Below are 112,675 nucleotides of genomic sequence, written 5' to 3'. Positions count from 1 at the left end.
TCGAGCGTCTCTTCCTGGCTCTTCACGTCCGCCTCCTGCTCGTTGTATATGCCCAGGGCCGCTGCGTCCTCCCACGTGTCCACATCATCCGTGGACCCTTCGGGGACGCTAACGGCCAGCAGGTTCAGCCTAGCAAGCAGCCGGAACACTGGAGAGTTCGTTAACCCCGAAGCTTCCGAAGCTACGGCAATTTCCCTTTCCAAAGCCCGGGTGCTGTACACCCCCAGGAGAGGCTGTTGCCGGCCATCGGCTGAGACTGCCATGGCGCCTTCCACCTCCGGATGCTGCCGCAATGCTTCCCAGAGGGGCACGATGCCCCGGGAAGCGTGCGGCATGTCGCATGCCAGGACGAGTGTCCACGGCGCTTGCCCTCCTGCCTGGTGGATGGCCGCCAGGCCGGCAGCCATCGCGGCGGCAGGGCCTGCGAAGGCCGGTTCCTCCCGGGCGGTAAGAACTCCCTCAGGCAGGACGCCGATACCGGGAGTGTCTGGACCAACCACCACCACGGCGGAAGCACCCTGCGCCGCCTGCAGGGCATGCGAAAGGAGGCTGGCGCCGTCGAACGTTAATCCGGGCTTGGGCACGCCACCGAGGCGGGTGGCCCTGCCACCCGCCAGGATCACGGCGTTGAACTCCATCCGCCCAGAGTACCCGGACGGCGGGAGGACAACAGAAATCGATCAGGCGGCGGATTCCGGCAAGAGGAACGGGTCCCAGTCCGGCGCAGGTTTTTCGAGTTCTTTGATCTGCCACATGGTTCCTGTGGGCACACCGGGCGTGAAACGCAGTTTCCAACCCATCTCGGCGAGCGTGTGGTCACTCTTGGCGTTGTTGCATTTCAAGCACGCCGCAACCAGGTTTTCCCAGGAATCCGCGCCGCCCCTGGATTTGGGGTGGACGTGGTCTATGGTGTGCGCTGTTTTCCCGCAATAAGCGCAGCGATGGCTGTCGCGGCGAAGGACGCCGCGTCGGCTCACCGCGGTGATCCTGTTGTACCGGGGACGGATGTAGCGATTGAGAAGGATCACGGAAGGTCTTCCGAGAATCTCCTGTGGCCCGACGACAGGCTCGTCGCCTTCGGCCACTACGCTAGCTTTTCCAGTCAGCACAAGGACCAGCGCCCGGCGGAAGGTTACTACCGCCAGCGGTTCATATCCAGCATTCAGAACGAGTGTGCGCATGCACGTACCTCTTCACGGCCGCACCCGTCAGGGGCACGAGGGCCGGCTGCCCTCTGCTTGTACGGGCTGTGGATCGACAACACAAGGGTAAGCACTTATATGCCGTATCAACGAATTTTTCTGCCGTTTCGGCTGTGGTGTTGGCGAAAGTTCATGCGCGGGACACCTTTTTGAGGCTAACCGACGGTGGTTAAAGCAGAACACCCCGCTGGCCTAAGCCTTGCGGGGTGTTCCGTGGAGTGTTTGATCAGCCGTTGACGCGGATGAAAACGGGGCCGGAGCCAACGTTCACGCTAAACAGCGCCGTGGTGGATCCGTTCCATCCACCGTGGACTGCCATGCCGTTGCCGACGTAAACAGCGATATGCGCCATTCCGCCGTAGCCACCGTTGGCGTAGTAGGCGAGGTCGCCGGGCTGGGCTTCAGCTGCACTGACCGTGCGGCCGAGGGAGAGGTAGCCGGCCGGCCAGTCGTGGAAGTGAATGCCGACGGCGGCCAGCGAGTTGGTCACCAGCATGGTGCAGTCCTGCGTGACGCCAAGCTGTGCGTAGGCCGCTGCGGCAATAGCAGCACCGAGACCACTGGAGGCCGCGGGCGCCTTAGCTGCGGGGGCAGTGTTGACAGCCAAAGTGGCGTTGCCGCCAGCAGCCGGCGCAGATTCCTTGGCCGGGGCCTTCTCGACCACAGGAGCGGGTGCTTCCACCGTGGTGACCACGGGGCGCTCGTAGGAGATGGCAACGCTCGAGTCGGCAGCAATGGTGGCTTGGGCAACCGTCTGCACGTCAAGGGCGGACGCGGACGTAGATTCGCGCTGGACATTGGTGTCCGCAGCATTTGCAGCCACGCCGCTGGTCAGGACAAGGCCCGATGCAGCTGCGATCACTGCTGCCTGACGGCCAACGCCACCGGCGTTGTCGCTGACAGCCTTTGCGATGACGGCAAGTGAGCTGGTCTTGGGGGCCTCAGCTCGATGCCGTGCAACCTTGTTTGCACTGGTCATGATTACTCTCTTTTCGTATCCGCGCACGCTGGGGTCGCACGCGGGTTATGGGCGGCCAGCACATGGGGGGCATGCTGGCTTACCCCGAATGGGATTTTCCTAGCGGAGGGTGAAGAACGAGGATGTGCCGGTGGAGGCCACGGAGTGCAGCAGGGTGCCCTGGCTGGGGTTCAGCGCGCTGATCATCATGCCGTTGCCGACGTAGATGCCAACATGGGCTCCGCCGTTCTGCATGACGAGGTCGCCGGGAGCAGGCGTGCTGGTGGGCGTCATGACCGTCCAGGCATTGACGCGGGGGATGCTGATGCCGGCCTGGGCGTAAACCCACTGGGTGAATCCGGAGCAGTCCCAACCATTGGGGGAAGTGCCGCCCCAAACGTAGGGGTGGCCGATGCCGGTGTAGGCAATGGCTGCGAGTCCGGAGGCTGCCGCGCTGGAAGCGGAATCCTTGGCCGTGGAGGACAGGGCAGAGAGTGCGCCGTTCGCCTGGCTATCGCTAGTCTGCGTGCGCTGGGAGGCCCGCTGAACCTTGGGGGCTTCCTTGGTGGCCACTACCGGGCTCTCGAAGGAAACGGTTGCGGTGGGCTCGGCGGTGACAACTGCGGTGGCTACCAACTGCTGGGTGCTGGAGCTTTCCGACTTGGAAACGTCAGTATCTGCGGCCTGGGCCGGGAGTCCGACGCTGAGAACGAGTCCAGAGGCTGCGGCCAGAACGGCGGCTTGGCGGCCTACGGTGCCTGCATTGGTTGAGACAGCCTTGGAAAGGTTGTTCAACGGGTTCGTACGAACCAATTCGGCGCGATGGCGCGCAGGGGTAGTGCGTGATGACACGAAGGTAGCCTCTCCCAATGCCTGCGAGGTGAGCTGTCGGATTCGGATGGGAGTCATCCGGCCGCGCGGCTTCCGGGAAGCTTTTGCGACTTAACCCCAAGGCCTTCTGATTCGAAGACCAAAATTGGTTCCCCCGCCCCTGCCAGACGATTTTTGCGAACGGACCTTGAGTGGTGGCAGAGCTAGGCAATCCACCCAAGTGCATCGGCCCCCTAAAAAGCCGATGCGCTTTAGACGGTACAACAGATATTCGTGAATGTCACATTCAGGTCACGGGGCGTGTCATCAATGCGAGAGAGCACCATCAACTAGCTCAGAGCCAACCCATGGGATCTACGACCTCGCCGTTTACCTGGACCTCAAAATGGAGGTGGCAGCCGGTGGATGCGCCCGTGGTGCCGCTGAGCGCGACGGTATCGCCACGGTTGACGGTCTGACCCACCTTGACGTTGAAGGACGACAGGTGGTTGTACGTGGTCTCGAGGCCGTTGCCGTGATCAACCACTACGCGGTTGCCTCCGCCATACTCATGCCAGCCCGCGAACGTGACCTTGCCTGCGGCTGCGGCGTGAACAGCGGTACCGCACTGGGCCACGAAGTCCTGGCCACGGTGGAAGTCACCCGTGCCGCCGGTGAGCGGGCTGACGCGATAGCCAAAGGGCGACGCCGTGACCAACTTGTCCAGTGGACTGCCCAAGGTGCCAAGTGAGGAGGCGCGCTGGATGCTGCCCGCAGACTGCGCGCTCAGCAGCTGCTTGAGCTTGCCGTCAGGATCGGCTGCGGTGGCGACCGCTGCGCGGCTGAAATCGATTTTGGCAGACGCTGCCGCAGAAACCTCGGGCTGGCTGCCACCGGGCACGGTCAGGGCTGCCTCAGTCTGACCGGACTCGGATGTGGCCATGACGGGGCTTGTGGCCGGCAGACCTACAGTCAGGGCAAGTCCGGTGGCGGCAAGCGCAACTCCGGCTTTCTGCCCGACACCACTGGCTGCGGCGAAGTCGGCTACCTGGCGCAATGGGCTCTTGCGGCGGCGCACCTGACGCGGGGTGTCGCGTGGCCGGATCTCCATTGCGGCGCGGGCTGGCCGCAGCTCAGCAGCGGGGCCGGACGCGCGGCGGCGACCCCTGACGTTCTGCGATGTCAAACTCTGTTCCTCTCTAGAAAGCCTGCGAAGTTAGCTGTCGGATTCGGGTCAGAGAGTTCAAAGACCCGGTCCGCACGAAGCGCAAACGGCACACAGGTATCCCAAGGAGGACTTGCGTTAGTAGGCACTTCTGCTGCGGACTTCACCCCAAGGCTGCTTCTTTAGGCAGCCGCTTGTGGTTCCCCCGCCTCTGCCAGTAGTTGATGACACACCTGATCCGCTGGCAGAGCTCGGCTCCAGATCAGGTAACGCTTTGGTATCGGCGCTAGTAGATAACTATAGGCGATTAAAGTCCGCAGTAATAAATTCGTTATCTTTCGAAACACCGTGTTGTGGCGTGGCTCCATACCATCAATCGCGGAAACCCGCAGGTCACACGCGCGCCAAAGACCCCAACGTGAGATCTGACACGCCGGAAAGTCAGCTAACGGCGACGAAGACGTGCGCGGCTACCTCGGGAGGCAGCTCCAGCGCTCCTTCAATGCCGGGAACGCGAACAGAGATGTACTCCCCCACCCTCTCCAAGGAGACGGTGGCGCCGGGACGAATCCCGCCTTCATCAAGCTGGGTGAGGAGTTCCGGCTCAACCTGGATGGGCTCAGCGAGTCGGCTGACGACTACGCGTGAATCGGCGGCGTACCCGTCCATCGCGTGCAGCAGGTTGACGTCCAGGCGCGCAAGGGGCTGGCCGGCGAGGCCGCCAAGTGCCTCCAGGCCCGGAATGGGGTTGCCATACGGCGACTCGGTGGGATGTTCCAACAACTCATACAACCGCCGCTCCACACGTTCGCTCATGACGTGCTCCCAGCGACATGCCTCGTCATGGACATACGCCCAGTCGAGACCAATGACGTCCGCCAGAAGCCTCTCGGCAAGGCGGTGCTTTCGCATGACTTCAGTGGCCCGCTTGCGTCCGACCTCAGTCAACTCCAGGTGACGGTCGTTGGACACAATCACCAGGCCGTCGCGCTCCATGCGTCCGATGGTCTGGGAAACTGTGGGTCCCGAATGGCGCAAACGCTCGGCAATACGTGCGCGAAGAGCCACGATGTTCTCTTCTTCAAGCTCCAAAATGGTCCGAAGATACATCTCAGTGGTATCGATCAGATCCGTCATCCAGCTCAGCTCTCCTCGAACGCATTTGTTGCGTAATCTCCACCGTACCGCGTCCCAGCCAAGGTGGACGGTGTGCAATCGACACCTCAGGAACGCCAACCCTAGCCTAGCTTATTTGGAATTACTCTGGATAATGTTTCCGCGGGCACGAATGCCCGTAGTGGTTCAGGCATTCCACGTGGCGGACTATGACAACCGCAGATTCCTGAGCGCGGGCCCGGTCAGGCAGAATGATGGAGTCGAAGGGGCAGCCGATGCCACCTGCCACCTCCCCTCTCTAACCGATACCCATTGGAGCCACACGTGAGCGACAACAGCATCACTATTCCCGCCGACCTGCTGCCCAAGGACGGACGCTTCGGCGCAGGACCCTCCAAGGTCCGCCCGGAACAGGTCCAGGCCTTGTCCGCCGCATCGACCACCATTCTTGGCACATCCCACCGTCAGGCGCCCGTCAAGAACCTGGTGGGCTCGGTCCGCGAAGGACTCAGCCAGTTCTTCCGCGCACCTGAGGGCTACGAGGTTGTCCTCGGCGTCGGCGGCTCCACCGCTTTCTGGGACGTAGCGACTTTCGGCCTGGTTGAGAAAAAGGCCCAGCACCTTTCCTTCGGCGAGTTCGGTTCCAAGTTTGCGGCGGCCACCAACAAGGCCCCCTTCCTCGATGCATCCTCCATCATCAAGTCCGAGCCCGGCACGCGGCCGTCCCCCCAGGCCGAGGCCGGCGTTGACGTCTACGCGTGGCCCCAGAACGAGACTTCCACGGGTGTTGCCGCCCCGGTCAAGCGTGTAGAAGGCGCCGACGCCGGTTCGCTCGTCCTGGTGGACGCCACCTCAGCCGCTGGCGGGCTGGACGTGGACGTCGCCGAATCGGATGTCTACTACTTCGCCCCGCAGAAGAACTTCGCCTCTGATGGCGGCCTGTGGCTGGGCCTGTTCTCCCCCGCAGCCCTGGAGCGCGCCGCGCGCATCAAGGCAAGCGATCGCTGGATCCCGGACTTCCTGGACCTGCAGACCGCAATCGAGAACTCCAAGCTGAACCAGACGTACAACACGCCTTCGCTGTCCACGCTGGTGACGTTGGATGCGCAAGTGCAGTGGCTCAACAGCAACGGTGGAATGGACTTCGCCAGCAAGCGCACGGCGGACTCGGCCAGCCGCATCTACTCCTGGGCCGAGGCCTCCGAGTACGCCACACCGTTCGTCGCCAAGGCTGAGGAGCGCTCCAACGTCATCGCCACCATCGACTTCGATGACTCCATTGACGCAGCGGCGATTGCCAAGATCCTGCGCGCCAACGGCGTGGTGGACACTGAGCCCTACCGCAAGCTCGGACGTAACCAGCTCCGCATCGCCACCTTCGTGGCAATCGAACCTGACGACGTCTCAGCCCTGCTCGCCAGCATCGACTACGTCGTGGGCGAACTGAAGAAGTAGAACGTATGACGTAACTGCCGCGGTTTTCCGCGCAAGGGCAGGTGCCGGCGTCGTCTGGGTTATTCCCGGACGGCGCCGCTGCCGTTAATCGACTGGCCGTTACTCGCCTGGGTTAGCAGATTCGGGAGAGTCATCGGCAGCAACGTCGGCTTCAACTGCGTCATCGTCTTCATCGGATTCAGCGGCATCCGATGCTTCGGCGGCGTCGTCTTCTTCAGCCTGAACGGCTTCCTCCGACACCTCCTCTACCGTCTCCTCCACCAAGGGTGTCTCGTCCTCCGGGCGGACACGCTTTGCCCATGGCACCCATTCCGGGGCCAGGATGGAGTCCTCTGAGGGCAGGAGGCCGAGCTCGCTGACCGTTACGATCTTTGACCGGGAATTGCGGGTGATCACGGCGTACCACTGCCACCCGCCGTACCCTGCAAGCTTCGACTCGAATAGGTGCGTGACTACGCGATCGCCCTCGGACTTTGCGCCGATGTGGGCACCAACCTCGCCGGGGTTCGCGATGGTCTCCACCGCTTCCCTTGCCACGTCGACGGCGGCGGCCAGGAACGCATCCGGCTTGCCGGTGCGCCACACGGGGATGCCGGCCCGCGGCTTCGCTGGGACCGGCTTCCGCGCAGGGGTATCCCCGATGACAGGAATGTCGGCGGCAGTGACGGCCCCAGGGCTGGCCTGCGCGTCCCTTCCGGACTTTGTATCCTGTGCGGATTCCGATGTCATGGCGGTTCCTAGGCTTCCAGCTCGTCGGCAACCTTGCGCAGCGCCATGCCGATGGCCTTGGCCTTGTTGCCTTCCGGGTACTTACCGGACGACAAAGTACCGGACAAGTTATCCAGCACGGTCACGAGGTCCTGTACCAAAGGCGCCAGGTCCTTGGCGTTCATGCGCTTGGCCTTGGCGATGGAGGGCGTCTTGTCCAGGACCCGCAGGCCCAATGCCTGGGCACCGCGACGGCCATCGGCCACGCCAAACTCCACGCGGGTACCGGCTTTGAGCTCGGTTACGCCTGCGGGCAGCGACGTCTTGGGCAGGAATACTTCCTGGCCGTCTTCAGCCGCGAGGAATCCGAAGCCTTTTTCCTTGTCATACCACTTGACCTTGCCGGTGGGCACGTAATCAACCTTCTTCGTTCTTGCTTTGGAGACACGTCGCGCCGCCACCGCATCCACAGGGATCTGCGGGATCGAGGGAGACAGCACGGTCCGTGTTGGTCTGTTAGTTCAAGGTTATCCTGCCGGACCACCTATTCCCGCTTTGCGGCGCCTTTGCTGCGCCGTTGCTGCAACGTTCCTGAGACATAGGCGAGCCAATAGCCCATGGGCCTACGTCATGTTGCCCGGCTGCTAGCGTTAGGCGCATGACTTCCCCGGGTTACCGCCGCCCCCTCATGATTGTTGCCGCCGTGATCGCCGTCGTTTCCTTGGCCGCCGTCGGCGCAGTTATGGCTATCGCCTTCAATGGTGGAGTGGCACCCGTGTGGATCACATCCACGGCGCTTTATGGGCTGCCGGTTGCCTTTATGCTCGCTGTGGTCCTGGTGCTGGATGCCGTTCGTCAACGGCGCCGGCAGTAGTGAATCAAGCGCCCGTCACAAGCGAATCAACCGGGGCGGCTTTGCCCTGCCCACACATCAGCGGCCCGGTGGCGGTAACGTTGGATTGATGTCCCTTATTCGCGCGCTCAGCAAGGAACTGGAAGCGCGCAGCGACAATTCGCTGCGGGCCTTGTTTGCCGCGCGGCCTGACCTGATTTCCCCCATGGCGCCGGACTTCGCCGCACTGGCGGCCCGGGCCAGCGCACGTGTCAGCGTGCAACGGGCGTTGGAGCGCCTGACGAAACCTGAAATGCAGGTGTTGGAAACACTCCATTTGTGTACCAACGCCGATACTGGCCACAGTGTTTCCGCCGCCGGCCTCAAGAAAGTCATTGCGGGTTCCACCTTGTCAGCGCTGGAACCGATCCTCGCCAAACTTCAGGAGTTGGCCCTGGTCCACCGGGCCGATCCCCCTGCAGCGTCAAATTCACAATCCAATTCCAGGCAACGGTTCTACCTTCCAGTAGGAAGCCTGAAGGACGTGATCGGCATCTATCCGGCTGGCCTGGGCCGAAGCTACACCGAGTTGGTCAGGCTGCAGCCGGCTTTCGCCCAACGCGTGGTTCAGCTCGTAGCCGAGCTCCACCAATACGGCCTGGATATCCACCCCGCAAGCACGCCCATGGATGCTGCCTTGTCCCTGCAGCGCTGGACCTCAAGTCCAGAGAATGTACGCGCCATCCTGGCGACGGCACCCACAAGGACTGTCGGCCTGCTGGACAAGTTCGGCAGTTGGGCCATGGGCGCTGTGCCCCAAGCTCAACGGCGGGCCTCCGTGACCCACGAAAGCGCCGACGTCGGGCCTATCGACTGGCTCCTGGCGCGCGGCCTGCTGGTCCCCTTGGATGCCGGCCACGTCGAATTGCCGCACAGCGTTGGGATCGCCCTGCGCGGTGGCGCGATCGTGGACGACTTCACCCTGAGCCCTCCGGTTCCGGAACTCGGCCACACAAGTGCTGCCCTGAGGCGCAACGCGGCGATGGGCGCCATCGCCGAGACCCTGCGGCTAACCGGCGACATACTGTTTGCAGTGCGCGAGCAGCCACTGGCAACCCTTCGGAGCGGCGGCGTGGGCGTGCGTGAGCTGCGGCGCCTTGCCGAGTCCATCCGGTGCGGCGTCCACGAAACTGCCATCCTGTTGGAGTTCTGCGCGCTGGCCGGCCTGGTACGGCTGGACGTGGACAGTTCCACGTGGATCCAACCGCCCTCCCTGGAATGGCTCTCTTTGCCACGGCAGGAACAGTGGCTGTGGCTGGTGAACGCATGGTTGGCCAGCGAGCGCGCACCGTCGATGGTGGGGCAGCCGCTCCCGGGATCGACCCCCGGCTCGCCATCCCATCAGGGTTCGGCGGGCAGCACCATTAATGCATTGTCAGCGGAGGCTCAAAGGCCGGACGCTCCAGTGGTCCGCCGCAGGATCCTGGAAATCCTGAATGAATTGACGGTGGAGGCGGCCGCTCCCGATGGCAAGGCGCCCGTCCTGGACGCGCGTGCCGTGCTGCAACGTGCGGAATGGACGCAGCCGCGCATGTCCCGCCGGTTCAGTTCGCTGGTCCGGGGGATCCTCGAGGAAGCCACGCTGCTTGGCTTGATGGGGTCCGGGGCCTTCACGCAACTAGGTTCTGCTGTCGCGCTCGGCCATCCGGAGGAGGCCCTGACCCTCCTCGGTGAGCACCTGCCGGCGGCAGTCAACCACATCCTCCTTCAAGCGGACCTCACTGCCGTAGCGCCCGGTTATCTCGCTCCCGAACTCAGCGCAACGCTGCTGCTCATGGCCGACGCCGAGGGCCAAGGCCCAGCGTCGATCTACCGTTTTTCCACGGAGACCATCCGCCGGGCGCTCGACGCCGGCCAGGATGCGGAATCGCTCTTGGCCTTCCTCCGTGAGCACTCAGCCACGGATGTGCCGCAACCGCTCGCTTACCTTGTGCAGGACACGGCGTCCCGGCATGGGCGTTTGCGCATCGGTTCCAGTGCCAGCTTCATCCAGAGCGACGACGAATCCGCCATCGCTGATTTGTTGCAGGAGGCCCGGACGTCAGCACTGAGCTTGGTGCGGATCGCCCCCACAGTACTGACGTCCTCTGCCAGCCCCCGCGAGACGGCGCGTGTACTGCGCGAGCTGGGACTTTCGCCTGCCGTGCAGGACGCGGAGCCCGCCGTCGTTCGCTTCAAACGCACAACGGCAGTGCCCGGCAGCGCGCGTCCGGTCTATACGGCGCCGCGAACGGCACCACCGGACGACGACGTCGAGGCTCAACTTTCAGTCCTGCGGCAGCATCGTGGCGTCCCGGCTGATGCGGCGGGCGAAGCATCCACGCAGCTTGGCCTGGAAACGCTGCAGAAGGCCATCCGGCTCAAACAGGCGGTCACCATGAACGTGGTGGACAGCCTGGGGAATGCGAACACCGAAACCGTGGTGCCCGTCTCCGTCTCCGGTGGCCGCGTCAGGGTCTTCGACCCCGGCAAGGAAACGGAACGCGTGCTGTCCATCCATCGGATCATCGATGTGGAACCTGCCGTAGACCGGCAGACGTGAAACCGGCACACATGAGAACTGCACCAGTAGGAACGGCGCGCCTGGAAACATCGCGCTTGGAAACGACGCGTTTGGAAACTGCGCAAGTGAGGATTCAACAGTGACCGACGGTCCGCTGATCGTACAAAGCGACAAAACCATTCTCTTGGAAGTCGACCACGAGCTCGCTACAGAGGCCAGGCACGCCATTGCGGCATTTGCTGAACTGGAGCGCGCTCCCGAGCACATGCACAGCTACCGGCTGACGCCTCTTGGGCTCTGGAACGCCCGTGCCGCAGGTCTCGACGCCGAGCAGGTGTTGGATACGCTGCTGAAGTACTCCCGTTTCCCGGTGCCCCATGCTTTGTTGATCGACATCGAAGAGACCATGTCCCGCTACGGGCGGCTTCGCCTCGAAAAGGATCCCCAGCACGGCTTGGTGATGCGTACCGACGACTACCCTGTGCTCGAGGAAGTCATCCGCGCCAAGAAGATCGCGCCGCTACTTGGTCCCAGGATCGATGGTGAAACCGTGGTGGTTCATTCTTCGCAGCGCGGCCAGTTGAAACAGTTGCTCCTCAAGTTGGGGTGGCCGGCTGAGGACCTTGCCGGGTACGTCAACGGGCAGCCCCACCTGATCATGCTCGACGAAACAGGCTGGCAGCTGCGCCCCTACCAGAAGCTGGCCACGGAGAACTTCTGGGCTGGCGGCAGCGGCGTCGTCGTTCTTCCGTGTGGTGCGGGAAAGACCCTGGTGGGCGCGGCCGCCATGGCCACATCCTCCACTACAACACTGATCCTGGTGACCAACACGGTTTCGGCACGCCAGTGGAAGGACGAACTACTCAAGCGGACGTCTCTGACTGAAGATGAGATCGGCGAATATTCCGGTGCGGTCAAGGAAGTCCGGCCCGTCACCATCGCCACCTACCAGGTGCTCACCACCAAACGCGGAGGACTTTACCCGCACCTTGAACTGGTGGACGGCCATGACTGGGGCCTGATCATCTATGACGAGGTGCACTTGCTGCCCGCACCGATCTTCCGCATGACTGCGGACCTCCAGGCCCGGCGGAGGCTCGGCCTGACGGCCACGCTGGTGCGGGAGGATGGCCGGGAAGGCGAAGTCTTCAGCTTGATCGGACCCAAACGTTACGACGCTCCATGGAAGGACATAGAAGCGCAAGGCTACATCGCACCCGCGGACTGCGTGGAGGTCCGCGTGGATCTACCCCGCGACGAGCGCGTGGCTTATGCCATGGCTGATGACGCTGACAAATACCGGCTGTGTGCAACCTCCGAGACGAAAACCCAACTGGTAGAGCAGCTCGTGGCGGCGCACAAGGGTGAGCAACTACTGGTCATCGGCCAGTACATTGACCAACTGGACGAGATCGCAGAGCGGCTGGATGCTCCCCTGATCAAAGGGGAAACCACAGTGAAAGCCCGGCAGAAACTCTTTGATGCCTTCCGTAAGGGCGAGATCCAGACCCTCGTGGTGTCCAAAGTGGCCAACTTCTCCATCGACCTTCCCGAGGCTTCAGTCGCCATCCAGGTTTCGGGTTCCTTCGGATCCCGGCAGGAGGAGGCGCAACGCCTGGGCCGCCTGCTTAGGCCCAAGCAAGACGGCCGTTCAGCCCGTTTCTACTCCCTTGTGGCCCGCGACACCTTGGACCAGGACTTCGCGGCCAAGCGCCAGCGGTTCCTGGCTGAACAGGGCTATGCCTACCGGATCATGGACGCCAAGGACGTGGGTAGAGACGCTCCCGCAGACGAATAATCGTCAGGGCATTGCTATTTATCTCCAGCAATTTTAGGATTCCAAGTGAAGCTCTCCGCCCTTTAGGGTTGCCCTTGGTCCAGGCAGCCTGGCGGCCAGTCGTCGGTATTGGGGGAAGCCCGCAGCCAGGGTGCCGACGATTCGAAGGCCTTGAAGAATCTGTGATTTCTTACCAGAGGACTCCTTATGCGTAAAACCCTCCTGGTCCTGTCGGCGATTATCCTGCTATCAGGACTTGCCCAGCTCTTTTTCGCCGGCTACTTCCATTTTCAAAACACTATTGAAGCCCAGCACGAAGCGGGCGTTTATCACGTAATGAACGGCCAATATGTGCTGCGTTATTCGGCGTTGCTGGCTGTGATCGTTGCGGCTATTGCCAAGGCCGGATCCCGGACCATCTGGCTCGCCGCCGGAATCTTCCTTATGACATGGGTGCAGCTGTTCATCTTTATCATCGGCGGCATGCTCACTGGCTCATCGGAGGACTTCATCACGCCCTCCGGCTCGTGGGTGGCTTCCATTCATCCCATCACGGGCCTGCTGATCATCTTCATGTCCTACTGGTTGTTCAAACGTGCCCGCGCACTTGCTCTCAATCCCCAGCCCCTTCCACCCAAGGCAGCAGCATCGGATGCTTCCGCCTCGTCCACCGCAGCTTGACCAGCGGCGGCTGTGAATATCTCACAGCTACTGGCCTTGGACCTGGTGCTGGCCGTTCTCGCGGCCGGTGCTTGGATTGCCGCGGCCTGGATGGTCATTTCTTCAACAGCTGACAGGAGGCCAGCCAAGCCACGCGGCGTGGACTTGGCGCTACTTGTCCTGGGCATGGCCGTTGTGATGACGGCAGCACGCTATGCCTTGCTCCCCGCTTTGGTGGCGGGCAGTTGGTGGTTTGCCAGCGAACGCACAACCATCAGCCTGCCTTTGACCGCCATCCCCGCGGCTTGGGCCGCGATGGCCGGTGTTCCGTACTTGCTGAGGAGGCGGAACACCGGCTCAACACTTGGATCGGATCTACCCCGGGGTGCTGACCGGGCCCCCGCCGCCCGGAGTCATGAATGGGCCGTACTCGCCACGGTTTCAGCCGCGGCCGCGGCTGTTGCATCACTTGCCATCGCCTTCGTTCTCGGACCGTTCCCTGCCCCGTGGACCCTGGCTGTTCTCTTGTTCCTGGTGGCCGGGACTGTGATGATTGCCAGGCTGGCGCTGTTCCCTGTGTTCGGGCGTCCGCCCGCTGCTTCCCGCGGCAGCGTCGCTCCCGGCCGCGGCGGCGCGGTTCGCAGGCGCACGACGGCGGCTGCCGCAGTTGCCGGACTCATGGCCTGCACCGTTTTGGGCTCGGGAGTCTTTGCCTGGCTGGGTAGCCGGTCCGCCGATGGCGCGGTGATTGCGGCCGCCGTCGGCCATCACAATGGTGCCACCGCTGCAACCGTGGTGGACCCAACTCCGGTAACCAGCCTGGTGGGCGACATTCCTGACAATGCCGTGGTCCGGCATTATGAACTCACCGCCCGCACGGAACACGTAACCCTGCCGTCCGGGGAGTCCACCGAGGCATGGACATTTGGCAGCCTACCCGGGCCCGCGATTGAGGCTCAACTGGGCGAGGCCATGGAAGTTGAGCTTAAGAACCGGGACGTTATGGCTGGCGTCACCCTGCATTGGCACGGCTACGACGTCCCCAACGCCATGGACGGTGTGGCTGGGGCAACACAGGACGCCGTCATGCCGGGGCAGTCCATGACCTACCGGTTCATTGCCGCCCAAGCAGGCACGTACTGGTACCACACGCACCAGGACTCAGCCGAAGGTGTCCGCAAGGGCCTCTACGGCACATTCGTCGTACACCACCCCACACAGCCCCGCGCTGATACGGACATTGTGGTGGCGGGGCACGACCTCGGCGGTCTGGGGTTGCTGGGCTCCTCAGACCGTAGCAGTGCGCATGGGGCCATCCCGGGCTCAAGCGTTCGGGTACGCCTCATCAACACTGATTCCCTGCCGCAGCGCTACCTTCTGGACGGAACAGCATTCAAGGTTGCGGCAGTGGATGGAACGGACGTGAACCAGCCCCAGGAGGTGACCGGGAGGCTGTTGCGACTTGGAGCAGGAGCCAGGATGGACATCGCGTTCACGATGCCCGAATCCGTGGTGACGCTCCGCTCTGACTCCGCGGCCAGCGCCGTCGTCGTGTTTGCCCCGTCCAGCCGTGCTGCCGAAAATGCCGATCCTGCAGCAAATGCCGTGGACGTCGCAGCGAAAGCGGCCGCCGTTCCGGAGAAGGCCCAGCCGGGCGTCTTCGCCACGACGCCCGTCCTGGACCTGTTGGACTACGGCGAACCCGTGGCCGGAATACCGGCAGCCGCAGAAAATGCCCGGGAGGAAGTGCTGGTACTGGACCGGCAATTCCGCTTTGTTGACGGAGTTCCCCGCTACGCCTTTACCGTGAACGGCGCTGCCTATCCCCTGGTGCCATCCATTGAGGTGGCCAAAGGGGAGACGTTGAAAATGACGATAGTAAACCGCACCGCAGAGCCGCATCCCATGCATCCCCATGGACACCACGTTCAAGTTCTCAGCAGGAACGGGGTAGCTCCGAGAGGATCGCCGCTGGTCCTGGACACCGTGGACGTGCTCCCGGGCGATGTATGGGAGGTCCTGTTGAAGGCGGACAACCCGGGCATATGGATGGATCACTGCCACAACCTGGAACACGCTGCAGGGGGAATGATGATGCTGTTGAAGTACGAAGGAGTGTCATCTGACTTCGTACACGGAGGCCATTCCCACAACCGGCCTGAATAGGACCGTGGGCTTAGGCCACCATCCGGGTGGCGTGCTGGACAGCAACCTCATCCACCACTGCCCAGCAATCGGAGTCATGGAGTTGGGCACTGGCAAAGCGCTCGGCTGAGGCCAGGTCCGGAAATTCCTCGCGCCGGATGTGGCCCGAGTCCGTGTCCAGATACGTCACGTGGAACTCGACGTCCGCGGTTTGTTCCTGGTGATGAATGCTGATGGGGGCTGATTCTTTTGCCATGTTTCCAGTGTGGAATGGGGCACTGACATTTTTAGGCGCATCCGTGGGCGTGTTCGGATCTTTAGCCTTCGGATCTTGGCCTTCGGATCTTTGCCCCGGCCCAGTGGCTTCGCAAGGATTCGCACCGGCTTCCACTTTCCTTGATGTCCGATCCACGTGGATGCAACCGAAATGGGTTCCACAGGGCGTTCAAGGTGTCCGAAGATACTGGGCGGAGACTTCCCGGACTGTGGCGCTAAGGACGTCGAGCACTTTTGACGCCGTCTTCCAGCGCTGCCAGTAGAGCGGAACATCGAAAGGACGCTCGGGGGCAAGTTCAATCAAGTGCCCTTCGGCAATCTCCGGCCCGCATTGAACTTCCGGAATCAATCCCCAGCCGAGGCCCAGGCGAATGGCATCGCCGAAATCCTGTGAGGCTGGAACGTAGTGCCGCGGCCCCTTTTCCTGGGCTTTTGAACCATCCGGCCCAGCCGGCCACGATTCCACGAAGGCCCACTGGTAGGTGTCCTTTCGGTCAAAATCCACTGTGGGGGCCGCGTTTAGCGTGGAACCATCCACCCCATCTGCGAACCAACGGTCCACAAACGCAGGCGCTGCCACGGCCCGGTAGCGCATCACTCCGAGGCTCTCCACGCGGCAGCCCTGCACCGGCTCCGGCGTGGCTGTCACTGCAGCCATGACAGTCCCCGAACGCAGCATGGACGTGGAGTGTTGTTCGTCGTCGCGGTGGAGATCGAACGTGACGTTGAGATCGCTGGGCACTCGGGCAAGTGCCTGCAGGAACCACACCGCCAGCGAGTCGGCATTCACCACAATTGGCACCGCCAACTGTGCTCCCTCGGCACTGAGCCCCAGCTCCCTTCCAGCGTCGGCTTCCAGTTGGGCTAGCTGGCGGGCAAGCCGGAGGACCACTTCGCCGGCCTCGGTGGCCTGGACGGGGTTGCTGCGCTGCAGCAGGACCCTGCCCGCAGATTGCTCCAGGGCCTTCAATCGCTGGGACACGGCCGACGGCGTGATGTGCAGCATGCGGGCTGCAGCGTCCAACGTGCCTTCCGAAAGCACGGTAGCGAAGGTCAGGAGTTGCTCTGACGGAAATTGCGACATAAGGAAATCTTACGGGGCAACAAAATCTTTAGCTGGTCTAAGGAAGCTCATGAACTTAGCGTCGATATGTGACTTCTACTGACATCCTTACGTCCGCAGGCCTCGGCCTGGCCACCGGCCTGGCCCTTATCGTTGCCATCGGCGCGCAAAACGCCTTCGTGCTTCGGCAAGGAATCCTTGGCCAACATATCGGCGCCATCGTCGCGGTCTGCGCGTTGTCCGACGCGATCCTGATCGCAGCCGGGGTACTCGGCACTGGAGCGCTGATCACGGCGGCGCCGATGGCCGTCGTCGTCCTTCGATACATCGGCGCAGCGTTCCTTGTCGTTTACGGCATCATGGCGGCGCGCCGGGCCTTACGTCCGCAAGCCTTGACCGCAGCGGGGACAGCGAACGACGGCGGCGCGAAGCGCGGCCTCGCGGCCGCCGTGACCACCGTGCTGGCCCTGACCTGGCTCAATCCCCATGTATACCTCGACATCGCCCTGCTGGGTTCGCTGGCGAGTGCGCAGGGGACCTCGTTGCAGTGGTGGTTCGGCGCCGGGGCGATGCTGGGAAGCATCCTGTGGTTTTGCTCGCTCGGCTTCGGAGCCCGGTTCCTGAGGGGCTTCTTTGCCCGACCAGCGTCGTGGCGCTTCCTGGACGGAGGCATTGCCGTAACCATGGCGGCCCTCGGCGCCGGGCTCGCGCTGGGAGCGTAGGGGGCACGCAGTCCGCTCACACCAAGCATCCAGATAACTCACAGAAACTGGGAGCATCATGGATGTCATGAAAAAGAACGGCCCCGAAGCCAAGCTCCTTGTCGTCGACGACGAACCCAACATCCGCGAGCTTCTCTCCACGTCCCTGCGGTTTGCAGGTTTCGAGGTCGTTGCCGCATCCAATGGTCGCGAGGCCCTCGCCGCGGCCGATCTCCATGCCCCTGACCTTGCTGTCCTGGACGTGATGCTGCCGGACATGGACGGCTTCACAGTCACGCGCCGGCTCCGCGCTGCAGGCAAACACTTCCCCGTCCTGTTCCTCACAGCGAAGGATGACACCGAGGACAAGGTCACGGGCCTAACAGTGGGTGGGGACGATTACGTCACCAAGCCTTTCAGCCTGGACGAAGTGGTGGCCCGCATCCGCGCCGTACTCCGCCGCACGCAGCCGCTGGAAGACGACGACGCCGTGATCCGCGTAGACGACCTCGAACTCGACGACGACGCCCACGAGGTCCGCCGCGGTGGCACCGTGATTGAACTCTCCCCCACCGAGTTCAAGCTCCTGCGATACCTCATGCTGAACCCCAACCGTGTTCTCTCCAAGGCACAGATCCTGGACCACGTCTGGGAATACGACTTCAACGGTGACGCCTCGATCGTGGAGTCCTACATCTCCTACCTTCGCCGCAAGGTGGACATCGACCCCGATGCCGCAGCCCTCATCCAAACCAAGCGCGGAGTGGGCTACGTGCTGCGAACGGCAGAGAAGCGCTGATCTTGCTGCAACGCTGGAAATCGGCGTCCCTGAGGTCGCAGCTCGTCGCCATCATCATGGGACTGCTCCTCCTTGCGCTGGCGGCGACGGGGGCCGGCACTTTGACGCTCGTCAAGAGCTACCTGCAGGGTCAGGTGGACGACAAACTCAAGGCCGCCGTCGCGCTGGCCCAGGACCAGCAGTCATTCGACAAGCTGTCCGAGCCGAATCCCGCCGTGCCCACCGACTACTCGCTCACCCTGTACGTTCCGGGGCTGTCGCCATACCAATTCGGCGGCCTGCAGAGTGACCGCCCTGCGATCGCGAACATCACGCCGGCGGAGGCGAAAGTCCGTGGGAACGCCCCATTCCAAGTCAATGGCACAGCTGGCAGCAACTGGCGCGTCGTAGCCGTGGGCGTCGTCGCCAACGGGCAGAACGGCGTGGTGATTATCGGCCTGCCCCTGACGCCTGTAGACAAAGTAATGGAACACGCCGTCCTGGTGGTGGTTGGCGTTGGCCTGCTGACCTTGGTGCTGGCGTTCTTCATCGCTACATGGACCGTGGCACGATCCTTCAGGCCCTTGGCGCGCGTGGAGAAGACTGCTGCAGCCATCGCGGCGGGCGATCTCTCCCGACGCGTGGAAATCGACAACCCCAACACAGAAGTGGGCAGGCTTGGCGGTTCGTTGAACGCTATGTTGGCCCACATTGAGGCTTCCTTCGCGGCGCGCGCCGCGTCGGAAGCGCGGATGCGCCGCTTCGCTGCGGATGCCTCCCACGAGCTCCGGACTCCTTTGGTCACCATTCGAGGTTTCTCGGAGCTTTACCGCCACGGCGCGCTGGCAACCCCCGAAGACGTCGCCACGGCCATGGGCAGAATCGAAAGCGAAGCCAAGCGGATGGGATCCATGGTGGAGGACCTGCTGCTGTTGGCCCGGCTGGACGAGCAACGGCCGTTGCAGCTCAAACCGGTGGACCTCCAGTTGTTGGCTTACGACGCCGTGGTGGATACCAAAGCCTCATCCGGCGACCGGACAATTACGCTGATCGGACTTGACGGAACAACCCCCACCCCAGCGCCCGTCCAAGGGGACGAGGCCAAGCTCCGGCAGGTTTTAGGCAACTTGGTTGGCAACGCGCTGCGGTACACGCCCGACGGCAGCCCCATAGAACTCGCAGTTGGTGTCCGGACCACTCCTGAAGGCGCATTTTCGGTCATCGAAATCCGCGATCACGGAGCCGGCATTCCGGAGGCGGAGACCAACAAGATCTTTGAACGCTTCTACCGTGCCGATACCTCGCGCACCCGAGAGACCGGCGGCAGTGGCCTAGGTCTGGCAATTGTGGCTGCCATTGTTGGCTCCCACGGGGGCAGCGTCCGTGTAAAGGAGACCGACGGCGGCGGCGCAACTTTGGTGGTCAGCCTTCCGTTCCACGAGGAACCTGCCGAGCTGTTATCCAAGTAGCGCTGGTGCCCCAGTATTGCTGTTATCCACATAGAGACGAATGGTTGTTCCCCGGTCACAGGCGGCTGCTTAGGCTCGATGTTGTGGCCACGCACACCGCCGCGAGCAGCGGAACATCATCGTCGAAAGGCATCACCCATGAGCGTCATTTCCGTCGACACTGAGCTCCTTCAGCTCAAGTCGTCCAACGTCAAAGCAACCGTTGATCGCATCAGCACGGACGTACTGTCCATGAAACACGGACTGGATGAGCTTCAGGCCACCTGGAAAGGCTCAGCTGCCACCAACTTCCAGTCTCTTGTCCTTGAATGGTCCTTGACGCAAAACAAGGTCGAGGCCTCGCTGGCTTCCATCAACATGGCTTTAGCATCGGCCGCAGCGAGCTACCTCGAAGTGGAGCAGGGCAACACCCAACGCTTCGCCTACTAGGGATTCCGTGCTCCAGCTACACACGAGGTCCAGCTTCACCTAAAGCTCCTGCGGGGCCGGCTGTCTTCCCCCTGTGCAGCCGCCCCGCAGGTCATCAAGGCCCGCCGGGTCGAGGCTTTTCACCTACCTCGCACTTCCCAGGGCACTGTGGTTCATGCGAGGTCAGTTTTCAGGGGTGCCTTGGTGGAATCGGAGCCGCCACTGTCCTCGGTCCAGCAGCCAAACGGAACTGCGGAGGGCCGAACCGGAGTGCGCGAAGCTTCGGTAGTTGAGCAAGATAGTGTTCTCATTCAGGCGGTCGGCGCTAAGGACTTCCAGTTCAATAGGCTCGCCGGGATCCTCCTCAAGGGCGACCATCATGGCATCACGGGTCCAGAAGCGACCAGAACTGCCAATCTCGGCAAAGTCAGGATGAAGCAATACTCCGATCCTGCCGATGTCCGTGCGTACATCGGGGCGCAGGAGCTCGCGCTCCAAGGCAACCACGATTTCCTCCGCAGGCAGTTCCTGGGTGGAAGCGTCCTCGTCCAGTTCACTGAAAAGGTCCGGCTGGCCGAAGATGCCCGACTCTCCAAACAGCGTGGGTTCCGAGTGGGGTTGGAAGCTGCGCACGGCCCTGGCCGCTGTGGCAGGAACAGGCTGGGCCAAGACTGGACCTGCCCCCGCAAAGCCCGGTCCGCTTGGGGCTGCCGTACCCTGCTGGAAGGCGGTGGCCACCGCGCGTGCGCGCTCGTCTGCTGCCTCATTGAGGTCGTGGCCGGCATGGCCCTTAACCCATTCAAACGTGTATTTGCGCCCCACGATTGCTTGGTCGATGTCCTTGAGCAGGTCCACGTTCAGGACGGGCTTGCCGTCAGCCTTGCGCCACCCCTTCCGCTTCCACCCTGGCATCCACTTGGTGATGCAGTTGATGACGTATTGGCTGTCGCACAGGATCAGCAGTTCTTCGTCGGGCACGTGGGCCGTGGAGCGGAACAGGTCCAGGACGGCCATCAGCTCGCCCATGTTGTTGGTGCCGTGTGGCCAGCCCCCTGCGCGCCAACAGGAGTCATCAACGTACCAGGCCCATCCGGCCGGCCCAGGATTGCCGAGGGCAGAGCCATCGGCGGCAGCAATAATCGTCATGCATTCAATCCTGCCAGACCACACAGACACTGAAAGCCTGATAACACCCAACTGGGGGACAGCACCTGTCGCTACGGGCCCTCATAAGAGCCCGATCTGTCCCCTACTTGGTTCTTAACGCCGACGGCGGCCCCCACCCGAAGGTGTGGACCGCCGTCGTTTGCTGTGTAGCGTGACTTAGCGCAGGAGGCTTAGAAGCCGCCCATGCCGCCCATGTCGTCGCCACCGGCAGCCGGAGCGTTCTTCTCAGGCTTGTCGGCAACTACGGCCTCGGTGGTCAGGAAGAGACCAGCGATGGAAGCAGCGTTCTGGAGGGCCGAGCGGGTGACCTTTACGGGGTCGTTGACGCCGGCAGCCAGCAGGTCTTCGTAGACACCCGTGGCAGCGTTCAGGCCGTGGCCGGAAGGCAGGCCGCGAACCTTGTCGACAACAACACCCGGCTCGAGGCCAGCGTTGAAAGCGATCTGCTTGAGCGGAGCGTCGATGGCAACCTTGACGATGTTGGCACCTGTTGCCTCGTCACCCTGCAGGGTGAGGTTGGCGAAGGCCTTGGCACCGGCCTGGATGAGGGCAACGCCACCACCAGCAACGATGCCTTCTTCAACGGCAGCCTTTGCGTTGCGGACAGCGTCCTCAATGCGGTGCTTGCGTTCCTTGAGCTCAACTTCGGTTGCGGCACCGGCCTTGATGACTGCAACGCCGCCGGCCAGCTTGGCCAGGCGTTCCTGCAGCTTCTCGCGGTCGTAGTCGGAATCGGAGTTCTCGATCTCGGCACGGATCTGGGCAACACGGCCAGCGATCTGGTCGGCGTCGCCGGCACCTTCAACGATGGTGGTCTCGTCCTTGGTAACAACAACCTTGCGGGCGGTACCGAGGAGCTCCAGGCCAGCGTTCTCCAGCTTGAGGCCAACCTCTTCCGAGATGACCTGGCCACCGGTGAGGATGGCGATGTCGGCGAGCTGTGCCTTGCGGCGGTCACCGAAGCCCGGAGCCTTGACAGCTACAGACTTGAAGGTGCCACGGATCTTGTTGACGATCAGGGTGGCCAGGGCCTCGCCCTCGATGTCTTCGGCGATGATCAGCAGCGGCTTGTTGGACTGCATGACCTTCTCCAGAACCGTGACGAGTTCCTTCACGTTGGAGATCTTGGAGTTGACGATCAGGATGTACGGGTCCTCAAGGACCGTTTCCTGGCGCTCAGCGTCGGTGACGAAGTAAGCGGAGATGTAACCCTTGTCGAAGCGCATGCCTTCGGTGAGCTCGAGCTCCAGGCCAAAGGTGTTGGATTCCTCGACCGTGATGACGCCTTCCTTGCCCACCTTGTCCAGGGCTTCGGCGATCAGGCTGCCGATTTCCGGGTCACCGGCGGAGATGGAAGCCGTGGCTGCGATCTCTTCCTTGGTCTCGATCTCCTTGGCGGAGGCGAGCAGCTCGGTGATGACGGCCTCAACGGCCTTCTCGATGCCGCGCTTCAGGGACAGGGGGTCGGCGCCGGCGGCAACGTTGCGCAGGCCTTCCTTGACCAGTGCCTGGGCGAGAACCGTAGCGGTGGTGGTACCGTCGCCAGCGACGTCATCCGTCTTCTTGGCAACTTCCTTGACCAGTTCTGCACCGATCTTCTCGTAAGGATCGTCCAGCTCGATCTCCTTGGCGATGGAAACGCCATCGTTGGTGATCGTGGGGGCGCCCCACTTCTTTTCGAGGACGACGTTGCGTCCACGCGGGCCGAGGGTGACCTTGACGGCGTCGGCGAGGATGTTCAGGCCCCGCTCGAGGCCGCGGCGTGCCTCTTCATCAAATGCAATGATCTTGGCCATAACGGCGGTAGTCCTTTCGGGACAGTCGTTAAGAAGGAACCTGTCAGATAGGGTGCCCGCGACGGACGGTCCTTTGCTTGCGGCCTCTGTATGCCCCGCGCGCCGGACCTCACCCCACCAAGGTGTTTCTTGATCCTCCTCCGTTCCGAGAGCCGTCCGCCGCCGGCGTAAGCCGGGCCGGAGTTAGCAGTCGAAGCGTAGGAGTGCTAAATCAATAATTAGCACTCGACCGGGGAGAGTGCAAGCAGAGGCGCCACTTTGAGCTATAAACAAAGGGGTTTCAGCCGTTAGCTGACGTGACCGGCGCAGGAACTATGCGACGCGGACGCTTTCAGCCTGCGGACCCTTCTGGCCTTCGCCCAATTCAAACTCCACCCGCTGGCCTTCTTCCAGGGCTCGGAAGCCTTCCATTTGAATGGCAGACCAGTGCACGAAGACGTCGTCCCCGGAGTCATCCACAGTGATGAAGCCGTACCCTTTTTCGGCGTTGAACCATTTGACGGTTCCCAAAGCCATGATGCCCACACTTTCGCAGTAGCCAAGACCGGTTGCCGGGATCTCCGGACCGGAATCAATCCACTGTAACCACAGTCACTATCCAAGCGCTGCTGTGCAGGGTCCCACCATGACTTTTGTTATTGAGGCTTAACCGAGTTGCGGCTTTCGGGCCTGAAACCCACTGAAAAACAGCGGGAAGTCAGCGGAATTACTGGTAGCCAGGTCCCACAACAACCACCAGCGGCTGCTGTATTTCAGGGGATTCAACAACCGCGGTGATACCGAGGAGCTTCCCCAGCGCCTCTGCGTTGGCCTTCTGCCCGGGAACGTTGTAGAAGACCACGGAGGACTGCTGCGGGAGGCCGCCCCAGTTCCCCACGGTTCCCAACGCCCAGCCATCGCCTTGTACGAGGCCCGCGACGCGGCTGGCGAGTCCAGCCGTAGCCGTGCCGTTGTAAACGGCCACAGCCACCGTCTTGTCCACCGGCGCAGAGGAAGGGGTTCCGGAAGGTTCGGCTGAAGGCGTCGTCCCCGGGCTCGGCTCACCGGAAGCGATGGGAGCGTTGCTTGATTCGGTCGGTGCAGCAGAAGGGGAGGTTTCGCTCTGCTGGGGCGCCGGCGTCGAAACGCTTGTGGACGCGCCAGGGGCCACCAAGCCAAGCCGCGGAAGTATCAGGAAAGCCACGAGTCCCAGCACCAAGGCCACGGCTCCAACGGTCAGGACCGGCCATAAATTGGGACGGACTGTCTCCTGGGCGTCGCGATGCACGCCCTGCCGGGAGCTGTTCTGTGGGACCCGGTCGAATTCATCCTTGGCAAATTTGGTCATGGTGAAGCGTTGTCCTTGCTGGTTGCTGCTGACGATCAGCCTGGCGATTTACGCGTCGGACCCCAAGCGCCGCGCTGTCCGCGCACGTTGGCGCGACGTACGTAGTCTACGCAATCTCTTCACAAGCATGGGATCGTGGGCCAACGCATCCTCGGTATCGATAAGTGCGTTCAGGATCTGGTAGTAGTGTGTGGCGGAGAGATCGAACATCTCCCGGATGGCCTGTTCCTTGGCGCCTGCATACTTCCACCATTGCCGCTCCAAAGCCAACATTTGTTGGTCACGGTCGCTCAGAGGCGAGTCGCTGCGGGTCCCGGCCGCCAGGTCTTCAAGGGCCAAACCGGTAGCCTGCGGCGCCATTGGTTCCGGTGCTGGTTCTGCCACGGCACACTCCTTGACGCTGGTTGGGGGAAAATGTCCTACCCCCATGTTACGGGCGAATAACAACGATGTCATTCGCACCGCCGATGCCATGGAGGAGACAATAACTAGGTGACTGGCGAAGATGCACTGTTTGACCTGGAACCTGCCGGCGTGGCCGATCCGGGCTTCGACGAGCTTGTTGACCTGCCCTTGGAAGAGTTGATGGCCGAGGATTGGGCGGACGCGTTACGGCCCGTGGAAGGACAACTCCGTGAAGCCCTGGCATTTGTTGCAGCTCAGTCTGACCAAGGCATCCAAGTCCTTCCTGCAGCCACGAACCTCCTCCGGGCTTTCCGTCGACCACTGGCTGACGTCAAGGTACTCATCCTTGGCCAGGATCCCTACCCAACGCCGGGACACGCCGTCGGGCTTTCCTTTGCCGTTTCACGGCACACGCGGCCCATCCCCCGGAGCCTGGCGAATATCTATCGTGAACTCCACGACGACCTGGGGCTCCCGCCGCGCATCCATGGCGACCTTACGGCATGGACGGATCAAGGCGTCCTGCTGCTGAACCGGGTCCTCAGCGTCGCGGCAGGAAGCGCCGGATCACACAGGGGCAAAGGCTGGGAGGCAATCACGACGGCGGCCGTCAGGGCGGTAGCCCATCGCACCGACGGTGCAGGACGCCGGAGCCCCCTGGTAGCGATTCTGTGGGGGAAGGACGCCGAAGCGGTCACGCCGCTGCTGGATGGCACACCGGCAATCACTTCGGTGCACCCTAGTCCCCTTTCGGCATCCCGTGGTTTCTTTGGTTCCAAGCCGTTCAGCCGAACCAACCAACTGTTGTCGGCACAGGGCGCAGAGCCCGTCAATTGGGAACTACCCATCTTGTAACCTTCGACTCATACCGAGGTGGCACCCGACGAATTAGCTTAGGCTTGCCTACATGGCTGCCCTACCCGTTACTTCGTCCGCTACCCGGAACACGCGCCCGCAGGTCAACCTGACTGTCCTGCGCAAAGAATGGCTCTCACCCCACATGGTGCGGATCGTCGCCGGTGGCCCAGGGTTCAGCGACTACGCGAACAACGACTACGTGGACCGGTACGTCAAAATCGTGTTCCCCCAGCAGGGTGTTGACTACCAACTTCCCCTGGACCTGTGGGCCATCCGCGAAACCATGCCTCGCGGGCAATGGCCCCACACACGGACGTACACCATCCGCTGGGTGAACCTTGAAGCCCAGGAGCTGGCGATCGACTTCGTCGTCCATGGCGACGAAGGTCTGGCCGGGCCCTGGGCAGCTGCGGCGGAACCCGGCGACCCGCTGATTTTTACCGGCCCCGGCGGTGCCTACAACCCCGCGCCCGACGCCGATTGGCACCTGTTCGCCGGCGACGACGCCGCGATTCCAGCCATCGCAGCCTGCATAGAGTCGCTCGCCACGGATGCCCGTGGACATGCGTTCCTCGAGGTGGACAGCGCGGAGGACATCCTGCCTATTTCTGCTCCTGCCGGCGTGGAACTCCATTGGCTGCAGCGCAACGGAGTACCAGCCGGATCAAGCGAGCTGCTGCTTGAGGCACTTCGCGAACTGCAATGGCTCCCCGGCCGCGTAGACGTCTTTGCGCATGGCGAACGGGGCTACATGAAGGGCCTGCGGGAGATCTTCTTCGGCCAGCGGGGCCTGGAGCGTTCGCAGGTTTCACTGTCCGGGTACTGGGCACAGGGCCGGGTTGAGGAAGTTTTCCAGGCCGAGAAGAAGCTCCCCGTAGGGCAGATCTAGCGGCGGGCAGATCTAGCGGCGCCTCACCCGGCGTCGCTCGTTACTGGACAGTCCCTTGGTCAGTGGCCTCGCGAGGTTGTCGCCGAGCACGATTCCTGCTGCCACTCCCAGGACAATCGCGCCTGCGTTGAGCATGCCCCCGGCACCCTGGAGAATGTCCGCTTCCTCGATGGTCAATACATACATTGAACGGAATATGGTCAGGCCCGGTAGCAGGATGAGCGCGGCCGGAACGGCAACCACCAGTTGGGGAGCACCAAGCTTCAGCGCCACTACCCGAGCGAGGAGGCCGATTGCCACCGCCGATACAGCCGGCGATAAGCGGTCCCCAAAGCCGGCGGTAGTAGCCCCCCACAAGACGAAGAAGCCAACCAGGCCGACTGCCGCCGTCGGGAGTAACAGTCGCATCTGGGTCTGTTCGGTGACGCCGATAGCAACTACCGCGATGGCAATCAGAATGGTTTGGCCCCACAAAGGATACGCATCCGGGAATGTTTTGGTGACGTCCAGGACTTCGCTGCCCATGAGGGTCCCGACCACGACGGCAACGGCGATGCCAGCGACGATCGCGCCGAAGGTGAGCAGCGTGGAGAGGAACCGTCCGGCAGCCGTTACGGGGAAGCCGTTAATCGCGTCCTGCACGGAAGACACAAGCCTGCCCGTCGGAAGCAACAAGAGGATTCCGCCCGCAACCACAATGGACGGAGCAATGTCAGCACCGGCCCAACGCAGCATCAGGGCGATGAACGTGACCAGGAACGAGCACGCCATGGTGACGAAGAAGTCCGGAGTGCGCCACCGGCTCAGTTGCCGTGCAACCAAACTGATCAGCAAGTTGGAGCCAAAGGCCAGGGCTGACGCGCCAGGACCACCGCCCAGGACGCCCACGAACACCGCGGCGAACACAGCGAACGCCACAGTGACCATCCACCGAGGGAACGGCTTGGCGCTGCGGACGATGTCATTCAATCGACGAACTGCTTCGTCGCGGCCCACTCCCCCGGCCACAATGTCCGTAACCAATTGATGCACTTGGGCGAGGCCCGCGTAGTTATTCGTCCACGAGCGGACCACCCGTAACAGCGTGATCGGTGTCTGGTCCTTCGGCGCATAATTGATGGCCACCGACTGGTTGGTGATGTCCACTTCAACGTTCTTCAAGCCAAGGGCCGCGGTCACGGCAATCATGCTTGTCTCAACTTCAAGGGCCCCTGCGCCGTAGCGGAACATGACTTCGGCCAGATGCAAGGCGAAGTCGATGGTCTTACGCGCTGAGGCGTCTACGCCGAGAACTTGGATGGTCGGGTTGGCGTAGGGACTACCCGCGAGCCGGTCCACGATGTTCATGGGGGCAGTGGGCGGGCTATCGCCTTGCACCAAGCGCATCAGCATGCGCTTGGCATTGGCGTTCTGCCGGATTTGCGATGGCCGCATCGGCTGGGTCTTGGGCAAGCCGTCAGTGTGAGGCCTGCCGCCGGAGCCCTCAGGGCGTTCAGTCACGCAGTGTTCCTCCCTTGGCTTTCGTTGATTAGTTCTTCCCCCGGAATTTCCTCAGCAGGTTTCCGCGCTCCGGCAATTTTGCCAGTACCGTCTTGGCGGCACCTGCAAGCTTCCTGACCGCCTGGTAAGCGGTGAAGATTACCGGATTCACCGGCGCCACGAAGTCTCCCACCAGTTGGACTACCTCGCCGCCAAAGCCCTTCTTGAATTCGTAGCCGCCGTGGCCGGTCTCGTCCTGGCCCTGGATACCAAACGTGCCGTAGAAGTTGTAGCGCGAGTAGCCGTTGTTCAGCGCGTGCAACATCATGCCCCAATACAGGGACGTAGCACCGTTGAAGTAGATGTAATCCTGGACGGTGCCGCCGATGACGCATACGACTTCATCGCCGGAGCAAGCGAAGTGGATCGCCGCTACGGTAGCCACGCCCACGGAGTCGGGGAAGCGTTCGATGTCCTTGAGGCTCCGCTCGTAACTATCCACGAGATCCTGGACAACCTTGACGCGGTTGGCCTTCTTCTTGCTCCCGGTTTCCTCCACCTCTCGCTTGAGGTCCGCGAGCGTCTTGGATTCGGCATCCAGGCGCTCCGTGATCGAGGCCCTGTATTCGGGGATGTTGATCTTGGCCATCATGAGCTTGGTGAACTCATCCGAGGTGTTGCGGAGTAGTTGCTCGTAGTACTCACGCTCGCGGTACGTAAATCCCTTTTCATCACCAGCGGTGCTCAGCGCGTTGTAGAAATCGTCCAAGGTTTCCAGCGTGGCCTGTTCCAGGTAAACGCCATTCTTTTCGGCTTTCCGGATGGCCTTGCGCGTGCGGTAGTTCATGCCCATGATGAGCTCTTCGGAATCAGCGATCCCGTCCAGCTTCTTGACGAACATCCAGTTAATGTTCGCGAAATTCATGTCAAAGCCCTGGTGTTTGAAGCCAAGTCCCGCCAGTTCCTTCAGCAGTGGACGGTTGTCCTCCACCTCCGGGTGCTCCGCCCCGTCCTCGTCCCGGGCGATGTACTTGACGTTGGGTGAGATGCGCAGCTCAGCAGCCTTCTTCGAGGCCGCGCGCTTCTTCAACTGCTCGACGACGAACTGCACCACGGCGGGATCCCTGTAGTCCATCAGGGGTCCCTTTGCGCAGTCGCAGGCCTTGTAGCCAAAGCGGTTTGCGGTGTAAACGAGCTTTCCGGCGGCGATCAGGGTGCCACCGCGGGTCACGCCAAAGAGCTCCACTTCCTGCCCACGGGCACGCTGGAATCGCGTCAGCTCCATGGACTGGATGAAGCTGCCGTGCGGGTGTCCCTTGGCGAATGTCTCGAAATCAGCGTCACTGAGAATCACGAATTCCATGTCGGTTCCAGCCTCAATCGGAGTCAAAAGAAATTACCTCACCTAGATAGATTTGCACCCGTTGGTGGCCGGGGCGGGCCTTGAAGTTTGGGGTGGTGCGGATTCTCAGTAGAACTGTCCGCCGGTGCGCATAGTCTCCAACCGGCGGAAGATACGCTCCGCACCCTTGAGCCAGAGCTTGTGGCGGATGGACCCCAGGACAAGGTCGTAGCAGCCCACGAAGTCCGTAACGGTCTTGGTGAAACTCGTCTTGAACAAGCCCATGCCGAACAACGGGTGGGTCTTGTCCTTGATCCGGGCGGCAGGTGGCGTTCCACAGAAATCGTACTCAACACAGCCCAACTCCTGCATCCGCTGGATGGCCGCCCACTGGACCAAATGCGAGTCACCGTATTGCTTACGGTTCTGCGTGGAGCCGCCATCCTTGTATGTGGCCTTGGAGCCATAGTTGATGACGAAAGCGCCGACGCTGGGTGCGCCGTCCTCGTAGACAAAGAAGAAGTGTCCCTGCCCACGGCTGCAGAACTCGTGCCAGAAACGGGAGTAGTAGTCATAGCTCCGCAGCGGCATCGCGCCCTTGGCGTTCACGGTGTCCTGCATCAGTGCGTAGAGCTTGCGGTAGGTCTTCTCGCCGGGCTCAGCTGGGATAACTTCGCATCCTTCACGTTCTGCCCTGCGGACAGCATTGCGTGCACGCGATGAAATGCTCCGCAGCACCTCATTGGCAGGGGCCGAGATATCCAGCAGCGCTGTTGAGTCGTTGGACTGGATATTTGGCGCCTTGACCAAACCCGCTGCTTTGAGTTGAGCCGCTACCTCAGGCGACTCCACGACGTCGGGCTCAATCTTGATGGTGAAGACGTTCATCTTCTGTTCACGTGCCAGCGCAGCGATTGCGGTCAGCATGGGGTTGATGTCATCCACAGAGGCGGCGTCCGGACCCTTGATCAGGTACCACAGCCGGCCCAGGATGGGGAACTTCTTCTCAAGAAGCAAGTTGTAGCTGGAATATTCGGAGGTCTCCAGAACCAGGCGGCGAACCAACCAGCCGTTGCCATCCTTGACTGCCGCATAGGCGTCCGACTGCAGCATGTTGCCGCCATTGGGGTTGGCTGTGACGTGCTTGTCCCAGTTATCGATTTCCTCGGCGGTGGCAAAGCGGGCGGTAAATTCTCGCAAGGTGGCCGTGTCCAATCTCAGGGGCTTGGTGCAGTGTTCAAAAGCTGGGTGCGCATGCGGGACATGCAGCCCCAAGTCTATCGGGCCGGGAAAAATCTGCTCGTTTCCCAGGACAAACGTGCTCTCGGAGGTGCTTACAAACGTATCTGGTCAGCGCTCTCCAACTTGATGGCCTTGGGTTCCTTGCCGAGTTCCCGCTGGCCGCTCACCAGGCGATCCGCGTTGGCCAGCCTGGTGAGGCTCAGGCCCGTAAGGTCAGCAATCTGCCCGATGGGGACTTGGAAGGTCCGGAACGGCCCCAGGGGCGGCGGTTCGCCTTCCAGGAGCCGTTGGTCGATCGCTTTCTTCAGTTCAACTTTGCCCAGCAATGGCGATTGGTCCAGGACAAACCCGGCGGCGGCCAGCTTGGCGTCGTTGGTCCACACGGCGATTTTCCAGAATTTCCGCGGAACCTGTACTCCCCTGTACGGGAGGTCGTCGTCGAGAAGAACGGGCCCGGTGAACACGGTGAGCTTGGCGTCGTGTGCATCCGCGTGGCCCAGGACGTGATCCTCGAGCCCTACCCACAGTTCCTTGCCTTGGTTGAAGTCGTCCACTTGTGGTGCGGCATTGGTAAAGGCGAACGTGTCCTGGTTGGCTTTCTTGGCCGTGGCCGGGTCGCCCCAGACAGGATCCAGGCGACGCACCAAGTGCCCGCGATCGAACGCGTTGTTTTTGTAGACGTCCGGGCCAGCCTGCTGTTCTTTGGGGATCCTGTCATCGAAATGCCAGGTCCCTTCCCGGGCTAGTGGGCTCAGTTCCCCGCCGCTGATGTTGACACCCACAATCGCCGCGAGCTTCCGGGAAGCCCGGAAGCGCACGGAAAAGTGTGTGTAGTCCAAAAGAATCGTCGTTGCCGACGGACTGGGCAGTTCAACGCGTGCCCGCAGAAAATCTTTGTCGTATCCCCCGCTCATGGATACAGCATGGCACTAGGGACCGACAGCGAACAGACTCAGCATTCGACGACGTTCACGGCCAGGCCGCCCATCGCGGTTTCCTTGTACTTGGAGGACATGTCCTTGCCCGTCTCGCGCATGGTCACGATCACCTCATCCAGCGACACCCGGTGCGTCCCATCCCCCCAGAGCGCCATCTTCGCAGCGTTGATCGCCTTCGCCGCCGCGATCGCGTTCCGCTCAATACACGGAATCTGCACCAACCCACCAATCGGATCACACGTCAACCCCAGATTGTGTTCCATCGCGATCTCCGCCGCGTTCTCCACCTGCCCCGGCGTACCACCCATCACCTCGGCCAACCCCGCAGCAGCCATCGACGACGCCGAACCCACCTCGCCCTGGCACCCGACCTCCGCACCGGAAATCGACGCCTGCTCCTTGTACAACACACCCACCGCACCGGCGGCCAGCAGGAACTTCACCACCACATCGTCCTTATCAGCCTGGGTAGCCTTGTCCATGCCCGGGGCATAATGCAACGCGTAATACAACACCGCCGGGATAATCCCCGCCGCACCATTCGTCGGCGCCGTGACCACCCGCCCACCAGTGGCGTTCTCCTCATTGACCGCCAACGCGATCAGGTTCACCCACTCCTGCCAATACTTCGGATCGTTGCGGTCCTTGTCCTCCTTCAACAACCGCTCCAGCCAGTCAGGAGCACGACGACGGACCCGTAGACCCCCGGGCAACACACCCTCACGCTTCAGGCTCGTCTCAACACAAGCCTCCATCACATGCCAGATATGCAACAAACCCTCCCGGATCTCCTCCTCCGACCGGGACGCCCGCTCATTGATGAACATGATGTCGCTGATCCCCAAACCCTTCGACGCACACCGGCCCAGCAACTCAGCAGCCGTACGGAACGGCAACGGCAACTCCGCCTTCGTCTCCTCCAACTCCGCCCGCGCCGCGTCCTCCTCACCCTCACGGACAATGAACCCACCACCGACAGAAAAGAACGTCGCCTCCCGCAAGGTGTTCCCCTCAGCATCAGAGACAGCGAACTTCATCCCGTTCGTATGCCGCGGCAACACCGTCAACGGATGCAACACCATATCCTCCACCGCATACGGCAGCTCCACACCAGCCCCCGCCCGACCGCCGCCAGCCAGGTTCAACATCCCCGTCTCCGCGATCGCAGCCAACCGCTCCTCCACCTCATCAGGCAGGATCAACTCAGGATGGAACCCCTCCAAACCCAGCAACGTCGCCGTCATCGTCCCATGCCCACGACCCGTCGCGGCCAACGAACCATACAAATCAACCCGCAACCCCGCCACCCGGTCCAACACCCCGGACTCCCGCAGCTCACCAGCGAACACCGCAGCAGCCCGCATCGGCCCCACAGTATGCGAACTCGATGGGCCAATACCCACAGTGAACAGATCGAAAACACCAACAGCCATGGTCGGGATCCCTTAACAAAGCTTGAAAACGGTCCGCCAGATGGTTCTGGCGGATGGCCTCCCCCGCTTGTGGCGAAGGTCGACCGAAGCACGACGCCGGATGGCCCCCAAAGGCGGCAACCCGGCGTCGCAATACTATTCAGTTCTACAATCCCACGCTACGCCTTGTGGGCCGGTGCTGCCTGCGAGCGTTCGGGCCCGTTGGGTCGACGTCCTCCGCGGGCTCGGTCGCTGAAGCGCCCGCTGGGCGGACGCGAAGCTCCCTTGGACGCCCGCTTCCGGACGCCAGCCCAAAGGGACCGCCGGCGAGGGCCATACCGGCGCCCAATACGGGGTCTTGCTGCACAGCATGCCGTGCGAACGGCACCCGCGGCAGCGAAACCCCGAATCGGACTCGGTCGAAGGGAGTTAGGAGAGGTCCCCGCCGTTCTTGGAGGCGTACTCCTCGGCCGAAAGCAGCGGGCCGTCGGACTCAGCCGCAACCTTGAAGAGCCAGCCGGCGCCGTAAGGATCGTTGTTGATGAGGGCCGGATCACCGACAACGGCGTCGTTGATCTCGGTGACCTCACCGGTGACGGGCGAGTACAGGTCCGAAACTGACTTGGTGGATTCAACTTCGCCACAGGTCTCACCGGCGGTCACAGTGGAACCAACCTCGGGCAGGTCGACGTACACGATGTCGCCCAGCGCGTCGGTGGCAACCTCGGAGATGCCAACAGACACCAGGTTCCCCTCGCCGCGGGAGACCCACTCGTGCTCGTCGGAGTACTGAAGTTCGGGCGCTACTTTGGGCATTCTGATTCCTTTACGTGTAGTGGCTACATCTAATTGTGTCGCGCCGGGGGCCTTGAGCGCGGATGATTCAGCGGTGTGGCAAAGGATCACCTTCGGCAGGCCCCCACTCCCCCAGCACCTTAGCGGTTCACGAAGCGCCGGAGGACTCTCCCCTTTGGAACCGACATCCGGAAGCGGGCGTCCAAGGGAGCATCGCGTCCGCTCAGCGGGCGCACATGCGACCGAGCCCGCGGAGGATGTCGGTCCCAAAGGACCCGCAACTTACTTTTGGCGCTTGTAGAACGGCAGCGCGACAACCTCGAACGGCTCGCTCTTACCCCGCAGGTCAATATCCAGCGCTGTGCCGAGCTCCGTGTGCTCAACGTCGACGTAGGCCAACGCTACCGGGTAGCCCAACGTTGGGCTGGGCTGGCCGGAGGTGACTTCGCCAACTACTGAACCGTCCTTGAGGACCGGGTAGTGGCCGCGACCGGCACGGCGTCCGAGGCCTTTGAGGCCCACGAGCTTGCGTCCGCTGGTGGAGCCTGCACCCTCTGCCTTAAGTGCCGCGAGTGCTTCCTTGCCGACGAAGTCGCCTTCCTTCGAAAGCGCCACGACGGGTCCGAGCCCTGCGGCGAACGGGTTTCCTTCTCGGGAGAGTTCGTTGCCGTACAGCGGCATGCCGGCTTCCAGGCGCAGGGAGTCGCGGGAAGCGAGGCCAGCGGGAGTGAGCTCGCCTTCTTCCGCGGCGTCGGCGATGGCCTGCCACAATGCAGCAGCGGACTCGTTGGCGACGAAGATCTCGAAGCCGTCTTCGCCGGTGTATCCGGTGCGGGCGAGCAGCAGTTCCTGAGTACCGCCGTCGAACGTGAACGGGACCTCAACAGCCGCGTAGTACTTCAGTTCGGTGACCAGCGCGTGCTGGTCGGTGGGGACCAAACGGAGGAGGATGGCTTCCGCACGAGGACCCTGGACCGCGATGAGGGAGGTCTCGGCGGAGGCGTCCTGGACGGTGACGTCGAAGTTCGCGGCACGCTCCAACAGAGCGTCAGCCACTACCTTCGCGTTACCCGCGTTCGGCACAACGAGGAACTTGTCTGCGCCTTCTTCGGTAGATGGGCGACGGTAGGTGATGAGGTCGTCGATGATGCCGCCGTCTTCCTGGCAGATCAGCGAGTACTTGGCCTTCCCCTCGGCCATGGCGGAGATTTTGCCCACCAGGGCGTAGTCCAGGAACGCAGCAGCCTCGGGACCGGTGACCCAGACTTCACCCATGTGGGAGAGGTCGAAGAGACCGGCGGACTTGCGGACGGCGTGGTGCTCTGCCAACTCGGAGGAATACTTGAGCGGCATCTGCCAGCCACCGAAGTCGGTGAAGGACGCGCCGAGCTTCTTGTGCTCTTCGTAGAGCGCGGTGTAGTTCTCAGTCATTTCGGGACCGTCCTAGTTCTCGAAGTCTTCGATCGGCGGGCAGGAGCAAACCAGGTTGCGGTCTCCGGCTGCGCCGTCGATGCGGCCGACAGGCGGGAAGTACTTGTCCTGCTTGAGGTGGTGGACGGGGAACGCGGCCTGCTCGCGCGGGTACGCGCGGTCCCAGTCAGAACTCACGACGGCGGCAGCCGTGTGCGGTGCCTTCCGCAGCGGCGAGTTCTCAACAGTGAAATCGCCGTGGGCAACCTGGTCGATTTCCTTGCGAATGGTGATCATGGCTTCGATGAAGCGGTCGATCTCGACGAGGTCCTCGGACTCGGTGGGCTCCACCATGAGCGTGCCGGCAACCGGGAACGCGAGTGTGGGTGCGTGGAAACCGAAGTCGATGAGGCGCTTGGCCACATCTTCAGCGGTGACGCCGGTCTTGGCCGTCAGTTCGCGGAGATCCAGGATGCATTCGTGGGCAACAAGTCCGCCCTCGCCGGTGTAGAGAACCGGGAAGTGCTCGTTGAGGCGGGAAGCGATGTAGTTCGCAGCCAGCAGCGCGGACTTGGTGGCTTCCGTGAGCCCCTGGCCGCCCATGAGCTTCACGTAAGCCCAGGAAATCGGGAGCACACCGGCCGAACCGAAACGGGAGGCCGAAATCGGGACGTCGTTGCCTTCGGTCCACGACGCAGCGTCACCAGGCATGAACGGCGCCAGGTGTGCCTTGGCCGCGACCGGGCCAACACCCGGTCCGCCACCGCCGTGCGGGATGCAGAAAGTCTTGTGCAGGTTCAGGTGCGAGACGTCGCCGCCAAACTTGCCCGGCTGGGCGAGCCCAACCAGCGCGTTGAGGTTTGCACCGTCGATGTAAACCTGTCCGCCGGCCTCGTGGACCGCATCGCAGACTTCGCGGACGTCGGCGTCGTATACACCATGCGTCGACGGGTAGGTGATCATGATCGCCGAGAGGACGTCCCTGTTGGCCTCGATCTTGGCCTTGAGGTCATCGTGGTCGATAGTGCCGTCAGCCGCCGTCGCCACCACCACGACCTTCATGCCGGCCAGCACGGCCGAGGCCGCGTTGGTGCCGTGGGCCGAGGCCGGAATCAGGCAAACGTTACGCTGCTGGTCGCCGCGGGAATGGTGGTAGCCGCGGATCGCGAGCAGGCCTGCGAGCTCGCCCTGGGAACCGGCGTTCGGCTGGATGGAGACTTGGTCGTAACCCGTGATCTCGGTCAATTGCGACTCAAGATCAGCGATCAATTCACGCCAGCCCGCGGTCTGGGAGTCCGGAGCGAACGGGTGGATGGAGGCGAACTCGGGCCAGGAAATGGCTTCCATCTCGGCCGTGGCGTTCAACTTCATGGTGCAGGATCCGAGCGGGATCATGGTGCGGTCCAGCGCGAGGTCCCGATCCGAGAGCTTACGGATGTAGCGGAGCAGCTGAGTTTCGGAACGGTGCGTGTTGAACACGGGGTGCTGCATGAAATCGCTCGTACGCTCAACGGAAGATTCCAGCGCGAAACCTTCGGCTGATTCAAGCACCGAAGCGTCGAAGACTTCCAGGAGACGGCTGACAATCTCTGAGGTAGTGGTTTCGTCAACAGAGATGCCCACCAGATCAGCGTCAATGCCACGCAGGTTGATGCCCTTGGCCTCGGCGGCAGCGACGACGTCGCCAGCCTTGCCGGGGACGCGAACGGTGATGGTGTCGAAGAAGGAACCGTGCAGGACCTCGACGCCGGCGGCCTTTAGGGAAGCGGCCAGCGTGCGGGCGTGGCCGTGTGCGGTTTCGGCGATGGCCTTGAGGCCTTCGGGGCCGTGGTAGACGGCGTACATCGAGGCCACGATGGCAAGCAGTGCCTGCGCGGTACAGATGTTGGACGTCGCCTTTTCGCGGCGGATGTGCTGCTCGCGGGTCTGCAGCGCCAAGCGGTAGGCGGGAACACCGGCGTCGTCCTTGGAAACGCCCACCAGACGGCCGGGCATGGAACGCTCAAGGCCCTTCTGGACAGCCATGTAGGCGGCGTGCGGGCCGCCGAAGAAGAGCGGAACGCCCAAGCGCTGGGCGGAGCCGACGGCGATATCGGCGCCTTGTTCGCCTGGGGGCGTGATGAGGGTCAGCGAGAGGAGGTCGGCTGCCACAGTGACCAGGGCACCGCGTTCCTTGGCCTCGGCGATCACAGAGGAGTGGTCGAAGACGCGGCCGGAAACACCGGGCTGCTGCAGGACGACGCCGTTGATGTCGCCGTCGGGCAGTCCGAGCGAAAGGTCAGCGACCTCAACCTCGAAGCCAAGCGCCTCGGCACGGCCCTTCACGATCGCGATGGTCTGCGGCAGGCAGTCGGCGTCAAGGACGGTCTTGCCGTCGTGGGCGGCCTTGTTCTTGTTGGCGCGGCGCATCATCAGGACGGCTTCTGCCACTGCAGTGGCTTCATCCAGGAGGGAAGCGTTGGCGATCGGGAGTCCCACCAGGTCCTGCACCATGGTCTGGAAGTTCAGCAGCGCTTCAAGGCGGCCCTGGGAAATTTCCGGCTGGTAGGGCGTGTACGCGGTGTACCAGGCCGGGGACTCAAGGATGTTGCGGCGGATAACCGGCGGCGTGACGGTGTCGTAGTAGCCCTGCCCGATCATCTGGACGGCCGTCTTGTTCTTCGAGGCGAGCTTGCGCAGCTCAGCCAGGACCTCGACTTCGCTCAGCGCGTTCTGGAGGGTAAGGGCAACGTCCTGGCGGATGTCGTTGGGAACCGCGGTGTCTACCAGTGAGTCGACGGTGTCGTAGCCGACCGACTTGAGCATGGTCTCGATGTCAGCTTGGCGGCGGGCGCCAATATGCCGATCGACGAAGGTGGTGGAGGCAGAACTAACCGTCACGAAGGAACTCCATTACTTGGGCGGCGTTTGGGTACGCCACAGTGGCTCGGGTTCCTCCCCGCTCTGTATTGGACCTGAGAGTTTCCGCGCTGCCATGTTTGCATGACACATCGCTTGCACCGTCGGTGAGCACAGCTGCCCGCACGCCGATGGCGTCCGAGGTTAGCCTGCTACTTTCCAGAGTTGCCTCGCCGCGGCGGTGCGTGGGCCTGAGAGATTCCTGGGGAGGGTTTGCTCCTACGGCGCCCGCATCACTTGCTTGCAGGACTCTCCCGCCGCAGATCAAAGGCATATTCAATTTTTTGCGTGCCCCTTGTGAAGACGCACCACAAGGCTCAATTGTCCTACGTTGTGGGCGTCGCCGCAAATGGATGACCCGCTACTTGCGGAGCCGGTCCAGCACGCCCAGCAGGATCTCGACGTCGGCCTCCCGCCCGGCGTTGCCGCTTTCCTGGCCGCCCTCGAACATGGCGTTGAAATACAGGCCGTCGCCCATGTAGCTGACGGCTTTCGCTACCTCCGGGCCAACGTCCTCAGCCAGGACGTCCAGCCACTGTTGTTGAATACCGGCGAACTTGCGGCGGGTCTCTTCATGGGCCACTTCGGCCAGTCTTGTGGCAGCGACGAAAGCCCTATCCATGGGGGTTCCTGCCCACAGGGAGGTACGGATGAAGTACGCGGCCGAGCCATCCGGCGCAGCCTTCATGTGTTCGATGTCTTCCTGAGCCAACTGGTCCAGGCGCTCAAGCAGGGCGCTGATCAGCGATTCCTTATTGGGGAAGTGATAAAGCAGCCCACCCTTGGAGACGCCCGCCCGCTTGGCAACGGCATCGAGGGTGGCGGCCCGCTCCCCCACCTCGATGAGGAGGGCTTCGTAGGCATCCAGGACTGCATCCCGGGCAACTGGTTTTCGTGGCATGTATACATCATTCCCTACGGGATTGTTGGCGCTTAATTTGAAACTATACCGTCTGGACGGTAAAGTAAGTGTCATGTTCACGCCGTCCTCGACCCCTGCTCCCCGATCCGCCCGTCCCGTCATGGATGGAGGCGCACCGTGGCGCGATTGGACGGCCCTGGCACTCCTGATGTTCCCGGTGCTGCTGGTGGCCGTCGACAACACCGCGCTCACGTTCGCCCTGCCCGAAATTGCCCGCTCCCTGGACGTGGGCGGCGTGCAGCTCCTGTGGATCATTGACGCGTACCCGCTGGTGTTGGCGGCATTGCTGGTTTCCATGGGCAACCTGGGTGACAGGATCGGACGACGGCGGCTGCTGCTGATCGGCAGCACAGGCTTCGCGGCGGTTTCGGCTGCTACGGCTTTCGCGCCGTCCGCAGAGTGGCTGATTGCCGGACGCGCCGCACTTGGCGTCTTTGGCGCCATGCTCATGCCCTCAACACTGTCCCTGATCCGGAACATCTTCGTCGACCCGAACCGTCGTCGGCTTGCGATTGCAGTGTGGGCTGCCGGTTTCTCGGGCGGCGCCGCCCTTGGCCCGATCTTTGGTGGCTGGCTGGTTGAGCACTTCTGGTGGGGTGCCGTCTTCCTGGTGGCGACATTCCTGCTCCTGCCGCTCCTGGCATTCGGCCGCGTCCTGATTCCGGAATCCAAGGACGCCAATCCGGGCCGGGTGGACGTGCCGAGCATTGCCCTGTCCATGTTCGCCATGGCCCCGTTTGTCTACGGCATCAAGGACTTTGCGGTTCATGGGTTCGGAGCAACGGCTGCGGCGTTCATGGTCTTCGGCCTGGTGATGGGCACCCTGTTTGTCCGTCGCCAGCAGCGGATCGAGAGCCCGATGCTGGATGTCCGCCTGTTCGGCAACAAAGTGTTCAGCACGGCGATCGTGGCCAACGTCCTGTCCCTGTTTTCCATGACGGGCTTCATCTACTTCTTCGCCCAGCACCTGCAGTTGGTCGAGGGCCAATCACCCATGGAAGCGGGCATCGCAATGATTCCAGCGATCCTGGCAACCATCATCGCAGGCCTGTTGGTGGTCCCGCTGGTAAAGCGCGTCCGACCCGGATTCGTGGTGGCTGGCGGACTTACCCTCAGCGCCACGGGCTACCTGGTGGTGGCTGTGGGTGACCACGGCAGCGGACCTGTATTCCTCCTGTCAGCTTTGACGATCCTGGCCGTTGGTGTGGGCGCAGCAGAGACCATCTCCAACGACCTCATCCTCGGCTCAGTGCCGGCCGACAAATCCGGAGCGGCTTCCGCAATCTCCGAAACCGGCTACGAACTGGGTTCGCTCCTGGGAACCGCCGTGCTGGGCTCCATCCTCACGGCGTCCTACCAGCACAACCTCGTCATCCCGGAGGGCTTGTCCACGCAGGCGACCGGGAAATCCGGTGAAACGCTGGCCGGCGCAGTGGATGCTGCTGCGGCGCTACCCGCTCCGCTATCGGATGCTCTGACAGCCGCCGCCCGGGTAGCCTTCGAGTCCGGCGTCCACATCACTGCGGCGATTGGGCTGGTACTAATGGCCGGAGCGGCAGTGCTTGCCGCCGTCGTACTCCGCAGGGTGCCTAGGGCGCAGTAGGCTGCCTTCGCGCCTGACGGGGTAAATGCCACACAGACGAGCCCTCACAAGCCCTCCGTTGGAGCAGCTTTCTTGTCCACGCCCGCCGTCAGCCGGTCGATCCGTTCCAAGGCATCACTCAGCCGGCTGACGGTGTCCCACAATTCGCGATGCTGCTCCCGGACCTCCTCCAGCGCGGCACCTGCTGAGGTGAGGGAAGCGAGATCGAAACTGACATTGGTGCGGGCCCCTGCTATCGCGGCCCTGAGGGCTCCGAAGGCAACCACCACGTCGGCTATGAGCGCAGGATTGCCGTTTGTTGCCAGCCATCCCAGGTCCTCGATGGCGTCGATGGCCCGCCCGCCCAACACGGCAGACGCTTTTGCGGCATCGACGGATGCCCGGTGAATCGCGTCTTCGCGTTCCGGGCCCGGATCCAGCCGGAACGCGGCCCCGAACGCCTTGGAAGCCGCGGCATCATCATCGGCCAATTGCAGCGCCGTTTTGCGCAGGGCCTGTGCCCTGGCATGGATTCTTTCCAGCTGTTCGGAGTCTTCAGCGTCCGTGTAGCCAGCCACCATTGAGGTGAGGGACGCGGCAATGGCCAGCATCCCGCCGGTTCCCGCGCCTCCCCCCGGCGACCCGCTGGACTCAGCCAATGCCCTGGTCCATTCTTCAACCGTGGAGCGATGTGTAGTGACCTCTTGGGAAGATTCCATGCCACCAAGTTTGCCTCGTAGCGCAAGGCTGCGCGCCAACCCCGCCGATGCCGGGATCGATACACTGGCCACACCCTCGACGTCGCATGGTAAGGATGATCCCTCATGAGCATTGACCTTGAAGAGCTCTACCGTGACCTCCACGCCAACCCTGAGCTCTCCTTCCAAGAGGTCAGGACAGCCGGGATCATCAGCCGTCATCTTGAGGGCTTGGGGCTGCTGGTACACCGCAACGTCGGGAAGACGGGAGTCGTGGGGGTCCTGGACAACGGCCCCGGACCCGTCGTCATGCTGCGTGCCGACATGGACGCGTTGCCGGTCAAGGAAGCCACGGGATTGCACTACGCCAGCACGGCAGTCGGCGTCGACCACGAAGGCCGCGAAGTGCCCGTGATGCACGCTTGTGGTCACGATGTCCACGTCAGCTGCCTGCTCGGAGCAGTGGAAACGCTGGCCACAGGGCGCGGAGATTGGCAGGGAACCTTGGTGGCGGTGTTCCAACCCGCCGAAGAATGGGGCGGAGGGGCGCAGGCCATGGTTGCCAACGGACTCTTTGACCTGGTCCCCAAACCGGACGTGGTCCTGGGCCAGCACGTGGCACCCTTTCCCGCGGGATGGTTCGGCGTGCGTCCCGGCGTCGCCATGGCCTCCGCCGACTCCCTGAACGTGACTTTGCATGGGCGCGGCGGCCACGGTTCCCGGCCTGAAACCACCGTTGATCCAGTGCTCATGGCGGCGGCAACCACCATGCGCCTGCAGGGAGTTGTCTCCCGGGAACTCGCCGCCAGCGATTCTGCGGTAGTCACCGTTGGGCAAATCCATTCTGGAACAAAGAACAACATCATTCCCGAGACCGCAACCCTTGGCCTCAGCATCCGGTCCTTCAGCGAGCCCACGCGGGAGAAAGTCCTGAACTCGATCGAGCGCATCGTTCGAAGCGAAGCTGCCGCCTCAGGCTCCCTCAAGGAACCCGACTTCCACTATGAGGAGCGCTTCCCGCTGACGGTCAATGATGAATCAGCCGCGGGACGGGTTGGATCCGCGTTCCGGGCAAAGTTTGGCGAAAACAAGGTCATCGACCCGGGTCCTGTATCCGGCAGCGAGGACGTCGGTGAGCTTGCCACAGCCGCGGGCGCGCCCCTGGTCTTCTGGTTCCTCGGCGGGATCGATGCGGCGCATTTCAAGGACTGGGCCAAAACCGGCCGACTCCCGGACGACGTGCCGTCCAACCATTCACCGTATTTCGCCCCCATCATCCAGCCGACGCTAGCCTTTGGCACGGAAGCACTGGTCACTGCGGCCCGCGAATTCCTGGACGCTCCCAAGTAGGCAGCAGGAAACCCCGCCTAACGGACAATTCACCGCTGCGCGCGGTGGTGAAATGCCCGTTAAGCGGGGTCTTTGCTTAGACCGATGCCTAGACCTTCTCGCGGATGCGGTCGATCTTCGGTTCTGAAACCTCAAATTCCCTGCGACGGCGGGCCAGGAAAGTCCACAAGGTTCCTTCTGTCTGCGGACGCTTCTCGGCAGGGGCCTCAGGTGCCTGATCCTTGCTTGTCTCAGGCTTGTGCATCTCTGGCGTGCGCGCGGAGTCCTTCTTCGTGCGCCTCTCATAACCCTCATAGTACGAGTAGCACATACCCAACCTCCTTTGTGGTTGTCCTTTAATCGTCCTCGCACACGGGCCGGAAGTCGACTGCTATTTGGTACCCCCTTGCATCCAGCCGTGACTACCGCCATACTAAATGAACGCTATTCATTTAGTGACTGTCGTCTCACCGGAGTACATGCCACCATGATTGAAATTACCCGCCTCGAAGCCCCGACTTCCCTGGCCCGCACCGAACCGTCCACCCGCACCCCGCTGCGGGTCGGCGTCGTTCAGCACCGTTGGCACGCTGACGAAGCAGTCCTGCATGCCGAACTGAACGAGGGAATCGAACGCGCAGCCAAGCTGGGAGCCAGTGTTGTTTTCCTGCCTGAGCTGACGCTCTCCCGCTACCCGGCAGACACCCGTCCGGAGAACAACCCGGCCGCTGGTATCCGCCCCTCGGACATCACCGAGGACCTGCTGACTGGTCCCACCTTCACGTTCGCTGCCAAGGCTGCCAGGACGTACGGCGTCTCTGTCCACGCATCTCTCTACCAGCGTGCAGAAAACCCGGACGGCACCGATGATGGCTTGGGACTGAACACCGCCATCCTGGTCTCCCCCGCTGGCGAACTCGTCGCACGCACCCATAAACTCCACATCCCCGTCACAGCCGGGTACTACGAGGACAAGTTCTTCCGCAAAGGCCCGGCCGCCGAGGACGCCTATGCAGTACACGCTCCTGCCGAACTCGGGGGCGCACGCCTGGGCATGCCCACTTGCTGGGACGAATGGTTCCCCGAGCTCGCCCGTATGTACTCCCTGGGCGGAGCAGAGATCCTGGTCTACCCCACCGCGATTGGCTCGGAGCCGGACCACCCGGACTTCGACACCCAGCCGCTCTGGCAGCAGGTCATCGTGGGCAACGGCATCGCCAACGGCCTGTTCATGATTGCCCCCAACCGCTACGGCAGCGAGGGCACGCTGAACTTCTACGGTTCATCCTTCATCTCCGATCCCTACGGCCGCATCCTGGTCCAGGCGCCGCGCGACGAATCAGCCGTGCTGGTGGCAGACCTTGACCTGGACCAGCGCAAGGACTGGCTCACGCTCTTCCCATTCCTGGCAACCCGCCGTCCGGAGACGTACGGCCGCCTCACCGAACCTGTAAACCCCAACGCGCCGCTCGGCTCCACGGCCGAGGCCACGCCATACCAGGCTGTGTCCGCATGAGCGCCTGGCGCATGCCATCCGAGACTGCCCCGCAGGATCGCGTCTGGATGGCCTTCCCCACTGGCGGCTACACCTTGGGTGACACCGAGGAAGAGGCGCACGCAGCACGGTCCACGTGGGCTGCGGTCGCCAATGCCATACTCGAGTTTGAACCGGTCACCATGGTGGTTCACCCCGACGACGTCGATACCGCCGCACGCTACCTGGACCCTCGCGTCGAGGTACTCACCGCAGAGCTCAACGACGCCTGGATGCGGGACATCGGGCCGTCGTTCGTGCTCGATGCCAACAAGCAGCTGGGTGCCGTGGACTGGATCTTCAACGGCTGGGGCGGCCAGGATTGGGCTGCTTGGGACAAGGACTCCCTCATCGCGGCGGAGGTCAGCGGTCGCGCCGATGCCCACCACATCCCGTCAGGCATCGTGAACGAGGGCGGCGGCATCCAGGTTGATGGCGAAGGCACCGTCCTGGTCACCGAGACCGTACAGCTTGACCAAGGCCGCAATCCGGGCCTTACCAAAGCCGACGTCGAAGGGGAACTTGCCCGCACGATCGGCGCCACGCATGTGGTGTGGCTGCCACGTGGCCTCACCCGCGACTCCGAGAAGTTCGGCACGCGCGGCCACGTCGATATTGTGGCTGCGATCCCGAGCCCCGGCACACTGTTGGTCCACTCCCAGCAGAACCCGGAACACCCGGACTACACCGTCTCCCGGGAAATCATCGACTTCCTCCGCACCACCCATGACGCAGCAGGCCGGGACTGGAACATCATCGAAGTTCCCGCCCCGGAAGCCCTTACCGACGACGAAGGTTATGTGGACTACAGCTACATCAACCACCTCGTGGTCAACGGAGGGGTCATCGCGTGCAGTTTCAATGACCCCATGGACGAGAAAGCACTCCGCATCCTCGCCGACGCCTACCCCGGACGCCGCGTAGTCAGTGTTGACGCGCGCGAACTCTTTGCCCGGGGCGGCGGCATCCACTGCATTACGCAGCAGCAGCCTACGGCCATCTAGAAAGGGCCCTTCATGAGCCAGACAATCCGTAGCACGGCCGCAGGCACCAGCCCGGCCGGCACGTCGCACGACATTAGCGGCAAGGGACTGAAGACGGGGCAGTTGGGGCTCCTCGCCGTCGTCGTTCTTGGCATTTCAACCATCGCCCCGGCGTATACGCTTACCAGCGCACTTGGTCCAACCGTCAACGAAGCCGGGCTGCAACTGCCCGTGATCTTCCTTATCGGGTTCATCCCGATGATCCTGGTGTCACTGGCGTACCGGGAGCTCAATGCAGATTCCCCGGACAGCGGCACCACCTTCACGTGGGTCACCAAAGCCTTCGGCCCCTGGGTGGGCTGGATGGGCGGCTGGGGCCTGCTCGCGGCCAACATCATCGTCCTGTCCAACCTGGCGGGCGTCGCTGTGGACTTCTTCTACCTGTTCCTGGCGCAGGTTACGGGCTCGCCCGAGCTCGCCGACCTCGCCTCGAACAAGGTACTCAATGTTGCCACCTGCTTCGTCTTTGTAGCATTGGCCGTTTGGGTGAGTTACCGTGGCCTGCACACCACCAAGATCGTGCAGTACGGCTTGGTCGGTTTCCAGCTGCTGGTGCTTGGCCTGTTCGTTGCCATGGCGTTCGCCAACTGGTCCACCTCCGAGACTGCCGTTCCGTTCAGCTGGGACTGGTTCGACGTCACCAAGATTGAAACCTTCGGCCAGATCGCAGCCGGCATCTCCCTCTCGATCTTCGTCTACTGGGGCTGGGACGTCTGCCTCACCGTGAACGAGGAAACCGCCAACGGAAAGAAGACCGCGGGACTCGCCGGCACCCTGACCGCCGTCATCGTGCTCGGCATTTACCTCCTCGTCACCATCGCCACCATGATGTTCGCAGGCGTCGGAGACACGGGAATCGGCCTGAACAACGAGGAAAACCACGCCAACGTCTTCACGGCCCTCGCGTCTCCGGTCATGGGTCCGTTCGCGATCCTGATGTCCCTGGCCGTACTCTCCAGCTCGGCGGCTTCCCTGCAGTCGACGTTCACCTCGCCGTCCCGCAGCCTGCTGGCCATGGCGCATTACGGCGCCCTGCCTAACCGCTTCAGCCACATGAGCAAGAAGTTCTCGACGCCGGGCTTCGCCACCATTGCGGCGGGCGTCCTGTCCGCGGGCTTCTACGCAATCATGCACGTGATCAGCGAGAACGTCCTCAACGACACCATCCTGGCCCTGGGCCTGATGATCTGCTTCTACTACGGACTCACGGCGATCGCCTGTGTTTGGTACTTCCGGAACAGCGTGTTCTCCAGTGCCCGCAATTTCTTCCTGCGGCTCCTCTGCCCACTGCTGGGTGGCGTCGGGCTGTTCGTCGTCTTCCTGCAGACCGCAGTGGATAGCTGGGCCCCGGAGTTTGGAAGTGGTTCGGAAATCTTCGGAGTGGGGCTCGTGTTTGTGCTCGGCATCGGAATCCTTGCTTTGGGTGCCGTGTTCATGCTGATCATGTCCCGCGTCCGTCCCGGTTTCTTCCGCGGTGAGACCATCCGCAAGGACACCCCTGCCCTGGTGGTGCCCGAGTAGCTGAAGAACTGCGACAACGCAGAAGAGCGGCCAGTTCGCCGGATAGTTCCGGCGAACTGGCCGCTCTTCGGCGTTCTGGGTGAGCACTACCAACGGTGGGCGACGTCCACCACAAGGCGGGAACCGCCGTCGGGCCCGTCCAATGTAAAGACGCGGAACGGAAGCCGCGCACGGACACCCAAGCCGACGCTCGTATAACCCTCAAAGCTGCCGGCGTAGGCAACCTGACGGAACGTCTGATAGCCGGACACGTTGGACAACTCGGCCTTCGCAGCCGGAGCGTACGTCAGTTGGCCGTTCTGGTTGTACGAGGGAGCCGTGACCGTCACCTGCAGGTCCGCGTCTCCAAGCAGCGGGATCTCGAAGCCAGATCCGTCCTGGATCACCACAGGAACATACTGCACTGAATAGCCTGCCACCTTGCCGGCCATATCGATCACCAGGCGGTCGTAACAGGTCTGTTGGCCCGTACGGACGTTGGTGACGTTGGCGGAGCTCATGTCGGCGTCCGCCTTGGCCAGCGAACCCCACATGATTCCGCAATATGGTGAAGCCGAGGCCGGCCCCGGTGCCACCAGACCGAATCCGGCAGCCGCAAGGACTGCTGCCAAACCCGCTCCAAATTTCCTCATTTTTTGTGCCCCCTTCAGGCGAAGTTGATACTTCAACAGTAGGAGTGCGTTCGGTGGTTTGGATGGGTTGTGGCCTCTTCGGCGCACAACCGTTAAAACGACTCCGGGGTGGTCACAGGAAAGTCATCGAGGCGCATTTTTCTGCCCTCTTAGGGACCGTATTGAGGGTCTTCATGCCTTGGTTCGTAATCGAAGATAACGAAACCTGGGCGTTACAAAGGGCTGCGGGCACGCAAAAGCCCCATCCGACCATTCTCCGGCCTGACGGGGCTCGAACATTTGCGGTGCCTGGGATCAGCCCTCGCAGTCCTTGCAGTACTTAAGGCCGTTCTTTTCCAAGGCAACCTGGGACCGGTGCCGGACCAGGAAGCAGGAAGAACACGTGAATTCGTCAGACTGCTCGGGGACCACCACAACGGTCAGTTCTTCACCGGAAAGATCGGCGCCCGGGAGGTCGATACCTTCCGCAGTATCGTTTTCGTCGATGTCGATGACTGCAGTCTGGGCACCAGTGCCGCGGGACGCCTGAAGGGCCTCAAGCGAGTCAGCGGGAGACTCTTCTTCTGTCTTGCGGGGCGCGTCGTAATCAGTAGCCATTGGGTTCGCTTTCGTTGCTGCATAGTGCCATTTCAGGCACCTCAGTGAAGCAGTTTAGGGCATAGCATCCGCGTTGGACGAAAAGTGTGCCCAAAACAACATTCAGCAGCTTTCAAGCCAACCTTTATGGGTTACGGTGAACCATTTTGGAGTGGGATTGGATGGCCTGCGCACTGGCAACCGTGACCCCGCTAAGCGCCGGCAACCACGTCCAGTCCTGCGCATATCCTGCCTCCGGGTCAGCGCAGTCCAGAACGTACGCAGCCTCAATCCACGAGCCAATGTGGGCACCGATTCCGGCTAGGAAGGATCCGATCATGCGGCAACGGTATCCAGCGCCGGTTCGGGGACGGTTTCGCCAGCGTCACGGACTTGTTAAATCGTCGCGTGCTGTCTAAATCGTGGCCGGTCAGTTCTTGAGTGCCTGCTGCACGATGTACTCCGCAATGGCCATCGACGACGTCGCCCCCGGTGACGGTGCGTTCCGTACCAAAACCGTGTCCCGGCGTCGTGAAATCACAAAATCATCCACCAAGGAACCGTCAGCGTTCATGGCCTGGGCGCGGACGCCGCGTGTGCCGGGAAGAATAGTGGCCCCCTCCAACGACGGAACAAAGCGCGTCGCCTCCTTGATGAACTTCTTCGTACTGACAACGGTCTGGAATTCACGGACCGCCGATGGCACATTCTGACGGGCAAAATTCCAGAACCCAGGAAACAGCGCGTAACTGAGGATGTCGCGCACATCCACGGCCTTCCAGGAATAGGCCTCGCGGCCGAAGGAGATGAATGCATTGGGGCCCAGCATCATTTCGCCGTCGATTCTTTTGGTCAGGTGCACGCCAAGGAAGGGATGCTTGGGGTCCGGAACGGGATAAATCAAGCCTCTGACCTTTTCGCGGGTTTCCTTTCCGAGGAGGAAGTATTGCCCAAAGAAGGGAACGATGCGCGGCGTTGCGGGCTCGCCGGTGGCTTTCGCCAAACGGTCCGATTGAAGCCCGGCGCACGCCACCACGAGATCGTAGTGTTCGCTCCCATCCTTCGTGCGGACTATGACGCCACTCCCCTGCTGTTCCAGCGAGGTCACTTCCGATCCAAGCCGAATCTGCCCGCCTGCGTCACGGACGTCGTCGGCGAGCGCATTGGTAATGGCCGCGTAGTCCACGATCGCCGTTTCCGGCGAGTGCAAAGCAGAAAGCCCGACGGCGTTCGGCTCCACCTCGGGTATCTGGTCACCGCGCAGCATTCGCGCCCCGGGCACTCCATTGGCCGTGGCCCGCGCGAAGATGTTCTCCAGTCGCTTCGATTCTTCGGGGGTCTGGGCGATCACCAACTTGCCGCAGGCCTCGTAAGGCAGATCCTTGGTGGCGCAGAATTCCTGAAGCAGTTCCACTCCCCTGCGGCACAGCGTGGCCTTCAGTCCGCCGGGCTCATAGTAGAGCCCGGCATGGACCACACCGGAGTTGTGGCCGGTCTGGTGCTTGGCGAGCTGGTCTTCCTTTTCATAAACCGTGACCTGGACGCCGTCGAGTTTGTTGGATAGTTCCCGGGCCACAGCCACGCCGATGATCCCGCCGCCAATGACCGCGCAGCGTTTGATGTTTTTCGGTTTGATATCGCCAGACGGTTCGATTTCAGCAGACATGGGCACTCCTCGTCGTTGGGGATGGGTCCGCATCACTCCCCAGCATTCCACGGAGTGCCCCGGGCACGTCAAAGGGGCGGCACTTGGCGTGCCGCCCCTTTGAGGTATTGGGTGAATTGCTAGACAGCGCTGGGCTGATCGAAGCGCTGGCCGGCCGGGTTGGACGGCAGGAGCATCAGGACCAGCAGGGCCAGGCCACCAAGGAACGGAACGAGACCGACCAGGGCGAGCCAACCGCTGAAGTTGCCATCGTGCAGACGGCGGACGATCAGCGCAATGGAAGGAATGACCGTTGCCAGGCCGAAGATGCCCAGGAGGATAAACCCTACGATTGCGCCAGGCCCGGGTACTGCAGTTCCATTTGCCGAGACCGTCGCGCCAGCTGCACCAAGGATGGTTGTGAGGAGCTGGAGGACAAAACCGATGACGGCAGCAACCAGTGCCCACCACCAGTATTCGCTGCGGCTCGCACGGCCGGTGAAGACCGTGTACTTCGTGAAGAAACGCTTTACAGCGGCGCCAATGGGTGCGCCATAGTAGGGAGCCCACAGCGGCGGTTCGCCGGTCTGTGCAGCATACGGTTGGGTGTGTTGCGGCTGTTGCTGGTAGCTCAAGGTGTTCCCCCGGGGTTTAGGTGTGAATGATGCAATAAGACCAAACTCAGTGAAGAGTCGTTGCTCATCGTAGTGCTCTCCGAGGAGTTTATGCAGATCGATGGACAAAATTAACCGGGATTTAGTCCGTTGACGGAATATGTCGACAGCTGACGGCCCGGATCTTCATACGATTTCCTCAAATAGCCCGGCCGTCGGTCCTGGTGAGTACCATCCTGGCAAGATCGAACCTGTTGGCCGTACCCGTCTTCCTCAGCAGGTTGGAAATGTGCGAACTCACTGTTTTCTCGCTGATGAACAGCAACCCGGCGATTTCCTTGTAAGTTCTGCCCGCGACGACGTGATCCAGAATGGTGGCTTCGCGAGCTGTGAGTCCGTAGGGAATTCCGCTCGTGAGGATTGCCCGGCTGGTGACCGGCGCCAGCGAAATCTTTGCTTGGACTGCGAGTTGTTCCAACGCCCGTTGCACGGGAACGGCCTGCAAGTCCATGGCCAGCTGGAGTCCCCGGCGGAGGATCTGTGAGACTTGGGCCCTCCCGCCGTGACCATGCATGAGAAGCGCTTCGGCCGCCCGCTGGCATGAGTAGGCATGTTCCCACGCCAAAGAAGCATCCCTGCACGCGTCCGCTGCGTGAAGCCATGCCACCGCGTTCGCTTTTTCTGCGCGAGCGCGGCCCAGTTCCGCCGCATAAAGTCGTCCGAAGGCCAGCACTTGGTGTTGATACAGCTCGGATTGCTCTCCGGGCTCGTTGAAAACACTCGGAAAGCGCTCCTCCAGTTGGTCTACTTCAGTCAAGATGCCAGCCATGGACCTGCCATCGTCTTTAGCTCTCTGGGCGAGATCTGCGAGTGCCCTGGCGGCAAGGGGCAGCAACCACTCACACATTGTTGGTGGCGGGCCGGGACGCAGCGCACCAGTCATCGCAGCCTCAAGCGAGGCCTCCGGACGGCCGGCCATGGCGTTGAGCTCCGAACGGATTGCTGCGAAATTGAGGTTGACGTAGGCGTCGCTGTGGCCGTTCACGTCTTCGGCGCATGCCAAATGGGCAAAGGCATCCTGCGTCCTCCCCTGCAATGCATCCAGCCTTGCCGCCGTTAGCCTTGCGCTCACATCTCCCATGGGTCCCGGGTCAAGGCTTATTGCTAATCGCAGCGCGGTCTGGGCCTCTTGCCAGGACCCGATGGCCAGGAAGCTGGCGGCTTCATCGGCTGCGATCTTGGATGCGTACGCATGGGGAGCCCCATGGCGGGCCAGCTCCTCCCGGGCGTGGCGGAGGACCACCGCGTATTGTTCGCTGATCCAGCTTTCCTGGGAGTTCGCAAGCCAGGCCACCGCGTGGAGGTACCCCCAGTAGTCCTGGGCTTGGAGCGCTTCCGCCGCCGCAGCCGCGGCCAGGTTGAAGGCTTCAACTTGGTGTTTGGCAAAGACCTCCACCATTGCGGCCACCGTGAGGGCGTAGGACATAGCTACTGGGTTGCCTGTCAGCCGGGCCACGGCCAGTGCCTTCGCTGCCTCCATGGCTCCGCCATCGCGATCCAGCCATAAGGCGGCGTGCGCGTGCTCAGCCAAGGCCAGGGCATGCTGCCAGCTTTCAGGATCGGCCGAAGAAAGCTGCACAGCCCTTTCCATGTCCGCCACGTCGAAGAATGCCAATCCGGTTGACATGCGGAGGTGCATCCGTCTGACCAGCAAAACTGCCGTCTCCAGTGGCTCTACCGATGCGTCAGTGAGCGAAAGAAGAGACTCCACGGCCTGAAGTTCCGCTGCATGGTTTCCAGCGCGGAACGCTGCGCCCCGGACCTGGGCCCACAGTTCACGGGGACCTTCCGCCGCTGCGGACACCCTGTCTCGAAGGAAGACTGCTCGCTGTAGCATTCTGAGTGCGTCTTCCCCACTTCCGTCATGCACACTTCTGCTGGCTGCCAGCAACGCCCAACGATATGCAGGCTCCCAGCGTTCGGCGTGATAGTGATGTTCTGCCAGCAAAGCGACCGTCCGGGAGCTGCGCACGGAATTCTGCAACAACGAATCCTCATAGGCATCCGCAAAGGCGGAGTGCCAACGGAGCCTCTCCCAGCGGTCCATGCCCTTTTCGAGCATCTCGGCAATCAAAGGGTGGTGGAACCAATAGGTGCCGTCAGGCAACAAGTCCAGGATGCCCGCGGCCGCCGCCTCGTGAATCATGGGCATCATTACGTCCCCGGCGATGGACCCCTGGGTAACAGTGCGTAGCTCATTGGCGTCCACAGCTCGTCCGGCAACAGCCAGTACCCGGGTCAACTGTTGGGCCGCTTCGGGCAGACCTCTCCATGATCTGAGCACAGCAGCCTTCAAATCAGGTGGAAGACCCGGCCCTGGACCGTGCGTACGGGAGCCGAGGCCTTCGACCAGGAGGCTCGTGAAATAGGGATTCCCGGCAGAGCGCTCGAAGACCTCTGTGACCAGCGGCTGCGATGGTGGCGCACCCAGCAACGCAGCCATCTGTGTAGCCGTCGCCGGCCTGTCCAAGGGCCGCAGTGTCATGAGTTTCACCCTTGGGAGCCGGCGGATGTCCGTCATCCACCGCTCAAGAGGGCGGCTTTCAATGGCATCGTTGGACCGGACAGTGGCAATGATGCCCAGAGAACGTTCGGCAGGCCCCGCAATGAGAAACATCAGGATGTCCAGTGTGCCTGGGTCGGTCCATTGGAGATCGTCGATTACCAGAAGCACCGGCTGCTTGCTGCTCAACGCCGTGAGCCACTCGTCGACGAAGATCGGACTGTCCACGCGGGTTTCAGCCGTTCCGTGAGTGGTGAAGGGTGCTGGCATCTCAGGGTGGGTCACGCCGTGGAACGCCGCAAGCAGGGCCTGATAGGGCACCACCACGGAGCTCAAGGGCAGGGCGGCGCCGCTGAGAACGAGCACGTTTTCGCCAGCCATGGCACAGGCCCGTCCAACCAAGGCTGTCTTGCCTACACCGGCGTCGCCGGACAGAATGAGCGTCCTCGATGCTCCCGCTCGGACAGCATCCACCATCCCCTTGAGTTCCGCCAGTTCGTCGACCCGGCCCACGAGTCCGGGGACTTTGGAGTCGGCCTGTATCGCCATCGTTCCAGCTTCGCACCCCGCATGACCGGCGGATAGATCTAAGGGTCATTTGGGTCGCTATTAAGGAGGTCTTCCGGATGCCGTGGGATCCTGCGCGACGCAGAGTGAAGTTGTCACGCACAAGAACCGTCAAAAGGAACCCAGCCATGCGCACACCCACAAGCCCTGTACGGCGTACCGGCGTCGCACTCTTCCTCATCCTCTTCGCACTGCTGCCCGGCGCCCCGGCAACGGCCGACGTCCCCGAAAGGGACACCACCAGCCATATCAACTGCCTGCTCGAGCGAATCGGCACTCAATTGGTGCGCTGTGACGACCTCACTGGCGCAGGAGTAGATGCACCCTACTGGATTCCGGAGCAAAAATGACAGCCAAAGCACCAAGCGCCAGGCAACCGTGAAGACCTCGATTTCCGCCAAGCCCGGACAGGACGTGAAAGAGCGTCGGGCCAAACACCGCGGGATGTGAGAGAGCGAACCAGAAAACACCGCGGGATGTGAGCGAGGGTCAGGACGCGAACTGCTTGCGCAGCTCCACTTTGCGGATCTTCCCGCTGGCCGTTCGCGGCATCTCGTCAACGAACACCACGGATTTGGGGATCTTGTAGCGCGCAAGCCGCCCTTCCAGATGCGAGCGCAGCTGCTCTTCGCTGAGCGAGGCACCCTCCCGCAAGGTGACGATGGCACGCGGCACCTCACCCCATTTGGGGTCTTCGATGCCGATCACGGCAACGCTCCCCACGGCGTCGAGCTCGGCAATCGCGGCTTCCACTTCCGCCGGGTAGATGTTCTCGCCACCTGAAATGATCATGTCCTTGATGCGGTCCGAAACGAACAGGAATCCGTCGTCGTCTTGGAAGCCCATGTCGCCGGACCGGAACCAGTGGGCGTCAGCGTAGCTTTCCGCCGTAGCGTCAGGGCGGTTCCAGTATTGCTTGATCACGTTGGGCCCGGAGATCTGGATCTCACCAACCTGCCCGGCAGGCGTGGGCCCGCCGAGGGAATCGGCGATGCGGACGTCTGTGAAAAACTGTGGCAAGCCTGCAGATCCAGCTTTGTCCTTGGACCTTGAGACAGGAAGCATGGTGGCTCCGGGCGCCGTCTCAGTCATGCCGTAACAACTCGTGAAGCCAATGCCGCGCTCCTCGTAGGCATCCAGGACACGCCGCGGAACCGCCGAACCACCACACGTGAGCTTGTCCAGGGAACTGAGGTCCGCCGTCGACCATTCAGGATGGTCGCACAGCATCTGGAACGTGGTGGGGACTCCGTTGAGGGTGGTGACCTGGTGCTGGCCGATGAGTTCCAGCACCCTGCCAGCCTCGAACTTGGTTTCCAGCACCACCGTGGCGCCCTTGAGCAGCATGGGCAGCAAACCCATGTCCAGGGAGGCCACGTGGAACAGCGGCGAGATCATCAGGGCGACGTCGTTCCGGTTCAGGTCCATGTCCACAACGGTGTTGATGCAGTTCCAGGTGATGTTTCCGTGCGTCAGCAGAGCGCCCTTGGGCTTGCCGGTGGTGCCTGAGGTGTAGAGGATCATGGCGCCGTCGTCCAGGCTGACAGCCTGATCCAGCGGCGTCGAGACTGCCGCTTGAAGCACCTCGTCATAGCGTTCGACGCCGGATGGCAGCTTAGCTGCGGAACCTTCCGTGGCGCCGTCGGTCGCCACCACCAGGCGATGGGTCACCGGGGTTTCTTCCACGGAACAGGCCGCCAGGGTCTCAAGGGCCTCGGCGTTGACCAGGAGCCGTGACCCGGAGTCCTGCAGCTGGAACTGCAATTCGGGGGCGGCGAGCCGCGTGTTCAGCGGGACGAAGATCGCGCCGAGCAGCCCGCAGGCGAAGAAGGTCTCCACGAAGGACGGATGATTCTCGCCCAAATAGGCAACCCTGTCCCCCTTGACTACTCCCCTGTCCTTGAGGGCGTTTGCCAGCCGGTCTGTCCGCTCGGCGAGTTCGCCGTAGCTCAGCGTGCGTGCCCCGGATATGAGGGCCGTCTTGGGTCCCGACTTGGTGCGGCGACGGTGCAGCCAGGATCCAACTCCGTTGTTGTCCATGTTTGCGGTACTCCTAACTGACCGAAGTGAGGTCGTTATTCTTAGACTCCCGCGTCAGCAGGATGAACACAATCGAGACGAGTGCCATGACGGAAAGGAACACCACCACGGGGACGATGCTCTGGCCGGAATCCTTGTACAGGCCCGCGATGATGCCGGGGGTGAAGCCGGCACCTATCAGCGTGGCCAACTGGTATCCGACGGCGGCGCCGGTGTAGCGGTTCGTGGTCCCAAACTGCTCCGACACAAACGCTGCCAGTGGTCCGTACAGGGACGAGTGCAGGACGAGCGCCACAGTGAAGGCCAGGAAGATCAGGCCGACATTCCCGGAACCAAGCATCCCGAACATGGGGAACAGGTAGGCGATGAACAACGCGAGGCCCGCAACCATGACCGGCCGACGTCCGAATCGGTCGGACAGCCTGCCCCCAAGAAGAACGAACACGATGGAGATGGCGGAGGCTCCCGCGAATGCATAGAGCACGCCCTGTTGCGGGGCACCCTTGGAGACTGCGTAGGTCACGGAGAACGTTGGCAGCACAACTTGAAGGCCGAAGCCTGCGGCACCTGCGAACATGATCATGATCAGTGCCTTGGGGCGGCGCAGCACTTCAAGCAGCGGGATCTTGCGCCTGGTGGTTTGGGCACCTTCCTTGGCCACTGCCTCGGCGAAGATCGGGCTTTCCGAGACCCGCAGGCGAACGAACATGCCCACAATCAGGAGCACAAAGGACAGCAGGAACGGCACCCGCCATCCCCACGCGAGGAATGCGTCCTGCGGCAATGCGGAGAAAATACCCATCACTACGGTGCCAAGCACGGCCCCGGTAGGCGCACCGGCATTGACGAATGACGCCGCGAAGCCACGTCGCTTGGGATCGGAGTGCTCCAGCGCCATCAGCGCGGCCCCGCCCCATTCGCCGCCAACCGCGATGCCCTGGCAGACCCGCAGGACCACCAGGATGACCGCACCCCAGGGGCCGATCACGCTGGCGCCGGGAATCAGGCCGATGAGCGTGGAGGCAATGCCCATCATTGCCATGGAGACGATGAGCATACCCTTGCGGCCGATCCGGTCGCCGAAGTGGCCGAAGATGATGCCGCCCAAGGGTCTTGCTATGTAGCCTGCGGCGAACGTGGCGTAGGCGGCGACGACGCCCACCCATTCATCCGTGCCGGCGAAGAAGACTTTAGGGAAAGCGACCGCCGCGGCCGTTGCGTACAGCAGGAAGTCGTAGAACTCGATGGTGCTGCCCAGATAGCTGGACAAGATGACCGTGCGCGCTTCTTTGCGCTTGGCGGCCGTGCTCAGAGGTGCGAGCGCAGTGTGTCCTGACATGGCTGTTCCTTGGGGAGGAGGGGTGGGGAGTTTACTTGTAAAAGGGGTTCCTACTTGTAAAAACGGGCGAGGAACTCGGCTACGACGGCGGGGCGTTCCTGGCCTTCGATCTCGATGGTGGCGTTGACCTTGATCTGGGCGCCGCCTTTGACCTCGGTGACTTCGGCGATAGTGGCCTGCATGCGGACTTTGGAGCCGACCTTGACCGGGGAGGTGAAGCGGACCTTGTCCAGGCCGTAGTTGACCTTGGTGGTAACGCCGTCGACGTCGAACAGCTCGCCCCAGAACGGAATGATCAGGGAAAGCGTCAGGAAACCGTGGGCGATCGGAGCACCGAACGGGCCGTCCTTGGCGCGCTCGGGATCAACGTGGATCCACTGCTGGTCGTCCGTGGCGTCCGCGAACAGGTTGATCTGTTGCTGGGTGATTTCGCGGTAATCGGTGGTGCCAAGGTCCTGGCCGGTCATGGTGAGCAGGGTGTCGAAATCGACGACGAGATTGGGCATCGTTGCCTCCTGGCAGTTGTTGGTGGGTAAAGAGTGCGGTTAGTGGGTGAAGGCGCTGGACTATCTGGTAAAGGCACTGGCGCCCGTGAGGGCGCGGCCGATGATGAGGGCGTTGATTTCGTGGGTGCCTTCGTAGGAATAGACGGCTTCGGCGTCGGCGTGGAATCGCGCGACGTCGGCGGCGAGTGTGATGCCGTTGCCGCCCACGACTTCGCGGGCGAGAGCGACGGTCTCGCGCATGAACAAACTGGTCTGCATCTTGGCCAGTGCTGAATCCTGGTCGCGGTAAATCCCGCGGGCCTGTTGCTCCGTAAGCCGGACCACGAGCGAGAGCGAGGCTGTGATGTTTCCGAGCATGCGGGCCAGCTTTTCCTGCACCAGCTGGAACGACCCCAGTGTGCGGCCGAACTGTTGGCGTTCGTTGACGTAGGCCAGCGCGGCTTCGAACGCTCCGGCTTGGATGCCGGTGGCGATCCATGCAACATCCGAACGCATGGCCCTGAGCATGGCAGCCACATCTTTGAACGAGTTCACGTTGTGTAGGCGCATGGCCTCCGGGACCCGGACGTTTTCCAGGGTGATGTGGGCGTTCTGCATCATCCTCAGCGAGGTCTTTCCGTGGATCTTCTCCAGCGTGACGCCGGGGGCCGAGCGGTCAACGAGGAACGCTTTGACCTGCCCATCGGCGACGTCCCGGGCGAACACGCACAGCACGTCGGCAGTGGACGTGCCCCCGATCCACCGCTTGGCGCCGTCCAAAACCCAGCTGCCGCCGTCCGGGCCTGCTCCGCCGTCGACGTCCGCTTCGAAGCGCGCGGTGGTGGAGAGCCCGCCGGCGATGTCCGAACCGTGCTCCGGTTCGGTCAGCGAGAAGACGCCCTTGAGCGAAAAGTCAATGACTTTGGGCATCCACTCGCGCTGCTGCTCTTCGGAGGCGCCAACACGGATGGCTGTGCGGAACAGGCCGGCTTGGGCCGTGTACCAGGTGGCCAGGGAAGCATCCGTGCGGGCAAGTTCGAAGATCCGGAAGCCTTGGTAGATTCCCCGGGCGGGCGCCTCGAACGGTTCCATGAGGTTGAGATCGATCAAGGGCTGCGCCAACTGCTCCGGGAACTCGCCCCGCTCCCAATAATCGGCCAGCAACGGTTGGGCATCCTGCGAAAGGAAGTCCCGGAGCCGGGCCAAGACGTGGCGCTCATCATCCGTGAGGAGGGATTCGGCGTCGTACCAGTCCGCGGCGGAGTAGAGGCGCTGTTCCACGACAGTAGTACTCATCTCAACCGCCCAAACCGAGCAGCCGGACCGCGTTCTCCTTGAGGATCTTCGGCCGGACTTCGTCCTTCACGGGCAGGTCCGCGAAAGCACCCAGCCATTTCTGCGGGGTGATGAGCGGGAAGTCCGTGCCGAACAGCACCTTGTCCTGCAGCACGCTGTTGGACAAACGAACCAGCGACTCCGGGAAGTACTTCGGCGACCACCCGGACAGATCGATGAACACGTTGGACTTGTGCGTCGCGATCGAGTTGGCTTCGTCCTGCCAGGGCACCGATGGGTGGGCCATGATGATCTGCAAGCCCGGGAAATCCGCCGCGACAGCGTCCAGCAGCAGCGGGTTTGAGTACGCCAGCTTGATCCCGTACCCGCCGGGAAGCCCGGCGCCCATGCCGTTCTGGCCCGTATGGAAAATACACGGCAACCCCAACTCCTGCAGCATTTCCCAGAGCGGGTAGAACTGCTCGTTGGACGGGTCAAAACCCTGCAGTGAGGGGTGGAATTTGAAACCGCGGGCGCCGAGTTCAATAGCCTGATGCTTGGCCCCGGCGATTGCGTCCTCCCCCGTGCGGGGGTCCACGCTGCCGAACGGGATCAGCACGTCGTTGTTCCGGGCTGCCCCAGCGATCAGTTCGGGGATGCTGTTGGGTTCGTGCTTGAGCTGCGTGCGCGCGTCGACAGTAAAGACGACGGCGGCCATGTTCAGTTCGCGGTACACCTCGGCGATCCTGTCCAGTGACGGCGTACGGTCCTCGGCCTTGAAGTACTTGGCGGAGGCCTCAGTGAGGGCGTCCGGAAGGGAGCCATGGCCGCAGCTGTCCACTTCGAGGTGGACGTGCATGTCGATCGCATCGAGCTTGGCGGCGTCGATGCCGAGTTCGTAACGGGTGGCCATGATCAGCGGGCCTGGGAAGATACAGCCGCCGGTTCAGGCTGCAGTCCCTCGGGCAACGGCAGGAATTGCTCGCCGTAGCTCTGCAACGCGTCCGCACCGAAGAGCGAGCCGGCGTTTTCGCGCAGGGCCTCGTAGCTCCAGCCGCCGTCGCGGTATTCGGTGGTTGCCGCCGACGGGTGCGTCCAGACCTGAAGCCGGTCACCGCCGGCGCCGATCGCCTGGCCGGTGATGCCCGCAGCCTCATCAGAGGCGAGGAACGCAATCAGTCCAGCGACGTCGTCGGCCGTGCCGAAACCGAGGTCATGACGGAAGAAGGACGGCATGGCCTCGCCGCGTTCCTCAGCTTCCACGGCCTTCTGGAAGTAGGGGACGGTCTTGGTCATGGCAGTGGCAGCCACCGGGATCACGGTGTTGACGGTGACGCCAGACTTCTTCATTTCCAGCGCCCATGTGCGGACCATGCCCACGATCCCGGCCTTGGCAGCGGCGTAGTTGGTCTGGCCAAAGGTGCCGCGCTGGCCCGTCGGAGAACCGATGGTGATGATGCGGCCCGGGATGTTGTTTTCCTTGAAGTACGCGAACGCCTCACGGACGCAGGTGAAAGTCCCCTTCAGGTGGACGTTGATCACCAGGTCGAAATCTTCGTCGGTCATCTTCAGCAGGCTCTTATCACGCAGGATCCCGGCGTTGGTGACCAGAATGTCCAAGCGGCCGAATGCCTCAACGGCACCTGCCACGAGCGCTTTGGCGGCGTCGGTGGTTCCCACCGGAACCACAACAGCGGTGGCCCGGCCGCCGTCGGCCTCAATCTTTGCGACGGCCCGCGCCGCGGTCTCGGCATTGACGTCATTAACAACGACGGCGGCACCCTGGCGGGCGAGTTCCCTCGCGTATGCGAGGCCAAGACCCTGTCCGCTCCCAGTAACAATTGCAACCTTGCCGTTCAAGCTCATGGCGTGCTCCTTCGCATGCAGTCACCAGCCGGAGCCGGTGGGGCCGATCCCACTGCGTCGTGAGATCCTTGTCATGATCAATGAGAATACGGATCATTGAAAAAGTCAACGATTGTTTTTGTTTACTATTGGAGTTGTCATGGGCCCGCAAAGCACCGAAGTTGAGACCCCGCGCCTCGCGGCCGCCAAAATCGGCAACGACGTCGGCTTGTTGCTGGCCAAGCTGCACGCCACTGGCTCGGTCCTGAACAACAAGGCATTGGCGGACTATGGGTTGCGCGAGAGGTCGTTCTCAGTGTTGACGTTGGCCTGCAGCGGCCTGGAACCCACCCAGCGCGAACTCGCCGACTTCCTCAGCCTCGACCCCAGCCAAGTAGTCAGCCTGGTGGACGACCTCGAGCACCGCGGCCTGGTGGAACGCGCACAGGGCAAGCAGGACAGGCGCGCCAAGATTATCGTCTCCACAGCTGAAGGCCGGCGGATCCACACGAAGGCTCGCTCGGCCCTGGACGCGTGCGAGCAAGTACAGCTGTCTTCGCTGAGCGACACTGAGGCGACGCAACTCAAGGCGCTGCTCAGGAAGGCTCTCTGGGGCTAGGCACAAAAAAGTGGGTCGCAGTTGTTGTCGTTCTGAGCTCTCAAAACGACAACAACTGCGACCTACTTGGGGTAGGCGCTATGAAACGTGCTGCACCGCGAACTCGTGGCGGCCCGAGTTGACCTCCACAGGTTCCTGCCCCGGCAACTCGACACGCGCCGTCGTCCCGGTGGGAATTTCGACGACGGCGGTGAAGCCGCCGTCGTCCATCCGCCACTGCACCGATGCGGTGCCGTAGGGCGTCTCGTGCCGCGCCGACGCCCAACTGAGGCCGCCGCCAGGCTGCGGACGCACCAGGATCTTCCGGTAGCCCGGCTCGAGCGGAGCCAAACCGGCAACAACGCGGTGCATCCAGTCAGCCACAGCTCCGAGGGCGTAGTGGTTGAACGACGTCATCTCGCCGGGGTTGATGGAACCGTCCGGGAGCATGGAATCCCAGCGTTCCCAGATGGTGGTTCCGCCTTGGCCCACGGCGTAGAGCCATGACGGGCACTCCTTCTCAAGGAGGAGGTCGTAAGCGGTATCCACCTCGCCCGCAATAGTCAGGGCATCCGACACCACGGGTGTGCCGGCAAAGCCGGTGCCGATGCGGTTCCCGTTCGCCCGCACAAGCTCAGCCAAGCGTGAACCGGCCCGCGCTTTGGAAGCAGCATCGGGGAAGAGATCAAAGACAATGGCAAGCGCGTACGCGGTCTGCGCGTCACTGGTCATGGTCCCGTCAGCGTGGATGTACTCGCGGGCGAACGCCTCAGTGACTGCCCGGGACAGCGTGAGGTAGTCCAGTTCGTCGTCGGACTTGCCCAGCACGGCAGCCGACTTGGCGAGGTGGCGCGCGGACCAAGCGAAATAGGCCGTGGCCACGAGGTGAGGATCGGTCATTGCCTGTGTGGGATCCTCAGGCGGGGCTGTGGGGTCCAGCCAGTCGCCCAGTTGGAAGCTGCCGTTCCACAGGCGGCTCTCACCGGCAAGGCGGTCCAGCAGGTCCACCCAACCCTTGGCGCTTTCGTACTGGCTGGCCAGGATGCTTGGGTCGTTGAAGCGCTCGTGGAGGGTCCACGGCGTCAGCACGGCAACATCTCCCCACACCGCACCGGGGCGAATCGGTGTCCAGTAATTTCCGCCGGGAATGACGGGAACGTACCAGGGGACCGTGCCATCGGGAAGCTGTTCTGCGGCTACATCCTTGAGCCAGGATGACAGCATTCCGGAGCAGTCGTAGAGGAAGCTCGCTGTGGGGGCGAAGACCTGAATGTCCCCCGTCCAGCCGAGGCGCTCGTCGCGCTGGGGACAGTCCGTGGGGATGTCCACGAAGTTGCCCTTCATACTCCACAGGACGTTGTCATGGAGGCGGTTCAGGTCCGGGTTGGAGGACTCGAACCAGCCGGTGCGTTCCATATCTGTGTGGTACACCCGTGCTACAACGTTCTGCGCGATGTCCCCGCCGGTCCAACCGGTGATCTCTGCGTAGCGGAAGCCGTGGATGGTGAACCTCGGCTCCCACGTTTCCTCGCCCGTCCCGGCCAAGGTGTACTGGTCCGTGGCGTCCGCACCCCGAAGCGGACGGGTATACAGCTCGCCGTCCTGCAAGACCTCCGCGTGGCGGAGCGTAACGGTGGACCCAGCCTCGCCACGCACCGCGATCCGGAGGCGACCCACCAGGTTCTGCCCGAAGTCGATCAAGGTCTTGCCCAGCGGGGACGTCCAGACGCTCACTGGCCGTACCTCATCGGTGCAGCGGACTGGCGGGCCTTCCGGCGCCACCAGCGTGCTGGTTTCGCGTTCGACGCCGGTCACGGGCCCCCAGCCTTGGTCATCAAAGCCGGGGCTGCTCCAGCCGTTTGGCAGCTCGCGGGCATCGTACTTCTCGCCCTTGTACAAGCTGGACAACAGGATCGGTCCGAAGCCGGCCTTCCAGCTCCCGTCCGTTCCGACGACGGTGACTGAACCGTCGTCGTGCGTGACGTGAAGCTGCGCCAGCAGCGCAATCTTGTCCCCATAAAGGTTCGCGTGACCGCCCTTGAAACCTATGCGGCCCCTGTACCAACCGTCCGCGAGCAGCGCGCCCATGGCGTTGTCGCCGTCGGACAGGTGCCCCGTGACGTCGTAGGTGTAGTAGCGCAGGCGCTTGCCGTACACCGTCCACCCCGGCGAAAGAGTGTCGTCGCCCACCCGCTCGCCGTTGATCTCCATCTCATAGAGACCGTGCGCGGTGACGTACAGCCTCGCGGAAGCGACCGGACGGTCAAGAGTGAAACTGCGCCGCAGCAGCGGAGGCCGCCTGTCCGAATCCGGATCTTCGTCCCAGGCTGGGGTGATGGCGGTCGCCGTCCAGTCGACAGGCTCCAAAAGACCGGTTTCGACGCCGGATGGCTGGCTCCATTCGCTCGGCGCCTCATCCCCCGCGCCCCAAACCCGGACACTCACCTCTGCGCGTTGGGCGGAGGTGAGAGGAGCCGCCTCCCACGGAACCAATACGGAGTCCGTGGAATCGATGCGTTCGCTGGTCCATTGTCCATCAGCGGTGGTCACGGACAACTGGTACGCCTCTTGCGTCCAGGCAGGTTCGGCAGTTGTCTTCCACGAGATGCGCGGCGTCGCGACGCCGATTCCGAAGGCGTAGGGCAGGTGTTCGAAAGTTGCCGGATGCACAGTGGCAGGCATAGGGAAAGTCTCCTTTGGCTGTTAGGCCGGGTGTGGTGGGTCAGCTTTATGGGGCGCACTCAGTGCTTGGCCGTGCTCAGCCTTTGACGGCACCCGCCGTCATGCCAGCCACAATCTGCCGATTGAAGAACAGGTACATGACGAACGGCGGCACTGTGATGAGCAGGATGTTCATGAAGAGCAGGTTGTAGTTGGTGGTGAACTGGCTCTGGAAGTTGAACAGCGTCAATTGCACCGTTGCGTTCGCGTCGCCCGGCAGGAAATACAGCGGGTTCTGGAAATCGTTGAAGATGTGGACCGACTGGACCACGATCACCGTGACGATCACCGAGCGAAGCAGCGGGAAGATGACCCTGAAGAACAACCGGACCGGTCCGCAGCCATCAATCACGGCGGCCTCATCCAATTCCTTGGGTATGGAGGCGATGAACGCCCGGAACAGCATCACGCAGAAGGACAGCCCGAATGCCACTTCAATGAGGATCAGGCCCGGAAGCGTCTTGAACAGCCCCATGCTTTGCAACACCCAGATAGTGGGCACGATGGCTGGCGGGATGATCAGTCCGGAGAGGATCAGGAAGTTGGCCACGCCGTTCCAGCGGGACTTGCGGCGCTGAAGCACCCAGGCCACCATGGCGGCGAGGACCACCAGGATGGTCACGCTCACCACTGTGAGGATGGTGCTGTTGATGAAGGCGGTGACCAGCATGAACTTCCGGGCGGACAGGACCTGCGTGAAGTTCTCCACGAACTGGAAGCTGGTGGGCCAGGCGAAATCTAGTTTTGCCGCTTCCCTTCGGTCTTTGACGGCCGTGAGGACCATGAAAAGCAAGGGAATGATGAAGACGACGACGCTGACGGCGATGGCCAGGACGCCGATGCCATAGCGCTTGAGGGTGGCGGTCACTGTTCAACCTCCTTGCGGTTCAAGAACATGGACAGGGGCAGGATGATGGCCGTGACAATCAGGAAGAGGACCACGTTCCCAGCGGTGGACAGGCCGTAGAAGCCTGCTTGGTACTGCTTGTAGATAACCGAGGCGATGACGTCCGACGTGAACCCCGGACCGCCTTTGGTCATGGCCCAGATCAGGTCGAAGGAACGCAGGCCGCCGATGAGGGACAGGATGATGACCGTGGCAGTTGCCGGCCGGGCCAGCGGCAGGGTGATATTGAAGAAGCTCTTGAACGAACTGGCGCCGTCCATCTTGGCGGCTTCGAAGTACTCCTGCGGGATGGACACAATGCCGGCGATGTAAATCACGGTAGCCAGGCCCACGCCTTTCCAGACGTCCACCAGAGCGACGGACAGCAGAGCCCACGCAGGGTCCGTAAGCCATCCCGGACCTTCGATGCCGATGGCAGCCAGGCCCTCATTGATCATGCCCTTGGACGGATCCATCAGCGTGGTAAAGACAATGCCGACGCCGATGCTGCTGAGCAACACTGGGAAGAACATCACGGAGCGAAGGTAGCCGCGGGCGATGATCTGGGAAGTCAGCAGGACTGCCAGGAGCATGCCCAGGACTACTTTCAGCGTGGACGTCACCACGCCGTAGATGAACGTGTTGGTGAGGCCCTTGAGGAGGGCCGGTTCCTGGAAGAACTGAATGAAGTTGTCCAGGCCGATCCACGTGAATTCCGTCAGGTTCCAGCGAGTGAAGCTGAAGAAGAACGAAGCGAACGTGGGGACCAGGAACAGGGCGGTGTAAACCACCGCTGCGGGGAGGTAGAACCAGTACGGGTAGGGCGACTTCCCTTTGCGGCGCTTGGACTGCGCGGCCCGCGGTACCGACCGCACCGCCGTCGTGGTTGGTGCTGTGTTCAGTGTCATGAGAATCTCTCCAAGGGCCGTCCGGGCCGGGAAGGCCCGGACGGCTTGTAGGTTTCGGAGGTCAGTTCCAGCCGGGCAGGTTCAGCTGCTTGGCCTGCTTTTTGACGTCCTCGTCGTAGAGGGCGGCGCCGTCCTTGGCGGAGCGGATACCCGAGCCAACTTCGACCGTGATCTGCTCAAGGGCAGGACCCTTGACAGGGGAAAGGAATTCCAGGGCGGGGCTGTTCTTGGCCTGGTCTTCGAAGAACGGGAGCATGTCCTTCACTGCGTTCGGAACGTCCGAGGGCAACTCACAGTCCTTCACGAGGTACGGGCCGGCTGCCCCCACCGCTGCGGTCTGGGCGTCGCATCCTGCCTTGCTGGCGATGAACGCCTGGAGCTTCTTGGCTTCTTCCAGGTTCTTGGTGGACTTGGGAATGTACGTGCCACCAGGCATCCACACGGTCAGCTTGTTCTTGGACGCGTCATCGCCCGGAAGCGGGAACAGCCCGAGGTCGTTCAGCTTCTCCGGATACGTCACCTTGATGTTGGCCAACGCGAAGCTCAGGATGGGGTACTGCGCTCCCTCGCCGTTGACCAGCTTTTCCTGCGCTTGCTGGTACGTGGTGGAGGCGAAGTCCTCGTTGAACAGTCCGGCCTTGCCTGCCTCTTCAAGGTGTTCGAAGCCCTTGATCGCGGCAGGATTCGTGGCGTACTTGGCCTTGTTGGCGGTGTAGTCCGCGGGGAAGTTGGGTTCCGCAGTGACAACGTTGGCGAAGTCGCCCAGGACGAAGAGCTGGGAAGTCCAGGTGGTCTGGTAGGACTGGATGATCGGCGCGATTCCGGCGGCCTTGATCTTCCGGCTGTTCTCCATGAATTGGTCCCAGGTCTTGGGAACGGACAGGCCCAGCTTCTCGTAGACCTTCTTGTTGTAGAGAACGGCGCCAGCCATGCCAGTGCTGAACGGAACGCCATAAACGTCGCTACCGGATGTCACCACAGGTTTGAAGGATTCCGTGACGTTGGAGAGGTAAGACTCATTGGTGATGGGCTGCAGGTTCTGCCCAGGGTTGATCTGCTGCAGAAGCGAGCCCGTGTTGTAGTTGAAGACGTCGGCCATGTCTCCTGTGGACAGCCGGGTCTTGACGATGTTGTCGCCGTCACCGCCCTGCGGACGGGTTTCAACCTCCACCTTGATGCCTGGGTTTGCGGCCGTGAATTCTTCCGCGACCTTCTCCGCCGCCGACACGGTGTTCTCAGCGTTGTCCACCAGCCAGGTGATGGTTTTCTCGCTTCCACCACCGCTGCTGCCCGCACTGCAACCGGTCAGAGCCAGCGCCAAGACTGTCACTCCCCCAGCCAGAGCGGCCCAGCGCTGCTTGCTCATTGCGGCCATCTTTACCTCCTCGTAAAGCCACAAGCCCCTTAGCTTGTGGAACGTTTCAAAGCGGACCTGCACATCTCGCATCCGGCCCTGTGTGTATTTGTGTAGATCGGTCTACGTTTGTCTACTGTAAGTCATGTCACAGCCCTTGCCAAGAGTTTTTCGTAGATCAATCTACAATTACGGAAGAAGGCAATGGAGGGAAGCCAAATGACCGAGCAGCTGAAACGCGCAACCATCAGCGACGTTGCTGAGCAAGCCGGCGTTTCGCGGGCCGCCGTGTCCAAGGTCCTGCGCAACGCGTACGGTGTCAGCCCCGCCATGCGGGCCAAGGTAGAGGAGACCATGGCCCTCCTGAACTACCGGCCGCTAGCTCTTGCCCGGGGCATGCGCGGCAACAGCTACACTTTGGGCGTCTTCTTGGTGGACCTCTCCAATACGTTCTTTTCCGTCCTGGTTGAGGGCGTCCGCGACGTCGCCGAGGAACTTGGGTACCAAGTTCTCATCGGCCAGGCGCGGCATGGCCTTGATGCCCAAAAGAAGCTCATCGAAGCCATGGTGGACCGCCGCATGGATGGTTTGCTGCTGATCGCACCCTTCGGACCCAATGAGGAACTGGAGCGTCTCGGCCGTACCATCCCCGTCGTAGTCCTCGGCCGCCATGGACCCGCAAAGTACTTCGACACCGTGGCAAGCGACGACATCGCGGGCAGCGCAATCATCGTGGATCACCTCGTCTCGCTGGGCCACGAACGGATTTCCATGCTGGCCAACACCCAGCCGGAGAGCGAGCCGGGAATGCCACAAACCGTCCGCCGCCACGGCTACGACCTCGCGATGAAAAAGCATGGCCTTGAGGACTACATTGACCACGTTCCTGGCCGATGGGGCTACGAAAGTGGCTTGGAGGCGGGGCGGTCAATAGCAAACCGACGAATTGCCGAGCGCCCCACTGCGCTCCACGGCGGCGCGGACGTCGCCGCCCTCGGAGCCTTCACAAGCCTGTTCGACGCTGGGATCAATATCCCCGGGGACATCTCCCTGGTGGGCTACGACAATGTGCCGGCCGCGTCGCTCCCGCCCATAGGCCTGACTACAGTCGATCAATCCGGCGTGCAAATGGGCCGCCAGGCGGCGGAACTGCTGCTCTCCAGGATCGAGGGCCGCAGCGAGTCGGAACACATCCTCGTTCCGCCGCGGTTGATCGTCAGGAAGACGACTGCGGAGCCCGCCGGCAGGTAGCACCCCGGCGTGGCATGGACATGTGCACAGTCTCTCGCGGTGCTGGTAGGCACCTGTCCATACCGGGCTGGAGTCGTGTATGTCAGGATCAAAGTTCACATCCTGTTATCCCGGAATGGACCATGAATCTCCCACTTTTCCACGACCCCCTCCAGGGCCGCGTCACCGTCGACGCACCCGTACGTGAACCCAGGATTGGACGCGATGGCGCATTCCGTCCCAACGCCCGGACACGCATTTCTCCCCGCGTAATGCGATCATCCACCCACGACGCACAGTCGACGCGGAACGCAAGGCAGCGCGAGGTGGCCAAGGTCGCCGAAGAAATCCAGGCATTGATCGCCAGGGCGGGCATCCAGTCCTGAGCAGAAGAGCATCCGAGCATTGGTCGCGGCCTCCGGACGCCCGAGCTGACGCGTGACATGAGCCGTTAATCGCGTTCACGAGGACTACCATCCACACCATGACTATCCGCATCGGTACCTCGGGCTGGAGCTACGACCATTGGGAGAACGTGCTCTACCCGCCGGGTCTACCAACATCCAAGCGCCTGGCCCACTACGTTGCGCGCTTCGACACGGTAGAGCTCAACGCGAGTTTTTACCGCTGGCCCCGGGACACGGCATTCAAGAGCTGGCATGACCGCCTGCCTCCAGGATTTGCGATGTCGGTCAAGGCGCCCAGAGGCCTCACGCACGGGAAGAAGCTTTACAGCCCTGAAGTTTGGGTGGAACGGATCACCCGTTGCTGGCATGAACTGGGCGACAAAAGGGCTGTGCTGCTTGTCCAGCTCCCTCCTGATTTTGCGCGCGATGATGCCCGCCTCGATTACTTCCTGGCAGCCCTACCCCACTGGATTCGCGTGGCGGTGGAGTTCCGGCACGATAGCTGGGACCACCCTGACGTATACGCGTTGCTTGAACGCCACGAGTCCGCCTACTGCATCATGAGCGGCGCCAACCTGCCGTGCATCCTCCGCGCCACCGCACCATTCGTTTACGTCCGGCTGCACGGACCGGATACCGAGCACCTCTATGGCGGCTCGTATTCGGAGGAGGATCTTCGCTGGTGGGCGGATCGGATCCGTGAGTGGAGCAGCATGGGCAAGGACGTGTACGCCTATTTCAACAACGACGGCGGAGGTAACGCCGTGCGCAATGCCGAGACTTTGCGGTGGCTGCTTGGGATCGGCTGACTCGCCAAGGGCGAGCCAGCGGGCGGGTCTTAGCCCAGGCGACTTCGCACGATCTCGCTGACGGTCTTGCCGTCGAAGCGTCCTGCAACCTTGGCCGTGACCGGCTTCATGATGGCGCCGATGGAACGCATTGAGAGTTCCTGCCCGTCGGCTTTCAAGTCGGCGATGGCTTCGTCGACGATGCCTTCCACTTCTTCGCGGCTTAGCGGCTTGGGGAGGTACGCCTCGATAATCTCAGCCTCCGCGACTTCGGCGGCTGCCCTGTCTGTTTCCCCGGCTTCGGTGTAGATGCGCGCGGTATCCCGGCGTTTTGCAGCTTCCTTTTGGAGCAGTGAAGTAACTTGCGCATCGTCCAACTCGATGGGCGTTTTGCCCGACTTTTCGCGCGTGCTGATCTCACCCAGGACGTTCCGCACGGTGGTGAGCGCTGTCTTGTTGCCCGCCTTCATGTGGCCAACGACGTCTGCTTTGAGGCGGTCTTTCAGTGACATTGTGCTCCTTGTTTGGGGTTCCTACTTGTCATCGTAGTCAGTCCTCCAAGTCGACGCTGGCCGGAACGAGGGTCCGGAAATTTCCCTTGCGGAGCATTTAGTAAGCATGCTTAGCTTATTGTGCCGCTGGAATTCCTTGAAGGAACCGGTTGGCTCACCGATCGCACCGAGGAGCCTTAGCGCTACATGGGAGGGACAACCATGCATCTAAACGAACGGGAGCGCAGGGCGCTGCAGCAACTCGAGCTAGTTCTTCGTTTCCAGGCCCGCATCCGTTGATGGGGCTGGAGGGAGTTCGGGAGGAATCGGCCTGGCAAGCTCCTTCTCTGTTGGGCCGCTGACCACAACCTGCGCGGGGCTGTGCAGGAGGTATCCGTTGAGCCAGGAAAACAGTGCACGGACTTTTTGCTGGACCCCTGACAACAGGGCCAAGTGAACCAAGAGCCAGGACAAGAAAGCGAAAAGGCCCTGCAACTGGATTCGTTTGCGACCAAGTTCTGCCACGGCAGCACCGCGTCCGACCATCGCCATATAGCCCTTGTCGACGTAGCGGAAGGGAGTAGGGCTACCTCCCGTAAGCTGCGCGAGGATGTTGGCAGCTGCCCATTTTCCGGCCTGTTGGGCCACGGAGCCGAGCTGGGGCAACTTCGCGCCAGTGGAATCGGTGATGTTGGCAGCATCGCCGATGACGTACACACCATCCACATCCGGGGCGGTCAGGTCTGGACGAACATCCACACGCCCACCTTTGCCCTGCGTCAGCCCCGAAGTGCTGATGAGGTCTCCGGCTTTCAACCCGCCGGCCCAGACAACGATCTGCGCGGGGACGAAGCTCCCATCAGCCAACGCCACGCCATCGCTGCGTACCTCGGTAACGCCCACCCCCATATGCAACTGGACGCCCACCTTCCGAAGACGTTCGGTGGCGTACCGCTTGGACTTCGTGGAAAACATGTTCAACACGCTGGGAACCATGTCCACCAAGTGCACGCGGCAGCGGGCAGCAAGCTCGGCCGAGAAGTATTTGCGCACCATATATTTGACGTTTTCAGCCATGGCTCCGGCCGTCTCCACACCAGTGGGACCTCCTCCGACCACGACGACATCCACAAGACCGTCAGAGGTTCTATCTGCCTGATCAAGCAGCCGGGTAATGGCGGTGCCCAGCCTGGTGGCGTCCGTAACGGAGTACAGCGGGAAAGCATGTTGCTCGGCACCTGGGGTGTTGAAGAAGTTGGGAACGGCACCTACCGCGATGACCAGGATCTCCGCCCGCAAACTCACGCCATCGGAGGTGGTGACTGACCGTTGCGAAGCATCAATGGAGGCAACACTCGCCGTCAGGACTTTGACGGTCTTGTAGCGGCGAAAAACGGAGCGCAGCGGGCGCGTAATGGCTGAAACCCCGATCTGGGAAGTAGCCAATTGATAAAGGAGCGGCTGGAACTGGTGGTAGTTGTTCGAGTCGATCAACAGGACGCGTACGCCCTTCCGGCCTAGTTTTTTGGCTGCCGCAACGCCTGCAAAGCCGGCACCCACCACGATGACTTGGTATGTGTCCTCCATGCGAGCAACTTACTTCACCGTGAGTCCGGGCAACAGGGCTTGACAGTCTTCACCTGTCGATAAGATTCGACGCCGGGTGGCCGCCAGCGCTGCACGGAAGGTCGCCGTCGTGCGTTTAGTCTTTGGTCCCCATGGGTACGCAGTGGGTAGTGTTCTGCATTTGGCAAGGACCAGGGGAGGGAGTGGGTTTCCTTGAACGACGACGAGCCGGCAGAGGCAATGCAACTGACAGAGGCAGTGCAGGAGGCCGGGGCTGTTGAGCTGCTGCTGGTCCGGCACGGAGAGAGCGAAGGGAACGTGGCTGCGACGGAGGCCCGCATGGCGCGCGCCGAGGTTATCGACGTCCCCGCCAGGGACCCGGACGTCAACCTCTCCGGCACCGGCCAGGATCAGGCCAAAGCGTTGGGAACTGCGCTGGCCCGGATCGCCGAGGAGTTGCTCCCGGACACCGTGGTCTCCTCCCCCTATGCACGTGCCGTTCAGACGGCGGAAATCGCCGTTCAAGCAGCTGGCTGGCCTGTGAAAGTCCATACGGACGAGCGCCTGCGGGACCGCGAATTGGGCATTTTGGACAGGCTGACCCGCATAGGCGTGGAGACGCGCTACCCCGACGAAGCTGAACGGCGCCTGTGGCTGGGCAAGCTGTATTACCGGCCACCGGGAGGTGAATCCTGGGCTGACGTCGCTCTTCGCCTGCGATCCGTCTTGGACGAGCTCAACAACCTGGGAATGGGACACCGCGTGATGCTCGTTTGCCATGACGCGGTGATCCTGCTGGTCCGATACGTCCTGGAGGGGATGTCCGAGCGGGAGATCCTGGACCTCGCCGCCAGTACAACGGTGCTGAACGCATCGATTACCCGCTATGTGCGCCCGTCTGGTGCAGGACCGTGGACGCTCGAGAGCTTCAACGTGGCCCACCATCTCACCGAACAGGGCGTCACGGTTACCGAGCATGCCGGAGATGCCAGTGTCCACCCACAGTGATTCCGACGGCACCACCGGCCCCACGCAAGTGACGCCATCGCTTCTGCGCGATTGGCCGCTGCCTGCTCCTGGCGAAGATAAATACTCCCGCGGCGCTGTACTGATCATCGGCGGTGCGCGGACCACTCCAGGCGCCACCGTCCTTGCCGGCATCGCCGCCCTCCGCGCGGGCGCCGGAAAGATGACGTTGGCTGTCGCCGAGTCCGTGGCCGTGCAGGTGGGAGTAGCCTTCCCGGAGTGTGGCGCGGTGGGCTTGCCTGAGACCGCTGGCGGGTCCCTGACCGGCGAGGGCCTGGACCTCATCTCAACGTACTTGGAACGGGCAAACGCCGTTTTGGTCGGGCCCGGCCTGGATGACCCGGACCTTGCCGCGGAATTGCTCACGAGGTTGCTGGAGCGGGAGGAGCTCCGAGGTGGCCCAGAGCGGCCAGAAGGGCCTGCGATCGTCATCGACGCCTACGCCCTCGCCGGACTGATGAAACTAAAGGACAGGCTGGAGCCTTGGAAGGGCCGGCTGATCCTCACGCCTAATCCGACCGAGGCAGCAATCCTGCTGGGACGGGACGCAAACCACTTGGAAACAGACGTAGCCGCCCTCTCCGAACAATACGGCGCAGTGGTGAGCTGCCAGGGCGTGATCGCGCGGCCACCTGGGGAAGCACCTGAGGAACCGGAACTATGGAAGATCACCACCGGGTACGGAGGCCTGGGTACGTCGGGCAGCGGAGACGTACTGGCCGGTGCCATCACCGGTCTCCGGGCGCGTGGAACCAGCGGCGCACAGGCTGCCTGCTGGGGAACACACCTCCACGCCGCCGCAGCGGACCGCTTGGCCAGCAAGCTGGGCCCGCTCGGGTTCCTTGCCCGCGAACTCGCCGACGAATTGCCCGCCCTGATGCTGGAACTGAACACCTGAGCCATTCCGCGGGCAAGTACCTATGCGGGTTTCAGGAGTTCATGCTCCACAACTGCACTGCGGGAGAGCGTCTTGTACCCCTCCTGTTCGAACAGGACGGTGATGACATCGTCCTCATGCCTCATCACCAGGCCCGGACCCCATTCCTTGTGCATCACGGCGGACTGCACCGGGAATGGATCGCTTTCTCCAGCACGCTGTTCATCTGCGTCACGCTCTTCATCTGCGCTGTGAAAAGCATCGCTGGCTTTGGAAGCATCGGCGCATGCATCACAATTGCCGCACGGCTTGGAAAGTTCTTCACCGAAGTAGCCCATCAGGAACTGCCGACGGCAGCCATCCGTCTCCGCGTATGCGCGCATCATCGTGAGCCGGGACTGGTCAACGCGCTGGCGGGCTTCGGCCAGTTCGACGGCGCGGGCCACCAGGGCCGGCAGCTTGGCTTTGGACGCCAGGCGGATGCCGCGCTTACCCGTGGTGACGGCGCCTGCTTCCTCCAGCTGGTTGACGAGCCCAGTGAGGCGACGGACAGGGAATCCCGTCAACTCCGCGAGCGCGCCCTTGGGGGCAGGAGCGCCTGCGGCTTTTAGGATCTTCAGGACTGCCAGGAGCGAATCCGGGTCAGGTGAATGCGTGCCGAAGAACTTCCGCAGGCCAAGATCCTCTTCGCGGTAATGCAGTGTGGCGGTGGCCGGTTTCCCGTCCCGTCCGGAACGGCCGATTTCCTGGTAATAGGCATCCAGTGATTCCGGAATGTCGGCATGGACGACGAACCGCACATTGGGTTTGTTGATACCCATGCCGAAAGCGGTTGTGGCAACCACGACGTCGAGCTCATCGTCCAGAAACTGCTCATGGATGCGCTCCCGGTCAGCATCCGACCGGCCCGCGTGGTAGGCCTCGGCGCGGAGCCCTTCCTTTACGAGTTTGGCGGCGTACTTTTCCGTGTCCTTACGGGTGGCGGCGTACAGGAGCCCCCGTTCTCCTCCCTTGGCCAGCGCGGCAACCTGCTCCAGGACGGCTTTTCGCTTACCTTTGTCCTCTTGGTGGCGGACCACGTCAAGGCTTATGTTGGGCCGGTCAAAGCCACGGACCAGGACCAGCGGATCCTTCATGCCCAGCCGTTCCAGAATCTCATCGCGCACCGGAGGTGAGGCCGTGGCGGTAAGGGCTGCCACCGGAGGGTTTCCCAATCTTTCACGGACATTTCCCAGATCAAGGTAATCGGGGCGGAAGTCATGACCCCATGAGGAGACGCAGTGGGCCTCATCAACCACGAACAGGGTGATGTGCATCTTGGCTATCCGGTCCACGGTCTCCTTTTTGGCCAACTGTTCGGGGGCCAGAAACACGAAAGTCGCTTTGCCGGACTCAGCTGCTTCCCAGGCGTCCTCCACTTCCGAGTCACTATGGGAGGAATTGATCGCGACGGCCACGCCGTCACCCAGCTGCCCGTTCAGTCCGTCCAGCTGGTCTTCCTGCAGGGCGATCAACGGAGAAACCACGACGGCGGGGCGTCCCGTTTGGTTGTAAAGGTACTTGGCTGCCACTTGGTAGGTGGCTGATTTACCGTACCCAGTGGGCATGACGGCCAGGACGTCGCGGCCACCCGCGAGCGCGTTCATGGCTGCGAGCTGGCCCTCGCGGAGCTTTGGCAGGGAAAAGGAAGACGCCGCAAGGGCGCCCAGGGCTGGATCATCGGACATCGGAAAACGGCTCCGCACAGTGGGTGTTGCGGCCGCTTGCTTCAGCCGAGGTAACCAGACTAACGCGAGGTGGGACCCGGCGTCGTGCGCTACTTCCTGCTTGTGGATAACTCTGGAGGCCTACCGAAGGCGTGGACTCATGGCGTCATCCCAAGGCTGGCGGTAGCTTTGGAATACTTTTCCTTCGAAGCGGGTGAGGTACCGGAGGTACCGCTGATGCAGGGCTTGTCTACATCCCTTGTTCTGATCGCCTTACTGGCCGTGGCGGCGCCCCTTGCTGTCCGCTTCCTTGACCGGGCGGTCAAGGTGCCGCTGGTGGTGTTCGAGATCGTCCTCGGAATCCTGCTGGGTCCCAGCGTGTTGGGATGGATCCAATCCACGCAGTTCACGGATACCCTGGCTGATTTCGGGCTGGCGATCCTCTTCTTCGTGGCCGGCAACGAGATCGATTTTTCCGATATCCGGGGCCGTCCCGCCATCCGCGCATCAGCGGGCTGGGTGATCTCGTTGGCAGCGGGCGTTGGCGCGGGCTTTCTCCTGTCCCCCACGCCGGAGGCCGCCGTCATCATCGGCGTGGCGCTGTGTTCCACGGCATTGGGAACATTGCTGCCCATTCTTCGCGATGCCGGTGAATCAAAATCCCCGATGGGTACCGCCGTCACTGCATTGGGTGCAGCTGGCGAGTTTGGTCCGCTGATTGCAATCTCGCTGTTCTTCAGCGGCAGGCAGCTGGGTCCGGCAACGGCGGTGCTTCTCGGATTCGTCTTACTGACCGGCATTGCAATTTTCCTGGCCTCCAGGGCAAGGCACACGCTGTTCCACTCGCAGGTCACCAGGACCCTCCACACCAGCGGGCAGTTCGCCGTCCGCTCCATCATGTTCATCCTCACCGTGCTCGTAGTGCTGAGCATGGTCCTGGGACTGGACATGTTACTGGGTGCATTCGCCGCGGGCGTTCTCTGGAAGGTGGCCATAGAGCGTGCTCCCGAACGGGACCGTAAGGTGATCGAGACCAAACTCGACGCCGTCGCGTTCGGCTTTCTGGTGCCCATCTTCTTCATCGATACCGGCATCGATTTTGATCTCGGCGCACTCACGTCCAGCCCGACAGCCCTGGCAATGGTCCCGCTGTTCGTGCTCCTCCTGCTGATCGTCCGGGGCCTGCCGTCGATGCTTGCTGCCCCACCGAGGTCCACTTTCGCCGAGAAACGGGCGATCATGCTTTTCGGGGCCACCGGCCTGCCGATTATCGTTGCCGTCACAGCCATTGGCAGGGATCAGGGGTTCATTTCAAGCGGAATCTCGTCAGCACTCGTTGGGGCCGGCATGCTCTCTGTGCTCCTGTTTCCGCTGCTGGCGCTTCGGCAGGGCCAGCGTGAACGTCAAGGCAGAACACCAGTGCCGCAGGAGGAAGTCCCTGAGGACAGGGACGTTTAGTCATTGCGGCCGCCGCAGTCACGATCATCATCTTGGCCGTCATCGTTCGCGTGGTCATTTTCCACGACAGATAGAGTTATCTGTCGTAGAATATGAACATGAAGCGCCAAAGTCACCTAGTCGAGCGCCTTCCGCGCGGCCTCTTCAGCATCTCCGAGGCCGCAAAGCACGGGGTCTCTCACGCGAGCCTGTACCGAATGCGCGACGCGGGCCTGGTTGAGAGGATCGGCTCCGGGCTGTACATCGCCGGAACGGGCATTGAGGCCGATATCGACCTGCTTGAAGCATCCCGAAAGGCTCCCCTGGCCACGATCTGCCTGACCAGCGCCCTCGCCCGGCATGGGCTCATCGACGAAATCCCGTCCCGCATCGATTTGGCCTTGCCCCGCGGCAAGACCCCTCCGCAACTCTCGGCCCAAGTCACCTGGCATATCTTCGACAAGGCGACCTTCGACGTCGGCCGTTCAAGCATCGCGGTCGAAGGGGAAGATGAGGCGAGAATCGGTATCTACTCGCCTGAACGCTCGATCGTCGACGCCTTTCGCCTTCGCGCAAGCGCCGGCTACGAAACCGGAATCGAAGCGCTTCGTAACTGGCTCAAGCGCCCAGAGTCACAACCCGCACGCCTCATGGATATCGCCTCGTCGGTCCCTCGTTCCAAGCGGCCACTCCGCCAGGCAATGGAGGTCCTCCTGTGACGGCAGGCAGCCGGTCCATTTACCTCCGGCTGCAGAAAGGCGCACGAGAGCGTAGGCGACCCTCTGACGAGATCTTCACGCTTTACGGGCTGGAGCGCTTCCTGGCGCGTCTGGCAGACACACCGTTTGCGGATGACTTCTGCCTCAAAGGTGGCGTCCTGCTGTCCGCACACGCGCTGCGCCGCCCGACCCGTGACATTGACATGCAGGCACTCGATTTCCGACTCGACGTCGATCACGTCACCGAAGTGGTGAAAATGATGTGCGACGTCGTCGTCGACGACGGCCTGGTCTTCGACCACCGAGAAGACCGTCACCATGCTCCAGCGCGGCACCACGAGCACCCGGTGGCGGGACCTGCTGGACGTGGCAGTTCTGTCCGACCGATTCGAGTTCGATGCCGCAGACGTCAGACAAGCAACGGTACAGGTGGCCAAGCACCGCGGTATCGAACTCGGTCCGCTCCGAGCCCTTATGGCCAGCTACGGTGCGACCGGGCAAGCGAAATGGGCTGCATGGCGCAGGAAGCTCAAAGTGGAAGATATGTGCGAGCAGAACCTTGACGCGCAGGTTGAGCGTGTGCTCAGGTTCATTGAGCCGGTGTTCGACGGTTCCGCAGAAGACCATCACCGGTGGAGCCCCGACGGGCGTTCATGGTCATAGACTGCGGTGATGGCCGACGCCGAAAGGGCCAGCGGCAATATACCCGCAGCTCAAAGCCAAGCTAAGAGCCCCCTGTCGGATTCGAACCGACGACCCCCGCTTTACAAGAGCGGGTATCCCCGAAGATCCCGGTGCTGCCCGATACCGGCCTATATCCAGCGATTTTGCGACTGTTGATGCCGAAATTTTACCCGCGCATTCCCGCTAGTTCCCGTTCAAAGCGTGTCGTAAACGTGTCGCGTGCTCTTAGAAGAAAGCGGGCCACGGGCATGCAGTACGGCCACGAAGCGCGGACTGACAGATGGACCTGGTGAGCCCCACGAGGAATCACCGACAACAGGCTGTAGGACTAGGTCCAAAATCAGGCGTAAAGGCGCTGCCAGCAGCCGGGCTCCGAAGTGTCCGAGCGCCTTACGGCCAGTGAAACCACCAGCCGATCTCGGTATCCTCGTCCTGGAATCGTCCAACTCTCTGGCTAACGGCAATTATGGCTAGTGAATCAGCGGAAGTTGGCCGCAATCGTGTGACCTCCGAAGTATGAAGGATAATCTATGGCGGGCGATGTAGGAGCACAAGTGGACCCACGCTATCGAGCTGAACAGCTAGAATTTCTCGGCATAGTGCCGCTCCCGTCCGGTCGGTGGGGACGTAAGTGAGGGGCACATGAGTAGCGATCGATCGGGAATCAGCGAGCCACCGGTGCCGGGAAGTGCCGAAGGGCTGTGGAACGGGCGTCGGAGGCGTCTGCAGGCGGCACTAGCTCAACGGGATGAATTGTTTGCTGACATGTACCGCCGGGCCATTGACGCACTAGGGGAGGAGCCGTTGACGCGCGGTTCCTTGGTGATTGCCGGTCACTGCATTCGCGATCTGGTCAACGGACTTCCCGATGTGCTAACCGATGTCGAGTCCGTTCCGGCATACAGCGACCTATCTGCTCCGGCACGCGCACTCTCCGAAGCATGGACACTTCATGAAGATTTGCTGGGACCGCCCGTCAGTGACACGGACCATGCCAGGGAAGGTCAGCCTGGCCCGGAATCGCGTGTGACTATTCCAAGCATCGTCTTCGGTGCAGCCCGTCGCGTCGTCGAAGCCAGTCGAGCGGCAAGCCTAAACAGACGTCGACGGCATAGCGCACTGGTGCTTGGACGGATTGAGGTACGGCAGGATCCAACGGTCAATGTGTTTCGGGACAGTGTCGCCGTTTTCGAACGTTTGCGGCACCCTCAGCGAGGCCGGGATGTAAAGGTGGCGAAAGAAACCGGACCCATGCTGGTACGAGCTCTGGGGACCATCGAGGGCGCGCTGGAAGCTCGCATGGGCCGTTTCTTTATGACTGTTGAGGACCTGATGGATGTGCTCGAGGCCGCCAACGCCCGTGATCTAGGAGATGAGAAATGACCACCGACCCGATGGCTGGCTGGCGCGAGCCAGACGAGGACCTTATCCAGAACGCGCTAGCACGTATAGGTGACCGACAGCATCGACGCGTCTTCTTCGAACGACTGCAGAACCCGCGATGGGTAGAGGCCCTGAATGCCCGCCATGTCTTCGATTCACCTCCAGATACGACAGACCCCTCCTTAAGGGAGAATTGGATGCCATGGCCCGAAGGTGAATACCTAGTGCGGATGGCGCCTTTGGCACCCGCCACGGTGCTGCCGATTCTAGTCCGGATCTCAGAGAGCGATAATCCGTACGTACATGGGTTAATTCTTCAGGCGGCGCAGAGCCTCTGCGCGCCAGAAGTCCAGGCTCTCGTTCCAGCAGTCGAGCGCTATCTCGCTCAAGGAACATTGCGGAACAACGAAGAAGTCGTTCGGCTGATTGAGAATTTGGCGAACGAGGGTTTGCGCAGGCCTGCTGTCCGCATCGCCCAGGCGGCGTTCCGTCCACGGGAGGCTGCCCCCGATGACGGTGACCGGCGCCGGCGGCGAAGCGTTGGAGCGGGCCTTGATCGCTACTGGTACGAGCAACTGCTTCCGCGTGCCGTCGCCGCCTTGCATACCGTCCTAGGCGATAGAGCACTTACGACAGTGGCAGCCTGGCTTGAGGCGTTTCAGGTGGCGTCCGGCGAATATTACGCCGAATCCAATAGCGATCTCAGTTATATCTGGCGTCCAGCCATTGGGGACCACTCACAGAACAATCGTTTTCACGAACTCGGGGATTCTCTCGTGGAGGCGGTTCGAGACCGTGCACTCGCAGACATCAGGAATGGACGGGCAGCCAGTGACGTCATCCGGGCTTTGGAACGAAGTGGACAACCGCTTCTCGTCCGAATCGCCCTTCACGTACTGGCCGCTACGGCGGCCAATTACCAACTTGCGCGTACTGAGGGCACGACACGGCTCATGGAGAAGCGCCTCCTCGAGCCTGAGTACCGCCATGAATACGCGGAGCTCGCGCGCTCAATACTCCCTCTTCTTGAGCCAACGGAGCAGGAGCGTTGGGAGGCGCTGGTTTTGGACGGGCCCCCACTGACGCAAGGCGTGATAGAAGAGCGCGTTGCGCGCCACTTGAAGTCGGATGAGGAACTTGAGGTAGCAGTAGCGAGATACCGAGAGATATGGCAGCTCAACCTGCTGAGCGCTGTCAGTTCGCCCAGCCTTCCACGTTCAGCGGCTCTTCGCTTGGATGAATTGATCGATAGGCATGGCGAGCCCACTCACCCTGAGTTCACCAGCTACATGTCCTCTTGGTCGGGCCCGAATAGTCCTTTTGCTCAAGAGGATCTCGTCGAGAAGAGCGTGCAGGAAATGCACAACCTTCTAGCGAATTGGAAACCGGAGACTCCTGATGAATGGGGGCCGTCGAAGGAAGGACTCTCAAGGGCTCTCCAGCCTGCCGTCACAGCTCGCGCCCAGGACTTCTCTGCGGCGGCGCCCCGCTTTGCAAACCTAGATCCGACGTTCGTGCGTGCCATCTTCTCGGGGCTTTCAGATGCAGTTAGGGCCGGCACTCACATCGACTGGGACCAGGCGATACATGCAGCCCTAAGCGTGACACTGCATCCCGATGATGGCACCGACTCTGGTGTCGGCATAGAGGAGGACGTGGTCTGGCGGTACGCACAGAGGGCTGCCGCTTCACTCTTGGAAGCTGGAGCCTCATCAGAAGCTGAGAATGTCATCCCTGCCGAATTATTGGAGAGAAGCATCGAAGCACTTTCCCCGCTCATCACGCATGCGGACCCTACGCCTGAACATGAAGAACAATATGGCGGCACGAATATGGATCCGTTAACGCTGTCCCTCAACACCACCCGTCCCTCTGCAGTGCGAGCGATTGCACGCTTGGCAAGCAGAGCACGAAGCTATCTGGAGTCCGAGCCCGGTGATCGGGAGCCTCTACTGCGCGCAATTCGCTCAGCCCTACAGCTGCTCGAAACCAGACTGGTGCCACGTCGGGACCCAAGCCTCGCATGCGCCGCAGCCTTCGGTGAGGAGCTGGGGCGGCTCATCTGGATTGACCGCAGCTGGGTTCAAATCCACTCACCGCATCTACTTACACAAGACCCATTCGGGGATGTCGTGCTATCGACAGCTCTCGCGACCTACAGACCGTCGCGAAACCTCTTGGACGTTATTGCGTCCGCTGCGCGAGGTATAACGGATCGCGTAGCGGCCGGGAACGTCGCTGTATCTGGTTGGAGAACTGACCGCTCCCCCGTCGAGCTCGTTGGAGATCACCTCGTGATGCTTCGTGTTCAAGGTGCTTTAGACGCCGACGACCCGCTACTGACACATTTTTTTGCGTGGGCTCCCGTCGCATCACGTGCACGAGTCCTAGGTCACCTGGGTTGGTTGCTGATGCACACCGACGATGCGCCGGCAGACATCATAGAACGCGCAAGAGCTTTGTGGGAGAGCAGGGCTGCCGCCGCAAACAACGCCGAAACGACCAATGCCGAACTAGTCGAGTTCTATTGGTGGATTCGCTCGGGAAAGTTTGAGCCGTCTTGGTGGTTGCCCCACCTGAAACAGGCCTCCTCGGCCGGTGGTTTCGACTCAAATGGGATGCTCGGTGAGGCGCTTGAGGAGGCGGCGTCCAGCGCGCCGGGACTAGCCGCAGAGATTCTTGAGCAGCTTCTGACAGTCCGAGATCAGCCGTTCCAACGGTATGACTTGGTGGAGCATGCTCCGGCGATCATCGCTGCGGCGCTTGAAAGCGACCACCTTTCTACAGTCGAAACAGGACAGCGAATCATGGACTCACTTGGTCGGGGCGGCCACCTTCGCATAATTGAATTGGTTGAGCAAAGGCGCAGCATCGGGGGCCCGACTGGCTGAGGCGTAATCCCCGTCAAGCAGCCTAGAGTCAGAAGGCGGTCTGTGCTTGCACCAAACCACACCCGCCGTCCGTTCAAATGGCCTCACGTCCACTCCGGCGCGCCTGACGTGGGCACATCCACTATCAGGCGATGTTCCTCACGGGAGTGTTGCCCTTGTTGTTGAAGTTGGCCCATCACATCCGGGGCTCTGGGCATGACGTTAGGGTTGAGGAGTCGATCGATAAGCAGGGATCTGAGGTCTTGAATGTGTCCAGACAAGTGGGAAGCTGCAGAACCTACGAAACTGCAGAGCGAAAATCAGGTTAAGGGGCGGTACGGCGAGTTGCTGGCAGCGTTCGCATTCCCGCAGCACTGGGTGATACGCCCGATCCCGGACGACTTCGGGCTGGACTTAGAGCTGGAGTTCTTTCACGAGATTGAGCGCGGCACCGAGACGAAGACTGGAAAGCCGGGGCAACGGCGGTATCAAACTTGGGGCGAGCATCTCTACTTGCAGGTTAAGACAACCGATCGTTTGCAGAGTGGTCACCCTGAAAAAACAGGATCCGACGGAGGAATAGTCAAGTTCCTCATGGACACTGAAGACCTGAGGCTCGTTGATGCGATGGGTTCAAGTGTTCCCGTGGTTCTTCTAGTCGTCGACAGGCCCAGCGGCGAGATTTTCTACCTCTGCTTGAACGACTACACCCGGTCCCTGGACGCGAGCCAGACACAATGGCGAGGGCAGGGGGCAGTAACTGTCCAGATCCCGTCTGAAAACTGCTTGCCGCTTTCGGGCGACATAGATGAGGCGGGTTGGCACTGGGGGTACTTCACTCGGTTGGCGAGGCGAGGAAAGCTATATAGCGCCTACAACCTGATTCACCATAGTTGGAAAGAGGTAGAGATCGCTCTCCAAGACTTCGTCGGCTCCGATCTAGACTCCACAGGCGGCGTTAGGAACTTCGCGGACTGTGCTATTGCCTTTCTTCGCACCCTGCGGGGGTATCTGGCACCGATCCAACGGTTAGACATCTGGCGCCCAACTGAGTATGACAAAAATTCTCTACTCATCTATTGGGAGGACGTGGAGGAACTAGATCGTTGGTCCGAAGACCTGCTCGCCGAGATACCGGCTATGTTTCCACCCGACGATCTGGGGGAAGGAGCCTGGGAACGGGCAGTTGAACTCGAGAGACATATCGTCTTCCAAACCACAAGGTTCGAACGTTTGACTTTGATGGGCCGCACTGAGGCGGGGTTGGGTCATTCAGCCCGTACACCAGCACACGCTGACGAAACCAGCTAAAAATGCGATGTGTATGGCGCTCGCTCCTTGGCTGAGTCCGGCTCACCTTGGCCACACTCCTTGTGAAACAGATCAGCTCCATAATCTTCCTCAAGATGCGGTGACCCACTTCCGTAGTTCAAGAACTGATTCGTAATTGTTTGCCGTCCCCTGTCGGGTTCGCAAGTGTGAACGACGGAACGACGAAACTCAGAGGGATCCACATGATCAGCCGGAAAATACGCTGTTCCTTAAGCAGAAACATGCGTAGTTTCCGGGGTACGGCCCTGCGAGCCTAGCTAGGGCGATTTAGGGCTTTTCCCAGCTCCGCTTCCGCTGTAGGAATCCCCGAAACGCCCCAAGCGGGGATCGGGCCGCCCCCGCCCGCTTCTAGCCTCAAAATCTCTTGTACGGCCTCGAACATGTCTGACCCTCATGCGCAAGCGATCCGGTGTCCCTTGGACAGGCCATTGGCTTGGCGCATTCACTTCTTCTGTGTGCGGCTGCGCCGCGGATGTGGCAGCTCTTGCCCGTGGGTTCACTGGGGTGGTTGGTCGTGGTCCTGTTGGAGGGGTCTCTGACCTGGGGTTGCGCCTGCGGCGGGCCCCTAACACGCCTGCGGCGGGCAGTGGGTGCCACTTGGGTGGTGGGTGTTGTGGTTGTGGCGGGGTTTGGCCTGCGGCGCGGTTGGTGCTGGCGGAGTTTGGGTGAGTGTGTGTTGGTGGGTGGTGCCTGCGGCGCGGAGAGTTGGCGGTTGCGTGACTCGTGATGGTGGCCGGTCTAGTGGACGGATTGTTTCGTATCGTGCTCTGTCGTGGACGTTCTGACGGAGGCAATCCTCCTCGCCCTGGCCAACCCCCTGCGGGGAGCGCATGCCGTCCATACAGATGCCACGTCGTGAACATTCTGTCCACGTAGCGCCGGCCGCAGACTCAGTGAAACATTGCGTGAACCATCCCGGACGACAACCCGGTCACGGCCCGCCGCAGGCGCATACACCGCCGCACCTTGTACGGACGGAAGAACCCACCCGCCCGGGGCGCAGCCCCCGCCAACGAAGAGCAACGCGACGATGAACCACTGGCAGGCGAAGCCGGAAAAACGCAGACGCGGCGCAGCAGACACCACGACAAAGGCCGCGCAGCGGCCAGGGAAACAAGAAGAACAACACGCCGGAAGACGAGACGACAACGAAACGGGCCGTGCGCAGCGCGCGAGCAGCCGGCCACACGCCAGTAAACACAAAGAAGAAACACAACGGGAGAAACGAAACGGAAGACAGGACGGTCAACGAATCGGGAAAAGCGAAGGGGCGAGGGGCGCAGCCCCGAGTCCTCTTAATGCCCAACCGTCAGCCGCCGCAGAATTTTTCGTCGACCGGCACCCGCGGCTACCGCCGGCCCAACGGAACACTCATTGGGTATCTGACGATGCTCTTGCTGGACATCGCGTCAACACCAACCCTCGCTTCGTCGACGTCAGGGGCGGCCAATGCCTGCACCATATGAGAGCATTCAGAGTTCTTCGCGCTAGGCACATACGGAAATTCATACTCCATCTCGTCTCGTTGGACCTTAAGGACTAATGAGACGCCAGGATGAGACAGGGTGCATGAGACACCCCTGGACAGTCAGCGGGCAAGAATTCAAGAGACGGGACCGATCCCGCTTAACTAGAGTTTGTGAGACGCCGGTCAATCCACCTCGACGTTCGGTGAACCAACCAATTCCCCGATCGCCCTCGCCCAGAAGGAGGCCGCGAAGTGCAGACAAGGGCAGTCAGTCAGCCGGCGATGTCATCCTATTTGTGAATCGGCGCACTACATCCGCGACGGCGTTCCGCTCCCATTCCGGCGAGTTCAGGACAATGTCTCGAAGTTGGAGGTGCAGGTCCAAGGGGAGCGAAGGATTGTCATATCGCCAGGATCGCAACAACTCAACGATGTCATAACCAAGAGCGTCCGCATTCTCCAACATGATGAGTTCTTTGAGCGTGATCAATGCAACCGAAGCACAAAAGTCCGCTGAGTATCCTTGCTCCCTCAGAAGCTCCTGGGTTCGACGTCGGACAGGTATGGTCCAGGGCAACCCCGTCTCACCCGTCACAACCAACGGGATGTAGACGTTAGGCTCGTCCCTTTGGCCCGGGTGCTTTTTTGATTCCTCCTCGAGCAAGGTCATAGTCGAGAACAATTGCTTTGCTTTGCGGCCGGTTAGGACTTTGTCCAGCTCCCCGTCCAGTGCAGCGACAGTGGCATTCGCGAACACAACTGGTCTCGGCATCGCCCTGTCAGTGGCTTCAATCAGCAGCCACGTCCGTCCTGAACGCACCGCAAAATCACACATGTTGGGTCTGTCCTTCCGGCCTGCCGCCAACCTCTTCCACAGTTGGTCCTCGTCAAGAACCGCTAGCCGCTTCTTAAAAAAGACTCTTCGTAGGGCCGCGCCCGTCTCATACTCCAGTATGTCGGTGGTGCACTGGTGAAACGCTTCTTCTCGCTTCCGGTCGACTTTTCTGAGGTATTGCCGGACATCCCAGAATGTTGCTTCGCTCAGAGCGCGCTGCATCAAGAAGTTTGGGCTGAGCACCAGCAGTTCGCCCGAATCCAGGCGAACGAGGGGGAACTGCCGAAATGCGTCGAACTCAAATCTGGATGATCCAGGACTCACGGCGTCGTCGCGGATCCGCTCACGGAGCTCTGCCAATGCAGTTGAGGTCGCCGCCACGAAATGGTCAGTTGCTTCCACCGGCAGATTGAGAGTTGCGAAGAATTCGTCGGGGAACCTCACAAAACCGTGAATCGCAGCCTGCGTGTAGGTGCAAAACGCAACGCTCGCAAAGTCATCCAGTTCGATTCCGGTTGCCTCTTCAAAAAGTTGGTGGGGTTCACCCCCTACGGTCTGGACCGACTGTGTCCGCTTCGGCCAATCGCGAAACCACGTCCTTTCAAACCAGACCAACTGACGGCCGACCCAAAGGGTCCGGTTGAAGTGAAGGTTGGCGATGATCTCGCTGGCCAACGAAACAGTCAGACCGCCCCAGCTGGCCTCTCCCGGGCCCGTTGGCCAAACGTCGTTGTCGTCTGCGATACCGAGCAGGCAGATAACTAGACGATCAAGGCCTTCTTCATCGTCAAGCACGGGCCCGTCAGGGCAGTGCAGTAGGGCTTCTTTCGCTGCGAGCAAGAGCATTTGCCGGGCAAACAAGGCAACTCCGAACGTCGAACCAATCTCGAGGTGATTCCGCAGCTTGGTGTTCTGCACTCGAGCGGCCCAGCGCCGGTCGACTTCCGAAGCAGCGGTGTCCGCAAAGGTGCCGTGAATTTCAATATCTGTGAGGATCTGAGAGATCAGGGACAGCGCTTGTCCGACTGGCATGGTCTTCCAGAAAGCAATACGAATCTCTTCCGATGCTGTTTCGCCTAAGAGTTCGGAGGCCATCGCATACGTCGCCATGCCCGGGATACGCACGGGGAATGGCGAAGCGGGCTGTTCTGGAGGTGACATACGCTCAGCTTAGGTTCACCAACAACAATCCGGGCAGCTGTGCTCAAACTTCAAGTCGTCGTAACCAGGATGCTCCGGTGGTGTTATCCCACATCCGTTCGTTCGAAGGCGCGCCGCACGCAGTGGTTACTCGTCAAAGGCACTCAAGATCAGGAGCCGCCACCCCCGGGCAGCGTCCAATCGAAGTCCCGGGCATTGAGATCCTCGCTTGCCGGGTTGAAGTCGAGAACCCGAAAGTCTCCCACGCTGGGATCCACCTCGCCGTCGACGAGCCGCATTCCGGACCAGATGCCGATCACGCACGTACCTGGGTGCAGCCGGGCGTGCTTGACCTCGTTGCGAGTGAGGATCACTGACTTCCCTTGGCTTTGTGTCCCTTTGGCTTCGAGGTAGATCTTCTCGGTACCTTTGACAGCCAAGGCATCGTAGGGACTGTTCAACCGGGTGTCAGTGACGGTCCACCCTTGGTCCCGGTACTCCTTCATCAAACGATCCTGGGCGGCGTTTTCAATGGCTCGGCGGATGGCAGCATCCATCTGCAACCCCTGGCCCCGGGCATCCGGTAGATCGCTCGCATCAGAAGCATCCCCCGCAGCAGCACTGCCAGGCTCCGGGTCCGGTCCATACCAAATAGAGTTTCTGCTACCTGCCGGGTAGCTAACCTGCATACCAATCAGCGCGTCATGGATTGCGTGCCCCTCCGTCAGCACCCTGCCCAGCAGCGCCTTCTTCTGCCGTCCTGATGCGACGGTCACGACAGTGTGGTCAGGATTCAAGAGTTCGGCGACCAGCACGACGCGGCCTTGATAGTTGAGCGCCACCCATCGCTGTTGCGAGATGTTGCCAGCATCGAAGGACCAGTCCCCGCGATTGTTCGCCCACAGAGACTCCGCTGAGGCCTCCGGATCGTAGCCGTACCAGGAACGTCCAAGGGGATCGTTGGTCTCGGCCACCGTACGGTCGCAGAGTTTGATGTTGATGACCATGAATTGAGTATCGCCGATTGCCGCGACGCGACGCGACGCGACGCGACGGGAAGATGACGCCTTGGTTTGGAACGCCGGACCAGAGCAGGCCGCGTGATTGGGCGCTGTCCCGGGAACCTGTCCCCATTCAACTCAACGGCCTCCTGTGGTGATATGGGTACTGCCGAGCGGCTCGGATCAGGCATCAGAGTGTCTGGACAGGCCGCTCAACAACCCAGGGGGAACAATGAACATCAAGACTCGACTCGCGACCGCCGCAGGCGTCATCGCCATGTTGGCCGGCGGAGGCATCGCGGCCGCGGCGCCCGCCCAAGCAGCAAGCTATTACGCCGAAGAAATCGGCTACCACAGCACCAGCGCCAAGTGCTGGCAGAGGCTCTGGTCCAGGGAACGCGAGATCCGCAACGCCGGCGGCATCATCACAAAGGTCAACAACGCCTGCAACACCCACCACCGGGCCACCATCTACTGGCACAGCTAAGGGTTGCGGCAACCGGAGCTGTGCGGAGCATGAACTGGGACAGTTTTGAAGTGTCAGAGGCCCCGGGCAGCTGGGCCCTTCTGACGGAAACCGGATGGCACTCGATGCTGATCTGGGCCGCAGGTCCGGCCCGCGTCGTTAGGATACCCAAGGCGCATCAGGCTCAGTACCAAGTCGAAATTGATGACACCATCGACGAGTACATCCGTGAAGCCGCTATCCCGCCACGGCCGCGTGGCTTCGACTGGTTCCTGCAGCTCCCGCAGGGGATGTTGTTGGAGGAAGTAGACGCCCTACTAAACGAGGGTGTACGTCTGGGCGCGTCCAAGGCCCCCACCTCTGGTGAGGTTCTCGCAGTATTCCAACACGAGACCCAGCAGCTGTATCCACAATGAGCTCTCCATGCGGTGCCGCCGACCAACAAAGTGGCGCCGGAGCTCAAGTAGCTCCGCCACCACACGCTTAGCCCAGTCTTGACGCCCAGTACTGGCCCTGCTCCGAAGTTGCGGACAGAACTCGTGGCGGTGACACCGTCTCAGGCCACATCTGCACCAGGTACTCTTCAACAGCCGTCGAAGAGACCAAGTCGGGAGCCGCATCGCGGCCTACGGCGGACACACGGATTCTGTAGTCTCCGGCTTCGTCCGTTCCGATCTCTCCCAAGGCCGTCAGTTCCTCCATGGGTCCGCCGGCGGCCACCCGCCCTGCAGGAAGAGTGGTTGAGACTTCATGAACGTCCTCCTACCCTTCCAGAACAGGCTCGGGACGGGAGTCCAGGACGTCTACAGTCATGGCGACCGGCCCCGAGTTGATGCCAGTGTGAAACAGTGTGACCCGGAACAGCTGCTGTACTCCCCCGGCACGACTGGCTTGCAACGCCGCCACGGGATCAGACGGCGGGACAGGCTCCACCACAAACTCCACTACCTGCTCGGCGGCTCGTAGCCCGTAAACGCCTGAGATGATCATCGCTGCCTTATGAGATGTGTACGTTGGAAGCGTCCCCGTTGATGACACGCTTGGGAACGAAAAGTGCACTGTTCAGGCCACTGCCTGCCGCCGAGTTGGCGTTCGCATCAATCATGCAGACAGAGTAGCCTCGTATGTTCCATCGGGGCCGGCTGATCTGCATAAGGCCCTATTGGAAGGGAGGCCAAATGCCAGGGGTCAAGACGCACACTAGGATCTTTACGTCCGCGGCTGCCGTGCTTGTGGTGGTTATGACAATGACCGCATGCGCTGAGAAGGTGCCAAGCCCGACAATGTCAGACAAAGCGACACCGGAAAAGACAATCAGCGCAAGGGAAGGGCGGGACCGGGCGGTCGAACTCGTCATCAACACCACCAAGCAGCTCGACGTCACCGGCTGGTGGCCCCGTAACGGCGTCGGGTGGGCGCAGGAGTGCTCCCTAGGGTCGGGCGAGAAGGGAGCCAGCTATGGTTACGACCGCTGGGCACCCCAAGGAACGAACCATGTTGAAGACGCCAAACGCGTAGCCGAGTATTGGCAATCCCTGGGGATGACCGTACGCACCGTGAACCCAACGACACACCCGACCGTCTTCGCAGAGGGCGGTCCCGTCCTTCGGGCTGAGTTCGATACTGATGCATCTGACAAGTCGTACAGCATTGGTGCCACTGCCCCGTGCTCGCCGGGCGACGCGGTTACATTTAACGACGAAGACGAAGCAGAACGTAAACAAGGGAAAGTACTCCCCGGCGACGAAGGCCTAGTCGTTCGAGAAGATCCCACACAATAGCTCCACGAGGCAACCACAACCGCACCTGCCATTGAATATTGACCGTCGCTCATGCAGATCCTAGAGCTTCTACCACTACAGACGGAACCAGCTGAAAAGCTGACAGCGAATCCAGTTGATGGTGGAATCAGACAGACATAGTTTAGAAGTGGAAGCCCGCCGGTCCCCCATCGGCGGGCTTTCCTGTGTCAGTTTTGATTGTCGAGTGCCTGCAGTTGCGTCTCTGCATGCTGCAGTAATTGCTCGGCTTCCTCCTGGCTGTAAGGCGTGACGTGGATCCACTCCCAGCCTGCCCCGTTGTAGTCGTCATACACGGCAATGCGCGCGATCCGAAGTAATCGTCGCACCTCGGTCGGGGAAAGGGCAGCGCCGGCTTCCAGCTGTGCAATGAGCTCCCTCCGCCACGCGGTGAAGGCTACGGCGTCGTCAAAGCCGTGCTGCCGTGCGAAGACGTCGGAGGCTCTGGCCGGCCCTCCCCAGACACCAAGTGCCGTGTGGAAGAAGGTCCGCAGTTCCTTATCCAATGTTCTGGCTGGCCTGCCCGGGGCCGGAGTCCGGTTCAGTAGCTTCCGGTTTGAGCCGCAGGAGTCTGATCGTCTGCACGATGAGGCCGAACTGGAGGAACAGTATGAAGTACGGGAAGCTGCCATTGACTTCGAGGGTGTCGACGATGCTCAAGAGATCGGACGCCAGGCTGATCACGGCAATGACCAGGGCAGCGATGAGCGGCACCAAGGACGTGCTTCTCCGGGCGAGAATGTTCCAGATTCCCACCCCGACCAGGGCCAGAATGAGAAGAACGACGAGAGCATCAGCCACGACGACTTCGCTCTTTTGGCTCGCGGTGAGGGTTTCGAGAAGATACCCGTAGGTCGAGTACGCCCAGATCATGCTGTAGATATTGAAGGCACCAGCGATAAGAAGGGCTATTCCGACGCTGGTTCGTCCCCTGCGGAGTTGTTTCGTGTCCGCGGTTGGCCTTTCAGCTGCAGGTAAGTCGCTTGGGCGCGGAATTTGAAGGCTCATACGGGTTCCCTCTAAGAGTGCAGGGAGTACCCAGTGCGCCCCCATCGAGAACAATGTAGCAGTCGTCATGTCCGCTGCTGGCTCCGTTGCTGGGCAGCGACCAAGTCGAACACACGCTGCCTATACGCACACCCAGCAGTAGAGTCGCTGCCCGGAAGTCTCAGACCGTCGGGCGAGGCTGGCGAGGTCTTTCAGGAAGCCGGCAAGATCGGCGGGGTCAGCTGCGTCCCAAAACTCCTCGGTCTGGGACCACGGGACCGCCACCTGCTCAAGGGCTTCGTCCGTTGCGCTGGCCAGCGCCGCGGAGAGGGCATCGGTCAGGGTCAGTACGAGACGCTCCCCACCGTCCCGGTCCGCGACAGCATGACCACTCCGAGGATCGTCCATGACATCGTCAATTGACTTGCCGGTCAGCAGCTCTTCTAGTGTTCCCAGCTGCACGAACGGATCGATGCCATTGCCGGATACTGTGTCGAAAACTGTCTGCTCCGGGTCAGTCCCGTTCGTCGTTGCCGCGGGTCGGCGTTTGCGGCCGAAGATGCCTCGCGTGGGCTCTGGCGGCGGTACGATCGTCGCCGGGGATCCGGGACCGCCGACACGATCGATCACCGAGACTGCTTCCTCATCGGAAGCAGCAGAGAAGTAGTCATAGAGAACGCCCATGCAGGATATTCTCCATCACCAGAGAAAGGGTTTCCGCCAATGCACCTGGTTCAGCACATCGTTGACGCGGTCGACCGCTACTGGACGGTGGACGTCGAGATCATCGGCATCTGGGAGGACGGACCGGCCGCCTGCGTGGTGCACCGCCGCTCCATGGACCCAACCACGGTCCTGGGGCACCGGTTCGAGTTCACGCCCACCTCAGCGGACGGCACCATCGAAGGCTACGCGCGGGACATAGCGATCAACCTTGCCGAACCGATCGGAACCCTGGCGGCCACCGCTCGTCAGGATGAGCACGGCATCGTGTGGGTGGTCATCTCCGCTGACCAGTCGACGCCGGAGCCACCCGCCGAGATCCTGGAGAAGCTCGGCGATCGGTAGGACGTTAGTTCACTTCACCACAGCAGTTCGAGGCTGACGACATCAACTGCCGGCCTTGACCGCCGCCACTCCTCCATCAGTTGGTCCAAATCCGACTCGTGGCCGGCCACACCCAGTACTAGCGCATCCGACGCCGGTGCTGCGTGATCATGCCCCTCGCGCGGTGATCCATGTGAGCAGTCCGAACACATCATGCGCATTCCTGACCACTCGTCCATGCCAAGCCCGCGGCGACCGAGGGAATCCGCCAACACCTGAAGATCGCCTTGGTCCGCGCCGATTATCTGGGCTTGCCAGGTGGGGATCTCAGACGCTTCAAGCCTTTCAAGCTCATTGAACACGGACACCTCGCGCCCTTCGTAGAGGCGGGTCCCTTGCGGTTCACCATCGTGGAGGAGAACGTCCCTGAACCTGTGACCCGATTCGGGCATTGGAACGCTGGTGATCACCGCGTGGGCGGGACTCCGCCGCCAGCACCAGACGACTTCGGTTTCGCCGGCAGCGGGCAGCAGCTGGTGTGGAAGGCTTGCCCGGTCCGGATTAATCCGCACCGGTGTCATCCCACAGTCCTCGTCGATGGGGCCGGTCTCGCCGTCGAAACCTGCCAGACCGTAGGCCGCCCACGCCGTCCTGGCCGTCGACCAATCCCCCAAGGCGGTGGCAGCGATCCCCAGATTCCAAGCCGCCGGGTTAGCACCACCGAACTCAGAGGCCTCCCGTTCGGTGAACAACTCCAGTGCACGCTGATTCCGCTGCGCGCTTTCGGCCCAGTTACCGCGGGCCTTCGACAACAGACCTGCCTCGAACCAACTGAAGAAGACCTCCGGAGCGACCTCCAGGAGTTCGGAAGCGTACCTTTCGGCGCCATCAACATCGCTTGCCTCATTGGCAGCCTGCCAGTCGCTCCACACCTGGCGAGGTGCCCGCTTCTTCTTAAACCCTGACCACATGCGTCCACTCATCCGACAAGTATGCTGCCCAAACCGGGCCACCTGAAACTCCGCGAACGTCGAGAACGCCCAAGTTACGTCGTCCTCGGAGGGTTGTAGATGCCGGGTGGTAGGTCAAGCGGTTCGCGGTTGCGGAGGGCTTCGGGAATGACGGTCGCGACCGCGAGTGGTGTCATCTTCATGTACTCGTCGGAGTATATTGCGGAGTATTCGGCAGGGATCCACGGCAGGTTTTCGGGGCCGAGGTTCTCGGAAATCTGGTGGCGGTCGAGGAGCTCGTCACTGAAAGCGCGGAACAAGCCTCCAGAGTGCTCGGTAGCCTCGGGGCCTAGGAACCGCCTTATGTCCGGTGCTAGTCGCGGCCCGGCCCATACCCACCACAGAGGGTATGGGGGGAATCCCACCCACTGGGTGGGCGGGATATAGAAGTACGGTTTACGACGTAGATCCCTGCCTCTGAGCACTTCGGCTGATGCGTAGACGGCCCCGAGCTCAGTTGCCACAACGAGAAAGAAGCGCCGCAGATTGGTCCTCAGCGTGTCGTTGGTCAGGGCATGTCCATCCACGGCCAAGGTGATTTCGGTGAAAGGATTACCTCGTGCAGCTTCCGGGCCGTCGATCGCGCCGTATCTCACCGGCGAGGGATTCTTGTAGTGCACCTGCCATTTGTTGGCTTCGCTGTTGTAGTACTCGGCGATGAACCCTTCAGCACCTTCTGAGTCGAACCGCTTGTAAGGCTCATAGTCGGCGAAGCGCACCGGAACAGCTTCCGGCAGAACCTCTTGGGCTATGCGAAGGTAACGTTCGAGGAAGTCCTCGGGGAGATCATCTGCCAGGAGCATCCAGCTCATCCACACATCGTTGACGATGCGGGCCTCTTTAACTTTCAGCGGTGCAGCTACACGAGGTTGGGGCCACACTTCTGCGGTCTGCTCGTCCATGACTACGCCGTGGCAGGCTTTGGCCAGTCATCGTCGGGTACGTGTTCTTCCGTGACCGGCTCTCCATGCCCGAATTCGATCTGTCTTCCCTGACGTTCGAACCGGGCCCGCTCATCATCGGCGCCTTACTGCTCCTGTCAGGCTTCACCCTGTTCACCGCGGTGCTCGTCGCCATTGGTGCGATCATGCCGACCGCGAAGGAAGCAGGGGTCATCTTCGGCCCGCTCATGGCCCTGATCTTCATCCCGTTCTATGCGATCAGCCTCATCCTGTCCGACCCGTCAGCGCCCATCGTGCAGGTGTTCACGTACTTCCCGCTCTCGGCCCCGGTCACGGCCATGCTCCGCAACGGCTTCGGCACCCTCGGCACCGGAGAGGCGATCTTCATCATCGCCATGCTCTTCATCCTGGGCGTCCTGATCCTGCGCCTGGCAGTCCACCTGTTCCGTTACGGCTCCATCCAGTACTCCAGCAAGCTCAACATCGCCAAGACCCTCCGCCGCCGGCCAACCGAACTCGCCGGCAAGTAGAGAGGGGACGTATCCGATGACAGCCGGACGCTGGCTTTACGTCGCCATAGCCTCAACGATCCTCGTCGTCTCCGTGGTCATGGCCCTACAAGGCTCCAGCGGGCTCTGGTTCACGGCGGTGGCCATGGCGCTGGCAGTGATTTCAGTCTTGTGGCGATCCAGGCAAGAGAAGAACAGAGATCAGGACGTTCCTCAGGAATGACAGCCTCCACGAAGGACTCTCAGCGAAATGTCCCAAGAATCACCGGCGGCGGATGGTTGGGCATCGGCTTCGGTTTGCTGATCCTTACGGCCTCCACGACCTACTGGGCTTGGTGGGCCGGGTTCGATCTTTGGCCCGAGCAGCAGTCCGCCGCCTACTACAGGGACCAGATCCCTTACCGCCGAACAGTCGTGGCAGTGTCCGTCGCAGTGGCGGCAGTGGCTGCCTTAGTGGCCGGTTACTCGGTGTTCGCCCGGCCCCGTAACGTCCTCCGGGGCATCACCGGGTCTGTTGTCGTCGTGATCTGCCTGGCCGCCGCCGTTCTGTGCTGGATCCTCGGGACCGAGGCCATCCGCAGAGCCACATACTGGGCCGAGCACACCACCGGTCAGTGGTAGAGCCTTGTTTGAACGCTTATAACCTAAGTTAGGTTTTCCCGGCTATTGTTATTTGACAACGCAACCTAGGTTATGGGATGAACGAAATGGAACAGGACCTGGTCCTCTCGCAGGCGATGTTGCTGTTGCGCGAAGCGGACGTGCGGATCACAGGCGGCAACCTCGATGCACTGTCTTTGACGCTCCCGGACAGCAGCGTCCGGGAAGTGAAGGTGCAGCTGGCTGCCACTCCCCCGACGCCCAGTAAGCTGCGGGCCATCCTTGAACGGGAGACTCGGACGCTGATTGTCACGTTCCGCCCAACCGAGCGACTCACCGAAGCGGCTCTCCAGGACAAGGTTGACCTGATTACAATCGCTCCGGTCTCAGTCATCATCGGCGGTGTTCAGCGCCTGGAACCACGCCATAAGCCCGAAGCCATTGAGAAGACCCACGGGCGGGCGCCGTGGGGCCGGTGGGCATTGCTGCGCGCCTTGGCCCTCGCAGATGGGCCGCAAACGCAGCAGGAGCTCGCAGCAGCGGCCGGCATTAGCCAGCCGGCGGTGAACAAGCACCTGAAAACGCTGGAGTCTTTCGTTGACCGGGATCAGTGGGGCTGGCACGCCCATGACGTTGACGCCATCGTCACGTGGTTGCTCGCCAATTACCCCGGGCCCCGGGGTGTGACGTCCTATTGGTATGGGCTGGAATCCCCGGCTGAGCAAGCCAAGAAGGCCGCCGAATACGCCACTGAGCTGGGAGCATCACCCTTGGTCTCCGGGGACGCCGCAGCGGACCTTTACGCGCCCTGGCGGTTGCCGGACAGCGCCGTCGTCTATGTCCATGAAGCCGTGGATTTCACCGATGCCGGCTTCGCCCCCGCCACTCCGGAGGAAGCAACGCTTATCACCACTGTCCCTGAAGACTTCACCCTGTGGGCCACCGCGTCCCTGGTGCACCACCCGGAGGGGATCACCTTGGCCGACCCGCTGATCACGCTCCGGGACGTCATGGCCGGAGACGCCGTCGACACCCAAGAGGCAGCTGACCAGCTCCGCAAGGTCATCGTGGAGAAAGCTGCTCGATGAAGACCATCAACGTCATCTCCACGTCCAACGCAGCAAATCTTGGGTATCGGGCGCTGGCCGACGTCGCCGAAGCGGCTGCTGGCTTGGATTACGACGAATACCGCATTGTGGGCGGGCATATGGTGCAGCTGCTATTGCACGTGTACCCGACCACGGCTGCTATCGAGCGCAGTACCGCCGATGCCGATGCTGGCATCCAGGAAGCCACAGCCGCTGGCCAAGCCCTGCATGAGCTCCTTCTGGACCAGGGCTACGAAGAAGCCAAAGGCAACCACTACATCCGGCGCGATGAGGACGAGGAAATTCACATCGATTTGCTTGTGCCGCGCTCCGGAAGTGCCAAGACAGCGATCCTGAACGGCCGAAGATTCGATGCCATCCCCGGGCTTAGATTCGCGTTGGGCGCAAGCCGTCTCATAGTGGTAGTCAAAGTGATGTTGCACGAAGGCGGCGACTTGCATTTCACAGTCCCGGTGCCCGACGTCGAAGCTGCACTGGTCCTTAAGGCCCTCGCTTGGAAATCACGTAAGGCCGACAAAGACCTGGCCGACATCTCCACTCTGATGGAGATCCTCCATGAGCACAAAGACTCCCTGAGCAACTGGGGCTACGCTAACGAACGGCTGGCAGCCCGCGGGGAAAGGAAAGACGCCGCCGCGGTCCTTCATGAGATCGTCGCACTGGCCAATGCACGACGCATACAACCGTTCAGAGGGCTGCAGTCGCCCGCCAAGTTGTCCCTTCTGATCCGCCAGCACATCCCGGCACCCTCTAAACCTTAGGCTTGGCCGGTTCAGCTTCAGACATGGAGCAGTTCGTTGATGACGCGTTGTCCGGCGCTGCGGTCGCGGGTTGCCAGTGAGTCCATGAGGTCCACGGCGATGGCTGCCACCGGCGCCCGGCCGTCGGCAAAGGGTTCATGCATGGGCGTTTGGTCATCCCGGTGATCGACAGGCTAACGGGCGGAGTCTCCTGCTGTTCCACACAAGCGCAGGATCTTGTCGACAACGCCCGTGAGCGGAGCTGTGGCGTCGATGGCGATGCAACCGGAGTATGTGATCCCGTTCCGCTTGCCTGCCCTGCCCTCCCCACTCGTCGTCCGGCCGGTCGTCGAGCCGGCGAGCCAAGGTTTCGGTGTCGACCTCGAGCACGAAGACGCCGTTGAACAGGTCAATAAACTTCGCGACGTTTCGCGATCCCCCACACAAGAACGTCACAGTATCGCGCTGATCTGAGACGAGCGCCTTCACTTTGTCGACCCGCCAAAGGTGGTGATCGTGAACGGCAAGACCAGTGATGTCCTCCATCGGCGCCCCGGTCTCCGGATCACCCTGGTACGCGAGTTCGCGATCGCCGTGAACGACGTGGTAACCGCGCCTTGCCAGCTCCTCGCACACAGAGGTCTTCCCAGTTCCGGAACCGCCCTCAATGAGAAAGTTTCTCCTGCCCATAGTGAATGGTAGTCAGACACTGCCGGCAGAAGGCATCGGTGCTGGCAAGGCAAATCCACCGTTGGCCAAGCCATCCAACGCGAGGCGCATGGCATCACACTGGTATTGGCGGTCTTACATTAGGAATGCCGTGCCAGCTGCGGGAACTTGTTCTCCCACAAATCCCGGACTCGAACGGGAAGCATCAACTCGCCCCATACCTTCACCAAAAGGCCGGCGTTGAGCAGCTGCTCGTGGTCTACCCGCGTTCCTTCACGCAGGATCGCCTGATATGCCTTGTACACACCTTCGAGCTGCCCCAGATCACAATCAGTCTCCGGCCCCCAGTAAACGTGCTGCGGCAGCTTGAGAACACCCTCCCCCGGCCCTTGCAGCTTTTCAAGGCTTTCGGCCACCTCGTAGGGGATCACGTCCTGAATCAGGACGCGCGGTTCCATCGGGTGGCGGCTCTGGTTCCTGGGCTTGGGGGTAGACATTGGTCTCTCGTGTTTGTAGGGCGTGGATTGCCGCTGGACTCAGGCTACCCACATGCACCCGTGAACGGACTGCGTATCGGACAAGCTACCCGAACACCTTCTTGCTCTCCAGGATGTCCGTCCTCCACCGACTGCCGGTCCATTCGAGGCGGCACGTCCACCGATGAGCGTCGCTGTACCCCTGGTAGACGATGTTGGTCTTGTACAAATCGCCAACAAGAACATCTGCTTGAACGATCTCGGTCCCGCTGCTGTGAGGCTGCTTCTTGATCAGTTCCTTGCAGGTCTTGAACCCGTTCGCTTTCGTTTTCTCCGCGACCGGGCACTCACAGAACCAGCCGGCACCACGGCCGAAATCCCCAGCCCTGCAAGTGCAAGGGCCACCGCTACCCAGACACCAATCAGCACCCGCATCAGTGTGCCCAGTCGTTTGCGCGGCTTCTTTGGTCCAAACCACGTCACTTCGCTCATCGGCACCTGCCGGAATGGTTCCGGAACCGGAGCCTGGCTTGGTGGTTGCCGCGGCGGAATCGGCTGCCCGGTCGTCACGGAAAGGATGCGGACGCCCTGCAACTGGATTAACGGCAGGGTCTGTAGCCACTGATGTCCGTCCCAGTAGCTGGCCATGTCAGGTCGCGCCGGATCCCAATACCAATCCGCGTGGTTCAAATCGTTACTCGTTTCTTGAAGGCCGACCTGTTGATGCCGGTCATGAAGTCCTGTCCTTGATGATCTGGTTCAGTGTCTCGTCGTCAGGGCAGGGCTGATCATCGTACGGGCACCGGCCCTCCGCCAAGGCCGCCAGACCACCGATAGCTTCGACGCACATCGTGCAGATCATGTTGGCTTCCATCATGATCGACGGGTCGGACTCCTCGTACCCGCAAGCAGCCTTCCGCCATTCCAGGTCCCGGCAGCAGATCACGTGCGCCAGCTCGTCAGGGTTGTCGTTCAGCGTGAACTTCGCCTCCCAGGCCGGCACCCTAACAAGCTCCATCGCCCCGCCATCAGCCAGCGTCGGAGTATCCATCGTCGTCTCGGTCATACTCTCCCCCAATCAAGGGACATCGTACCCAGCGGCTCCTGCTGCAGCGCGGAAGGCCGGTGCTGCCAGGGTTGCGTCGAGCGGGCAAGTGCAAGCCTGGGTAGTCAAGAGTCCAAGCTGATTACCGATCCTCGGCCCCTTTCATGGGGACGTTATAGAGCAACTGGCAACCCTCAGGACGGTGCGGTAGTGCTCGTCGGTAGGACGACGAGGTGCTCGTCGCTCGGCGGAACGATGGGGCCAGCGACCAAGATGCGCTGGGCATTCAGGACCAGCCAGCGACCGCATTGCCGTTCGACGCCAGCCAACACCGATTAGGACCAGGCGAACCGCTATGCATCACTCGGCAGATCACCATCTGAGTATCCACAGGATCCGGGTCCAAACTGCTCGTTCGCGGGGGCTGAATCAGGGATCTGACTCTAGAAACCTGCCCAAAAGAGTTTCGCATGTTCGTCGTCGTGGAACCCTGCTGGGAAGCTAGGTGTACTGAGTCAGGACGTTGGTTACATCGTGAATAGGTGAAGACCTCTTAGGTTGGTGGTTACCACACACAGCCAACGACTAAGAGGTCTTCATGTCCCACCGTAATGCCCGCTTGACCCCGACCGGTAGGCGGATCCTTATCGAGCGCGTCCTCGCCGGCCGTCCCGTGGCCCATGTGGCCAAAGAAATGGGCATCTCAAGGACCTGCGCGCACCGCTGGATCAGCCGGTACCGCACCCATGGCTGGGCCGGCCTCGAGGACCGCAGCTCCCGCCCAAGGTCGTGCCCACACGCGACTTCTGCTGCGCTGGTTGCCGATGTCCTGACCCAGCGCGTGAAGCACCGCGAAGGGCCAGCGGGCCTGGCAGCCCGGTGCGGGACGAGCGCCCGGACGGTCTCCCGCATTCTGACCCGCGCGGGCATGCCCCGGCTGTGGGACCTGGACCCGGTGACCGGGGAACGGATCCGGGCATCCCGTGCCACGGACCGCCGGTACGAGCGCGACGCTCCCGGAGACATGATCCACATCGACGTCAAGAAACTAGGCCGGATTCCCGACGGCGGCGGCTGGCGGGCAGACCCGAACCAATCCGCCCGCAACCACTCAACAGGCCATACAAGGGTCGGTTTCGACTACGTCCACGTGGCCGTCGATGACCACACTCGTCTGGCCTACGCCGAGGTCCTGCCCGACGAGAAAGGCCCGACCTGCGCAGGGTTCCTCACCCGGGCCGCAGCGGCCATGGCAGCCAACGGCGCGCCAGTCAGACGGGTCATGACCGACAACGCCTTTGCCTACCGGTTATCGAAAGATTTCCAGGACGCACTCGCTGCACTGGGCGCCAAGCACGTCCTGATCAAACCCCGCCATCCCTGGCAGAACGGCAAAGCAGAACGCTTCAACCGCACCCTTCAAGAAGGCTGGGCCTACCGCCAACCATTCACTTCCAACCAGGCCCGGACAGACGCCCTGCAGCCATGGCTAGACTTCTACAACAACCACCGGCCGCACGGCAGCCTCGGAGGCAAACCACCCATCAGCAGGTGCAAACAACCTACTGACTGAGTACAGCTAGCTGACAATGAACCTAACGACGCGAAAGGACAAGAGGCGGACGATGCGCTCGAGCAATGCGGACGACACCACTACCCCAACTCCTCAGGAAGACTCCAACCATATACCTAGCAAATGGAGTCCTGCTGATCGCCGCGTACAGGTAGCGGCTGCTCGATTGCGGACAACTCTGGACGAGCGCCTTGGGCGCGACACGCCGCCCGCCGTGAAGGCCCTAGCCAAGCAAGATCTCTGACGTCGCCCTACGTCGTTGATCGACCGTATGGGACCTTAGGCAGCAAGGGCGACAGTTTCTAAAAGCATCCGCCCTCGGTACAGTAGCGTAATGCTGATCGGAACCGCGGAAGTAGCCCGGAGACTCCAGATCTCAGAGCGGCGCGTCAGAGCCTTGCTAGAGACCGGACGCATGCCCGCAATCAACGCAGGTGGTCGCTGGTTGATCGATACCTCTGACCTAGCAGCCTTCACCCACCCTCGCTCGGCGGGAAGGCCACTGTCGCCGCGAAGCGCTTGGCAGCTTATTCACTCCCTGAGTCAGGACCCCAACGAGCAGCAAAGACTCAGCGAAATGACAGCAATTGAACGCTTTAGAGTCAAGCAACGTTTAGATCGCCTCAGGGAGTCCCCGGAACCTCTGGCATTGCTCTCCTCATTGCTCGCGAAACGAGCCGATAGGGTCATGCTGTCCGCCAGTCCGCCTGATCTAAACGATCTGCGTCAGGATCCAAGACTTCGCCTCTCGGGGGTATCACATAGTGCCTCAGGCTTGCTATCGGCTGCAGAAATAGAGGCATATGTGAGTGTCCAGGACTACCTTGACCTCCTCAAGTACTGGTTCCTAGTACCCACAGCCGCGGGGGCGCAACCCAATGTCGTGTTTCACGTCGCCGAGCAGGTTCCCTCGCAGATCCCGCAGATAGTCTTAGCGGTGGACCTTGCTGAGCGAGCCGGTGTTAGAGAGCAAGCAGCTGCAAGGCAGATTCTGGCAGGGCTCCACCGTGGAGCCTCAGAGGGACCGAATTAGTACCCAAGCTTGGCTTGTGCTGGCAAGTCACCCGCCCGAACCGGACCGCCGTGACAACCCACCCGAGGATCTCTTCCCACACACGGCGGATTAGCCCTAGCTGCCTCACGACGCTTGCAAGAGGCCAAAGGCAGCAGCGCCCGGATCCCCAGGACCACAAGCGGGGCCCCGGCCACCAGTCAGGTATGGGGTGCACCATCAATCAGATGCGGCAAAGGCCAAAAGGCTGCAGGGTCCGGATCACAGACCCCGCGCGCAAGGTCCGGTCACCAGTGAAGAAATAGGGTGCACCATCAATCAGGTGCGGCAAAGGCCAAAAGGCTGCAGGGTCCGGATAGCTTCGAGATGTCGAAACCACCGGTCATTGTATCGGTGCACTATTACTCCGGTGCGGGGAGGATTTCACACAAGGGCTATATGGCGTGTGCGTCTTGGATCGTGCCGCAATAGACCTCGTTCGCGGGAACCTGAATCCAATGTAACTGAGAGACCAAGCAATTGCATAATTAGTTCCCGCAAAACCCTGACCTGCCCTGGATCGGACCTCCGGCTCCTTTGGCAGGCGCCGCTTAGATCGTTTTCCGGGTCGTATCGGGAATCGACCGGGCACTCGTCCGAAACGACCACCACTCGACCAGTTGGTCGAGTGGGAAATCCCTTGTAAACAAAAGGAAGGAGGCCCCTTTACTACTACTACTCTACTTAAACGACCAGAAAGATAGATATATATAAGGGGGCCTGTGTTCTTTCACCAGGGAACCCCTTTCTTCTAGAAAGAAAGCCATCTCCCTATAGAGGCACGTGCCCTACATGGTCGTTTTGGTCGAGTGAGGGTCATTCGTGACCCAAAATCCGCGCCAGTACTGGGATGCAGGACCATCAACCCACTCGACCGGCGGTCGATTCCCGAACGAATTGGCCGCTTATAGTGGTCGGGTGTGAGAGACCAGCATTTTCATGCATGTGATAACCTGAGGAACGAACCTCCGACTCCAGAGACGCAGGTTATCACATGGCTCCCAAATTAGGCGCCTTACGCATTTTAGAGGCTGTTCATGGCCGCCACCTTTTAGAGTCTGAAGAACGTCTATTTCTAGACACTAACCGTCACGAAATCTGCCCAGCACTGCGAATGGCCCTCAATTCAGGTGACATTACGCATCTGCACTCGGCGCCGATGAAAGCCACCTTGCGATCGCAATGGGAGCCAGCTTCGAACATAGAGCCCTAAATCGGCCTCCCCGGGCTCAAGATTAGCCGCCATTTAGGGCAGGCCTCCCGCCAGCCACACATGCCCGCCCGCTGCGGGAACGAGAATCTATTGCCCTCCCGTCAAGACAATACATAAGCTCGGTGATTTGAGTGGCGGGGACTGTTAGCCGAGAAGCAGTTCCGACTTTCGACCCGTCAAGGAAAACGAGCATGGCGACAGCCCATTACTCAGCAATCACATCCAGCGAATAGCGCTCACGGGACGACAACCAGAAGGACCGGTTCGACATCATCCAGTGCCCCGAGGGACTTAGGCGGAGAAAAGCGGACCCCGCCCAACTCCCAGCAAGAGGCAGGCCGGGCATACGGTGCTAGGCCTGTTTTCCTCTACCAGTCAGGAACCCTGCGCGGGACATACCGGGCGCCTCCGGCCGAAAGTACTTGTACGATCTGTTGCAGGCACAAGCGGCCACAGCAGGTCGGACGGACTCTATTTCAACCCCGCGGACCAGACCGCCTCCGGCGGCAACCCGCTCTCCTAGCTAGTGGTAACCGCCCGCGCCGGGTGAACCACGTCCTGGCTAAGAGGCGTCGGGGCCAATCCATTAGCGTGCATATCAACTTGACCGGGCAAGTCCCACGGCGCACCGTCCAGTGGGATTGCTAGGAACATTGCCTCGCCGTCGCCTCGGATAACCAATTTCACTTGGTCGGACAGGCCCGTAGGCACGTGGCTCATAAAGACCCTAAGGTCGCCGAGCGACACTTCCAGGCCAAGGTCCATGACGATCGAAATAGACATCGATTCCGGTTCCTTTCAGCAGAGGACGAGGTGGCGGGTGACAAGCGTCGCCCTCGATGTATCACTAGTGGAGCAGACATTGGAGTCTTATTCTAATGACATGAGATGTGCCTATTCGCCCATCTCAAACTCCCCCTGAAACACTCGAACGCTGGGCTCAACGCCGGCGCGAGGTCGGTGCCAGGATTCGCTCACTTCGACTTGACCGAGGGCTATCTCAAGAGGCACTTGCACTTGAGGCCGGGCTCAGCCGAAACATGGTGATCGGAATGGAGTGGGGACGGAAGAGCGTGGCGTATGAACGCCTCTGGGACATCGCCGACGTCCTGGGAACGGACGTTAGAAACCTTCTGGCCCCTTACCCTTCCCACACCTCCGACGCGACGCCGACGGCCCGCTAACGGCAGGCTACAGGTCGTTGCTGTCGCATGTGGAGAGACTCAAGACGCTCTGTCAGAATGTTCAGGCCACCCCCTGAACACCCGGAAGTTGTTTTTAGCCCCCGTCCTGCCACGACTCTGTTTTAGGGATACCGCGGCGGCGAGCTGATGGGAGAGCATTGACCTTCAATTCCGCCCACCCGAACTTACGCTATGCGGCCTCCGTGCTTATGGGATCTACACGCTAGTTTCGCGGCGCTCCACAGCAACGCAGGGTCACTGCACTGAATGGCACTCGAATTGGCGACGTAAAGGGGACTACCACCGGAAGTTCACGAGCCCGCGGTCAGAGCCTACCCAATGAGGTGCCGCTGTGGGGACCAGCTCAAAGGCGCGCATGCCTGTCACCACGCCCGCTTTGCATTGGGTCAAGCCGCTTCGGCAAGGCTCTGAAGCCAAGTCTCGACGGCTGCCTTTTCATAGCGCACGAAACCACAGAACTTGATTGCTGGAGGACCAACTCCTGCTGACCTCCAGTTCCGGAGTGTCTTGGGAGCCACGTTCAGCCACACAGCCACATCTTCGGTACTCAAGAAGGGTGCCGGCGTACTTCGATCCGAGTGCGGCTCCGGGGACGTCTTAGTTGCTTTCATGTTGGTGTCTATGCGGTATCAATGCTGACGGGCGTCAGCTAAATCTGAACGCACCTCCTAACGGGACTGCTGGGCTGGTCCGAGATCGACCAGCCCAGCAATGGCCTCCAGGAAGGACCTCGCGCCGAAGCCGCTTATCCAATTGACGAGCCTTCAGACACTCCCTCACCTCATGCCGTTGGCATGAATCGATCCACGGCTACGAGGGCATGCCCTCGGCTCATTCAGATCAGCCCATGGCTGCATGACCTAGTCATGGCGATCTGGCCTCGCTCTTGGTGCAAGCCGATCCAATACGGCCGTGAAATCGTCTACGTCTCTGAGCCGCTCGATGTAAGCGGCGTGGGTCATGGAAACATCAGCGTGACCTAGCATCTCCGCCGCCGCCCCGTCAGTTAACTCCCTGGCAAGGAGTGACGCAACGGTGCGTCCGAACGCATGCGGCGTGATGACGGTCGCGCTTTCCACATTTGACGCGCTTAGGGCAGAGCGCAACTGCCGCCGCACGCTTGAGGCCTGAACATAGGTTCCTGTCCGAGACCAAAACAAGGCCCCCGCAAGGTTACTCTCTGGAGATTCGACGCTCCTGCGGATAAGCACGTCAACGACAAACCGCGGCACAGCTATGATCCGCTCGCTGCCGCGGTTCTTAGGAAAGCTCTGGCGGTACTTCGGGCCATGCCGCGGCTCTACCAGAGTGCCGGTGAGTGCTATTCTTCCGACGTCCCCCGACAGATCAATGTCTTCGAAGCGGATGGCGAGGACTTCGCCGATGCGAGCCCCCGTGCCGATCAGAACGTCCACAACATCTGCCAGTACGCTGCTCGGTCGAGGACCGAAGTGCCCAGGCTCAGTTCGCCAGTTATGGATCGCCTCACGAACCTCATGGAGGGTCGCCGGGCTCAAGGCAATCGGCTTCTTTCGCGGCCTGTTCTGCCTATCCACCTCTCTCACTGGATTGCCACCAACATACAAGTCGTGCCGAATTGCATAGGACATGGTCTGTTGGAGCACAGTTTTTGCCAGCCGGGCGTTCGTATGCCCCTTTCCGTCCACCACTAGGGACCTCAGGAAGTTGTCACATGTCGAGGTAGTGATTTCATTGATCTTGAGTGCGCCGAGCGCCGGTTTGATGAGACGCTCGAATAGCCCGTCGTATTGGTCCCAGGTCTGGCGTCGGATTCCGCTCGCGCCATCAGCCGCAACCATGTCCCCTTTTGAATCGACGACGACCTTAGGAACCTCAATGCTTGCGAGCCAGTTTCTCGCTACCACGTTCAAAGTGGGGTTGGCTGCGACTCGACCCGCTCGCTCTTGGCGTTCCTTCATGGACGCCAGCAGCGCGGTTGTGGCTTTGCCCTTGGTCGAACCGAACTTGCTGTACGTCCGAGTGGCCCCGTCCCAGCCGCGGAACCTGCAACTGGCCCGCCACTTCCCTGTCGTCTCGTCCTTCGCGGCACTGATCGTTCCCCAAGTGCCAATCGGTAGGCTGGACCTTCCCATCAGGCGGTCCCGTTCAAAGGCTCAGAATCAGTCCGGTACTTGGCCGTCCTTCGCACACTGCCTCTGCAACTCTGATGCTTCGACGCGTCGGAAGTACAGCCGGCACAGGTGTTGTTCCTGGTATCCACCGGAATGAGTTGACACCTGCCGACGGTCCTATTTGTATCCCTGGGCGTCCCTACGTTGTCTCGGTCCGTCGTCGCCCTCAGGGCCTTCTTCTCTGACTGCATGGTTCCCTCTATGCAGCTGGGGAGCCCGCTGGTGTCGTCTGCCTTCTTGAAAGCGTGTAGTAAACGTGTAGTGCCCTGCATTCAGACACGAAAACCCCTCCGTTCCGGGCAAAATCGCCGGAATGGAGGGGTTCGTGGAGCCCCCTGTCGGATTCGAACCGACGACCCCCGCTTTACAAGAGCGGTGCTCTGGCCAACTGAGCTAAGGAGGCATGCGCCGAAAACGACGCTAGATAAGGTTAGCCCAGACCCTCCCCCTCACGGAAATCACGAAGGCGGCCACCCACCCCGGGCATAAACCCAAGGTGACCAGCCGCCGTCGTAAATTCCTGGAACCTAGCCCTTGGCGTCAACCGCGGTCTGGATCTCAGCGTTCAGATCGGTGGATCCGTCCCACTGCTTCCCGTCGACGAACACGGTGGGGGTGCCGGTGATGCCGATAGCTGCTGCTTCTTGCGTAGCGACCTTTACATAGGGCCGGTACTGCTTGCTGTCCACGCAGGAGTCGATGCTCGCTGAGCCCACTTCCTTGGCCATGGACTTGAGGTCGTTGTCCGAGATACCGGCGCTGCCTTCAGCTGGCTGGCGTTCGAAAAGGAGGTTGAAGAAATCGGCGTACTTTTCCGGCGAAGAGTTCACCACGCACGCAGCGGCATTTGCTGCGCGTGAGGAGTAGTTGGTGGTGGACTGCTGGTCCAGGAAGCCAAGGGGACGGTACTCGAGGGAGATCTTGCCTTCGTTGCGCAGCTTGGTGAGCGACTCCCCGTAGGTCGTCTCAAACCGCTTGCAGACCGGGCAGATGAAGTCGATGTAAGCGATCACCTTGACGGGCTTGCCGGCCTCGGGCTCACCGCCGGGAACGGTGACGGTTGCGGGCTTGGTTGCCGGAGCCGAAGGGACGTCTGCCACGTTCACGGACGAGGCATCGGACTTCACGACGTCGGTGTTGGCCAGCAATGTTACGCCGCCGTGCACGTTGCCGTTCGCGGGAGTAGGGCCTTGATCGGCAATCGGCGCGCTTTGCTGGATGCTGGTGGTCACTACCAGCGCGATGACGGCGAGGATAGCCACGACCGCCACCACAATGCCCCAACCGATCAGGAGCTTGTTGCGCTTGTCCTTTTTCAGCTGCGCTTCGCGGATTTCGCGCGCCTTCTCCCGTGCCTGGGCGGTGCGTTCAGCCTTGGATAGGCGGGGTTCGTTTGCGGGGCTCATCAGTTCCTCGGATTACTCGACGTCGTAGTGCATAGCTTGGGGCAACGGGGCCAGTTTACGGGAGCCAACTAGGAGCTCTGCCGCTGACATGCCTGCCCGGTCGTTGAACGATCAACTGCTGTCTATGATTCCGCCGGTAGGCTGGGAGGTGAGTCACAGCAACCCCAGGGAGCAGTAATGCAGGATTTGGCAAGCGAAAAACTCAAGACGGAAGATGGCGTTAGGGCCTCTCCCACCAAGAAGCCAACAGCGAGCAAGTTCGACTTCATGGTGGTGTCCAACCGCCTGCCCGTCGATCGCTGCAGCAGCGATGGCGACGGCGATGGCGGCGGGGGCTGGCGACGCTCACCCGGCGGCCTGGTTACCGCGCTTGCACCGATGATGACAAAGTCCGACGGCGCGTGGGTGGGTTGGCATGGCGCCCCGGATGAGACTGTCCGCCCTTTCAGCCACGAGGCCATGGACCTTGTCCCGGTCCAGTTGAGCAGCCAAGACGTCGAGCTGTATTACGAGGGCTTCTCCAACGCGACCATCTGGCCGCTGTACCACGATGTCATCGCCCCTCCGGAATTCCACCGTACGTGGTGGGATTCATACCGCCAGGTCAATAAGAAGTTCGCCGACGCCGTCATCCGCCATGCCGCGGACGGCGCAACGGTATGGGTCCAGGACTACCAGCTCCAACTGGTTCCCCGCATGCTCCGCGAGGCACGGCCGGACCTGAAAATCGGCTTCTTCAACCACATTCCCTTCCCGCCTCCGGAGATCTTCGCGCAGCTGCCGTGGCGCCGCGAGATCATTGATGGCCTGCTGGGTGCGGACTTGCTGGGCTTCCAGCGTCCCAGCGATGCCGGCAACTTCATGCGCTCTGCCCGCCGCTTCCTGGGCGCCAGCGTCAAGCAGCAGCAAGTGCATGTAAAGGGCCCGGACGGCGAGGTCACCCATATCGCCCGGGCGCAGGCCTTCCCTATTTCCATCGACGTCGACCAAATCCGGGAGTTGGCCGGCAGGCCGGACATCATCGAGAGGGCCAAGCAGATCCGCAAGGACCTGGGCAATCCGAAGACCATCCTGCTTGGCGTGGACCGGCTCGACTACACCAAGGGCATCGGCCACCGACTCAAGGCGTTCGAGGAACTCCTGCGCGAGGGCAGCATCAAGGTGGAGGACGCCACCCTGATCCAGGTAGCCAGCCCCAGCCGCGAACGCGTGGAGCAGTACCGCCTTCTGCGCGAAGAAATCGAAGGGACCGTAGGCCACATCAATGGCACCTACGACACCATCCAGAACACTGCCGTCCGCTATCTGCACCACAGCTACCCGGTCGAGGAGATGGTGGCGCTCTATCTCGCCGCGGACGTCATGCTGGTTACGGCGCTGCGCGATGGCATGAACCTGGTGGCCAAGGAATATGTCACGGCCCGATCCGAGGACGACGGCGCGCTGGTGTTGAGCGAATTCGCGGGCGCCGCCGACCAACTGAAGCAGGCGCTCCTGATTAACCCTCATGACATCGACGGCCTCAAGTCCGCCATTCTGCGGGCGGTCAACCTCTCCCCCAAGGAAGCCCGCCGCCGCATGAAGCTGATGCGGAAGCAGATCCTGGACCACGACGTCGATCATTGGTCAGCGGAGTTCCTGGCCGCCCTCGAGGAAAAGGTAGTCCGCGATGACAGCTGAGCAGACTCCCCTGTCTTTGTCCCCGGAGCTGTTGGACGCCATCCGGCGCATTGCAGGCACGGAGCACCTCCTGGTGGCCTTGGACTTCGATGGCACTCTCTCCCCGATCGTGGACCATGCGGGCGATGCCAGGCCGTTGCCGCGATCGGCTGCCGCTTTGGAAGCCCTTGCCGAGCTGCCGCGCACGACGACGGCACTCATCTCGGGACGCGCCCTGGACAGTTTGCGCCAGGTCGCCTCGCCACCTGTCAACACGTTGCTCATTGGCAGCCACGGGGCCGAGGTATGGCTTGGCGAGGGGTCCCTTGGCCTGCAGTTGGATGAGGAACAGCGTGCGCGGCTGGCCTCAGTGCGTGAGGTCCTGGCTGGGATCGTCAACATCGCGCCGGGGACGTTGCTCGAAGACAAGCCAGCCGGAGTCGTCCTCCATACGAGGCTCGCAGAAGACGACGTTGCCGAAGACGCCGTGGAGGCCGCCATGAGGGTTCTGCGGGATCATCCGGGCGTCTTCCTGAAGACCGGCAAGCGCGTGCTGGAGACGTCAGTGGTCCATGCTTCCAAGGGCGAAGCCGTGGAATTCCTTCGTCAGGCCACCGGGGCCACGGCCATCCTGTTCGCCGGCGACGACGTCACCGATGAAGATGCCTTGGGCAGGCTCATGGCGGATGACGTCGGCATCAAGGTGGGCCTTGATTTCACGCAGGCCCAGTACCGCGTGGAAGCTCCGGTGCACGTGGCCGAGCTGTTGGAAGCCCTCCTGCGGGAGCGGCGCCGGGTCACTGCTGAAACGTAGGCCGCGAGCAGCATCACATGTGACCTTCGTAACATTTGGGTAGTAAGTCCAAAAGTCTGACATACTCTTGGTTGTGATGTGACGCACAGTACCGTGCGACGTCACACGATCCTCCCCGGCCAATGGCCGGGGAGTTCAACTGAAGAAAATGAACCATTCACAACGGATCGTCCGGCACGTACCTGCCGGTGAAGGGATTGATAACTGTGGCTACAGTTACTTTTGATAACGCTACGCGTCTGTACCCGGGCACAGATAAGCCCGCCGTCGATAAGCTCAACATCGACATCGCCGATGGCGAATTCCTGGTCCTCGTTGGACCCTCCGGTTGCGGTAAGTCCACCTCCCTGCGCATGCTCGCAGGTCTTGAGGACGTGAACGCCGGCCGCATTCTGATCGGTGACCGCGACGTCACGGATGTTCCGCCGAAGGACCGCGACATCGCAATGGTCTTCCAGAACTACGCTCTTTACCCGCACATGACTGTTGCGGACAACATGGGCTTCGCACTGAAGATCGCCGGCGTCTCCAAGGAAGAGCGCGCCGAGCGTGTTCGCGAAGCCGCCAAGCTTCTTGACCTTGAGCAGTACCTGGACCGCAAGCCGAAGGCACTCTCCGGTGGTCAGCGCCAGCGTGTTGCCATGGGCCGTGCAATCGTCCGTAACCCGCAGGTCTTCCTCATGGACGAACCCCTGTCCAACCTTGACGCCAAGCTCCGTGTCCAGACCCGTACGCAGATCGCATCCCTGACCCGCCGCCTCGGCGTCACCACGGTTTACGTGACGCACGACCAGGTCGAGGCCATGACCATGGGTGACCGCGTTGCAGTCCTGAAGGACGGCCTGCTCCAGCAGGTGGACACCCCGCGCAACCTGTACGACCGCCCGCAGAACGTCTTCGTTGCAGGCTTCATCGGCTCTCCCGCCATGAACCTGCTGGAACTGCCGGTTGTTGACGGCGGCGTCCAGTTCGGTGGCACGGTTTACCCGGTCAAGCGCGACGTACTGGAAGAAGCACACGGACAGACGGTCACCGTTGGTTCGCGTCCGGAAGACCTTGAGACGGTCGGCAACGGCGAAGGCCTGCAGGTTGAGGTTGACGTCGTCGAAGAACTCGGCGCCGATGCCTACGTCTACGGCCACACCATCCTGGATGGCAAGAGCCACGACATCGTTGCCCGCGTTGACGGCCGCCGCCCCCCGATGAAGGGCGAGTCCATCTTCGTTCGTCCGCAGTCCGGCCACGTGCACCTGTTCGACACCAAGACGGGCCTGCGCCTGGGCGACTAATCCCCACCGGCACCCTAACCTCGCTCCGCTTCGGCCAGGGAACCCCTGCCGGCGTGGGCCCAGCCACTAGAAGCATCCGCATTGTGACAGCGGCCCGACCCTTCCCGGTCGGGCCGCTCTCGCGTTAACCTTTCCGCAGAAAGAACGGTATGAACACGACGGATAACTTGATCCCCCTGCCATGGCACGTCGCGGCCACAGAAAGTGGGGCTTTCACGCTTGCCCCTACTACCCGGGTCGCGGCAAGCCAGGCAGCCGTCCCGGTCGCGGAGCAGCTGGCCGCGCTGCTTCGCCGCGGCACCGGTTTCGCTGTTCCCATCGTCGAACAGGTCAGTGCGGGCGACATCGCCCTGGATTTCGTTGAAACGCTCGACGGCGGCCCGGAAGCCTACCAGCTGACTGTCACCAGCGCCGGTGTACGCCTCATTGCGACAACTGCTGCCGGCCTCTTCAATGCAGTCCAAACACTCCGCCAGCTGTTCCCGCCAGCCATTGAAAGCTCCCGCACCGGCGCAGACGATTCGACGAACCGGATTGCCGGCACCTGGGTGATTCCCGCCGTCGAAATTAAGGACGCACCACGCTTCGCCTATCGCGGCCTCATGCTCGACGTCGCCCGCAACTTCTTCACGGTGGAAGAGGTGAAGGAGCAGATCGATGTCATGGCCCAGTTCAAGCTCAATGCCCTCCATTTGCACCTGACGGATGACCAGGCTTGGCGCATCGAAATCCACGCGCCGGAAAACAATCCATCGGGCCTGGACTATGGCAAGCTCACTGAAATCGGTGGCCAAGGAGCTGTCAACCACCCCGGAGTGGGACTCGCACCGGGCCTTACGGGCTACTACACGCAGCAGGATTTCACGGACATCGTGGCCTATGCCGCCACCAAGAACGTTCTTGTTGTACCGGAGATTGACCTCCCGGGCCACGTCAACGCCGCCCTGGCCGCTATCCCCCAGCTGAACCCTGATGGCCAGGCCAAACCCATGAACACCACCGGCGAGGTTGGGTACTCAACCTTGGACGCGGGGCTTCCTGTCACGTATGAGTTCGTGCGTGAAGTGCTGGGCCAGGTCGCCGCCATCACGCCTGGACCGTACCTGCACATCGGCGGGGATGAAGCCCTGGTGACAGGACACGACAATTACGTTGTCATGGTGCAGGAGTTCGCCCGCATCGCCGCCGAGACCGGCAAGAGAGTGGTGGGCTGGAACGAATACGCCGACGTCGAACTCCCTGACGGGGCCGTGGTGCAGTATTGGCACGGCG

108 protein-coding genes, 2 tRNA genes, 1 pseudogene and 3 riboswitches (2 of these 114 cut by a window edge) are annotated in these 112,675 nt (G+C 61.7%); of the genes and pseudogenes, 47 read left to right on the top strand and 64 right to left on the bottom strand.

Features of this window, described 5'->3' with window-relative positions:
• The 6 genes from ACZ5G6_RS05140 to ACZ5G6_RS05115 all read right to left on the bottom strand — a co-directional run.
• Positions 1-638: the 5' portion of an NTP transferase domain-containing protein gene (locus ACZ5G6_RS05140; RefSeq protein ID WP_223936021.1), read on the bottom strand. The gene continues 262 nt to the left of window position 1, outside the view; 638 of the gene's 900 nt are visible here — the first part of the coding sequence; the start codon lies at positions 636-638; its stop codon lies off the left edge, out of view.
• Positions 639-680: 42 nt separating this feature from the next.
• The gene (locus ACZ5G6_RS05135; RefSeq protein ID WP_223936020.1) at positions 681-1,181 is read right to left on the bottom strand and encodes an HNH endonuclease; all 501 of its coding nucleotides are present in this window, start codon (positions 1,179-1,181) and stop codon (positions 681-683) included.
• A 247-nt stretch (positions 1,182-1,428) separates the two neighbouring features.
• A complete protein-coding gene (locus tag ACZ5G6_RS05130) occupies positions 1,429-2,181 on the bottom strand; it encodes an NlpC/P60 family protein (RefSeq protein ID WP_223936019.1) in 753 nt (250 codons plus the stop codon).
• Between the two features lie 99 nt (positions 2,182-2,280).
• Positions 2,281-3,012, bottom strand: coding sequence for a C40 family peptidase (locus ACZ5G6_RS05125; protein ID WP_263422344.1), 732 nt, complete (start codon positions 3,010-3,012; stop codon positions 2,281-2,283).
• Between the two features lie 4 nt (positions 3,013-3,016).
• Positions 3,017-3,180, bottom strand: a riboswitch (cyclic di-AMP (ydaO/yuaA leader).
• A gap of 145 nt (positions 3,181-3,325) precedes the next feature.
• On the bottom strand, positions 3,326-4,156 hold the full coding sequence (locus tag ACZ5G6_RS05120) for a M23 family metallopeptidase (protein WP_223936017.1): 831 nt from the start codon (positions 4,154-4,156) through the stop codon (positions 3,326-3,328).
• A gap of 4 nt (positions 4,157-4,160) precedes the next feature.
• A riboswitch (cyclic di-AMP (ydaO/yuaA leader) is annotated at positions 4,161-4,397 on the bottom strand.
• Between the two features lie 179 nt (positions 4,398-4,576).
• The gene (locus ACZ5G6_RS05115; protein WP_223936016.1) at positions 4,577-5,272 is read right to left on the bottom strand and encodes an iron-dependent transcriptional repressor DtxR; all 696 of its coding nucleotides are present in this window, start codon (positions 5,270-5,272) and stop codon (positions 4,577-4,579) included.
• A 303-nt stretch (positions 5,273-5,575) separates the two neighbouring features.
• Here ACZ5G6_RS05115 and serC point away from each other — a divergent pair, with 303 nt between their 5' ends.
• Positions 5,576-6,706, top strand: coding sequence for a phosphoserine transaminase (serC, locus tag ACZ5G6_RS05110; RefSeq protein ID WP_498689863.1), 1,131 nt, complete (start codon positions 5,576-5,578; stop codon positions 6,704-6,706).
• 99 nt (positions 6,707-6,805) lie between these two features.
• Here serC and ACZ5G6_RS05105 read toward each other — a convergent pair whose 3' ends face one another.
• Positions 6,806-7,435 (bottom strand): DUF3027 domain-containing protein, encoded by a 630-nt coding sequence (locus ACZ5G6_RS05105; RefSeq protein ID WP_223936014.1) that lies wholly within the window; start codon positions 7,433-7,435, stop codon positions 6,806-6,808.
• Positions 7,436-7,443: 8 nt separating this feature from the next.
• Positions 7,444-7,827, bottom strand: a complete 384-nt coding sequence (locus ACZ5G6_RS05100; RefSeq protein ID WP_216926040.1) for a cold-shock protein — start codon at positions 7,825-7,827, stop codon at positions 7,444-7,446.
• Positions 7,828-8,072: 245 nt separating this feature from the next.
• Here ACZ5G6_RS05100 and ACZ5G6_RS05095 point away from each other — a divergent pair, with 245 nt between their 5' ends.
• The 5 genes from ACZ5G6_RS05095 to ACZ5G6_RS05075 all read left to right on the top strand — a co-directional run bounded on the left by ACZ5G6_RS05095 (position 8,073) and on the right by ACZ5G6_RS05075 (position 15,412).
• Positions 8,073-8,288 (top strand): hypothetical protein, encoded by a 216-nt coding sequence (locus ACZ5G6_RS05095; RefSeq protein ID WP_223936013.1) that lies wholly within the window; start codon positions 8,073-8,075, stop codon positions 8,286-8,288.
• A gap of 88 nt (positions 8,289-8,376) precedes the next feature.
• On the top strand, positions 8,377-10,848 hold the full coding sequence (locus ACZ5G6_RS05090) for a helicase-associated domain-containing protein (protein ID WP_223936012.1): 2,472 nt from the start codon (positions 8,377-8,379) through the stop codon (positions 10,846-10,848).
• Between the two features lie 100 nt (positions 10,849-10,948).
• A complete protein-coding gene (locus tag ACZ5G6_RS05085) occupies positions 10,949-12,607 on the top strand; it encodes a DNA repair helicase XPB (RefSeq protein WP_498689858.1) in 1,659 nt (552 codons plus the stop codon).
• A 186-nt stretch (positions 12,608-12,793) separates the two neighbouring features.
• Positions 12,794-13,267, top strand: a complete 474-nt coding sequence (locus ACZ5G6_RS05080) for a hypothetical protein (RefSeq protein ID WP_223936010.1) — start codon at positions 12,794-12,796, stop codon at positions 13,265-13,267.
• A 12-nt stretch (positions 13,268-13,279) separates the two neighbouring features.
• Positions 13,280-15,412 (top strand): multicopper oxidase family protein, encoded by a 2,133-nt coding sequence (locus ACZ5G6_RS05075; protein WP_498689856.1) that lies wholly within the window; start codon positions 13,280-13,282, stop codon positions 15,410-15,412.
• A 10-nt stretch (positions 15,413-15,422) separates the two neighbouring features.
• Here the strand turns inward: ACZ5G6_RS05075 and ACZ5G6_RS05070 are convergent, their stop codons facing one another.
• Complete coding sequence (locus ACZ5G6_RS05070) at positions 15,423-15,647, bottom strand: hypothetical protein (protein ID WP_223936008.1); 225 nt, start codon at positions 15,645-15,647, stop codon at positions 15,423-15,425.
• Between the two features lie 189 nt (positions 15,648-15,836).
• Positions 15,837-16,751, bottom strand: a complete 915-nt coding sequence (locus tag ACZ5G6_RS05065) for a LysR family transcriptional regulator ArgP (RefSeq protein WP_498689854.1) — start codon at positions 16,749-16,751, stop codon at positions 15,837-15,839.
• Between the two features lie 68 nt (positions 16,752-16,819).
• Here ACZ5G6_RS05065 and ACZ5G6_RS05060 point away from each other — a divergent pair, with 68 nt between their 5' ends.
• From ACZ5G6_RS05060 to ACZ5G6_RS05045, 4 genes are all read left to right on the top strand, one after another.
• Positions 16,820-17,452, top strand: coding sequence for a LysE/ArgO family amino acid transporter (locus tag ACZ5G6_RS05060; RefSeq protein WP_498689852.1), 633 nt, complete (start codon positions 16,820-16,822; stop codon positions 17,450-17,452).
• A gap of 67 nt (positions 17,453-17,519) precedes the next feature.
• The gene (locus tag ACZ5G6_RS05055; RefSeq protein WP_026543233.1) at positions 17,520-18,230 is read left to right on the top strand and encodes a response regulator transcription factor; all 711 of its coding nucleotides are present in this window, start codon (positions 17,520-17,522) and stop codon (positions 18,228-18,230) included.
• 2 nt (positions 18,231-18,232) lie between these two features.
• On the top strand, positions 18,233-19,678 hold the full coding sequence (locus ACZ5G6_RS05050) for a sensor histidine kinase (protein ID WP_223936005.1): 1,446 nt from the start codon (positions 18,233-18,235) through the stop codon (positions 19,676-19,678).
• Between the two features lie 138 nt (positions 19,679-19,816).
• Complete coding sequence (locus tag ACZ5G6_RS05045; protein ID WP_223936004.1) at positions 19,817-20,107, top strand: WXG100 family type VII secretion target; 291 nt, start codon at positions 19,817-19,819, stop codon at positions 20,105-20,107.
• Positions 20,108-20,269: 162 nt separating this feature from the next.
• On the opposite strand, the gene ACZ5G6_RS05040 is transcribed toward ACZ5G6_RS05045, so the two are convergent.
• From ACZ5G6_RS05040 to ACZ5G6_RS05020, 5 genes are all read right to left on the bottom strand, one after another.
• The gene (locus tag ACZ5G6_RS05040; protein WP_498689848.1) at positions 20,270-21,232 is read right to left on the bottom strand and encodes an RNase H family protein; all 963 of its coding nucleotides are present in this window, start codon (positions 21,230-21,232) and stop codon (positions 20,270-20,272) included.
• Positions 21,233-21,423: 191 nt separating this feature from the next.
• Entirely contained in the window at positions 21,424-23,049 is a 1,626-nt protein-coding gene (gene groL, locus ACZ5G6_RS05035) for a chaperonin GroEL (RefSeq protein ID WP_223936002.1), read from the bottom strand.
• 312 nt (positions 23,050-23,361) lie between these two features.
• The gene (locus ACZ5G6_RS05030; protein WP_216926027.1) at positions 23,362-23,565 is read right to left on the bottom strand and encodes a cold-shock protein; all 204 of its coding nucleotides are present in this window, start codon (positions 23,563-23,565) and stop codon (positions 23,362-23,364) included.
• 190 nt (positions 23,566-23,755) lie between these two features.
• Positions 23,756-24,376 carry a LytR C-terminal domain-containing protein gene (locus ACZ5G6_RS05025; RefSeq protein ID WP_498689846.1) on the bottom strand — a complete coding sequence of 207 codons (621 nt, stop codon included), beginning with the start codon at positions 24,374-24,376 and terminating at the stop codon, positions 23,756-23,758.
• A 48-nt stretch (positions 24,377-24,424) separates the two neighbouring features.
• Entirely contained in the window at positions 24,425-24,760 is a 336-nt protein-coding gene (locus ACZ5G6_RS05020) for a DUF3263 domain-containing protein (RefSeq protein ID WP_498689844.1), read from the bottom strand.
• Between the two features lie 108 nt (positions 24,761-24,868).
• Between ACZ5G6_RS05020 and ACZ5G6_RS05015 the strand changes: the two genes are divergently transcribed.
• Complete coding sequence (locus ACZ5G6_RS05015; protein WP_498689842.1) at positions 24,869-25,636, top strand: uracil-DNA glycosylase; 768 nt, start codon at positions 24,869-24,871, stop codon at positions 25,634-25,636.
• Positions 25,637-25,688: 52 nt separating this feature from the next.
• Positions 25,689-26,528: a siderophore-interacting protein gene (locus tag ACZ5G6_RS05010; RefSeq protein WP_498689840.1), complete on the top strand. Its 840-nt coding sequence runs from the start codon at positions 25,689-25,691 to the stop codon at positions 26,526-26,528.
• A 12-nt stretch (positions 26,529-26,540) separates the two neighbouring features.
• On the opposite strand, the gene ACZ5G6_RS05005 is transcribed toward ACZ5G6_RS05010, so the two are convergent.
• The 9 genes from ACZ5G6_RS05005 to ACZ5G6_RS04965 all read right to left on the bottom strand — a co-directional run bounded on the left by ACZ5G6_RS05005 (position 26,541) and on the right by ACZ5G6_RS04965 (position 38,945).
• Positions 26,541-28,028 (bottom strand): threonine/serine exporter family protein, encoded by a 1,488-nt coding sequence (locus ACZ5G6_RS05005; protein WP_498689838.1) that lies wholly within the window; start codon positions 28,026-28,028, stop codon positions 26,541-26,543.
• 28 nt (positions 28,029-28,056) lie between these two features.
• The gene (locus tag ACZ5G6_RS05000; protein WP_223935997.1) at positions 28,057-29,370 is read right to left on the bottom strand and encodes a peptidoglycan bridge formation glycyltransferase FemA/FemB family protein; all 1,314 of its coding nucleotides are present in this window, start codon (positions 29,368-29,370) and stop codon (positions 28,057-28,059) included.
• Between the two features lie 105 nt (positions 29,371-29,475).
• A complete protein-coding gene (locus tag ACZ5G6_RS04995) occupies positions 29,476-30,564 on the bottom strand; it encodes a lipid II:glycine glycyltransferase FemX (protein ID WP_223935996.1) in 1,089 nt (362 codons plus the stop codon).
• A 119-nt stretch (positions 30,565-30,683) separates the two neighbouring features.
• Positions 30,684-31,505: a DNA/RNA non-specific endonuclease gene (locus ACZ5G6_RS04990; protein ID WP_223935991.1), complete on the bottom strand. Its 822-nt coding sequence runs from the start codon at positions 31,503-31,505 to the stop codon at positions 30,684-30,686.
• Positions 31,506-31,543: 38 nt separating this feature from the next.
• Positions 31,544-32,962: an L-serine ammonia-lyase gene (locus tag ACZ5G6_RS04985; RefSeq protein WP_498689835.1), complete on the bottom strand. Its 1,419-nt coding sequence runs from the start codon at positions 32,960-32,962 to the stop codon at positions 31,544-31,546.
• Between the two features lie 408 nt (positions 32,963-33,370).
• Complete coding sequence (gene gcvH / locus ACZ5G6_RS04980) at positions 33,371-33,757, bottom strand: glycine cleavage system protein GcvH (RefSeq protein ID WP_223935990.1); 387 nt, start codon at positions 33,755-33,757, stop codon at positions 33,371-33,373.
• Positions 33,758-34,018: 261 nt separating this feature from the next.
• A complete protein-coding gene (gene gcvT / locus ACZ5G6_RS04975; protein WP_498689833.1) occupies positions 34,019-35,167 on the bottom strand; it encodes a glycine cleavage system aminomethyltransferase GcvT in 1,149 nt (382 codons plus the stop codon).
• A gap of 12 nt (positions 35,168-35,179) precedes the next feature.
• Entirely contained in the window at positions 35,180-38,026 is a 2,847-nt protein-coding gene (gcvP, locus tag ACZ5G6_RS04970) for an aminomethyl-transferring glycine dehydrogenase (RefSeq protein WP_498689832.1), read from the bottom strand.
• A gap of 187 nt (positions 38,027-38,213) precedes the next feature.
• Positions 38,214-38,311, bottom strand: a riboswitch (glycine riboswitch).
• A gap of 94 nt (positions 38,312-38,405) precedes the next feature.
• Complete coding sequence (locus ACZ5G6_RS04965) at positions 38,406-38,945, bottom strand: TetR/AcrR family transcriptional regulator (RefSeq protein ID WP_223935987.1); 540 nt, start codon at positions 38,943-38,945, stop codon at positions 38,406-38,408.
• Positions 38,946-39,018: 73 nt separating this feature from the next.
• On the opposite strand from ACZ5G6_RS04965, the gene ACZ5G6_RS04960 reads away from it, so the two are divergent.
• Positions 39,019-40,569 carry an MFS transporter gene (locus ACZ5G6_RS04960; RefSeq protein ID WP_498689830.1) on the top strand — a complete coding sequence of 517 codons (1,551 nt, stop codon included), beginning with the start codon at positions 39,019-39,021 and terminating at the stop codon, positions 40,567-40,569.
• 44 nt (positions 40,570-40,613) lie between these two features.
• Here ACZ5G6_RS04960 and ACZ5G6_RS04955 read toward each other — a convergent pair whose 3' ends face one another.
• On the bottom strand, positions 40,614-41,267 hold the full coding sequence (locus tag ACZ5G6_RS04955) for a cyclodeaminase/cyclohydrolase family protein (RefSeq protein WP_498689828.1): 654 nt from the start codon (positions 41,265-41,267) through the stop codon (positions 40,614-40,616).
• A gap of 105 nt (positions 41,268-41,372) precedes the next feature.
• Here ACZ5G6_RS04955 and ACZ5G6_RS04950 point away from each other — a divergent pair, with 105 nt between their 5' ends.
• Positions 41,373-42,596 (top strand): amidohydrolase, encoded by a 1,224-nt coding sequence (locus tag ACZ5G6_RS04950; RefSeq protein ID WP_498689827.1) that lies wholly within the window; start codon positions 41,373-41,375, stop codon positions 42,594-42,596.
• 88 nt (positions 42,597-42,684) lie between these two features.
• On the opposite strand, the gene ACZ5G6_RS04945 is transcribed toward ACZ5G6_RS04950, so the two are convergent.
• Positions 42,685-42,906: a hypothetical protein gene (locus ACZ5G6_RS04945; protein WP_223935983.1), complete on the bottom strand. Its 222-nt coding sequence runs from the start codon at positions 42,904-42,906 to the stop codon at positions 42,685-42,687.
• A gap of 156 nt (positions 42,907-43,062) precedes the next feature.
• On the opposite strand from ACZ5G6_RS04945, the gene ACZ5G6_RS04940 reads away from it, so the two are divergent.
• The 3 genes from ACZ5G6_RS04940 to ACZ5G6_RS04930 are packed head-to-tail and all read left to right on the top strand — an operon-like array spanning position 43,063 to position 46,673.
• Complete coding sequence (locus ACZ5G6_RS04940) at positions 43,063-44,091, top strand: nitrilase-related carbon-nitrogen hydrolase (protein ID WP_498689824.1); 1,029 nt, start codon at positions 43,063-43,065, stop codon at positions 44,089-44,091.
• Positions 44,088-45,113 (top strand): agmatine deiminase family protein, encoded by a 1,026-nt coding sequence (locus ACZ5G6_RS04935; RefSeq protein ID WP_498689822.1) that lies wholly within the window; start codon positions 44,088-44,090, stop codon positions 45,111-45,113. The genes ACZ5G6_RS04940 and ACZ5G6_RS04935 overlap by 4 nt, the downstream gene beginning before the upstream one ends.
• A gap of 12 nt (positions 45,114-45,125) precedes the next feature.
• Positions 45,126-46,673, top strand: coding sequence for an APC family permease (locus ACZ5G6_RS04930; protein ID WP_223935980.1), 1,548 nt, complete (start codon positions 45,126-45,128; stop codon positions 46,671-46,673).
• A gap of 86 nt (positions 46,674-46,759) precedes the next feature.
• On the opposite strand, the gene ACZ5G6_RS04925 is transcribed toward ACZ5G6_RS04930, so the two are convergent.
• From ACZ5G6_RS04925 to ACZ5G6_RS04900, 6 genes are all read right to left on the bottom strand, one after another.
• Positions 46,760-47,305: an AMIN-like domain-containing (lipo)protein gene (locus ACZ5G6_RS04925; protein ID WP_498689819.1), complete on the bottom strand. Its 546-nt coding sequence runs from the start codon at positions 47,303-47,305 to the stop codon at positions 46,760-46,762.
• 294 nt (positions 47,306-47,599) lie between these two features.
• Positions 47,600-47,902 carry a DUF4193 domain-containing protein gene (locus ACZ5G6_RS04920; RefSeq protein WP_223935978.1) on the bottom strand — a complete coding sequence of 101 codons (303 nt, stop codon included), beginning with the start codon at positions 47,900-47,902 and terminating at the stop codon, positions 47,600-47,602.
• A gap of 124 nt (positions 47,903-48,026) precedes the next feature.
• A complete protein-coding gene (locus ACZ5G6_RS04915; RefSeq protein WP_498689816.1) occupies positions 48,027-48,221 on the bottom strand; it encodes a hypothetical protein in 195 nt (64 codons plus the stop codon).
• Between the two features lie 90 nt (positions 48,222-48,311).
• On the bottom strand, positions 48,312-49,547 hold the full coding sequence (gene lhgO, locus ACZ5G6_RS04910) for an L-2-hydroxyglutarate oxidase (protein ID WP_498689814.1): 1,236 nt from the start codon (positions 49,545-49,547) through the stop codon (positions 48,312-48,314).
• 119 nt (positions 49,548-49,666) lie between these two features.
• Complete coding sequence (locus tag ACZ5G6_RS04905; protein ID WP_223935976.1) at positions 49,667-50,161, bottom strand: DUF805 domain-containing protein; 495 nt, start codon at positions 50,159-50,161, stop codon at positions 49,667-49,669.
• 178 nt (positions 50,162-50,339) lie between these two features.
• On the bottom strand, positions 50,340-53,252 hold the full coding sequence (locus ACZ5G6_RS04900; RefSeq protein ID WP_498689811.1) for a helix-turn-helix transcriptional regulator: 2,913 nt from the start codon (positions 53,250-53,252) through the stop codon (positions 50,340-50,342).
• A gap of 146 nt (positions 53,253-53,398) precedes the next feature.
• On the opposite strand from ACZ5G6_RS04900, the gene ACZ5G6_RS04895 reads away from it, so the two are divergent.
• Positions 53,399-53,620: a hypothetical protein gene (locus ACZ5G6_RS04895; protein WP_498689810.1), complete on the top strand. Its 222-nt coding sequence runs from the start codon at positions 53,399-53,401 to the stop codon at positions 53,618-53,620.
• Positions 53,621-53,759: 139 nt separating this feature from the next.
• Here ACZ5G6_RS04895 and menE read toward each other — a convergent pair whose 3' ends face one another.
• Genes menE through ACZ5G6_RS04865 form a run of 6 tightly spaced genes read right to left on the bottom strand, consistent with a single transcriptional unit; the run spans position 53,760 to position 60,275 of the window.
• Entirely contained in the window at positions 53,760-55,310 is a 1,551-nt protein-coding gene (menE, locus tag ACZ5G6_RS04890; protein ID WP_498689807.1) for an o-succinylbenzoate--CoA ligase, read from the bottom strand.
• Positions 55,311-55,323: 13 nt separating this feature from the next.
• Entirely contained in the window at positions 55,324-56,649 is a 1,326-nt protein-coding gene (locus ACZ5G6_RS04885; protein WP_498689805.1) for an MFS transporter, read from the bottom strand.
• A 50-nt stretch (positions 56,650-56,699) separates the two neighbouring features.
• Positions 56,700-57,155 carry a MaoC family dehydratase gene (locus ACZ5G6_RS04880; protein ID WP_498689803.1) on the bottom strand — a complete coding sequence of 152 codons (456 nt, stop codon included), beginning with the start codon at positions 57,153-57,155 and terminating at the stop codon, positions 56,700-56,702.
• A 60-nt stretch (positions 57,156-57,215) separates the two neighbouring features.
• Positions 57,216-58,430 (bottom strand): acyl-CoA dehydrogenase family protein, encoded by a 1,215-nt coding sequence (locus ACZ5G6_RS04875; protein ID WP_498689801.1) that lies wholly within the window; start codon positions 58,428-58,430, stop codon positions 57,216-57,218.
• Position 58,431: 1 nt separating this feature from the next.
• Positions 58,432-59,322 (bottom strand): amidohydrolase family protein, encoded by an 891-nt coding sequence (locus tag ACZ5G6_RS04870; RefSeq protein ID WP_498689798.1) that lies wholly within the window; start codon positions 59,320-59,322, stop codon positions 58,432-58,434.
• Between the two features lie 2 nt (positions 59,323-59,324).
• On the bottom strand, positions 59,325-60,275 hold the full coding sequence (locus tag ACZ5G6_RS04865; RefSeq protein WP_498689796.1) for an SDR family NAD(P)-dependent oxidoreductase: 951 nt from the start codon (positions 60,273-60,275) through the stop codon (positions 59,325-59,327).
• A 139-nt stretch (positions 60,276-60,414) separates the two neighbouring features.
• On the opposite strand from ACZ5G6_RS04865, the gene ACZ5G6_RS04860 reads away from it, so the two are divergent.
• Entirely contained in the window at positions 60,415-60,873 is a 459-nt protein-coding gene (locus ACZ5G6_RS04860; protein ID WP_223935968.1) for a MarR family winged helix-turn-helix transcriptional regulator, read from the top strand.
• Positions 60,874-60,951: 78 nt separating this feature from the next.
• Here ACZ5G6_RS04860 and ACZ5G6_RS04855 read toward each other — a convergent pair whose 3' ends face one another.
• The 4 genes from ACZ5G6_RS04855 to ACZ5G6_RS04840 all read right to left on the bottom strand — a co-directional run bounded on the left by ACZ5G6_RS04855 (position 60,952) and on the right by ACZ5G6_RS04840 (position 66,733).
• Entirely contained in the window at positions 60,952-63,534 is a 2,583-nt protein-coding gene (locus tag ACZ5G6_RS04855) for a family 78 glycoside hydrolase catalytic domain (RefSeq protein WP_498689793.1), read from the bottom strand.
• 76 nt (positions 63,535-63,610) lie between these two features.
• Positions 63,611-64,441, bottom strand: a complete 831-nt coding sequence (locus tag ACZ5G6_RS04850) for a carbohydrate ABC transporter permease (RefSeq protein WP_223935966.1) — start codon at positions 64,439-64,441, stop codon at positions 63,611-63,613.
• A complete protein-coding gene (locus tag ACZ5G6_RS04845) occupies positions 64,438-65,367 on the bottom strand; it encodes a carbohydrate ABC transporter permease (RefSeq protein ID WP_498689790.1) in 930 nt (309 codons plus the stop codon). Before ACZ5G6_RS04845 ends, ACZ5G6_RS04850 begins: the two co-directional genes overlap by 4 nt.
• A gap of 61 nt (positions 65,368-65,428) precedes the next feature.
• Positions 65,429-66,733, bottom strand: a complete 1,305-nt coding sequence (locus tag ACZ5G6_RS04840; RefSeq protein WP_498689788.1) for an ABC transporter substrate-binding protein — start codon at positions 66,731-66,733, stop codon at positions 65,429-65,431.
• Between the two features lie 207 nt (positions 66,734-66,940).
• Between ACZ5G6_RS04840 and ACZ5G6_RS04835 the strand changes: the two genes are divergently transcribed.
• The 3 genes from ACZ5G6_RS04835 to ACZ5G6_RS04825 all read left to right on the top strand — a co-directional run bounded on the left by ACZ5G6_RS04835 (position 66,941) and on the right by ACZ5G6_RS04825 (position 69,167).
• Positions 66,941-67,972 (top strand): LacI family DNA-binding transcriptional regulator, encoded by a 1,032-nt coding sequence (locus ACZ5G6_RS04835; RefSeq protein WP_223935963.1) that lies wholly within the window; start codon positions 66,941-66,943, stop codon positions 67,970-67,972.
• A 122-nt stretch (positions 67,973-68,094) separates the two neighbouring features.
• Positions 68,095-68,337, top strand: a complete 243-nt coding sequence (locus ACZ5G6_RS04830) for a hypothetical protein (protein WP_498689786.1) — start codon at positions 68,095-68,097, stop codon at positions 68,335-68,337.
• Positions 68,338-68,435: 98 nt separating this feature from the next.
• Positions 68,436-69,167 carry a DUF72 domain-containing protein gene (locus tag ACZ5G6_RS04825; protein ID WP_498689785.1) on the top strand — a complete coding sequence of 244 codons (732 nt, stop codon included), beginning with the start codon at positions 68,436-68,438 and terminating at the stop codon, positions 69,165-69,167.
• A gap of 29 nt (positions 69,168-69,196) precedes the next feature.
• Here ACZ5G6_RS04825 and ACZ5G6_RS04820 read toward each other — a convergent pair whose 3' ends face one another.
• On the bottom strand, positions 69,197-69,658 hold the full coding sequence (locus ACZ5G6_RS04820) for a GatB/YqeY domain-containing protein (protein ID WP_498689783.1): 462 nt from the start codon (positions 69,656-69,658) through the stop codon (positions 69,197-69,199).
• A 246-nt stretch (positions 69,659-69,904) separates the two neighbouring features.
• On the bottom strand, positions 69,905-71,224 hold the full coding sequence (locus ACZ5G6_RS04815; protein WP_498689781.1) for an NAD(P)/FAD-dependent oxidoreductase: 1,320 nt from the start codon (positions 71,222-71,224) through the stop codon (positions 69,905-69,907).
• 219 nt (positions 71,225-71,443) lie between these two features.
• Here ACZ5G6_RS04815 and ACZ5G6_RS04810 point away from each other — a divergent pair, with 219 nt between their 5' ends.
• Positions 71,444-72,211, top strand: coding sequence for a histidine phosphatase family protein (locus ACZ5G6_RS04810; RefSeq protein ID WP_498691756.1), 768 nt, complete (start codon positions 71,444-71,446; stop codon positions 72,209-72,211).
• A complete protein-coding gene (locus ACZ5G6_RS04805) occupies positions 72,189-73,127 on the top strand; it encodes an NAD(P)H-hydrate dehydratase (protein ID WP_498691753.1) in 939 nt (312 codons plus the stop codon). Before ACZ5G6_RS04810 ends, ACZ5G6_RS04805 begins: the two co-directional genes overlap by 23 nt.
• 20 nt (positions 73,128-73,147) lie before the next feature.
• Here ACZ5G6_RS04805 and ACZ5G6_RS04800 read toward each other — a convergent pair whose 3' ends face one another.
• A complete protein-coding gene (locus ACZ5G6_RS04800; RefSeq protein WP_498689779.1) occupies positions 73,148-74,833 on the bottom strand; it encodes a RecQ family ATP-dependent DNA helicase in 1,686 nt (561 codons plus the stop codon).
• Positions 74,834-74,935: 102 nt separating this feature from the next.
• Between ACZ5G6_RS04800 and ACZ5G6_RS04795 the strand changes: the two genes are divergently transcribed.
• From ACZ5G6_RS04795 to ACZ5G6_RS04780, 4 genes and pseudogenes are all read left to right on the top strand, one after another.
• Positions 74,936-76,270, top strand: a complete 1,335-nt coding sequence (locus ACZ5G6_RS04795; RefSeq protein ID WP_498689775.1) for a cation:proton antiporter — start codon at positions 74,936-74,938, stop codon at positions 76,268-76,270.
• Positions 76,271-76,368: 98 nt separating this feature from the next.
• Positions 76,369-76,968: a type IV toxin-antitoxin system AbiEi family antitoxin domain-containing protein gene (locus ACZ5G6_RS04790; protein WP_498689773.1), complete on the top strand. Its 600-nt coding sequence runs from the start codon at positions 76,369-76,371 to the stop codon at positions 76,966-76,968.
• Positions 76,965-77,234, top strand: a pseudogene (locus ACZ5G6_RS04785) (nucleotidyl transferase AbiEii/AbiGii toxin family protein); the annotation flags it as partial. The gene ACZ5G6_RS04790 and the pseudogene ACZ5G6_RS04785, both read left to right, overlap by 4 nt.
• Before the next feature lie 52 nt (positions 77,235-77,286).
• Positions 77,287-77,631, top strand: coding sequence for a nucleotidyl transferase AbiEii/AbiGii toxin family protein (locus ACZ5G6_RS04780; protein WP_498689771.1), 345 nt, complete (start codon positions 77,287-77,289; stop codon positions 77,629-77,631).
• A 66-nt stretch (positions 77,632-77,697) separates the two neighbouring features.
• Here ACZ5G6_RS04780 and ACZ5G6_RS04775 read toward each other — a convergent pair.
• Positions 77,698-77,780: transfer RNA gene (locus ACZ5G6_RS04775), tRNA-Thr, on the bottom strand.
• Between the two features lie 514 nt (positions 77,781-78,294).
• On the opposite strand from ACZ5G6_RS04775, the gene ACZ5G6_RS04770 reads away from it, so the two are divergent.
• The 3 genes from ACZ5G6_RS04770 to ACZ5G6_RS04760 all read left to right on the top strand — a co-directional run bounded on the left by ACZ5G6_RS04770 (position 78,295) and on the right by ACZ5G6_RS04760 (position 83,216).
• Positions 78,295-79,035, top strand: coding sequence for a hypothetical protein (locus ACZ5G6_RS04770; protein WP_498689768.1), 741 nt, complete (start codon positions 78,295-78,297; stop codon positions 79,033-79,035).
• Positions 79,032-81,926, top strand: coding sequence for a hypothetical protein (locus tag ACZ5G6_RS04765; protein ID WP_498689766.1), 2,895 nt, complete (start codon positions 79,032-79,034; stop codon positions 81,924-81,926). The genes ACZ5G6_RS04770 and ACZ5G6_RS04765 overlap by 4 nt, the downstream gene beginning before the upstream one ends.
• A gap of 246 nt (positions 81,927-82,172) precedes the next feature.
• Positions 82,173-83,216 (top strand): DUF4365 domain-containing protein, encoded by a 1,044-nt coding sequence (locus ACZ5G6_RS04760; RefSeq protein WP_498689764.1) that lies wholly within the window; start codon positions 82,173-82,175, stop codon positions 83,214-83,216.
• 1,757 nt (positions 83,217-84,973) lie between these two features.
• Here ACZ5G6_RS04760 and ACZ5G6_RS04755 read toward each other — a convergent pair.
• Positions 84,974-86,701, bottom strand: a complete 1,728-nt coding sequence (locus ACZ5G6_RS04755) for a hypothetical protein (RefSeq protein ID WP_498689762.1) — start codon at positions 86,699-86,701, stop codon at positions 84,974-84,976.
• 149 nt (positions 86,702-86,850) lie between these two features.
• Positions 86,851-87,687, bottom strand: coding sequence for a protein NO VEIN domain-containing protein (locus ACZ5G6_RS04750; protein WP_498689760.1), 837 nt, complete (start codon positions 87,685-87,687; stop codon positions 86,851-86,853).
• Between the two features lie 226 nt (positions 87,688-87,913).
• Here ACZ5G6_RS04750 and ACZ5G6_RS04745 point away from each other — a divergent pair, with 226 nt between their 5' ends.
• Together ACZ5G6_RS04745 and ACZ5G6_RS04740 are read left to right on the top strand one after the other, a co-directional pair.
• Entirely contained in the window at positions 87,914-88,168 is a 255-nt protein-coding gene (locus ACZ5G6_RS04745) for a hypothetical protein (RefSeq protein WP_498689758.1), read from the top strand.
• Between the two features lie 29 nt (positions 88,169-88,197).
• The gene (locus ACZ5G6_RS04740) at positions 88,198-88,563 is read left to right on the top strand and encodes a DUF5956 family protein (protein ID WP_498689757.1); all 366 of its coding nucleotides are present in this window, start codon (positions 88,198-88,200) and stop codon (positions 88,561-88,563) included.
• A gap of 67 nt (positions 88,564-88,630) precedes the next feature.
• On the opposite strand, the gene ACZ5G6_RS04735 is transcribed toward ACZ5G6_RS04740, so the two are convergent.
• A complete protein-coding gene (locus tag ACZ5G6_RS04735) occupies positions 88,631-88,849 on the bottom strand; it encodes a hypothetical protein (RefSeq protein ID WP_498689754.1) in 219 nt (72 codons plus the stop codon).
• A gap of 60 nt (positions 88,850-88,909) precedes the next feature.
• The gene (locus tag ACZ5G6_RS04730; RefSeq protein WP_498689751.1) at positions 88,910-89,137 is read right to left on the bottom strand and encodes a hypothetical protein; all 228 of its coding nucleotides are present in this window, start codon (positions 89,135-89,137) and stop codon (positions 88,910-88,912) included.
• Between the two features lie 293 nt (positions 89,138-89,430).
• Between ACZ5G6_RS04730 and ACZ5G6_RS04725 the strand changes: the two genes are divergently transcribed.
• Complete coding sequence (locus ACZ5G6_RS04725) at positions 89,431-89,928, top strand: hypothetical protein (protein WP_498689749.1); 498 nt, start codon at positions 89,431-89,433, stop codon at positions 89,926-89,928.
• A 188-nt stretch (positions 89,929-90,116) separates the two neighbouring features.
• Here the strand turns inward: ACZ5G6_RS04725 and ACZ5G6_RS04720 are convergent, their stop codons facing one another.
• The 3 genes from ACZ5G6_RS04720 to ACZ5G6_RS04710 form a co-directional block, all read right to left on the bottom strand.
• Positions 90,117-90,452 carry a hypothetical protein gene (locus ACZ5G6_RS04720; protein WP_498689748.1) on the bottom strand — a complete coding sequence of 112 codons (336 nt, stop codon included), beginning with the start codon at positions 90,450-90,452 and terminating at the stop codon, positions 90,117-90,119.
• On the bottom strand, positions 90,445-90,954 hold the full coding sequence (locus ACZ5G6_RS04715) for a hypothetical protein (RefSeq protein WP_498689747.1): 510 nt from the start codon (positions 90,952-90,954) through the stop codon (positions 90,445-90,447). The genes ACZ5G6_RS04720 and ACZ5G6_RS04715 overlap by 8 nt, the downstream gene beginning before the upstream one ends.
• Positions 90,955-91,074: 120 nt before the next feature.
• Positions 91,075-91,617 (bottom strand): hypothetical protein, encoded by a 543-nt coding sequence (locus tag ACZ5G6_RS04710; protein ID WP_498689745.1) that lies wholly within the window; start codon positions 91,615-91,617, stop codon positions 91,075-91,077.
• Between the two features lie 39 nt (positions 91,618-91,656).
• On the opposite strand from ACZ5G6_RS04710, the gene ACZ5G6_RS04705 reads away from it, so the two are divergent.
• Positions 91,657-92,001, top strand: coding sequence for a hypothetical protein (locus ACZ5G6_RS04705; protein ID WP_498689744.1), 345 nt, complete (start codon positions 91,657-91,659; stop codon positions 91,999-92,001).
• Positions 92,002-92,015: 14 nt separating this feature from the next.
• On the opposite strand, the gene ACZ5G6_RS04700 is transcribed toward ACZ5G6_RS04705, so the two are convergent.
• Both ACZ5G6_RS04700 and ACZ5G6_RS04695 read right to left on the bottom strand, forming a co-directional pair.
• Positions 92,016-92,963 carry a tetratricopeptide repeat protein gene (locus tag ACZ5G6_RS04700; RefSeq protein ID WP_498689742.1) on the bottom strand — a complete coding sequence of 316 codons (948 nt, stop codon included), beginning with the start codon at positions 92,961-92,963 and terminating at the stop codon, positions 92,016-92,018.
• A 62-nt stretch (positions 92,964-93,025) separates the two neighbouring features.
• Positions 93,026-93,892 (bottom strand): hypothetical protein, encoded by an 867-nt coding sequence (locus ACZ5G6_RS04695; RefSeq protein WP_498689741.1) that lies wholly within the window; start codon positions 93,890-93,892, stop codon positions 93,026-93,028.
• 65 nt (positions 93,893-93,957) lie between these two features.
• Between ACZ5G6_RS04695 and ACZ5G6_RS04690 the strand changes: the two genes are divergently transcribed.
• The 5 genes from ACZ5G6_RS04690 (at position 93,958) to ACZ5G6_RS04670 (ending at position 96,871) form a co-directional block, all read left to right on the top strand.
• Positions 93,958-94,422, top strand: a complete 465-nt coding sequence (locus ACZ5G6_RS04690) for an ABC transporter permease (protein WP_498689739.1) — start codon at positions 93,958-93,960, stop codon at positions 94,420-94,422.
• A 16-nt stretch (positions 94,423-94,438) separates the two neighbouring features.
• On the top strand, positions 94,439-94,624 hold the full coding sequence (locus ACZ5G6_RS04685; RefSeq protein ID WP_498689737.1) for a hypothetical protein: 186 nt from the start codon (positions 94,439-94,441) through the stop codon (positions 94,622-94,624).
• Complete coding sequence (locus tag ACZ5G6_RS04680) at positions 94,621-95,022, top strand: hypothetical protein (protein WP_498689735.1); 402 nt, start codon at positions 94,621-94,623, stop codon at positions 95,020-95,022. The genes ACZ5G6_RS04685 and ACZ5G6_RS04680 overlap by 4 nt, the downstream gene beginning before the upstream one ends.
• A gap of 77 nt (positions 95,023-95,099) precedes the next feature.
• On the top strand, positions 95,100-96,089 hold the full coding sequence (locus ACZ5G6_RS04675) for an ArsR family transcriptional regulator (protein WP_498689733.1): 990 nt from the start codon (positions 95,100-95,102) through the stop codon (positions 96,087-96,089).
• A complete protein-coding gene (locus tag ACZ5G6_RS04670; protein WP_498689732.1) occupies positions 96,086-96,871 on the top strand; it encodes a hypothetical protein in 786 nt (261 codons plus the stop codon). The genes ACZ5G6_RS04675 and ACZ5G6_RS04670 overlap by 4 nt, the downstream gene beginning before the upstream one ends.
• A 17-nt stretch (positions 96,872-96,888) precedes the next feature.
• Here ACZ5G6_RS04670 and ACZ5G6_RS04665 read toward each other — a convergent pair whose 3' ends face one another.
• The 5 genes from ACZ5G6_RS04665 to ACZ5G6_RS04645 form a co-directional block, all read right to left on the bottom strand.
• Positions 96,889-97,014 carry a hypothetical protein gene (locus ACZ5G6_RS04665; protein ID WP_498689730.1) on the bottom strand — a complete coding sequence of 42 codons (126 nt, stop codon included), beginning with the start codon at positions 97,012-97,014 and terminating at the stop codon, positions 96,889-96,891.
• Between the two features lie 10 nt (positions 97,015-97,024).
• Positions 97,025-97,540 (bottom strand): AAA family ATPase, encoded by a 516-nt coding sequence (locus tag ACZ5G6_RS04660; RefSeq protein ID WP_498689728.1) that lies wholly within the window; start codon positions 97,538-97,540, stop codon positions 97,025-97,027.
• A gap of 119 nt (positions 97,541-97,659) precedes the next feature.
• Positions 97,660-98,016, bottom strand: a complete 357-nt coding sequence (locus ACZ5G6_RS04655; protein ID WP_498689726.1) for a transcriptional regulator — start codon at positions 98,014-98,016, stop codon at positions 97,660-97,662.
• 85 nt (positions 98,017-98,101) lie between these two features.
• Positions 98,102-98,617, bottom strand: a complete 516-nt coding sequence (locus ACZ5G6_RS04650) for a hypothetical protein (protein WP_498689723.1) — start codon at positions 98,615-98,617, stop codon at positions 98,102-98,104.
• A gap of 108 nt (positions 98,618-98,725) precedes the next feature.
• Entirely contained in the window at positions 98,726-99,061 is a 336-nt protein-coding gene (locus ACZ5G6_RS04645; RefSeq protein ID WP_498689722.1) for a hypothetical protein, read from the bottom strand.
• 577 nt (positions 99,062-99,638) lie between these two features.
• Between ACZ5G6_RS04645 and ACZ5G6_RS04640 the strand changes: the two genes are divergently transcribed.
• From ACZ5G6_RS04640 to ACZ5G6_RS04630, 3 genes are all read left to right on the top strand, one after another.
• A complete protein-coding gene (locus tag ACZ5G6_RS04640; RefSeq protein ID WP_223936064.1) occupies positions 99,639-100,613 on the top strand; it encodes an IS481 family transposase in 975 nt (324 codons plus the stop codon).
• Between the two features lie 334 nt (positions 100,614-100,947).
• On the top strand, positions 100,948-101,646 hold the full coding sequence (locus ACZ5G6_RS04635; protein ID WP_498689720.1) for a helix-turn-helix domain-containing protein: 699 nt from the start codon (positions 100,948-100,950) through the stop codon (positions 101,644-101,646).
• 2,121 nt (positions 101,647-103,767) lie between these two features.
• Positions 103,768-104,061, top strand: a complete 294-nt coding sequence (locus tag ACZ5G6_RS04630) for a helix-turn-helix domain-containing protein (protein WP_498689719.1) — start codon at positions 103,768-103,770, stop codon at positions 104,059-104,061.
• Between the two features lie 407 nt (positions 104,062-104,468).
• Here the strand turns inward: ACZ5G6_RS04630 and ACZ5G6_RS04625 are convergent, their stop codons facing one another.
• From ACZ5G6_RS04625 to ACZ5G6_RS04610, 4 genes are all read right to left on the bottom strand, one after another.
• A complete protein-coding gene (locus tag ACZ5G6_RS04625; RefSeq protein WP_498689717.1) occupies positions 104,469-104,693 on the bottom strand; it encodes a helix-turn-helix domain-containing protein in 225 nt (74 codons plus the stop codon).
• Positions 104,694-104,942: 249 nt separating this feature from the next.
• A complete protein-coding gene (locus ACZ5G6_RS04620; protein ID WP_498689715.1) occupies positions 104,943-106,022 on the bottom strand; it encodes a tyrosine-type recombinase/integrase in 1,080 nt (359 codons plus the stop codon).
• Positions 106,023-106,561: 539 nt separating this feature from the next.
• Positions 106,562-106,638 (bottom strand) — tRNA-Thr (locus ACZ5G6_RS04615).
• A 124-nt stretch (positions 106,639-106,762) separates the two neighbouring features.
• Positions 106,763-107,641, bottom strand: a complete 879-nt coding sequence (locus ACZ5G6_RS04610; RefSeq protein WP_223935954.1) for a DsbA family protein — start codon at positions 107,639-107,641, stop codon at positions 106,763-106,765.
• 177 nt (positions 107,642-107,818) lie between these two features.
• On the opposite strand from ACZ5G6_RS04610, the gene ACZ5G6_RS04605 reads away from it, so the two are divergent.
• The 4 genes from ACZ5G6_RS04605 to ACZ5G6_RS04590 form a co-directional block, all read left to right on the top strand.
• Entirely contained in the window at positions 107,819-109,321 is a 1,503-nt protein-coding gene (locus ACZ5G6_RS04605) for an alpha,alpha-trehalose-phosphate synthase (UDP-forming) (RefSeq protein ID WP_498689714.1), read from the top strand.
• Positions 109,311-110,114, top strand: a complete 804-nt coding sequence (gene otsB, locus ACZ5G6_RS04600; RefSeq protein WP_498689712.1) for a trehalose-phosphatase — start codon at positions 109,311-109,313, stop codon at positions 110,112-110,114. Before ACZ5G6_RS04605 ends, otsB begins: the two co-directional genes overlap by 11 nt.
• Before the next feature lie 206 nt (positions 110,115-110,320).
• A complete protein-coding gene (locus ACZ5G6_RS04595; RefSeq protein ID WP_223935952.1) occupies positions 110,321-111,403 on the top strand; it encodes an ABC transporter ATP-binding protein in 1,083 nt (360 codons plus the stop codon).
• 149 nt (positions 111,404-111,552) lie between these two features.
• On the top strand, positions 111,553-112,675 hold the 5' portion of the coding sequence (locus ACZ5G6_RS04590; RefSeq protein WP_498689710.1) for a beta-N-acetylhexosaminidase. The gene runs 485 nt beyond the window's last position; the window shows 1,123 of its 1,608 coding nt (coding positions 1-1,123); the start codon lies at positions 111,553-111,555; the stop codon falls past the right edge of the window.

Source organism: Arthrobacter sp. TmtSoilC51 (assembly GCF_055388015.1).
This window is presented reverse-complemented; position numbering and strand designations above follow the sequence as displayed.

Bases quoted from the DNA above. Each gene is read 5' to 3' on its own strand.
- ACZ5G6_RS05135 (WP_223936020.1), bottom strand. From the start codon at position 1,181: ATGCGCACACTCGTTCTGAATGCTGGATATGAACCGCTGGCGGTAGTA.
- ACZ5G6_RS05130 (WP_223936019.1), bottom strand. From the start codon at position 2,181: ATGACCAGTGCAAACAAGGTTGCACGGCATCGAGCTGAGGCCCCCAAG.
- ACZ5G6_RS05115 (WP_223936016.1), bottom strand. From the start codon at position 5,272: ATGACGGATCTGATCGATACCACTGAGATGTATCTTCGGACCATTTTG.
- ACZ5G6_RS05105 (WP_223936014.1), bottom strand. From the start codon at position 7,435: ATGACATCGGAATCCGCACAGGATACAAAGTCCGGAAGGGACGCGCAG.
- ACZ5G6_RS05095 (WP_223936013.1), top strand. From the start codon at position 8,073: ATGACTTCCCCGGGTTACCGCCGCCCCCTCATGATTGTTGCCGCCGTG.
- ACZ5G6_RS05090 (WP_223936012.1), top strand. From the start codon at position 8,377: ATGTCCCTTATTCGCGCGCTCAGCAAGGAACTGGAAGCGCGCAGCGAC.
- ACZ5G6_RS05080 (WP_223936010.1), top strand. From the start codon at position 12,794: ATGCGTAAAACCCTCCTGGTCCTGTCGGCGATTATCCTGCTATCAGGA.
- ACZ5G6_RS05070 (WP_223936008.1), bottom strand. From the start codon at position 15,647: ATGGCAAAAGAATCAGCCCCCATCAGCATTCATCACCAGGAACAAACC.
- ACZ5G6_RS05065 (WP_498689854.1), bottom strand. From the start codon at position 16,751: ATGTCGCAATTTCCGTCAGAGCAACTCCTGACCTTCGCTACCGTGCTT.
- ACZ5G6_RS05055 (WP_026543233.1), top strand. From the start codon at position 17,520: ATGAAAAAGAACGGCCCCGAAGCCAAGCTCCTTGTCGTCGACGACGAA.
- ACZ5G6_RS05045 (WP_223936004.1), top strand. From the start codon at position 19,817: ATGAGCGTCATTTCCGTCGACACTGAGCTCCTTCAGCTCAAGTCGTCC.
- ACZ5G6_RS05040 (WP_498689848.1), bottom strand. From the start codon at position 21,232: ATGACGATTATTGCTGCCGCCGATGGCTCTGCCCTCGGCAATCCTGGG.
- groL (WP_223936002.1), bottom strand. From the start codon at position 23,049: ATGGCCAAGATCATTGCATTTGATGAAGAGGCACGCCGCGGCCTCGAG.
- ACZ5G6_RS05030 (WP_216926027.1), bottom strand. From the start codon at position 23,565: ATGGCTTTGGGAACCGTCAAATGGTTCAACGCCGAAAAAGGGTACGGC.
- ACZ5G6_RS05025 (WP_498689846.1), bottom strand. From the start codon at position 24,376: ATGACCAAATTTGCCAAGGATGAATTCGACCGGGTCCCACAGAACAGC.
- ACZ5G6_RS05010 (WP_498689840.1), top strand. From the start codon at position 25,689: ATGGCTGCCCTACCCGTTACTTCGTCCGCTACCCGGAACACGCGCCCG.
- ACZ5G6_RS05000 (WP_223935997.1), bottom strand. From the start codon at position 29,370: ATGGAATTCGTGATTCTCAGTGACGCTGATTTCGAGACATTCGCCAAG.
- ACZ5G6_RS04990 (WP_223935991.1), bottom strand. From the start codon at position 31,505: ATGAGCGGGGGATACGACAAAGATTTTCTGCGGGCACGCGTTGAACTG.
- ACZ5G6_RS04985 (WP_498689835.1), bottom strand. From the start codon at position 32,962: ATGGCTGTTGGTGTTTTCGATCTGTTCACTGTGGGTATTGGCCCATCG.
- gcvH (WP_223935990.1), bottom strand. From the start codon at position 33,757: ATGCCCAAAGTAGCGCCCGAACTTCAGTACTCCGACGAGCACGAGTGG.
- gcvT (WP_498689833.1), bottom strand. From the start codon at position 35,167: ATGACTGAGAACTACACCGCGCTCTACGAAGAGCACAAGAAGCTCGGC.
- ACZ5G6_RS04965 (WP_223935987.1), bottom strand. From the start codon at position 38,945: ATGCCACGAAAACCAGTTGCCCGGGATGCAGTCCTGGATGCCTACGAA.
- ACZ5G6_RS04960 (WP_498689830.1), top strand. From the start codon at position 39,019: ATGTTCACGCCGTCCTCGACCCCTGCTCCCCGATCCGCCCGTCCCGTC.
- ACZ5G6_RS04955 (WP_498689828.1), bottom strand. From the start codon at position 41,267: ATGGAATCTTCCCAAGAGGTCACTACACATCGCTCCACGGTTGAAGAA.
- ACZ5G6_RS04950 (WP_498689827.1), top strand. From the start codon at position 41,373: ATGAGCATTGACCTTGAAGAGCTCTACCGTGACCTCCACGCCAACCCT.
- ACZ5G6_RS04945 (WP_223935983.1), bottom strand. From the start codon at position 42,906: ATGTGCTACTCGTACTATGAGGGTTATGAGAGGCGCACGAAGAAGGAC.
- ACZ5G6_RS04940 (WP_498689824.1), top strand. From the start codon at position 43,063: ATGATTGAAATTACCCGCCTCGAAGCCCCGACTTCCCTGGCCCGCACC.
- ACZ5G6_RS04935 (WP_498689822.1), top strand. From the start codon at position 44,088: ATGAGCGCCTGGCGCATGCCATCCGAGACTGCCCCGCAGGATCGCGTC.
- ACZ5G6_RS04930 (WP_223935980.1), top strand. From the start codon at position 45,126: ATGAGCCAGACAATCCGTAGCACGGCCGCAGGCACCAGCCCGGCCGGC.
- ACZ5G6_RS04925 (WP_498689819.1), bottom strand. From the start codon at position 47,305: ATGAGGAAATTTGGAGCGGGTTTGGCAGCAGTCCTTGCGGCTGCCGGA.
- ACZ5G6_RS04920 (WP_223935978.1), bottom strand. From the start codon at position 47,902: ATGGCTACTGATTACGACGCGCCCCGCAAGACAGAAGAAGAGTCTCCC.
- ACZ5G6_RS04915 (WP_498689816.1), bottom strand. From the start codon at position 48,221: ATGATCGGATCCTTCCTAGCCGGAATCGGTGCCCACATTGGCTCGTGG.
- lhgO (WP_498689814.1), bottom strand. From the start codon at position 49,547: ATGTCTGCTGAAATCGAACCGTCTGGCGATATCAAACCGAAAAACATC.
- ACZ5G6_RS04900 (WP_498689811.1), bottom strand. From the start codon at position 53,252: ATGGCGATACAGGCCGACTCCAAAGTCCCCGGACTCGTGGGCCGGGTC.
- ACZ5G6_RS04895 (WP_498689810.1), top strand. From the start codon at position 53,399: ATGCGCACACCCACAAGCCCTGTACGGCGTACCGGCGTCGCACTCTTC.
- menE (WP_498689807.1), bottom strand. From the start codon at position 55,310: ATGGACAACAACGGAGTTGGATCCTGGCTGCACCGTCGCCGCACCAAG.
- ACZ5G6_RS04885 (WP_498689805.1), bottom strand. From the start codon at position 56,649: ATGTCAGGACACACTGCGCTCGCACCTCTGAGCACGGCCGCCAAGCGC.
- ACZ5G6_RS04880 (WP_498689803.1), bottom strand. From the start codon at position 57,155: ATGCCCAATCTCGTCGTCGATTTCGACACCCTGCTCACCATGACCGGC.
- ACZ5G6_RS04875 (WP_498689801.1), bottom strand. From the start codon at position 58,430: ATGAGTACTACTGTCGTGGAACAGCGCCTCTACTCCGCCGCGGACTGG.
- ACZ5G6_RS04870 (WP_498689798.1), bottom strand. From the start codon at position 59,322: ATGGCCACCCGTTACGAACTCGGCATCGACGCCGCCAAGCTCGATGCG.
- ACZ5G6_RS04865 (WP_498689796.1), bottom strand. From the start codon at position 60,275: ATGAGCTTGAACGGCAAGGTTGCAATTGTTACTGGGAGCGGACAGGGT.
- ACZ5G6_RS04860 (WP_223935968.1), top strand. From the start codon at position 60,415: ATGGGCCCGCAAAGCACCGAAGTTGAGACCCCGCGCCTCGCGGCCGCC.
- ACZ5G6_RS04855 (WP_498689793.1), bottom strand. From the start codon at position 63,534: ATGCCTGCCACTGTGCATCCGGCAACTTTCGAACACCTGCCCTACGCC.
- ACZ5G6_RS04845 (WP_498689790.1), bottom strand. From the start codon at position 65,367: ATGACACTGAACACAGCACCAACCACGACGGCGGTGCGGTCGGTACCG.
- ACZ5G6_RS04840 (WP_498689788.1), bottom strand. From the start codon at position 66,733: ATGAGCAAGCAGCGCTGGGCCGCTCTGGCTGGGGGAGTGACAGTCTTG.
- ACZ5G6_RS04835 (WP_223935963.1), top strand. From the start codon at position 66,941: ATGACCGAGCAGCTGAAACGCGCAACCATCAGCGACGTTGCTGAGCAA.
- ACZ5G6_RS04830 (WP_498689786.1), top strand. From the start codon at position 68,095: ATGAATCTCCCACTTTTCCACGACCCCCTCCAGGGCCGCGTCACCGTC.
- ACZ5G6_RS04825 (WP_498689785.1), top strand. From the start codon at position 68,436: ATGACTATCCGCATCGGTACCTCGGGCTGGAGCTACGACCATTGGGAG.
- ACZ5G6_RS04820 (WP_498689783.1), bottom strand. From the start codon at position 69,658: ATGTCACTGAAAGACCGCCTCAAAGCAGACGTCGTTGGCCACATGAAG.
- ACZ5G6_RS04815 (WP_498689781.1), bottom strand. From the start codon at position 71,224: ATGGAGGACACATACCAAGTCATCGTGGTGGGTGCCGGCTTTGCAGGC.
- ACZ5G6_RS04810 (WP_498691756.1), top strand. From the start codon at position 71,444: ATGCAACTGACAGAGGCAGTGCAGGAGGCCGGGGCTGTTGAGCTGCTG.
- ACZ5G6_RS04805 (WP_498691753.1), top strand. From the start codon at position 72,189: ATGCCAGTGTCCACCCACAGTGATTCCGACGGCACCACCGGCCCCACG.
- ACZ5G6_RS04800 (WP_498689779.1), bottom strand. From the start codon at position 74,833: ATGTCCGATGATCCAGCCCTGGGCGCCCTTGCGGCGTCTTCCTTTTCC.
- ACZ5G6_RS04790 (WP_498689773.1), top strand. From the start codon at position 76,369: ATGAAGCGCCAAAGTCACCTAGTCGAGCGCCTTCCGCGCGGCCTCTTC.
- ACZ5G6_RS04780 (WP_498689771.1), top strand. From the start codon at position 77,287: ATGCTCCAGCGCGGCACCACGAGCACCCGGTGGCGGGACCTGCTGGAC.
- ACZ5G6_RS04770 (WP_498689768.1), top strand. From the start codon at position 78,295: ATGAGTAGCGATCGATCGGGAATCAGCGAGCCACCGGTGCCGGGAAGT.
- ACZ5G6_RS04765 (WP_498689766.1), top strand. From the start codon at position 79,032: ATGACCACCGACCCGATGGCTGGCTGGCGCGAGCCAGACGAGGACCTT.
- ACZ5G6_RS04760 (WP_498689764.1), top strand. From the start codon at position 82,173: ATGTGTCCAGACAAGTGGGAAGCTGCAGAACCTACGAAACTGCAGAGC.
- ACZ5G6_RS04755 (WP_498689762.1), bottom strand. From the start codon at position 86,701: ATGTCACCTCCAGAACAGCCCGCTTCGCCATTCCCCGTGCGTATCCCG.
- ACZ5G6_RS04750 (WP_498689760.1), bottom strand. From the start codon at position 87,687: ATGGTCATCAACATCAAACTCTGCGACCGTACGGTGGCCGAGACCAAC.
- ACZ5G6_RS04745 (WP_498689758.1), top strand. From the start codon at position 87,914: ATGAACATCAAGACTCGACTCGCGACCGCCGCAGGCGTCATCGCCATG.
- ACZ5G6_RS04740 (WP_498689757.1), top strand. From the start codon at position 88,198: ATGAACTGGGACAGTTTTGAAGTGTCAGAGGCCCCGGGCAGCTGGGCC.
- ACZ5G6_RS04735 (WP_498689754.1), bottom strand. From the start codon at position 88,849: ATGGAGGAACTGACGGCCTTGGGAGAGATCGGAACGGACGAAGCCGGA.
- ACZ5G6_RS04730 (WP_498689751.1), bottom strand. From the start codon at position 89,137: ATGATCATCTCAGGCGTTTACGGGCTACGAGCCGCCGAGCAGGTAGTG.
- ACZ5G6_RS04725 (WP_498689749.1), top strand. From the start codon at position 89,431: ATGTCAGACAAAGCGACACCGGAAAAGACAATCAGCGCAAGGGAAGGG.
- ACZ5G6_RS04715 (WP_498689747.1), bottom strand. From the start codon at position 90,954: ATGAGCCTTCAAATTCCGCGCCCAAGCGACTTACCTGCAGCTGAAAGG.
- ACZ5G6_RS04710 (WP_498689745.1), bottom strand. From the start codon at position 91,617: ATGGGCGTTCTCTATGACTACTTCTCTGCTGCTTCCGATGAGGAAGCA.
- ACZ5G6_RS04705 (WP_498689744.1), top strand. From the start codon at position 91,657: ATGCACCTGGTTCAGCACATCGTTGACGCGGTCGACCGCTACTGGACG.
- ACZ5G6_RS04700 (WP_498689742.1), bottom strand. From the start codon at position 92,963: ATGAGTGGACGCATGTGGTCAGGGTTTAAGAAGAAGCGGGCACCTCGC.
- ACZ5G6_RS04695 (WP_498689741.1), bottom strand. From the start codon at position 93,892: ATGGACGAGCAGACCGCAGAAGTGTGGCCCCAACCTCGTGTAGCTGCA.
- ACZ5G6_RS04690 (WP_498689739.1), top strand. From the start codon at position 93,958: ATGCCCGAATTCGATCTGTCTTCCCTGACGTTCGAACCGGGCCCGCTC.
- ACZ5G6_RS04685 (WP_498689737.1), top strand. From the start codon at position 94,439: ATGACAGCCGGACGCTGGCTTTACGTCGCCATAGCCTCAACGATCCTC.
- ACZ5G6_RS04680 (WP_498689735.1), top strand. From the start codon at position 94,621: ATGACAGCCTCCACGAAGGACTCTCAGCGAAATGTCCCAAGAATCACC.
- ACZ5G6_RS04675 (WP_498689733.1), top strand. From the start codon at position 95,100: ATGAACGAAATGGAACAGGACCTGGTCCTCTCGCAGGCGATGTTGCTG.
- ACZ5G6_RS04670 (WP_498689732.1), top strand. From the start codon at position 96,086: ATGAAGACCATCAACGTCATCTCCACGTCCAACGCAGCAAATCTTGGG.
- ACZ5G6_RS04665 (WP_498689730.1), bottom strand. From the start codon at position 97,014: ATGCATGAACCCTTTGCCGACGGCCGGGCGCCGGTGGCAGCCATCGCC.
- ACZ5G6_RS04660 (WP_498689728.1), bottom strand. From the start codon at position 97,540: ATGGGCAGGAGAAACTTTCTCATTGAGGGCGGTTCCGGAACTGGGAAG.
- ACZ5G6_RS04655 (WP_498689726.1), bottom strand. From the start codon at position 98,016: ATGTCTACCCCCAAGCCCAGGAACCAGAGCCGCCACCCGATGGAACCG.
- ACZ5G6_RS04645 (WP_498689722.1), bottom strand. From the start codon at position 99,061: ATGACCGAGACGACGATGGATACTCCGACGCTGGCTGATGGCGGGGCG.
- ACZ5G6_RS04640 (WP_223936064.1), top strand. From the start codon at position 99,639: ATGTCCCACCGTAATGCCCGCTTGACCCCGACCGGTAGGCGGATCCTT.
- ACZ5G6_RS04635 (WP_498689720.1), top strand. From the start codon at position 100,948: ATGCTGATCGGAACCGCGGAAGTAGCCCGGAGACTCCAGATCTCAGAG.
- ACZ5G6_RS04625 (WP_498689717.1), bottom strand. From the start codon at position 104,693: ATGAAAGCAACTAAGACGTCCCCGGAGCCGCACTCGGATCGAAGTACG.
- ACZ5G6_RS04620 (WP_498689715.1), bottom strand. From the start codon at position 106,022: ATGAAGGAACGCCAAGAGCGAGCGGGTCGAGTCGCAGCCAACCCCACT.
- ACZ5G6_RS04610 (WP_223935954.1), bottom strand. From the start codon at position 107,641: ATGAGCCCCGCAAACGAACCCCGCCTATCCAAGGCTGAACGCACCGCC.
- ACZ5G6_RS04605 (WP_498689714.1), top strand. From the start codon at position 107,819: ATGCAGGATTTGGCAAGCGAAAAACTCAAGACGGAAGATGGCGTTAGG.
- otsB (WP_498689712.1), top strand. From the start codon at position 109,311: ATGACAGCTGAGCAGACTCCCCTGTCTTTGTCCCCGGAGCTGTTGGAC.